Genomic DNA, 102771 nt, shown 5'->3' with positions numbered 1-102771 from the left:
AGAGCCCAAACCATGGTGCGTGCACCATGGGGTTCGGACTGCATAATTGATCTGAAGAGCTTAGCAGAATGGTTTTGGGAAAGCCAGCCAGAGAGGGTGAAAGCCCCGTAAGCGAAAAGTGATTCAGCATGGCAGTATCCAGAGTACATCGAGACACGTGGAACCTTGATGGAAGGAGCGGGGACCACCCCGTAAGGCTAAATACTACTTAGTGACCGATAGCGCATAGTACTGTGAAGGAAAGGTGAAAAGGACCCCGGGAGGGGAGTGAAAGAGAACCTGAAACCCTGTGTTTACAAACTGTCGGAGGGCTTTATATGCCCGACGGCGTACTTTTTGTAGAACGGTCCGGCGAGTTGTGCATACTGGCAAGGTTAAGGGATAAAGTCCCGGAGCCGCAGGGAAACCAAGCCTTAACAGGGCGAATGAGTCAGTGTGTGCAGACCCGAAACCGGGTGACCTATCCATGTCCAGGTTGAAGTTGCCGTAAAAGGCAATGGAGGACCGAACGCACATCCGTTGAAAAGGGTGGCGATGAGGTGTGGATAGCGGAGAAATTCCAATCGAACCCGGAGATAGCTGGTTCTCCTCGAAATAGCTTTAGGGCTAGCCTCGTTTTAGTCTGGTGGAGGTAGAGCACTGAATTCCCAAGGGGGCGTCAAAGCTTACTAAGGGATATCAAACTCCGAATGCCATACAGATGATGAACGGGAGTCAGACTATACGAGATAAGTTGGATAGTCAAAAGGGAAAGAGCCCAGACCTGCAGCTAAGGTCCCAAAGTGCATGTTAAGTGGAAAAGGATGTGGGATCTCTAAGACAACTAGGATGTTGGCTCAGAAGCAGCCATTCATTCAAAGAGTGCGTAACAGCTCACTAGTCGAGAGGTCCTGCGCCGAAAATGTCCGGGGCTAAAACATGCCACCGAAGCTCAGGAATGACGTAGTCATTGGTAGAGGAGCATTCTTAACGCGAAGAAGCAGTACCGTAAGGAGCTGTGGAGTGCTAAGAAGAGAGAATGCCGGAATGAGTAGCGAGAACAAGGTGAGAATCCTTGTGGCCGAATATCCAAGGTCTCCAGGGTAAAGCTGATCTGCCCTGGGAAAGTCGGGACCTAAGGTGAGGCTGAAAAGCGTAGCCGATGGACAACAGGTTGATATTCCTGTACCGCATGGTAACAGAACTGTGGGGACACGGGAGGGAAACATGAGCCGGAAATGGAAAGTCCGGTACAAGCGAGGTAGTCGCACAGCAGGCAAATCCGCTGTGCATGAGACGAAGCCGTGATGTGGAGCGAACTAAAGTAGTGAAGCATGTGCCCCCTCCTGTCGAGAAAAGCCGCTATTGTTTGCCATGCGCCCGTACCGTAAACCGACACAGGTGGATGAGGAGAGAATCCTAAGGCCGGCGGGAGAAGCATTGTCAAGGAACTCGGCAAAATGACCCCGTAACTTCGGGAGAAGGGGTGCCCACGCAAGTGGGCCGCAGAGAATAGGCTCAAGCAACTGTTTAGCAAAAACACAGGTCTATGCGAAACCGTAAGGTGATGTATATGGGCTGACGCCTGCCCGGTGCTGGAAGGTTAAGAGGAGAGGTTAGCGCAAGCGAAGCTTTGAATCCAAGCCCCAGTAAACGGCGGCCGTAACTATAACGGTCCTAAGGTAGCGAAATTCCTTGTCGGGTAAGTTCCGACCCGCACGAAAGGCGTAATGATTTGAGCGCTGTCTCGACAATGCACCCGGTGAAATTGAAGTACCAGTGAAGATGCTGGTTACCCGCGCCAGGACGGAAAGACCCCATGGAGCTTTACTCCAGTTTGGTACTGGAGCTTGGTATTGCATGTACAGGATAGGTGGGAGCTTATGAACCTGGGACGCCAGTCTCAGGGGAGGCGCTGTTGGGATACCACCCTTGCAATATCGGGTTTCTAACCAGCCGCCGTGATCCGGCGGTGGGACAATGCCAGGCGGGGAGTTTGACTGGGGCGGTCGCCTCCGAAAGGGTATCGGAGGCGCTCAAAGTTTCCCTCATAATGGTCGGAAACCATTAGAAGAGTGCAAAGGCAGAAGGGAGGCTGACTGCGACACCGACGGGTGGAGCAGGTACGAAAGTAGGACTTAGTGATCCGGTGGCATAAAGTGGGATTGCCATCGCTCAACGGATAAAAGCTACCCTGGGGATAACAGGCTTATCACTCCCAAGAGTTCACATCGACGGAGTGGTTTGGCACCTCGATGTCGGCTCATCGCATCCTGGGGCTGTAGCAGGTCCCAAGGGTTGGGCTGTTCGCCCATTAAAGCGGTACGCGAGCTGGGTTCAGAACGTCGTGAGACAGTTCGGTCCCTATCCGGCGCGGGCGTAGGATATCTGAGGGGAGCTGGCCTTAGTACGAGAGGACCGGGCTGGACGGACCACTGGTGTACCGGCTGTCATGCCAATGGCATCGCCGGGTAGCCAAGTCCGGAAGGAATAAACGCTGAAGGCATCTAAGCGTGAAGTCCCCCCCAAGATGAGATATCCCATTCTTTTAAAGAAGTAAAAACCCTTGAAGAGTACGAGGTAGATAGGGCAGAGGTGGAAGTGTGGTAACACATGGAGCTGACTGTTACTAATCGTTTGAGGGCTTGACCAAAAGGTTGAAATGACTCGGTTCTGTATGAAGTTTTGAAGGTATATACCTTTGATGGCCTAGTGGCTCAGTTGGTTAGAGCGCCGCCCTGTCACGGCGGAGGTCACGGGTTCGAGTCCCGTCTGGGTCGTTTTATATGGGATCTTAGCTCAGCTGGGAGAGCATCTGCCTTACAAGCAGAGGGTCACAGGTTCGAGCCCTGTAGGTCCCATTTAAAACTAATAAAATTGAATATGCCGATGTGGCTCAATTGGCAGAGCAGCTGATTTGTAATCAGCAGGTTATCGGTTCGAGTCCGATCATCGGCTTTACATTAGGCATAGAAATTTGATTTTTGTGAATAATGTTATGGGTGGATTCCCGAGTGGCCAAAGGGGACAGACTGTAAATCTGCTGGCGATGCCTTCGAAGGTTCGAATCCTTCTCCGCCCATTCGCTTTAACAATTTAATAAAAGCGCTAACTAATATCGCGGGATGGAGCAGTCTGGAAGCTCGTCGGGCTCATAACCCGAAGGTCGTAGGTTCAAATCCTACTCCCGCAACTCAATGCCCAGTTAGCTCAGTTGGTAGAGCAGAGGACTGAAAATCCTCGTGTCTCTGGTTCGATTCCGGAACTGGGCATTAAAAACAAAATTTCATATGGGTGTGTAGCTCAGTTGGTAGAGCACTTGACTTTTAATCAAGTTGTCCCGGGTTCGAACCCCGGCACGCTCACTTTAAAGAACACGGAAGTGTTCTTTTTTTGTGCCGTGGTTCGAACCAAGGTTCGGTCTCCGCTCCGCTTCGGTCGGACCTAAACAGACGTCCACCGGACGTCTAGGTCCCCGGCACGCTCACTTTAAGGAATGCGAAAGCATTCCTTTTTTTAAATGCATATCTCATAGTGTTATTCATGCCGTATCGGCAGAGAGATTCAAAATGGTTGAGTTGAAAGTTTACCGTTGACCAATATGCGGTAAAAAATGGTTGGGTTGTAAGTTTACTGCCGATCAATATGTGGCATAAAAATGATAAAAGAGGGAATCGATATCCTACAGGAAAAAGTACCTGTAAGGATGTCGATTCCCTCTTTTTTAGTTTAGCGATTAAAACTTATAATTGATTTAAATAATATCTTTATAAGTAAAGATCCCTTCTCAAGAGCATTATGGTGTTTCGTCGTGAATACGTTCAATGACATATCCATCGATGGAGTCTTCGGCTCTTTTGTATAATTTGTGAAATGAATATAGCTCTATAGAAGCAACAACTACAGCAATGAGAAGAATTGAAATAACAATACGACGTATGATAGAAGATATATGTAATTTCTGAATGACATATTCCGTATCCGCATTTTCATAATATTCGATAATAATATCTTTTGGTGTGCCGATACGAGTGCATAATTCATTATATGTAATTCCTGGCTGCTCACTGCAAATACTCTCTAAATTTTGAAAGATAGTATTTAAAAAATCCTTTTCATATTTTCCTTTAATCGGAATTAATATTTTTAATTTTCTGTAATAAGTTGAACCACCTTTTGTTAAGGTTTTATATTTCATCATGCATCCTCCAGTTGCTGAGTTTTAAAATCAAAATTTAAGATATTCTGGATACTTTGTGTGGTTTTCAAATATTCCTGTGTCAATTCTTCGAGTCGGTTCTGACCGGATGGTTCAATGTGATAATAGACACGGGTCAGCCGTTTCCCAACCTGCTTTTTGTAATCAGTGATATGTCCCTTATCAATTAATTTATATAAAACAGGATACATAGAACCTTCTGGAAAAGAAAGATATTCATTCGTGATATCACGAATGATCTGCCCGATTTCGTATCCGTAGCAGTCCCCTTTGTTATTCAGTATGTGAAGAACTAACAGTTCGCAGGAACCTTTTTTAAATGTATTCCTTGATGTCATATATGTTAATTCCTTCCTATTAGTTGTACAATTATATAGTAATAGAAAAAAACAAAAAAACAATACCTATATAAACTAAATATATATTGACGTATATAACAACCAATGATATGATTGATTCATCAAATGAAGGAGGAGGGGAGTCCAATGGTGACTGAAGAAGAGGTGACAGAAAAATATAATATTAATGATTTTTTAGCAATCTATTTCATTATACTATAAAATTATTGGAGGAAAACAAATGAAAAAAGTATCAAAACAGATGAGTATGGAAATTAGTGGGGGACATACTGTTGTGGCATATCCTAGAAATGGACCTGATAATGAATATGAGGCAAGCAAACCAGGAGTTGCTGGGTGGGTAAGAAAATGTCCTGCGAAAGGCCATACGACATGCCATGAGTATAGTGGACTAACATATGATCCAAAATATGGTGGAAATGGAAGAGTCTATGTATGTCGTAGTAAAGGTTGTAACTAGATAGAAGGGATAATTAGTTTAATAACTATAAATGAGCAAGTTCGTGATTTTGCATAAAAGAAAGACACCTCGATTCCATGTGTTGTATAATGAAAGTGCCAAAACAAACATTTGCAACATTTACGAAAGAAGGTGTCTCTCGCAAATACTATACATCATTCCTCATTCATATACAACCAGTTTAAAAAATTAAACTTATGCAAATTTTATTCGAACCGAGTAATAAACCATCTTATGAGTATCCTAATCAGTATTTTCATTTCAGGATATCATGGAAAAACCACGGACTTTGCTAAAAACAGTTCCTGCCACAGAACTACGATTGCCCATTTCCTCAATTCCGGAAAATGGGATGATTCCTTACTTTCAGATACGTTAAAATGCTCTGTCATTGAGATTATTTATTCAGAAGCAGCACGCACCGGAAAACCTGTTCTCTGTATTGTGGACGATACGATTGCTTCAAAGACAAAGCCTTCGTCACAGGCTTTACATCCGATTGAAGATGCGTATTTTCACCAATCCCATTTAAAGGGAAAACCGGATTACGGGCATCAGGCAGTTGCTGTTATGCTTTCCTGCAATGGCATTGTTCTGAACTATGCTTTTGTAATGTACAATAAGTCAATTTCCAAGATTGACATTGTACAAAGCATTGCAAAGGAGCTGCCTGTTCCACCGGTAATGTCCTATTTTCTTTGCGACTGCTGGTATGTTTCTGAAAAGATAATCAATACCTTTGCACAGAGAGGGTTCCATACCATCGGTGCTTTGAAAACAAACCGTTTGCTGTATCCATCGGGAATGAAAAAGAAACTTCGTGAACTGGCCGCCGAATTGTCTGTTACACATCGTGAATTTGACCTTGTGACAGTCAAAAAACGAAACTATTATGTGTACCGGTACGAGGGAAACCTCAACGGCATAGAAAATGCGGTAGTTCTTTTGAGTTATCCGGAAAAAGCATTTGGTAATCCCAAAGCATTGCGTGCTTTCATCAGTACAAACGCAGCCCTGTCTACACAGGAGATTCTTTCCTGGTATGTGTGTCGATGGCCGATTGAAGTATTTTTCCGCCAGTGTAAGGATAAACTGGCACTGGACAGCTATCAGATACGCTCTGCACAGGGAATCAAAAGGTACTGGCTACTTATGTCACTGGCACATTTCATGTGTGCAGTGGGTACTGGTAGGTTCTGTTCGTTTGAAACTGGATATCACGAAATCTGTGATACCATTCAGCTGGAAAAGTATCGTTATCTTTTTCAATGCGCAAAGGAAAGCAATGATTTTGATTCATTTATGAAATTCGCAGTGTAGTTTTGTGCAATTTTTCAAATTTGCTCATTTATAGTTTAATAAATAAAATTTTTGACTCTTATAACAAATATTGCAGTAGCCTTACTGCAATATTTGTTGTTTGAGATATTATAATCGGGTACATGATTTGAGATAATGAAGAAAGCTACCCACAAGTTTATGGGGATCATACAGATGAAAATGTTTGGGAATGATTATGTAAAGCAACACGATACCAGAGACTGTGCAGCAGCATGTATGGCATCTGTCTGTAATCTATATGGTTTACATATTTCACTACTTCATATGCGAGAACTTTTGAAAATAGATAAAAATGGAACAAGCATGTATGCGTTGATGGAAGTTGCAAACAAAGTTGGATTTTCATGTGAGGTATTGCAGGGAAATTGGCAGGAATTTTCTGGTGAGATACTAGAAAGAAAAATATGTTTACCGGCTATTTGTCATATGCATATAGACGGATTGGAACATTTTGTGATTGTAAAAAAAGTAACCAATAAAGGAATATGGATTTTTGATCCGGCAAAAGGACATATAAAATACTCGCTGGAACTATTTGAAAGTCAATGGACAGGTTATGTTTTAAATTTGTATTCTGTTAATATAGAAAAAGAAATCAGGAAGAAAAAGAAGAAATCATTTCAATATATGGACATTCTCATTAGTTTGAGATGGAAGTTTGTTTTTATATTATTGATTTCGTTTCTGATTGCTGGAATTTCGATAATATACTCTTATTTTTACCAAAAAATAATAGATCAGTTTATTTTACATGAAAGTAACTATTTCGTAAATATAGATACAAATATGGCCGGAGTAAAACATTTGTTACAAGAATTTGCAGTTTTGCTTCAATATCTGCCATATTTGTTTGGAATGATGATCTTTATGATACTCTTTCAGTTTGTTTTAGCTATGATCAGAGGAAAAATATTAGCGACAGTCGAAAAAAAGGTAGATATATTTCTGTCCCAAAAATATGTTTCAAAATTGCTACGTTTACCATTTTCATATTTTCAGCAATGGGAAACTGGAGATATAATGGGACGATATCAGGATATGGATTTTGTACGGAATGCAATATCCGGCAGTGTGCTTACAATTACTTTTGAAACAGTTATGGCTATAGCGGGTTTTTTCATTTTGATAAGAATCAATACAAGATTGTTCCTTATTATTGTGGGAATGTTGATGGTTTATCTTATAATAGTATTATTGTATCGTAAACCTATGCAACAAATGAATCGTGATATCATGGAAGCTGATGCAAAAGTGACATCTGGTATTAAAGAAGGAATCGATGGAATTGAAATGGTAAAGTTATTTGCCCAGGAAGAGTCATATGGGACTAATATTGTCAAGCGCATGAATCAATATATATCATTATGCTATAAAGGAAATATGTTGTCTGTATCAGAGGGACAAATTTTAGCAGTGGTGCAGGGAATAGGAATGGTGTTGGTTTTGTGGTGTGGGACTAGTCGGGTAATATATGGAGATATGACACTTGGAACGTTGTTTTTGTTTGCTAGTTTGATGAATTATTTTATTTCTCCTGTACAGAATTTGATTGGATTGCAACCGCAGCTTCAGGAAGCATGCATAGCAATGGATCGCTTAAATGATATATTAAATGCGACACCGGAAAAAAAACTTCATTCAGGAACACTTTCGCCTGTTGATATTTGTGGAACAATTCATTATGATGGAGTTTCTTTTCGCTATGGATATCGAAAATGGGTTTTTCAACAAGTAACATTTTCAGTCAATGAAGGTGAGCATGTTGCTTTAACAGGAACAAACGGATCGGGAAAGTCAACATTGGCAAGACTTCTTGTTGGTATGCATGAACCGGATACCGGGATTATTACAATTGGTGGACAAAAAATATCGGAAATAGAGTTGGAGTGTCTTAGAAAGCATATTATTTATGTATCACAAATTCCAGTTCTGTTATCAGGAACAATTCGTGAAGGACTGCTATTTGGCTGTACGCATTCAATAAATGATGAATTGTTTGAAAGAATAGCACATGGCTGTGGTGTAGATGAAATTATACGTGATAATCCATTTGGCTATGATTGGATTCTTACGGAAAATGGAATGAATGTGTCAGGCGGTCACAGACAGAGAATTGCAATTGCAAGAGCATTATTGGCAGAACCGGATATTTTAATTCTTGATGAAGCAACCAGCCAGATTGACAGAGATCTGGAAGAAAAAATATTACAGTTTGTATTTGAATACAGGAAAGGAAAAACAATTCTCGTGATTACACATAATGAAAAAATAATACATATGTGTGACCGAGAACTATGCATTGATTTATTAAAAAAGTAAAAAGCTTTGTAGATAACAGGATGCTTAAGATTTACTTAAAAATTAAAATAATATGTAGATAAAAGGTTGACTAAGATTTATAATATATGCAATATCGCAGGAGTTCGGAAATTGGGGGGGTGGCGAGAATATGAGCAGAAAACCTTATAGCTGGCTTGTTGTTGTGGGAATGATTAGTTTGTGCATAGGATTATCAGGATGTGGGAAAAACGTAGATACAGTTGCTGAGAGTACCGTTCCGATAGAAATCGGGGAACATGTCATGTATGGCAGTTATCAGGGAGAACCGGTTGAGTGGCGTGTATTGGATAAAAAAGATGGAGAAATTTTATTACTCAGTGAATATGGACTGGATGCGCAGCCTTTTGATACAAGTGGGAAAAGTCGTGTGGACTGGAAAGACTCAACCATAAGGAAATGGCTGAATGATGATTTCTATAACAGTGCATTTTCAGAGAAAGAAAAAGAGAATATTGTTGAATCGAAGTCAGAAGGCTTTGAAGAATATAATACATCCATGAATTTAACAGGTGGTGGGAAACCTTATGCATATCTGGAACGAGAAATAGAGGATAAAGTGTTTCTGTTAAGCAATACAGAGCTGTGTGCATATTTTTCGGAAGATCCGTATCCGGGATGCTATAGTGATCCCTATGCGCACAAGGAATTATTGTGCTATCCGACTGCATATGCAAAACAGCAGCTGGAAACAAGGTACCAAACAGAAACTTGTGGATGGTGGTTATGTAATCATGTTTATGAAGATGACAGTGTGGAGCTGGTTTCTGCATATGGGCAGGGAAGCGGAACGAGTCGCGAGAATATAAAAGCAAATACAAAATCTATTGCGGTCCGACCGGCCATGTGGGTTACCTGGCAGAGTGATATGGAGATGGTAGAGGCGAATCAGCAGGTTGAGTAAATGTATGAAGTGAGGGAACTGCAGGAATATGAAAAATAAAACATTGGGAATCGTTGCTTTTCTGGGAATCACAGGCTTGTGCATAGGATTATCAGGATGTGGGAAAAACGCAGATACGGTTGCTGGGAGCAGTATTCCGATAGAGCCGGGAGAACATGTCATGTATGGCAGTTATCAGGGAGAACCGGTTGAGTGGCGTGTATTGGATAAAAAAGATGGAGAAATCTTATTACTCAGTGAATATGGACTGGATATATTGCCTTTTGATGATAGTGGAAGCGGCAGCATTATCTGGGAAAATTCATCGATTCGAAATTGGCTGAATAATGAATTTTATAACAGTACATTTTCGAAAGAAGAACAGGAAAATATTCTGGTATCCTCTTCGGAAGGATTTGACGAAAATAATGAATCAGTATCCTGGCAAAGTGAGAAACCTTACTGGCATCTGGAACGGAAGACAGAGGACAAAGTTTTTCTGCTGAGTTATACAGAAATGGTTGAGTATCTGATTATCAATTCTGGATTGGAATTTTATGATCATCAATATGCATATGATGAATTGCTGTGCTATCCGACGGAGTATGCGAAACAACAACTGTATCAGGTATTTGATATAGATACCTGTGGGTGGTGGCTGTGTAATCCGGAATATTCGGAATGCGTTGAAAATGATGATTTCAAGACTTATTCTGAAATGATTACTGCCTATGGTCAGCTTGATCTTGCAAAAATGGACAGCATACAGAATGCGGTCCGACCGGCCATGTGGGTTACCTGGCAGAGTGATATGGAGACGATAGAGGAAGAGTGATATCCGGATAGCAAGGTAAGTATGCCGGCACATTGAATTGGGGGAACAAAGATGAAGAAGATATGGGGAATGGTAACAATACTAGGAATGACCGTATGTTTGCTTGCAGGATGTGGAAATGACAAAAAGGCTGCACAGGATGGAAGCACAAATGTGGAAAATGAGACTGCGATGGAAAATGGTACCGGTTCGGGATCTGTCATCAGTATCGGGGATTCCTACTATTATGATCTGTTGTCGTCTGAAACCGGTGACATTTATGCACTGACAGATGGTGAGGCGGAGAACGGAGAAAAACCGGTATTTGTATGGAAAAGTTCTGATCAGGGAGAAAACTGGGAGGATGAGATGCAGCTTCCCGATACCCTCCCGGAAGACAGCTATCTGCTGGCCGGAACATTACAGGAAAGCACAGATGGTCTGGAAGCGTTTGTGATCGTATCAGATCCGGAAAACAGTGAATCCGATGCGGGCGGATGTCATCTGATGCGGGTGACGGAGAAGAAAAGTGAGGAACTGAACGTCGGAGATTTGTTTACAAAGATTGGTGGATATGCATGGAATATCAGTATGGTAAATGACCATGTTGTATCGGTTGCAGGTACAGAACAATGCGTGTTGTATGATACAGAGCAGCAGAAGCCTTTAAAAACGCTTTCTTATGATTATTGCTCTGCAGGCTTTTTCTCAGTGAAAGATCAGTTTATTGTATATGGGAATGAGATTAAATATTGCCTGAACAAAGAGACATTAGAGGAACAGGAACCGGAAGCCGGGCTGAAGAAATTTGTAGAAGAGATGTGGAACGCAAATGATCGTGAAGTGTTTGCACCGATGAAAGCATTCGGTGACACGGTGATGTGTGTTACGACGAAAGCGATTTATGAATACAGGGATGGAAGAACCGTCAATGTATTGTCTGTTCCTGCTACGGTTCATGGACAGACCTGTTTCAATGGGATGTCCCCGGTATGTAAGGGAAAACAGAATACCTATTATCTGAGTACGCTTACTACCGGAGAGACTACTCTGTGGAGAATCGAGCCGGATCCGGAACAGAATACGGTTTCCTTTACGATTTACAGTCTTACCAAAAATACTGCGGTAACGCAGACTGCCATGCTGTATCAGCAGGAACATCCGGAACTGAAGGTGGAACTCCGGACCGGAATGGAAGAGGAAGCGGCACTTACGAGGACGGATGCAATCAAACAGTTGAATACGGAATTGCTGAGCGGCAGTGGACCGGATCTGATCGTTATGGATGGCCTGTCTGTTGAAAAATATACGGATATGGGGCTCCTGCTTCCAGTGGATCTGAATATATCGGAAGACGCGTATTTCACAAATATAGCAGAGACCTACAGAAAAGATGGAAAATTGTATGCAGTACCGACAGATTTTCTGCTTTATGCAGTGCAGGGAGCGGTTGGTTCCTCCCCGGAAATCAGTTCTGCGTCTGTTACCGGTCAGTGGATTCTGAAACATATAAATGAGGCCGGAATTTCCGGTTATCAGTATACTGCCGACTATCACGCTTTTTCACAGTACACGCAGTTTTTGTATGATATATATGCGGAAAATATGATTCATGATAAGACGGTGAATAAAAAAGCCTTGAAAGAATACATGGAATTATGTGGAAAGCTGGCAGAAACGACCTCGGATAAAAACCTGCCGGAAGATGCCACGACAACCAGTATTCAGGCAGGTGAAGTGGAAATTCACTATAATGATTCTGTAAATGTATCCGCAGGACTGGTGGCAGGAGTGACGGACCTCGGTGCACTTACGACACAGCAACACAATGGAGAAGCGGAGTATGCATTGTATCCGATGTATCAGCCCTGCAATATTCTGGCGGTGAATGCGAATACTGCAAAGGCAGATATGGTAGAGGATTTTATCCGGTTTTCTCTTGAAAATAAGGCCCAGAAGCTGAATATGAACTGGTATGAGCCGGTTACACTGGATACATTTCGCAGTGCAGTCCGGGGCGATGGCATGGATATGGATGAGGATGGTCTGATCTGTGAACTGTATATGGGAGACGATATGGACAGTTTTTATATTTATGCACCATCCGAGGAAGAGAATACATCACTGGAACAGCAGATCCGCCAGATGAATCATGTGTTTACGGATGATGTGATCCTGCGTGATATTGTGAGGGAAGCTCTGACTTCTTATCTGAATGGTTCGACAGGCCTGGATGATGCTGTATCTGCGGCAGCCAACCGGATTGATCTGTATCTTGGGGAATAAGAGGATGAATGATAAGAAGAGGAATGTCCGAAAGAATGGTTCCATGCACGCATATCTGTTTTTACTGCCAAGTCTGACCGGTGTACTGGTGCTGTTTGTGATTCCTTATCTGGATGTGCTCCGCAGATCGTTTCTGGATGGAACCGGGCAGAGATTTGTCGGGATGGACAATTATAAAACAGTTGTTGAAAATACATCTTTTCGGCTGGCAGCGGGAAATACGGTTCTGTTTCTGGCAGTCTGTGTCCCACTGCTTCTGTTTCTGTCACTTTTGATTGCAATTTATCTACAGAAGAATAAGGTGATTGGAAACTGGTTGAAAAGTGTGTTTCTTCTTCCGATGGCGATGCCGGTAGCTTCCATTGTACTGCTATGGAATGTGCTTTTTACCAGAAATGGTTTCCTGAGTGGTTTTCTGGGGTTGCTTGGTGTGGCAGGACAGAACTGGCTGAATACAAGGTATTCTTTTGCTATTCTGGTATTCAGCTATATCTGGAAAAATCTTGGGTATGATATCGTTCTATGGCTGGCGGCACTTGCCACGATTCCTTCTGAGATTTATGAGGCTGCGAGAGTGGATGGAGCCGGGGAAGGACAGTGCTTTTTGCATATTACCATGCCGAATCTCTGGTCCTCGTTATTTTTGATTCTGACATTATCCCTGATCAATGGTTTTAAAGTATTCCGGGAGGCCTATCTGGTTGCCGGGGATTATCCGGAACAGCATATTTATCTGTTGCAGCATCTGTTTAATAACTGGTTCCGGGATCTGGCGGTCAATAAACTGGCAGCAGGTGCAGTGCTGATGGGACTCGTCCTGTTTGTACTGATCATGGTATTTCAGAAGTTATTTGACAGGGAAACGTCATAAGGAGCGGGAAAAGGATGAAAGTGTTTCGGATTGCAATACGGGTTTTTATATTTCTTCTGCTGTTTGTTTTTTCTTTTGCAGCAGTATATCCGTTGATTTTTCTGCTGGGCGGTTCGCTGAAGAGTACAGCGGAACTGGGAAATTCTTTAGCGTCACTCTGGTCCGCAGATGGAACGATTCAATGGACATGGCTGCCATTTGAGCCAACTTTGCGGCATTACGTGGAACTGCTTTTGGATGAGCCGGGGTATTATGTCATGTTCTGGAATTCGGTGAAGATCGCAGGCGGGGTAATCGGCGGACAGCTTCTGCTCAGCCTTCCGGCAGCCTGGGGATTTGCACGCTGGCATTTTCCGGGGAAAAAGATGTTGCTTTCGCTCTACATCGTGTTGATGCTTTTTCCGTTTCAGATTCTGATGCTGTCAGAATATCTGGTCTTAAACAGGATGGGGATGATTGATACCTTGTGGGCACTGATTCTGCCGGGTGTCTGTTCTACGTTTCCTGTTTTCATTATGTATCGTTTTTTTTCAAAGCTATCAAAGGATGTGATCGAGGCAGCCAAGCTGGATGGAGCAAATGAATGGCAGATTTTCTGGCGAATCGGAATTCCACTGGGGATGCCCGGGATTATGTCGGTCATTGTGCTTGATTTTCTGGAATACTGGAATCTGATCGAACAGCCTGCGGTATTTCTCAGAACGGAACGGTTAAAACCGTTGTCATTATATATCTCGACGATCACGAAGGAGAATGCAGGTGTTGCGTTTGTGGCAGCACTGGTTGCGCTGTTACCACCGTTGCTTGTGTTCCTGTGTGGGCACAGATATCTGGAACAGGGAATTGCGGCAATGGGTGGTGGTAGTGAATCATGAGCGAAAGGACAGAAAAGATGAAACAAAAACAATGGGTACAGATTGCAGCTGTGTTTTTTGGACTGATGATCGTACTGACGATATGTTCCAGAGCAGCATCTTCGGCAGTTAAGGCGCGTGTAACTGTGACCAGAGCATCACGACAGAAAATCTCACATGAGATATCCTTAAACGGATCGGTTGAAGCGAAGAATTATGTACTTCAATATGTAACGTCAGGGTTGATGGTGACTGGTGTTCAGGTGTCTCCCGGACAGCAGGTAGAAGCCGGTGATGTGATCTTTACTGTTGATATGCAGAAGTTGCAGGAAAGCATAGCCTCCATTGAGACAGAACTGAATCGTGTAGATGAGAAAGAGCGTTTATCGGTTTCCAGAGCGGAAGCGGCTTATCAGGATGTGAAGGCAAATGCAGAGGAAGAAAAAGCACGTGCATATCAGACTTATGAAAAGGCAGTTGCGGAATATCAGAATTACATCAATACACATAAAAAGACTGCCGGTGTCAGTGCAGAATCGACAGAAGAAAGGACAATGAACGAAAAAGCTGCTTCCGTTTATGATGAGACGGTTGCGAAAGAACTGGAAAACGCAGTGGAATCGGAAAAAAGCGCCTATGCGGCAGTTGTGAGGGAACAGGAGAAACAGATTAGTGCAGCCGCGGATGCAGTACAGCGGACGAAGGAGGATCTGAATCTGTCCCAGGATACGGACACGCTGGAGGAACAGTTAAAAAACCTGCGTGCCTGTGCGGAAAACGGTGGTGTATATCGGGCAGAATACACAGGTGTAGTTGGACAGCTGAATGTGACCGCAGGTACGGAGACTGCGGAGGGCATCGCGGTCATGCTGGCTGATGCAGCGGAAACGGTGCGGTTTGTGGCAGAACTTCCGGAGGAATATGTGGATGAGATTTCCGGAGACAGTGTAATTACGTTACATGGCAAGAATATGTCAGGGATACAGGAAGACTATGAACTTTCATCTGCAACGGTGTCTGGAAATGACGGATCAGAGACAGATGCGTCCGGTGGCTGCCGGCTGACGGCAGATATTCCGGGAGATCTGTATCCGGTAGGAACGAAAATAACCGTAACCGTAGATAACAGGTCCGATACCTTTGACTGTTGTCTGCCGCTGTCCAGTCTGCATCAGAAAGGCAGCAGCCAGTATTTTATCTATGTGATGGAAAAAGAGGATGCTGTGATGGGAACAGAGTTGACAGCAAAGGAAGTGCCGGTGACTGTCCTGGATATGAATGAACAGTATGTGGCGGTAGATGAGATGATTTCCGGAGACGTGATCGTATCGTCTGATAAGGATATTACAGACGGGAGCAGGGTCAGGTTGGAGGAAGAGTAAGCGTATGGGCAGCGGACAGCAGTACTGCGGTCCAGGACAGGACATTTGAACGGAGAAGCAATGAACAAGCGGTGGAATCATTTTGTTAAGAGCAGTGTATTGCAGAATACATGGAAAAAGAAAAAGGCGGCATCTGTACTTATGGTATTTCTGGTTGCCTGCGGGTTCATATGTTATGCGGCTGCTGTGCAGCAGAAACAGGAACTTCTCCTGTATCAGAGCCAGGTTACATTATTTCAGAGAGACCGGCAGTTTTATACCTATGAAGATGCGAAACAGATGCGGCAGCGAAATGAAGAAGCGGAAGAACCACTCTCTTATGCCATCTGGGGAACGGAAGGAATGCATGTGCTGGAAAATCCGGTTCTGAGGCGCAGCAGTATGGTGGAAATCTATGCTGTGGAAGGAAACAGTCAGTTATTATTTCCTTCGGCTGTGATGCTGAATCCGGCACTCACAGGTGGCTGTCTTCTGGGAGAAAAAGCGGCACAGGAATTGTTCGGTGTATCGGATGCTTCCGGTCTTACGTTTACCATGGATGGACACAGTTATCAGGTGCTGGGCATGCTGGAGCAGAAGACGCAGGGAGCAGTGTTTCTGGCGGAAGATCTGCATACAACGAGGCTGGAACGGATGACAGTAGAGACATCAGATCATATGACATTGTCTGTACTGGAACAGATGGTGGAATGGAAAACAGGATTTGCAGGAACTGCATTTGATGTTCGCTTTATGAACAGTATAACCAGTCTGTTCAGTGTCGTTTTCTGTATTTTGCTATGGATATGGCTGCTCCGTCTGCTGTTGGGTGAATGGAAAGGGTATCGGGTGCAGTATACGGCACAGGCACAATATTATAAAGACGGATATCGAATTGCACCTGATTATATAAAAGGGACAATTGTCAGAATCACCTGTATCACAAGTGGAGTTTTGCTGATGGTGATTTTCCTGCATTCTTATGTGAAGATACCGGAAGATATGATTCCTACAAAATGGTCCGATTTTGCATTTTGGAGCGGATGGTTTGCGGATAAGTCAGAGCGGATGTCTGACTGGATACGGTGTGTGAAGTATGCTCCGGAACTGAGATATTTGGAACAGACAGGAAAGGTAATGGTGTATTTCCTTAGTGCTGGTTTATGCTATTTAGGGATACGTTTTTGTGTGTTTGTAATGAAACGAAATAATAAAAATAATGAGATTTAAATAGATTTTACTGAAATTCAGAAATTTATAGTTTGAGAAAGATGGTGCTGAAAATGAGCAAATCGGGGAAATCCGGTAGTTTGGAGGCGTAGAGAATATCAAAGAAGCTCTCTACCAAAAACAAAAATGTTAAGTAGAAAGAGCTTCTTTGATGAACGTATCGTATTGGAAGAAAGATATCATAATTGCTCATATGGGATGATTAGCAGAATCTATGACGTAAATTTCCATTTGCATGATCATATTCTGCCTGCATAGCTTTTCCGAAAAGTGTTTTCTGGTCTTTTCTCCAAACTTCTTTCAAATCATGCTGCTGAGCTGTTAATTTCAGTGTCAGGTCATTTGTGTCTAACACCTGTCTTGTGCTCATTTTCTGTCCTCTGTTATATAATCTTTTTACTAATTTCATTGTCATTGTTATGTCCTCCTTATATGATGAAAAATTGAATTGTTCGTGTGTTCCTTTGTTGACCTTATTATATGATATATGATAAAAGAAGTAAAGCTACTGTATCTTAGTGATATATTAAGTAAAACTTAATGATTAAAAATGCAGTAATTATAAAAAAACACTTATTCCATGCTACTTAATACTTGTGATAATAGCAACTATCTACTATAATATAAAGAAAATATGATGCTAGGCTTAATGACCCGCCTCGATATGAGCATAAAAGTGGAGCGTTAGCTTCACGATATGCGATATTGGGTAGAATTGTGGGAGTACAAAGTACGGAACAATTCGTATGGCATCTTTTGATCCCAATATCAAAATATGGCTGATGTATCAGATTATCAGGTTGGTATGAATAGAAATAAATATATGAGCATAAATACCACGCAGACTGCGTGGTATTTATCTTCATAGTGATAATATGGAATTAGATGGAGTTCAACCAGGAGGACAATATGGATATAAAAGAATGCTACCGGAAAATGGGAGGAAATTTTGAGGATGTAATGCAGCGTCTGGGAAATGAAAGTTTTATCCAGCGCTTTGTAATTCGTTTTTTAGACGATCCCAGTTTTCAAATGATAAAAGATGGAATTGAAAAGAAGGATGCTGAGCTGGCTTTTCGTGGGGCACATACATTAAAGGGGGTATGTTCAAATCTTGGATTTTCAAAATTGTGTGATTTAAGCTCACAGCTGACGGAGATTTTACGTGGAAGAGAATTGAAGGGCTATGAAGCTGTGCTGGCGCAAGTCGAGAAGCAATACCAGATTACGGTAGAGGCAATCAGGGAATTAGGGCAATAAGATAATCAGAGGAATAACATGGATTCAGAGATAAAAATGACAATGGAACAGGCACGAAAGCAAATGGAAATTTTTCGTCAGCTGTTTCATGAAGTACGTTTATTAAATGCATCGGATTTGGGAGTAGAAGCTGGAGACAGTGGAGAGCCGAACATATGGAAGACAAGCTGTGAATGCAGATCGTGCCTGGGACAAAAAAGCTTTGAAGAGGCGTGTATTGCGAGAAAAGTTCTGAAAGAAAAAGGGCAGAAGACAAAGTATGAAAATGCGGGGACAGAACTGAAGGAAATTATTGCGAAATATGTAGAAGTGGATGATACTCCATATGTTATGGAATATGTCCGTCGTGTAGATACGGATGCAGTATTGGGAGAAGTAACGACAGAAAGTGCAAAAACCAATATGACAGAGTTTTACAAGATGCTGTATACGGATGCGTTGTCACAGGCATACAATCGCAGATATTTTGAGGACAGGATCCGTAAAAAAGTGGTGACTGCCGGTATCGCCATGATTGATCTGGATGATTTTAAGACGAGCAATGACACCTATGGACATGAAGTCGGCGATATTTTACTGCGAGCCGTTGTAACTACGATCCGAAGTGTTATCCGATCTTCTGATGCATTGATTCGTTATGGGGGTGATGAATTTTTTTTAGTCATTCCCAATATTTCTCAGGAAATGTTTGAACAGAAGCTAAATGAAATTCTTTATCATATTCGTATGATACAGATTCCGGAAAGTAAGAATCTATATCTATCTGTCAGTATTGGTGCTGTAATGGCCAAAAATCAGGCTGTTGAAGAAGTGGTGCCGAAAGCTGATAAGCTGATGTATGAAGCAAAAGAGACAAAAAATACAATTGTAACGGAGTGGGAACGTTCCGGAGACAAAGATGAAATGATACAATATTCCAGAAAGCATTCACGTCAATGTATTCTGATTGTAGATGATTCTGAAATAAACAGGGCAATTTTGTATGAAATGCTTCATCAAGATTATGATATTCTGGAGGCGGAAAGCGGAGAACGGTGTATCCGGATGCTGGAGGAATACGAAAGAGAGATATCTCTGCTTCTGTTGGACATTGTGATGCCCGGTATAAATGGTTTTGATGTGCTGGAGCAGATGAATCGAAAAAAATGGATCGAGTTTATTCCGGTTATTATGATATCAAGTGAGAATTCTGATTATTATATGCGAAAAGCATATAATATGGGTGTATGTGATTACATCAGCCGCCCATTTGATATCAAAGTTGTTCAGAGACGTGTGAATAATATCATAAAACTGTATGCAAAGCAGAGACGTTTGACGACAATTCTGACAGAACAGGTAAAATCAAAAGAAGAAAGTCGAAAAATCATGGTGGCTATTTTAAGCCAGATTGTTGAATTTCGTAATGGTGAAAGCGGGTTACATGTTAGCCGTGTAAATGCGTTGGTAAAAATGCTTCTGGAGCGCCTGCGTCAGGTGACGGATCAGTATAACATTTCCTGGGTAAAGCAGGATCTGATCGTGATGGCTTCTTCGCTGCATGATATAGGAAAAATTGGTATTGATGATAAGATTTTAAATAAAAATGGAAAATTAACCAAAGAAGAGTTCGAGGTCATGAAAACACATACGTTGATTGGTGCATCTATTCTGGAAAATCTGGAAGAATACCAGAAAGAACCACTGGTTCAGACGGCTTATGAGATTTGCAGATGGCATCATGAACGATATGACGGAAACGGATATCCGGACAGTTTGAAAGGGGACGATATCCCTATTTCTGCACAGGTAGTTTCCATTGCTGATGTATATGATGCATTGGTAAGCAAACGTGTATATAAGGAAAGTTATACACATGAGACAGCTATGCAGATGATCATGAATGGAGAATGTGGAGTATTTAATCCTGTCCTATTGCAGTGTCTGAAGGATATTGCTACGAATATTCCGGATAAAATTTATAGGGGGGGGTAAAACTCTGTTAAGATTAATCTGATTCGCATGAGAAAAATCTGTATAAGCTAGTTTTCTTTCGCATGATGATAATTTTTTGGAAAATAGGAGAGATAACGGATATGGATTTATTTGATATTGTTGGACCGATCATGGTAGGTCCTTCCAGTTCCCATACAGCAGGGGCAGTCCGTATGGGCTATGTGGCAGGGAAACTGCTTGGGGAGCCGATTCAGAAAGCAGAGATACTGCTGTATGGTTCTTTTCTTGCAACCGGAGAAGGACATGGAACAAGAAAAGCTATTGTGGCAGGTCTGCTGGGAATGCAGACAGATGATTACCAGATTGCGGATAGTTATGAGATTGCCGCACAGCGAGGCATGGAAGTAGCATTCGGGGAAGCCAGGCTGGAAGAGGCGCATCCGAATACGGCAGTAATCTGTCTGAATGGCATTAGCGGAAAGCAGACGGAGGTTCAGATTTCTTCTATCGGAGGTTCACGGATCAGCATTGATAAAATTGATGGTATCAATACCGGTTTTTCCGGAGAATGTCCGACGTTGATCGTGCATAATATCGACCAGCCCGGATGTATCGTGGCGGTAACCTCCATGTTAGCTAAGAAGAATGTCAATATTGCAACCATGCAGGTGTACCGTTCTGCAAAAGGACAGCAGGCGGTGATGGTAGTTGAGTGTGACCAGTTGATTCCGGAGGATGGAATTGTATGGCTTGCCGGAGTAGAAGGCGTACAGAAAGTGACTTATTTCCCGGGACTTACGGCGTAAAACAGATAACAGATAACGAAAAATGGGGTACAGGTATATGACAGCAGGATATCATACACTGAGAGAATTGCAGGAACAGGCAGTTTTACAGAATCGTGAAGTTTGGGAGATTGTCCGTAATGCGGATATGAGTGAGAATGAGCGCAGTGCCGAGGCATCATTTGAAAAAATGACCATCATGTATCAGGCGATGAAGCAGGCGGATCAGAGCTATAACGGTGCACTTCGTTCCGCCAGCGGACGGGCAGGCGGTGATGGCGCAAAATTGCAGCAGTATAATGCACAGGGAAAAAATATCTGCGGGGACTTTATCGGAAAAGTCATGGAGAAAGCGATTAAAATGGGTGAGTCAAATGCCTGTATGCGGCGGATCGTGGCAGCTCCGACAGCAGGATCCTGCGGTGTACTTCCGGCAGTTTTATTAAGCTATGAAGAGGACTTTTCAGCAACGCAGGAAGACCTGGTAAAAGCGCTGTACGTGGCGGCAGGCATTGGAACTGTGATCGCTGAAAATGCATCATTGGCGGGAGCTTCCGGTGGATGTCAGGCGGAGATCGGATCAGCGAGTGCTATGGCAGCAGGTGCGCTGACAAGTCTTCAGGGAGGGGATGCAGAGACGATCATGCATGCGGCGGCACTGGCTCTGAAAAATATGCTGGGACTGGTCTGTGATCCGGTAGCTGGTCTGGTGGAAGTACCATGTATCAAACGTAATTCCTGCGGAGCAGTGAATGCGGTAACATCTGCCCAGCTGGCATTGGCAGGCATACGAAGTGCCATCGCACCGGATGATGTGATCGACAGTATGCGGCGCATCGGGAATCAGCTTCCGCCTTGTCTGAAGGAAACCAGCGAGGGTGGACTGGCAGTGACGGAATCGGCAAGAGCATATCAGAGGCATTCAAATAAAAGAAGGATAGAGAAATGATGGAAAAAAAGGAAGAATGTGCAGAGGCTGTTCAGAATAAGAATTTTACGGATGTCTATGTGGCTGTCAGTGCAGATATTATAGGAGACGTTTCCATGGCAGAAGGCAGCAGTGTCTGGTATCAGTCCGTAGTCAGAGGAGATCATGATCGGATTGAGATCGGCGAAGGCAGCAATATTCAGGACGGTTGTGTGCTGCATGCAGATCCGGGATTTCCGGTGCTGATCGGAAGTTATGTAACGGTCGGACATAAGGCAATCATTCATGGGTGTGAGATTGGTGACGGTGCACTGATCGGTATGGGGGCGATTGTGTTAAATGGTGCAAAAGTCGGAAAAAATGCAATCGTCGGAGCCGGTGCACTGGTGACGCAGGGAACGGTGATTCCGGATGGGATGCTGGCACTTGGTTCTCCGGCAAAAATAAGACGGGCAGTGACAGAGGAAGAAATGGAAGAAAATCGAAAGAATGCGTTGGAATATATTGTCTGTGCCAGAGAGCAGTTTGGGCAGGATTCCTGAAATTAAGATCCTCCGGAAAACGCTTCCTACAGGCAGATGGAAAATGTGTGAGCAAAACGATGAAACGAACGCAAAATGACAGAAAACTTATAAAAATATAAAAAATATACAGAAAAAGCATTGACAAAAGCACAAACATGCAATACAATAAAGACAACAAAAGAAGAGAGACAACTTCAGAAAACATTATAACACGATATATAAGTTGAGAAGTTGAATCCCATCTTTCGTTAAATAACAACAGGAGGTCAGTCCAATGGAGTAAGCAGATAAATATAATCTCTTTTGACAGAGTTTATCATTATAAAAGAAAATCGGTTAAAGGAGGAACAATCCATTGAGAGGCAGAGATCCATAGTTGGGACAAAAAAGAGAATATAGAAAGGGAGGTTATATAGTGAAACTTCGATTTAACAGGTGAGAGAGCTATCTGATGACGAGAAAGTCGGATAGCTCTTTTTTTGCGTTCATGAGCAAGTAGCGAAAGCGGATTGCGAATATCCGTTTTATATAGGAGATATAGAACATCTAAAAAAACGTCCTTTTATTCTAAAAAAACTTCCTTTTGTCAAAGCGCTCTTTTTGCAATAATATTCCTATCAGTTATTTACTATGTAGGAAGGTTTTTCGGAAAAGAGAGGAGAGCGTATGAACAGAAATTCTAAATTGTTACGGAAGTCTTTGGCCGTAGCAGGGGCAGTAACTCTTTCATTGTCAATGTGCAGTCCGGTGCTTGCAGCGGATGTATCAGCAACAGGAAACAAACTGACGATCACAGATGTCAGCTATGGAGATGAGAGAGCAGTAACATCTACCGGAAAAGCATCTTCCGTCAGCAGTGTCACTTATACACTGGATGGCAAGAGCTATACCAAGACGGCAGAAGATGGAAAAGTGCTGACTCTGGTTGTAGATGGACAGCAGGAAGATCTTACAGTAGGAAGCAGTTATGATGTAGACGGTGGCTATAATATCGCAGAAACCAAAGTTTACAAAAGCGGTGGTCCGAGTGCTCCACCATGGAATGGCCCGGATGCAGTAAAATCTATCTACAACTTCCGACAGGCATTACTTGTAAATGATGGAAAAATTGTAGAGGACGGGTCTGTTCTGGATGCGATTTCCGGTGATTATTCGGATACTGAGGCAAACAATGTAACCGTAAAATCAAACGGTGCACATTTTAATGGTATTTATGTAACAGGAAATTCCAAATATGCGATCAACAAAGCAAATGTGACTGCCAACGGTGACGGTGGTGATGATTTTTCCGGATGGGGATCAGCTGTCATGGCAGATCAGAATACAGATGTAACCATTAATGATTCTTATATCAATACAGCGGGAACCATTCGTACTGCAATCTGGGTTGGAGATAGCTCCAAGACTACAGTAAATAACTCTGTCATCTATGCCCAGGAGACAAATGATGACTATAGTACATATAGCGAACTGGTACCATCCATGATGAAACGTGTACCATTCGCACTTGGTATGGAGGGAACCATCCGTGCAACAAACGTACTTGGTGCAGGCCAGGCAATCTACAACAACAGTATGATCATCTCCACAGGATGGGGTGCTCTGTCCACAGATTCCGGAACATCTTACAACAACACCGGTACATATGCACTTCAGGTAAATAATTCTGTTTCTGGTATCGGTACAGTAGAAGTGGCACAGGCTGCAAAGAAATATACTGCAACACAGACTGTAAACGGTGTGACTTACGGATACACCATGGGCGGTTCCGGATATGTAACCTATGCGGATTCCGGTGTATGGAATAAATACAGCAATGTACGTTTCTACTCTCCGGACTATGTACAGATCCTTGCATCCGGTGAATCAAGTTCAATTTATGACGATTCCTATATGTATTCTGACCGTATCGCATTTATGACACAGCAGGCAGGCGGCGGTACTCTGACACTGAAAGACAGTGACGTAGATACCAAAGATGCCCTGATGCAGATTAAATCCGGTAAGGCAAACAAAGGATACAGCCACCTTGTAGTGGACAATACAGATGTAGATTTCTCCGGCGATTCCAAACGTACTGACGATGGTATCCTGGTAGAGCTGGTAGAATCAGACGATGCAGGTAACCCGGGTGTAACAAGCTACACCATCAATGATGTGGGCGAGGATGCGATCCCGACAGGTAAAGAGATCGATGATTCCAGCGCAACATTCAAAAACGGTGCGTACACCGGTGATATCTGGAACAGTATCTACAACAACAAACAGGCACTGGATGTATCTCTGGAAAATGCACAGCTGACAGGTACTGTATCCTCCTCAGTAGCAGTACATATTGATCCGGAGACAGGAGATGTAGTAGAGAACGGTACTGTTCTGCAGGCATACACAGGATCCGAAAGTGGAAACCATGCAAACTATCTGGCTGACGACGGCACAGGTACGACCGGCGATTATATGACAATCGGAAGCTTCTCTCATACAGCTCACAAGACAATTAATAACCCGGTCAACCTGGATGTTGACAAAGATTCCACATGGACCGTTACCGGTGACAGTTACCTGAACACACTGGATCTGGCAGCAGAAGATTGTATCACAGCAGCAGATCCGGAGACTGTTTATACAACAGCCCTGACAGTTGGCGATGTAGCATATGAGTATGGTACATACACCATCAACAACGTAACCATCAAAGTAGAAGCAAGTGATATTGTAATTCCGGATACCGGTATTGCGGCAGAAGGACAGACTTTCGTAAATGTCCCATATGTATTCTATGTGGAAAATGAGGATGGTACCTACAATTCAGCAGCTGCAAAAGTAGCAACGCTGAATACCCCATCAGGTACGGTACTGTTCAGCGTTGATGTACAGGATGGTTATGAGATCGTTTCTACTACACCGACAAATGGACAGATTGATCCAAGTACTGATTTTGCAGAGTACCCATATGTTCTGAGTTCCACCGGAGGCCCGATGGATCAGATGCAGGTTGTCATCAAAGTAAGAGCAAAAGGTGCAACCCCGGCACTCGATGGTCTTGCAATGGCAGAAGATGGCAACTGGTACCTGTATCAGAATGGTACCGTAGCATCTGGTTACAATGGACTTGCAGCAAACGAGTATGGCTGGTTCAAAGTAACCAACGGAAAAGTAGACTTTGATTATACAGGACTTGCAAGCAACGAGTATGGCTGGTTCAAAGTAACTAATGGAAAAGTAGACTTTGATTACACAGGACTTGCAGCAAACGAGAACGGCTGGTTCAAAGTAACCAACGGAAAAGTAGACTTTAATTATACAGGACTTGCATCTAATGAAAATGGCTGGTTCATGGTAGTCGGAGGAAAAGTAGACTTTGGCTATACAGGACTTGCATCTAATGAAAATGGCTGGTTCATGGTAATTGGAGGAAAAGTAGACTTTGGTTATACAGGACTTGCAGCAAATGAGTATGGTTGGTTTAAGGTAACCAATGGAAAAGTAGACTTTGGTTACACAGGACAGGCATCCAACGAGTATGGAACCTGGAATGTAGTCGGAGGAAAAGTGGTTTTCTAATCTTTACTATAGAAAACAATTATTAAAAAAGTAGAAATAATTCTATAAAATAAAACTCCCACAAAAAGAAGAAGGCGTCGTATCCTTGCGGTATGATGCCTTCTTTTTTCAGGAAAAAGCAGAGATTTCCCTTTGAAAGTAAAGTTTTTTACAAAAGCTTTACTTTTTTTTTGCATGAATCGGATAGTATGAAAAACAGATTCGGGATAAAGTATACCGCGTAAGGCAAACAAGAAATAACTTGCCAACACAATTAAAAATAAGATAGACAGGACAATGATTGTAAAAAGGAGAGAATAAGATGAAATTAAAAAAAATGATGGCGCTTGTACTTTGCGCAACAACAGTAGCAGGACTTGGACTTACAGGATGTGGAAACAGCAGTGACAACAGCGCAGCAGGTGATGCAACAAGCGCAGCAAAAGAGAGTAGTGATGCAGGAAAGACAGACGCATCTGATTTTTCCGGAAATATCACAGTATTATCCCGTGAGGATGGTTCCGGTACAAGAGGTGCTTTCATCGAGCTGTTTGGAATTGAAGAGAAAAATGAAGCAGGCGAGAAAGAGGACATGACAACCGTAGATGCAACCATCACAAACAACACAGAGGTTATGATGTCTACGGTAGCCGGTAACGAATATGCAATCGGTTACTGCTCCCTCGGTTCTTTGAATGATACAGTTAAAGCTGTAAAAATCGACGGTGCTGAAGCAACCACAGAGAACGTATCGAACGGATCTTACAAAGTATCCAGACCGTTCAACATTATTACAAAAGATAGTGTAAGTGATGTGGCACAGGACTTTATCAACTATATCATGAGTGCGGATGGCCAGGAAGTAATCTCCAATGACGGATATATTTCCGTAGCAGAAGGTGAGGCATTTACCTCTACAGGAGCAAGCGGAAAAATCACAATCGATGGTTCTTCCAGTGTATCACCGGTTATGGAGAAACTGGTAGAGGCTTACAAAAAAGTAAACCCGAATGCAGAAATTGAGCAGCAGACAACAGATTCAACAACAGGTATCACATCTGCAATTGACGGAAAATGTGATATCGGAATGGCTTCCCGTGATCTGAAAGAAGAAGAGACAGGTGTAAAAGCTACCAAGATTGCACTTGATGGTATCGCAGTTATCGTAAACAATGATAACCCAACAGATGAGATCAGTTCTGATATGGTAAAACAGATCTTCACCGGTGAAGTTACAAAATGGCAGGATGTAAAATAATTGATTCAGTAAAATAATGATTTCAGAACTACATTTGTTATAGAAAAGTCCCATGTTCTGAATCATTATCATGTATGCGTCATGACAGATTCAAACCTGATACAGCAAGGGTCTGCATGGCGCATTCCCGCAGGGAGAAATAAAATATATGAAACGAAAAGAAAAAGTGTTTGAAATCATTTTTCTGTTAGTTGCCTGCATTTCCATTGTGGCAGTAGCCATGATCTGTATCTTTTTATTTGCAAATGGAATTCCGGCAATGGGAAAAATTGGACTGGGAAAATTCCTCGGCGGACAGGTGTGGAAGCCGGGAAATGATAAATATGGTATCTTTCCGATGATCATCGGAAGTCTGTATATTACAGGCGGTGCCATTGTAGTAGGTGTACCGATTGGTATTTTTACTGCAGTATTTCTTGCAAAGTATTGTCCAGAAGGACTTTATAAAATTATGAAACCGGCAACCGAACTTCTGGCAGGAATCCCTTCTGTCGTATATGGATTCTTTGGATTGATGGTAATCGTACCGGCGGTCCGTATGATCTTCGGAACGGATAACACAGACGGTATGAGTATTCTGACAGCATCTTTCCTTCTTGGAATTATGATATTGCCGACGATCATCGGTGTAACGGAGACGTCCATCCGGTCTGTAAATAACGCCTATTTTGAAGGCGCGCTGGCATTGGGGGCTACAAAGGAAGCAAGCATCTTCCGTTGTGTGATCCCGGCAGCGAAATCCGGTATTTTAGCCGGTGTGGTACTTGGCATCGGACGTGCCATTGGTGAGACCATGGCGGTAGTAATGATTGCAGGAAATCAGCCACGTATGCCGCAGGGAATTTTGCAGGGAGTACGTACACTGACCACAAATGTTGTGCTTGAGATGGGATATGCAACCGGACTTCACAGAGAAGCACTGATCGCAACCGGTGTGGTACTGTTTGTATTTATCCTGATCATTAATCTGGCATTCAGCATCATTAAAGGAAAAGGAGAGAAGGAGTAATGAAAAAGACAAAGAAAAAAATTTATGCCGGCTCTCTGATTTTAAAAATACTGGTTATTCTGGCAGCTGTTTTTACGCTTGTGATGCTTGGTTATCTGATTGTATATATTCTTGCAAAAGGTATTCCGCATCTGACTCCGTCGCTGTTTTCTATACATTATGACAGTGACAATGTATCAATGCTTCCATCTATTATCAATACATTGATCATGATCGGAGTAGCGTTACTGATCGCAGTTCCGGTAGGTGTATTTTCAGCGGTATATCTGACAGAGTATGCAAAAAAAGGAAATAAACTTGTAAAAGTAATCAGAACTACGGCAGAAACTCTGACAGGCATTCCTTCTATCGTATACGGATTGTTTGGTATGTTATTTTTCGTAACAGCCTGCCACATGTCCTATTCTTTAATGGCAGGTATTTTAACAGTAGCGATCATGGTTCTGCCAACGGTTTTGAGAACCACCGAGGAAGCACTTTTAGCAGTTCCGGACAGTTTCCGTGAGGGAAGTTTCGGGCTGGGTGCAGGTAAACTTCGTACGGTATTTCGGATCGTGCTTCCAAGTGCGATACCAGGTATTCTTTCCGGTGTTATTCTTTCTACCGGACGAATCGCCGGTGAGACAGCTGCATTGATCTATACCGCAGGAACTATGGCAACGTTACCGAAGAATCTGCTTTCTTCCGGACGTACGCTGGCTGTTCACATGTATGTGCTTTCCCAGGAAGGTCTGCATACGGATCAGGCATTTGCCACTGCAGTTATTTTGCTGGTAATGGTACTTTTGATCAATATTTTATCTTCCGTCATTGCAAAGAAAATGCAGAGAGATTAAAGCGATACGATTGGCACTGTAAAAAAATCTTTTGAAATAGTTTTTACAAATACCAAAAGAGAACTGGATGAACATAATTTGCAAACAGCAATATGTGAGAGAGGACAACGAAAAGAACATGTTAAAAAATAAAATGACAATCGAGCATATGAATCTTCATTACGGAGATTTTCATGCGTTAAAAGATATTAATCTGAATATTAAAGAAAATCAGATTACAGCGTTTATCGGACCTTCCGGATGTGGTAAATCCACCTTGCTGAAATCCTTAAACCGTATGAATGATCTGGTAGAGGGATGTAAAATTGACGGTCTGATCGCATTGGACGGCGAAGATATTTACGGAAATAATATGGATGTAAACCTGCTGAGAAAAAGGGTTGGTATGGTATTTCAGAAGGCAAATCCATTTCCGATGAGTATTTATGATAATGTGGCATTCGGACCGAGAACTCACGGTATCCATAATAAAGCACAGCTGGATGAGATTGTGGAGAAATCGCTTCGTGATGCAGCTATCTGGGATGAAGTAAAAGACCGTCTGAAAAAGAGTGCACTGGGTGTATCCGGCGGACAGCAGCAGAGAATCTGTATTGCCCGTGCTCTGGCTGTTCATCCGGAGGTACTTCTGATGGATGAGTCCACATCTGCGCTGGATCCGATTTCCACATCCAAGATCGAGGATCTTGTTATGGAACTGAAATCCCAGTACACCATCGTTATGGTAACACATAACATGCAGCAGGCAGTACGTGTATCTGATCAGACCGCATTTTTCCTGTTGGGCGACCTTGTAGAGTATGGTGATACCGATCAGTTATTCTCCACACCGAAAGAGAAAAAGACAGAAGATTATATTACCGGTAGATTTGGTTAATGCAAGGGAGAACATAAAAAATGAGAAATCAATTTGACAGACAGTTAAATACTTTAAACGGTGAATTGATCCAGATGGGTCACATGGTAGAGCAGGCAATCGAGCATGCAATTGAAGCCATGGTACATCAGGATGCAGAAAAAGCAAGACAAAACATGGAATTTGACTCCGAAGTAGATCAGCAGGAAAAAGATATTGAGACACTGTGTATGAAACTTCTGATGAAACAGCAGCCGGTAGCCAGAGATCTTCGCCTGATTTCCGCGGCATTAAAGATGATTACAGATATGGAACGAATTGGTGATCAGGCAGCAGATATTTCAGAATTAGCGTTATGTCTGGTAAATGAAAAAGAATTGCCGATGATGGATCGTATGAAACAGATGTCACAGGAATGTATGCTGATGGTTATGAAAGCACTGGAAGCTTTTGTGGCAAAAGATATTGAGATGGCAAAAAAAGTAATCGCGAGAGATGATGTGATCGATGCTATGTTTGATGATACAAAAAAAGAAGTGATCGAGCTGATCCAGAATCACGGAGCAGGTGCAGAAGTAGCGACAGATCTGCTGATGGTAGCCAAATACTTCGAACGCATCGGCGATCATGCCACAAATATTGCGGAATGGGTCATTTTTTCTATTAATGGAACCCATCCGACGATTAATCCGGAACCGGTTTTGTAGAAATCGGAATAGTTTACTCACACCTTGTCGGGTGATGAGTGGGCTGCAATTAAGTAATAGCGGATGCTGATCCGATATTATAAAACAGGCAATTGCCTGGGTAACTGTAAAAACAGCATGCTTTGTGGAGGATGAGATGAACAAAAATAAGAATTTATGGAAAAAGGGTGTAGTTGTAGCTGCTGCGGCAGCCATGATTACAGGCGTGGTACCGTCTGTAAACGCATTTGCTTATGGCGCGTATGATGTAAGTCAGAGTACCTTCAAGACGGATACCGATAATTCAGCAGATTTTCAGAATTGGGTATCCAATGTCTGGCAGGGCGGTGAAGGCGCTTTTTCCGGAACAGATCAAGTAGCACTGACACCGGGATCTGATGCAAATGATCTGAATTTTGGGTGGTATTCTGAAAGCAAAGGAATACCGGCTGTTATGATCTGGAAAGTCGGTGCGAAAGGAGCGGCTGAGGTATTTACCGGAACAGCATCTGATATCAGTGCAGCAAACTGGCAGGGAAAGACTTATACCGCATCCAATAAAGTACATATTGAAAATTATTTTGCTGAAAATACAAAATATTGTTATCAGTACACGAATGATTACAAAGAGGATGGTACCAGTGTATGGTCTGAACAATACACTTATACCACACAGTCAACCGATCAGTTTTCAGTTATCCTTACCGGTGATCCGCAGGTAGGTGCTTCCGGAAGTTCTTCCGATAGACAGGCAAATGATGCAAGTATCGCAAGAGATGCTTATAACTGGAATAAAACCATGCAGCAGGCAATCAAAACATGCCCGGATGCGGCATTTCTGTTATCAGCAGGCGATCAGATCAATGAGTCCAACTCCAATACAGAAGAAGTAAGAAAAACAAGAGAAAGTGAATATGCCGGATATTTATATCCATCTGTATTCAGAAGTCTTCCGATTGCAGCAACCATCGGAAATCATGATATGAACGGATCCGATTATTCTGCACATTTCAATAATCCGAATTCCGGAGAAAATCTGGGACAGACAGCAGCAGGAAGTGATTTTTACTTTAATTACGGCGATGCATTATTTATTTCACTGAACAGTAATAACCGTAATCAGGCAGAGCACAGAAAATTCATGCAGGAAGCAGTTGCAAGCAATCCGGATGCAAAATGGAAAGTGGTAATCTTCCACAGTGATATTTATGGTTCAGGTCAGCCGCATGCGGATACCGATGCTTCTACAAACAGAATTATTTTTGCTCCGTTGATGGATGAGTTTGATATTGATGTCTGTCTGACAGGTCATGACCATACCTACTCACGAAGCTATCAGGTATTAGACGGAAATGTTGTGGATTATGATATCAGCAGCGGAACAGTTGCTGATCCGGAAGGTACCATGTATATTACAACAGGTTCCGGTTCAGGTTCCAAATATTATAACCTGTTAAACTATACACAATATTATATTGCTGAGAGAACAAATGAGTGTCTGCCATCTTTCTCAACCATTGATTTCACGGATGATTCATTTACGATCAAAACCTATGATTATAATGGAAACCGCTATGCAGATGACTTTACGATTACAAAAACGGAGGATGCACAGTCGTCAGATGAAGTGATCGCATCAGCAGAAGAATTGTTGAACAGTACCGATGTGACTTACACGGAAGAGAGTGTGGCTGCATTAAAAAGCGCTCTGGAAGAACTGAAAACGGTGAAAACATCTCTCGTTACGGAAGAAGATCCGTTTGCAGCAGATGTTATCGCAAAATATGGTACGGATGCAGATCCGGTCAGAGGCTATGGTTCTGTGAAGAATGCTGAGGATAAAGATGGTTCGGTAAACCGATTCAAAAAAGGATTATCCACACTTCTCGACAAGACAATTTATTTACAGGTAACAGAAGGAAAACAGGAACAGTCTGCAGATTATACAGCAGAGAAAGCTCCCGTGATCAAAGGGCTGGATAAAGCAACAAAAGCTGTTGTTGATGCGATGAATGCACTGGAAACCGTGATTCCGGACGGACTTGCAAATGAACCGGCAGCAGACGGAAACTGGTATTATTATAAAAACAATAAAGTCGCAGATGATTATACCGGACTTGCAGCAAATGCATATGGTTGGTGGTACATTCAGAATGGAAAAGTAGATTTTAATGCAACCGGACTTACGTCAAATGAATACGGCTGGTGGTATGTTCAGAACGGAACCATAGATTTTAAAACAACCGGACTTGCAGCAAATGAATACGGATGGTGGTATGTGGAAGGCAGCAAGATCAATTTCAACTATACCGGACTTGTAGCAAATGAGTATGGCTGGTGGTATGTAGAAGGCGGCAAGATCAACTTCAATCATACCGGACTTGTGGCAAATGAGTATGGTTGGTGGTATGTAGAAGGCGGCAAGATTAATTTCAATTATACCGGATCTGCAGCAAATGAGTACGGCTTGTGGAACGTGAAAAACGGCAGGGTTGATTTTAATTGAGGTTCAATCTCCGATTGAGATCAATGCTCCGCGAAGGCGGATGAGATATCGTGGAAAAGGACTCGTGTAACGGGTGAAACGAAAATGGGATGTTGTACTTTTGTATGACATCCCATTTTGGCAGGTGAAGAAAGAAGGATGGATGGTGAAAGAAAGAAAACAAAGTTTCAAATGGGGCAAATACCTTATCGTAATCGGTATTATCATATTGATGTTTCTGTTTTTTCAAAGCGTAGAAAGAAAACCGCTGCTGGCAGACGATCACATGGTTTTTGTAAAGGCTGTTGTGGTTCAGAATGATCATGAAGTACAGCAGGCACAGGCGTCTCTGGACAGCGGGGATACACAGGAGATTGTGCTGAAAATCAAATCCGGAAGTCATAAGGGAGAAACCGTGGATGCTTACAGCCTGAACGGTTATTTGTATGGTGCTGACTGTAAAGTGGGAACTAAGGTAATCGCAAGTCTGTCTGAGTATGACGGAGAACTGTCGGCTAATGTATATAATTACGACCGTGAACTGGAAATCGGGCTTTTGCTGGCAGTATTTTTTGGTCTGATGTGGCTGGTTGGAGGGAAAAAAGGATTCAATTCGATCATTGCACTGATTTTTACGTTCTGTGTCGTGATTATGCTGTATATACCAATGATGTATATCGGTATTTCCCCCTTTGCGTCCGCTACGGTGTCAGTGGTGATTATCACATTTGTCACTTTTGTCCTGATTGCGGATTTTCAGATGAAATCGATCGGAGCTATGCTGGGCACAATTTTTGGTGTAATTGTTTCTGGTCTGATCGCACTTTTATTCGGTCATTTCGGACATGTGACAGGCTTTAACGTAGATGATATTGAGAATCTGATTTATGTGGGGCAGAATTCCAGACTAGATATCGGCGGGATGCTTTTTTCCGGAATTTTGATTGCATCACTGGGAGCGGTCATGGATGTAGCTATGTCTGTTTCCACTTCCCTGCATGAAATTAAAGAACAGCGGCCGGATATTACAGCAAAAGAGATTTTTAAATCCGGAATCAATATCGGGCGTGATATGATCGGAACAATGTCGAATACGCTGATCCTTGCATATGCCGGGGGAAGTCTGGGGCTGGTTATGATCATTTATGCATATTCTTATCAGATGCATCAGATACTGAATATGTACTCCCTTGCGATTGAAATCATGCGGGGAATTGCAGGTACGATCGGCATTATTCTTACCGTTCCGATCACATCGCTGATCATGTCTGTGCTGTTGACAAGAGGCGGACAAAAGATTTCTACAGATAAATGTAAATAGAATGTAAAAAATTTACATACTCTTTACATTAGAATCTCCTGAATTTTACATAGAGTGATTAAAGTGATACATGTAGCAATATGTTAGATAATAACAGGTAAGTACAGTTGTTTTGCAAGATTATTTTTACACAGAATAAAATTCAGGAGGTTTCTTTAGTATGGACATATTTGCGATTTTATCGTTGATTGGCGGACTCGCCCTGTTTTTATATGGAATGAATGTTATGGGGGATGGTCTGACAAAAGTTTCCGGTGGAAAGCTGGAAAAAATTCTGGAAAAACTGACATCGAATCCAATCAAAGCCGTTCTGCTCGGTGCAGGTGTTACGGCGGTGATCCAGTCATCGTCAGCTACGACCGTTATGGTTGTCGGTTTTGTAAATTCCGGGATTATGAAGCTGTCTCAGGCAGTTGGAATCATTATGGGTGCCAATGTGGGTACTACGATCACATCATGGATCCTGAGTCTTTCCGGTATCCAAAGCAGCAGTTTTTTTATCCAGATGCTGAAGCCAACCTCATTTTCCCCGATTCTGGCAATCATAGGTCTGCTTCTGATGATGTCATCAAAAAATGATAAGCATAAAGATGTAGGAAGCATTTTGCTTGGATTTGCAGTGCTGATGTTTGGAATGAATGCGATGAGTTCAGCAGTGGAACCGTTGAAGGATGTACCGCAGTTCACACATCTGCTTACCATGTTTACAAATCCGCTGCTCGGAATGCTGGCTGGTCTGATCCTGACGGCGATCATCCAGAGTTCGTCTGCATCTGTCGGCATTTTACAGGCGCTGTGCAGTACAGGCGCAGTAAGCTTCGGATGTGCGATACCGATTATCATGGGACAGAACATTGGTACATGTGTGACAGCGATTATTTCATCAGTCGGAGCATCGAAAAATGCAAAGCGGACAGCATTAGTACATTTGTATTTTAATATTATCGGAACCGCATTGTTTATGATCGTATTTTATGTGATCAATGCTTTTGTACATTTTGATTTCCTCGGAGATGCGGCGACACCGGCAGGAATTGCAGTTGTTCACAGTATTTTCAATATAGCAGCGACCATCGTACTGCTTCCGTTTGCAAAAGTGTTGGAGAAGCTGGCTTACATGTCTATCAAGGAAGATCATGCGGAGCGCAGAACAGCTGTTCAGGAGACCGAGGAGGAATTGAAAAAACTGGATGTCCGCTTCCTGGAACAGCCGGGTCTGGCTATCAGCCACTGTATGGAAGCAACAGCCTGTATGGCACACATGAGTGAAGAAGCGCTGACAAAAGCACTGACACTTATGGATCAGTATGACGAAGAAAAAGCCGCACAGGTGGAAAAACTGGAAAGTCGTATCGATCATTTTGAAGATCGCATCGGTTCCTATGTCATCCAGATTACAAACCGCAATATGCTGGAGAATGACAGTGCGAAAATGTCTGTCATCCTGCACAGTATCAACGATCTGGAGCGTATTTCTGATCATGCGGTAAACTTAAAGGAAAGCGCACAGGAGATGCAGGAAAAAGGGCTGCAAATGTCCTTTGAGGGAAATTCCGAAATCATGTTCCTGCGCAGAGCAGTGACGGATCTGGTAAATCTGACCGTTCAGGCACTGCGTAATAATGACAAGAAACTGGCAAAAGAGATCGAGCCGTTGGAAGAGGTGATTGATGATCTGAGTGATGAACTGAAACGTCGTCATGTTATCCGTCTGAAAGAGGGAAGATGTACGATTGAGATGGGGTTTGTGCTGACAGATATGACCACCAGCCTGGAGCGTATCGCAGATCACTGTTCTAATATCGGAGTCAGCATCCTGGAGAGCAGTGAGGAAAATATTGGCCGTCATGCGTATCTGAACTCTGTGAAAAAAGAAGATACGAAAGAGTTCCAGGAGCGGTATGAGCATTACCGGGAACTGTATTTCTTTGAGTAGAGGCTGGTTCTTTGCGTTTATGAGCAAGCAGTGAAAACAGATTGCGAATGACCGCTTTACATTGTAAATCAAAAATTGCAGGTTTTATAAATCGAAATCGTGGGTATTTTATCCCGGCAGATGACAATCGTCTGCCAGGAAAACAATCCCCACGATTTTTTTACATATCTGATATAGCGTTTACCAGTTCTGTTGGCGTGGATACAATCTGTGCCGCACCATTTTCTTTTAGAAATTCTGTTGATTTAAATCCCCAGTTTACACTGATACATGGAATTCCGGCATTTGCAGCTGTCTGAATGTCAACCTCGGAATCCCCGATATAAATACAGTTTTCCGGTTTTACATTCAGTTCACGCATTGCCTGAAAAACAGTATCTGGTGCCGGTTTTTTATGGATGGACGGAGATTCTCCGATCGCAACCGGAATAACATCATCAAAAAAGTCCTGCCGTAGTTTTTTTACAGCCGCATCGAATTTATTGGATACAATAGCGAGATGATACCCATGTTCTTTGAGACGGTAAAGTGCATCCATGATCCCTTCATATGGTTTCGTATTGTCCAGCATGTGTGCTTTATAATGAATCGGAAACTCTTTCATGCAGGCATCATAGTTCGGATTGCTGCGACCCTGTGGCAGAGATTTTTCTATTAGTACATAGATTCCGTTTCCAACCTTTTCCCGGATTTCTTCACAGGTATAGGATGGACCGCCGTATTTTTTCATGCAGTAATTTACACTGTTGGTCAGATCCTGTAAACTGTTCAGTAAAGTCCCGTCCAGATCAAAAATAGCTGTATTTCGTGTTGACATTTTAATTCCTCCTATGTCAGTTGAGCATTCAAGTTATATGTGTGCATCTCGCAGCAAGAATGCCGAGGGCATTCTTGAACATTCTGGTCAGCATAAGCTGACATATATGCGGATCGTTCGTATTTGATGACTGATATCGATGCCATTCTAGCAGAAAAAGGTTCGTTCGTCAAAAATGCTGTAAATGTGTTATACTTAATGAAAAGAGTAGGGGGATCACAAGATGCAGATTTTATGGATTCGTCACGGGAAGACGTTGGGAAATGTACAGCGGCGTTATGTGGGGAGAACAGACGAAGGTCTGACGGATGAGGCAAAATTATGTTTGCAAAAAAAGCAGGTTCTGATGCAGGATCTGTGCGTGCAAACAGAAGGCGGCAGGAATCCGGGAAAATGGTATCATGCCGGGGCATTTGTACCGGATTATGTATACAGCAGTCCGATGATGCGCTGCCGGGAGACGGCAGAGATTTTATTTCCCGGACAGGTGTTATGTGTTCAGGAGGGACTTCAGGAGACGGATTTCGGAGATTTTGAATATAAAAATTATGAGGAACTGAAAGAAAATCCGGCGTATCAGGCATGGATCGACAGTGGTGGGCAGATGATGGTTCCAAATGGTGAAAGTGGAGCAGGTTTCCGTCATCGGTGCTGCCGGGCATATGAGCAGTGTGTCCGGGATGCACAGGAAAAAGGTGCACAGCGAATTGCAATTGTGTGTCATGGTGGTACAATTATGTCAGTACTGGAACGATATGGAAGACCGGAGAAATCTTTTTATGAATGGCAGATTGCCAACGGATGTGGGATTCTGACTGAGACGATAGAAGAAGGAGGATATCATTATGGTATTCGGGAAATTGGTAAGTGGGAGTGAGAAAAATGAACAGACACGGCAGGTGGCAGATATCCGCAGCCGGGTACTGAAAGAGGAATGTGGGCTGAAGATTGAGGCAGAGCCGGAGGCTTTTTGCATGTATGCCCTTGCGTATGAAGGGGATACCCCGGTGGCGACCGGAGAAATTACTTTTGACGGTGAAAGTTACCGGATCCAGGAAGTGGCAGTGCTGCCGGAGTTTCGACGGAAAAAATATGGCGATTTTATTGTGCGGCTGCTGATCGACAAGGCGATGCTGTCCGGGGCACAGACGATTGAGGCGGATGTGCTGCAGGGAACGGAAGTATTGTTTCAGGAAGTCGGATTTGCGGAGGCCGGAGCCTGGTATGAAAAAGAAGGCAGGCAGTGGCAGCCAATGCAGCTGCAGGCGGGAAATATCCATAAATGCTGCAACTGTGGACAGTAGGCATGGGGTATGAGTCAGCTTTATTTTTGAAGTGTTCCGAATTATATAAAAAGGATTGAAAAAGTGGTTTAAAAAGGCAAGTTTTTTTCGAAAAAAAGAGATATGATAATGGTGATAAAAAACTCTTTTCCCTTTTAACAGTGTATAACTTCAAATTCCCGTGCCTTCTCCGGCATGGGAATTTTGATTCATTGATAGAAACAAGAAAGATGTGCCATTGATAATTGCAAGCGTGTAAGTGTGCGATAGCACACTTTCTTTTGATGGAAAATGAATTTATTTGACACTACAGGTAACAGGAGAGAATACGGAAAATGAAAAAAAATCGGAAGCAGCACCTTTTACTGGCAGTTCTGCTGGTGGTTGTGATCGGTGTTGTGTGCGGCGGTATCAGGATGGTTCAGAGCCGGAAGGCTGCAGAATCAGAGCCGGCATTTTCACTGACAATTTCGGGAGTGCCCATCAGTGAGGAAGAATATGTACAGTGTATGAAGCGTGTCAGATATGATACGAAGATGGAACTGAAAGGTCAGAAAAAAGACATTACGGAGGACACAGTCTGGACCGAGACATATGCGGACGGACAGACGGGGTATGAAATCCTGGCGGAGCGGACTGTGGAACAGTTAAAGTATATTCATGCGGTATATGATCTTGCAAAAGAAAAAGGCTATATTCAGGATGCAACTTTTACCGGAATGAAACATCGGATGGAACAGGAAAATATGCAGCGGAGTGAAAAAGTAGCCCGTGGTGAGGCAGTTTACGGACTGAAAGAGTACACGCTGGATCTGTATCAGGAATATGAACTGAGTATGATAGAAGAAGCATATATTCTGGATGAGACGAATGAGGGCATGGGATTGACGGAAGAAGAAATTGAAGCCTACTATAATACCCGTGACTGGATCGTCGGAGAGGATGCAAGAAAGGCAGATCTGTCAGAAGCACGGGCAGCCGTCATTGATGAGATGCGCAGGAACCGTTATAAGGAGCTGACAGAACAGAAAGCAGCGGTTGCAGAAGTAGACGGGGATATGGACCAGTTATCTCAGTTTACTTTGAAACAATTGTAATATCTGATTCATGGGGGACGTAGACTTGCAGAGATGCACGAATGGATTTCTTTGTTGATATCAGTTATTACAGCCATATAAGAAGAGGAGGAAGATAATGAGAAAAACTTGGGCAGGCAAATTACTCGCAATGGTACTGACCGGTGTTACTGTCATGGGGACCATGCCGGCATATGCAGTGTTTGCTGAAGAAGCGCAGCAGGGAACTACTTATTATGTAAGTTCTGAAAATGGTGATGATGCAAATGATGGTACATCCGAGAAAAAAGCATTTAAATCTCTGGATAAAATCAACGACATCACATTACAGCCGGGAGATAAAGTTCTTCTGGAAAAAGGATCTGTATTTGACGATCAGTATATTCATGTAAAAGGAAGTGGAAGTGCTGAAGCACCGATCGAGATTTCTACATACGGAGAAGGCGACAGACCACAGATCAATGCAAACGGTAAGGGTGTATGGTATCAGGACTACGGCAATCGTCTGGACAATACCTGGCACAAATATCAGGGTAACGTATCTTCCACAATTTTACTGGAAGATGTGGAGTACATCGAAGTACGCGGTCTGGAACTGACAAACGACAGACAGGAAGGCGACGATGACGGCAAAGCATACAATGACTTTAATGTCATGGACAGAACCGGTGTGGCCGGCGTGGCTCAGAACAAAGGAACCATCAATCACATCGTTCTGGATGATCTGTATGTACATGATGTAGACGGAAACGTTTATAACAAACATATGGCAAATGGTGGTATCTACTTTATCGTAGAGAAACCGGATAATGAGAGTGCAACCGGTATTTCCAAATTTGACGATCTCGTGATCGAGAACTGTCGTGTGGAAACCACAAACCGCTGGGGTATCGCAGCAGCTTATACATATGCATGGTCCCAGTTTACCAGTGCAAAGATTTCGGATGAGATCGCAGAAAAATATGGTTCCACAAACGTGGTGATTCAGAATAACTACATCAAGGGTGCAGGTGGCGATGCCATCACAACCATGTATGCGGACAAACCACTGGTTCAGTACAATGTTGCTGAGGATTGTTCCCGCCAGATGAATACCACAGACTATTCTGCAACCGGCGCACAGCGTGTAGCGGCAGGTATCTGGCCTTGGAAATGTAAAGATTCTGTATTCCAGTATAACGAGTGCTACAACAACCTGAACTCCTTCAACGGAAACGGTGACGGACAGGCATGGGATGCTGACTGGACAGACGGAACTGTTTACCAGTACAATTACAGCCACGGAAATTCCGCAGGTGCGATCATGTTCTGTGGTGAGCAGGCCATGAACACTACATTCCGCTACAACATCAGCCAGAATGAGCTGAGAGGACCGCTGGATGTACCTGGCAACCCGGATGCACACATTTACAACAACACATTCTATATCAATGAAAATGTATCCAGCATTTTCTACCGTACAGGCGGAAATGCTGTGATCGAGAACAACATTTTCTACTATGATGGCAAGAATCCGTTGCGCCAGAACTGGTATCCGAATGGTAATTTACAGTATGACAACAACCTGTACTATAACTTCGCAAATACTCCGTCCGGAGATCAGAATGCGATTGCTGTAAAAGCAGGTACAAAGGTACTGGAAAATGCAGGATCCGGCCCGGCAAAAGCAGTTAATGCAACTGCCATCAAACATGAAGATCCGAGTGAAAAAACAGTATTTGACGGATACAAACTGGCAGAAGATTCACCGGCGATCAATGCAGGAAAACAGATTACAGATCTGAACGGATATGAACCGGAGCATGATTTCTTCGGTCATGAACTGACGGTAATTCCTGAAATCGGAGCAGCTGAGAGTGACAGCGTATCCGTAGCAGTCGCTTCCCGTGTTTATACCGTGACAGAGGATTCCATCAGCGGACTTTCCAGACGTACAACCGTAGATACATTACTGGAGAACCTGGTTTATGATGCGGCAGCAGAAGTAAAGGTTATGTCCGGTGAACAGGAACTGGCAGGCAGTGATATCGTAAAAGGCGGCGACCGTGTGATCGTATCTTATGGTGAAAAATCCAGAGCGTATACCATTACAGCAAGCTCTGACAATGAGTTGAAAGCGTCTGCATATATGGTATCCGGAAAAACCATTGATATTCCGTCCACAGAGAAGAATCCGACCACTGTCAGTGCAGTAAAACAGAACGTAAGTGTAAACGCAACCGCATCTGTCAGTGTGCTGAAAGATGATAAAGTTCTGGCAAATACAGAGACCATCGCAGACGGAATGACACTTCGCATTACCGCAGAAGATGGTACTGTAAACGATTATAGTATTGCAGTAAAGAATGATTACCACTGGGTTGCTGATTATGTCAACGCACAGCAGGGTAACGTATGGTTTGGACAGATCAAGAACAACAGCACCGATACATGGAAAAACATGACAAACTATGATCCGGACTGGCCAAACTGGCAGGTAAATACTTACTATGGACCTGGTGTAGATGCACCGAATCATGCATCTGCAAACAATACACAGTATCACGGACTTCTTTCCGCTCCGCCAGCAACAGATATTTATACTGCAATGGCATATCGTGTACCGAAGAGCGGCGTGATCTCCATCAACATCAAAGATGATGAGCCATACTTACGTCAGAATGGAAACAATGGCGGAAGTGAAACTATCAGCCTGATGCACAATGATACAGAACTCCAGAGCGTGGAACTTTCCGTCAGCAGACAGAAAGGCAACTGGTCATCCGTAGATGCACTGGAAGTAAAAGCAGGCGATTATATTCGTGTTGTAGCAAAATCCAATGGAAATCCATCCAAACCATCCGTACATATCACACCGATGATCTCCTATGTGGATCAGGCAGTGAAAGATACTGTGGCACCGGAGACACCGGAATATGTAACCGTTGCAGACGTAGCGGAGAACCGTGCAGTGATCAGCTGGGAGGAAGCACTGGATAACGTAGGTGTAGTCGGATACAACGTATATGTAAATGACAATAAAGTAAATGAAGAACTGATCACAGATACTTCTTATACATTGGAAGGATTGACAGACGGTACCGAGTATGCGGTAACAGTAACAGCAGTCGATGCGTCAGGACTTGAGTCTGAAGCATCCCAGGCAGCCGTATTTACAACCGTAGAAACAGACAGAGAAGCTCCGAGCACACCGGCGAATGTAACAGCCGGCGATATCACAAGAACCGGTGCAACTATCAGCTGGGATGCATCTACAGACAATGTCGGTGTAACCGGATATGATATTTATGTCAATGGTAAAAAAGTAAATGAGGAGCTCATTCAGGAAACAGCATACGCGCTGACAGAACTGACACAGGATACTGATTATGAAGTAGCTGTATACGCACTGGATGAAAAAGGAAACCGTTCCGAGGCAGGTATGGTATCCTTCAAGACAGTAAAAGCATATGCAGACGGTCTTGCAAATGAAGCAGCGGAAGATGGCAACTGGTATTACTACTTAAATGACAAAGTAGCGGAAGACTTTAATGGTCTTGCAGAAAATGCATATGGCTGGTGGTATGTAGAAGCCGGAAAGGTAGATTTTACATTCAATGGATTTTCCGCGAATGAAGCAGGCGTATGGAAAGTAGAAAACGGAAATGTCAACTTTGGTTATACCGGTCTGGCACAGAGTGATGATCAGTGGTACATGGTTCAGAACGGACGTATTGACTTCCACTATGACGGCCTTGCAGCAAATGAGTATGGCTGGTGGAAAGTGACCAAAGGTCAGGTAGATTTTACTTTCAACGGACTTGCACAGAATGAAAACGGCTGGTTTGTCGTTCAGGGTGGACGCGTCAACTTTGAATGTAACGGTCTGGTACAGAATGAGTACGGCTGGTGGTATGTAAGTGGCGGAAAAGTTGATTTCACTTTCAATGGTCTTGCAGCAAATGAGTACGGCTGGTGGAAAGTGACCAAAGGTCAGGTAGATTTTGGTTTCAACGGTCTGGCTCAGAACGAGTATGGCTGGTGGTATGTCAGCGGAGGCAAAATTGACTTTGCTTATACCGGCCTTGCACAGAATGAAAACGGCTGGTGGTATGTCAGAAACGGCAAAGTTGACTTTACATTCAGTGATGATCTGCTGATCAATGGAAAGATTTACAGAGTGATCCGATAATATCAGATGTGAGATGCACAGAAGAATATATCATGCATTGCATGATGTGCATTTCGCAGCAAAAATGCCGAGGCATTTTTGAATATGAAAAACTGACTGTTCCGAATTATATAAAAAGGTCTTAAAAAGCAGGAAAAAACAGCAAGCTTTGAAAAATAAAAAACGATATAATAATTGTGAGAAATGGTTCAGATATAGCAAGGAACAGATGAGATTGTTTCATAACCATATCATCGTTTTTTATCCGCGCAGCAGTATACATGAGGAGAAATGCTGCAACGGTGACAGGACATCCGTTTTATGATGGGGACAAGGCAGATGTTTTTCAACGCAGGGCAAAATCGGAGGAATCCGGCAATGTTCGATGAGGTCAGGAATAAGCATATAAAACTATATATTTGAACAGTCGTATCAGGTAAAAGAAATCAGACATATCTGTATTCCGAAAAATTTGGATAGCATTCATTGTATTCGGGGGATTGCAGAACGGTTTGAAATTGTGGAGACAGAAATGCTGATTTTTCTTTTGCCGGATCGGAAGTGCTCTTTCCATTTTTAAATGATTATATAATTCAGGATTCCCATACCTTACCGGTATGGGAATTTTGAATCTTATATATAAAGATATGAATATTTTCCTGTTCATATCAGGGACTAGAAATCTTATGGGGATCAAGTAAGAGGAGGAAAAAGATGAGGAAAAAACTTGTAGTGCGGATGCTTTGCCTCGCAATGGCAGCATCTATGATTGGCACCATGGTACCGACCAGCCTGTATCCGGTTGTTGCTCATGCAGAGACCGCAGGGCAGGAAGCTAGCACAGCAAAAGCTGTTCTTGAAGATGGTATCAGGGACAAATGGACACAGGACAATCTCATGGGATTTGATTCTGTATGCAAAGTGGAAGATGGATGGCTGCATCTGAAATCCAGCGTTGATAACGGAAACAATCCTGGATCAAAACCGGCAATGTTTGTCAACTCCAAGGAGTTTGACTTTAATAAAGCCGGATATTTTGATTTCACGCTCAAACCGGCAAACGGAGATGGACGTTTTGGTGTATATCTCGGATATAACTCAGATAAAGTCGGAATGATGATCGGTTATGATGCCGGCGGATGGTTCTGGCAGAAATACGGAGCAAGCGGAGATCCGTGGTATAGCGGCAGTCGTGTTGCTTCTCCGGCAAGTGGCGTAGAGACAAATGTTCATATTGAATGGACAGCAGATAAAAAAGTAAGCGTTAAGATCGGTGACCAGGTTGTATTTTCAAACGAAGATTTCAGCGGTATTACAGGTCTTGGCAACAAGATCGCGTTCAAGGGCGGAACTTACAGCTCTGCTGTAACAGATGTATATCTGAAAAATATTCACTATACCGGACAGGCAGAGGCAAAAACATATGCTGTAACAGGTAAAGTTCAGGATCAGGATGGAAAAGCAATCTCAAATGCAACGGTAACCGTAGAGGGACAGTCTGTAAGAACCGGTGAAGACGGAAGCTATTCTCTTACTCTGGCAACCGGAAATTATGAGATGACAGTTGCAAGAGACGGATATGAGACTGTTGTAGAAAATATTGCAGTAACAGATGCAGATACAGTATTAGATACCGTTTCTTTAGTAAAATCAGCAGAAGTTGAGACTGAGAAACTGTCAACAGAAGATATGGATGTGTTTGTATCCAAAACTTTCCCGAGTGTTGTAAAATACGAGATGAAAGGCGATCTGGCCGGTAAAGTATTCTACGGACAGTCAGAAAAGATCAACACAGTCAGAATTAACAACAGAGATATCCAGCTGGATGATGCAGATGTAAAAGCAACATTCGAAGGAAATAAAGCAACCTATGTGATGACAGTGAAAGGTGACAGCGTAGATGCAGTGATCACTGCTGAACTTGTTGCTGAAAAGAATACACTGGCATTTAACATCACAGATATCAAGAACAATCTGGAAGACAGCGCAACCGGTAATCCGATCCAGACAATTGAGATTCCGGATCAGAGTCTGGTTTCTGTAAGAAGTTCCCAGGAAGGTGCCAACTTCAAAGGCGCAGCAATGTCTTCTAATACAAGAATCAGCGGTGATACTTATACAGATGTAACAATGGATACATCTATGAACAATGATTATATGTATGGATTCGTATCTAATAATGAGCTGAGTGCAGGTCTGTGGAGTAACTCCGAGCATGATGGAAGTTCTGTGGCAACATCTGTAACCGGTGGTTCCAAAAACACCCGTGTACAGGCTGTGACACAGAAAAAACAGGATTATGTATCTCTGGGACTGGGCAGCTGCGCATGGTATTATCATCGTGTGGTAACTGATTCTCATAACAGAAACTTCATGGTAACAGAAACAGATATGCCGAAGGCAAAAATCATCATCAGCGGTGATATGAATGATGACAGTAAGATTGACTGGCAGGATGGTGCTGTATCATTCCGTTCTATTATGAACAATCCATATAAATGCGAAGAAGTTCCGGAACTGGTAGCTTATCGTATTGCCATGAACTTTGGTGGACAGGCTCAGAACCCGTTCCTGACCTCTCTTGATAATGTAAAACGTGTTGCTTTAAATACAGACGGTCTTGGACAGTCCGTATTATTAAAAGGCTATGCAAATGAAGGTCACGATTCCGCACATCCGGATTATGCTGATATCGGAAAGAGAATCGGTGGCGCTGAAGATATGAATACACTGCTGACCGAGGGTGCAAAATATGGTGCAAGATTTGGTATCCATGTAAATGCAGGTGAGATGTATCCGGAAGCAAAAGCTTTCAAAGATGACAATGTACGCCGTGATTACTACGGAAACCTTAGTTATGGATGGAACTGGCTGGATCAGGCAATCGGTCTTGACAGTCTTTACGATCTGGCTACCGGCGATCGTGAGAAACGTTTTGACGATCTGGAAAAACTGGTAGGACAGAACCTTGACTTCGTATATGTAGATATCTGGGGAAATAATACCGGAAGTAGCAATGATGATTCCTGGCAGACACGTAAACTGTCCAAAGAAATCAATGATAACGGATGGCGTATGGCAAATGAGTGGGGTGTAGCAAATGAGTATGATGCAACATTCCAGCACTGGGCAGCAGATCTTACCTATGGTGGATTCAACCAGAAAGGTCAGAACAGTGAGGTTATGAGATTCCTTCGTAACCACCAGAAAGACTCCTGGGTAGCTGATTATCCGAAATATGGCGGTGCAGCTATGATGCCACTGCTTGGCGGCTATAACATGAAAGATTTTGAGGGATGGCAGGGACGTAACGATTATGATACATATATCACAAACCTGTTCACCCACGATGTAACAACAAAATTCATCCAGCATTATGAGATTATTAAATGGGTAGACGGTGATCCTGTATCAGCAGGTGCAGCTACAAACTGGATTCCGGAGATGGAGATTACCTTAAAGGATGATGACGGAAACAAACTGGTACTGACCAGAGGATCCAATAATCCGGACGATGATGCATACAGAGAGAGAACCATGACTCTGAACGGCAAAATCGTTGCAAAGGGCGCACCTTCCCGCGGTGACCGTACAGATTCCGATATTCAGAACGGCCGGAATCGTGGTACAGAGAGCTATCTGCTTCCATGGATCTGGGATTCAGAGACAGGTGAGAAAGTAGCTGCTGATAAAGAGAAACTGTATCACTGGAATACACAGGGCGGTACAACCACATGGGATCTTCCGGAAGGATGGACCAACCTGAAAGACGTAAAAGTTTACAAACTGACAGACCTTGGTAAGACAGAAGAGAAGACTGTAGAAGTTAAAAATGGTCAGGTTACATTAGAGGCTGAGGCTGAGACTCCATATGTCGTATGCAAAGGTGAAGAAGGAAATATTAATGTAACATGGAGCGAAGGCATGCATATCACAGATGCAGGCTTCAACGGTGGTGTGAAATCTCTGGAAGCAAACTGGACAAAAGCAGGCGACGGCAATGCAGAGATTGCTAAGAGCCAGTACAGCAACCCGATGCTGAAACTCAGCGGAGATATTTCCATGACTCAGGAACTGACAGGTCTGAAACCGGGACAGCGCTATGCAGTACTTGTAGGTGTAGATAACCGCAGTGACAGCAAAGCTTCCGTGACTGTAAAAGCAGATGGTAACGTTCTTGATACAAACTATACAAAAAAATCTATCGCAAAGAACTATGTAAAAGCTTATACACACAGCAATTACAGTGCAACCGTAGACGGAAGCAGTTACTTCCAGAACATGTATGTATACTTTACAGCTCCGGAGAGCGGAAAAGTTACTTTGACACTGGCAAAATCCGCAGGCGACGGTGATGCATATTTTGATGATGTACGTGTGGTAGAGAACAATGCTCAGAATATTACCAAAGATGAGTATGGTAATGTCGTAAAATTTGAGCAGGATTTCGAGAACAATGTACAGGGTATTTATCCGTTCGTTATAAGTGGTATCGAGGGCGTAGAGGATAACAGAATCCATCTGTCCGAGCTGCATGCTCCGTATACACAGGCTGGCTGGGATGTTAAGAAGATGGACGATGTCCTGGATGGAAACTGGTCTGTAAAAGTCAATGGTCTGACACAGAGAAATACACTTGCATACCAGACAATTCCGCAGAACTTCCGTTTTGAGCCGGGTGTAACTTACAAAGTAAGCTTCGATTATCAGACAGGAAGTGATGATACTTACGGTGTTGTAGTTGGTACCGGTGAGTACAAAGGCGCAACAAGACTTGAAACTCTGAAAAAACAGATGGGTCCGGATCAGGATGGTCATTATGAGCGTCTGATTACCGGTGATATGTCAGGACAGACCTGGTTTGGTATCTATTCTACAGGTAATGCACCGGATCTTCAGGGAACAAGCGGAAGTGAAGCAAACTTCGGCGGATACAAGGAGATCGTTCTGGATAACCTTGTAATTGAGCGTGTAGATGAGGATATCAATAAAGAAACTCTTCAGGGTCTTATTGATAAGGCAGAAGGTCTGGAAAGAACAGATTATGACAAAGATGCATGGAAAGTTCTTGCAGATGCTGTTGTAAATGCAAAAGTTGCTGTAAATAAAGATAAGACAGATGCACATGATATTCAGACTGCTTACTATGAGCTGAAAGCAGCACTGGATTATGTGGAAGGATACAAGCTTGATCCGGAAGCTAAGAATGATATCTCCGTTAAAGGCGCAAGAGCTACTGCATTCAGTGAAGACAGCGGTACTTACGGATCCAACTATGGAAAAGCTTCCTATGTACTGGATGGTAACACGAGTACGGCATGGATGACAGCTTACAGTGGTTATAATACAACAATCAAAAATAATGAAGGATGGATCGATATTCAGTATCCGGAGCCGCATACGGTAGACGGACTTCGTTACCTGCCGGGACCAAGCATTGGTGGAGATTTTACATCGATTACCACATATGAGATTTCTGTAAAAACAGCTGATTCTGATGAGTATCAGGTTGTAGCAACAGGTGATTGGGCAAATACAGCAGGATGGAAGACCGCTGAATTTGCACCGGTAGAGAATGTTACAAATATTAAACTTCTTGCAAAAGCTGCAAACCCGACAAACTGGTGGGCAGTAGCTTCAGAGATTCGCGCAACAAGCAAATCAGAAGCAGAAGCAGGAAATAAACCAGGGGCAGAAGTTGTAAATAAAGATGCTCTGAATAAACAGATCGAAGCTGTAAAAGCTCTGGATAAAGATAACTATGCAGCAAATGATGCATGGAAGACTCTGGAAGCAAAACTGGCAGCAGCAGAGAAAGTAAGTGCAGATAAAGATGCAACAACTTATGATGTAAAACTTGCACTTGCAAACCTGAAAGACGCACTTGGTGACATTCAGTTACTTGGCGCAGATTACAGCAAAGTAGATGCCGCAATCGCAAAAGTTCCGGCTGATTTAAGTATCTACACAGAAGAAAGTGTAGCAGCACTGAATGAAGCACTCAATGCAGTAAACAGAGACCTTGATATCACAAAACAGAGTGAAGTAGACAAGATGGCAGCAGCTATCAAGAAAGCTATTGCAAATCTGAAGATCGCTCATGCAGATGGTCTTGCAAATGAAGCAGCAGAAGATGGTAACTGGTATGTTTACAAAGATGGAAGCGTAGACACTACTTATACAGGACTTGCAGCTAATACTTATGGCTGGTGGTATGTAGAAGGTGGTAAAGTTAACTTCAACGCAACCGGACTTGTAGCAAATGAGTATGGCTGGTGGTATGTTCAGAATGGAACTATCGACTTTGGTTATACAGGACTTGCAGCAAATGAGTATGGCTGGTGGTATGTAGAAGGTGGCAAGATCAATTTTGAGCATACAGGACTTGTGGCAAATGAGTATGGCTGGTGGTATGTAGAAGGTGGCAAGATCAACTTTAATGCAACCGGACTTGTAGCAAATGAGTATGGCTGGTGGTATGTTCAGGGCGGACAGATCAACTTCAACTTCAATGGTATCGTACCAAACGAGCAAGGCTGGTGGTATGTACGCAACGGAATGATCGACTTCAACTTCAACGGACTTGCAGCAAATGAAAACGGCTGGTGGAAATTCGAAGGCGGCAAGATTGATTTCAACTTCAATGGCGCAGCTCAGAATGAGAATGGCTGGTGGTATGTTCGTGGAGGAAAGATTGATTTCTCCTATAACGGAACCGTAAAAGTTGGTGGAAAAACCTATACAGTTACAGGTGGAAAACTGAACGTTTAATACAGAGCAGTGATTCGTTTGTAAAAGACATAAAAGAATACTTGAAAAAGTAAGAAAAATGGGCGTCGCAGGAAAGTGCGGCGCCCGTTTTGCAATATTTTTTTATCAAACGAAAAGAAAAAGTATCGTTTTTAATAATAGTCTTTGATATAAGATTTCCGGTAACTGGAGGGTGTTTCTCCAATGATGGTCATAAACAGTTTGGAGTAGTGCTGGGAATCCTTGAAGCCTACCAGCTGTGCAATCTCTGTCAGTGATTTGTCCGACTGCATCAGTTCAATGGACTTATTGATCCGGTAAATATTGATATAGTTGGACAATGTAATGTTCATATATTTTTTGAACAGCGTACTCAGATATCTTACGGAAATCTGAAGTTCTTTGGCGATATCTTCCTGATGAATCTTGTACATATAATTTTTATGGATGTGATCCAGAGTATATGCCACATAACTGTTCTGGATATTTGGATCCACAAAATGGTGATCCGGCTGCTTCTTGTCCAGGATATGGAGCATGATATTCATCAGAGCCAGATTGATATTGGCAGCGGAAAACAGGCTGTCCGAGGAAGCGTGCAGATCAATGACTTTCTGCAGACAGTCGTCCAGGACAGAATCCGATTTCTGATGGTAGTATGTCTTAAAATGAAAGTGTATCGCATGCATCATGCTGATGGGATAGATTCCGCTGTTATCCAGAATGACATTGGCAAAGGTTTCCGGTCGGAAGTGAATCTGCTGGAATTCACAGTCACTGTCTTTTCCAAGATAAAAGGAATGTACAACGTTAGGGAGAATCATGATAAAATCTCCGGTATTGCATGTGATGGTTTCTGTGCCGATATCCATATAGCAGAAGCCGGAGAGAATCCGGTAAAACTCGATCGTTGTATGGATGTGTGCCCCAAATCGGAATCCCGCTTTTTCCCGGCGTGTCAGTGCACCTGTCAGAACATCCGCGGACAGGGGCAGGGTTAATTGTTTTTCAGTTAAATTCGAACTCATGTCGGAGCCATCTCCTTATCCGTAAAACATAAATTGTTTACTGTTTCTGTTTATTATAGCAGAAAGCCATCCATTTGGCGAGAGGTAGTTCCCGATGCAAGAGCTGTTTTGACACCCAAATCCTATGATGTTGGGGTCAAAAGATGCCTTACGAATTGTTCCGTACTTTGTACTCCCACAATTCTACCCAATATTCGCATATCGTGAAGCTGATGCTCCACTTTTCAGACTTTTTCTCCGGAGTTGGAAATAAAAAAATCTTGCAAGATGTATAAAGTTAGATTATAATAGTTTACGTTGCAATGGAGAAATGTTTTTCTCCGCTTTTTTTATGGAATATAGATAGTATAAATTTTTAGGAGGGAAAGTTAGTATGAAAAACTTAAATCGCTGGGTATATGCGATCATCGGTGTTATCACTCTGCTTCTCGCAGGTCTGGTATACGCATGGTCCGTTATGTCCAAATCAATCGGTGCTTCCCGTCCGGACTGGACAGCAGCACAGTTATCTATGACATTTACCATGGTTATGGCATTTTTCTGCATTGGATGTCTGATTGCCGGAATGATGGCAAAAAAAGTCAGTCCGAAGATCTACATTATTCTTTCAGGAATTTTATTTTTAGCAGGATTTATGCTTGCTTCCACAACAGGTGCTTCACCGGCAACACTGTATCTTGGTTTCGGTATCTTGTGTGGTCTTGGTGCAGGATTCGCTTATAATGCAGTTATGAGTACCATGTCTTTGTGGTTCCCGGACAAACAGGGCCTGATTTCCGGTATCCTTCTGATGGGATTTGGTCTGAGCAGCTTCATTATTGGTAAAGTATTTGCTGCTGTTACACCGTCTGACGGAACAGACAAATGGCAGGCTACATTCCGTGTTCTCGGTATTATTATTGTAATCGTAATGGTAATCTGCAGCTTCTTCTTCGTAAAACCGGAAGCTGGTTATAATCCGGGTGCAGGTTCCGCGAAAGCAAAAGCAGTCCGTGAGCCGGCATGTGAAGTAAATACCGGCAAAATGGCAACTATGCCGACTTTCTGGTTCTACTATATCTGGGCAATTCTGGTAAGTGCTGCAGGTCTTGCACTGGTTTCCCAGGCAAGTGGTATTGCAAGTCAGGTTGGTACAACCGTATCTGACGGAAATATTGCGACTGTAGTAGGTCTGATCTCTATTTTCAATGGTATCGGCCGTGTAATCTTCGGTGGCTTATTTGATAAAAAAGGTTACAGATTTACTATGATCCTGGATATGATCATTTTCATTGTTGCTGCGCTGATCCTTGTGCTTGCACTGGTAAGCGGTAACTTTGCGTTTATCGTAATTGGATTTGTGGTAGGTGGACTTGCTTATGGTGGAGTTACACCGACCAACTCAGCGATCATCAGTGATTTCTTTGGCCGTGAAAATTACTCCATGAACTTTTCACTGATCAATACAAACCTGCTGATTGCATCTTTTGCTTCTACTATCGCAGGTAAACTGTACGATGCAAGCGGATCCTTCATGACAACGATTTTCATGATGATTATCGTAACCGTTCTTGGATTGGTTGTATCCTTCGGTGTACGCAGACCGAAAAACAAATAAGAATTTTATCTCAGTCGAGAAGACTCCCACTTCTGCAAGTGGTGAGTAATAACAAGCCTTTCTCAGTGGGAGTACAATCTCCGACTGAGATAAACGCTCCGCGAGGATGTGCAGTGATTCTGAGAAGAATATGTCAGCTTTCGCTGACCAGAATCACGCACCAAGTCTCACGTGCGTTCGACTTGAAAAAATCTTAAGAAAGTGGAGGGACTCTTTTGAGTGCCAGCCACTTTCTTTTTTTGTAAAAATGAGTTACAATGGGCGAAGCCAGAAAACAATATTACAGCCGGATGACTTGCTTAGAAGTTTGGCTGGAAGGAATGTGAAAGATATGAAGATAGTTTTTTTAGATGATAATTCAATAGGAACAGACATTGACCTTAGCGGATTCGAGGTGTTGGGCGAAGTGGTCCGTTATGGAAGCAGCAAGCCGGAGGAAGTGCCGGATCGTGTACAGGACGCAGATGTGGTTATCGTCAATAAGATGGAGATCAATGAGCAGACCGTTGGTACTGCCCGCAACCTGAAACTGGTATGTGTAACTGCTACGGGCACGAATAATCTTGACAAAAAGTTTCTGGAAGAGCGGAATATTGCATGGCGGAATGTGGCAGGCTATTCTACGGAATGTGTGGCACAGCATACATTTGCGCTGCTGTTTTATCTGCTTGAAAAGATGCCTTATTATGACAATTATGTCAAATCAGAGAAGTATGTAAATGATTCCATGTTTACGCATTTTGCAAATCATTTTCATGAACTCGGTAAAATGACCTGGGGTATCATCGGTCTGGGAGCGATTGGAAAACGGGTGGCAGATCTGGCAAAAGCCTTTGGCTGCCATGTGATCTATTATTCTACTTCCGGGAACCATACGGAGGACGCTTATGAGCGTGTGGATTTTGACACGTTACTTACCACATCAGACATCGTATCCGTGCATGCACCGCTCACAGAGCAGACAGAGCATCTGATGAATGCGGCAGCTTTTGCAAAAATGAAACGTAGCGCAATTTTTATCAATGTGGGACGTGGGCCAATCGTGGTGGAAGCAGATCTGGCGGATGCACTGGAGCAGGGAACGATTGCGGCAGCAGGACTGGATGTGCTGAGTGTGGAGCCGATGCGTGAAGACAATCCGCTGCGCCGCATCAAGGATAGTGAGAGACTTGTGATCACACCGCATATTGCATGGGCGGCTGTGGAGACACGCAAGCGTCTGATGGAGATTATTTTACAACAGGTGAAGGAGTTTTTTGAACGCAGATAAGCATTCCCCCGCTTCAAGTGCGCGGAGCACTAAGCGGCGGGTGAGGGGGATGCTTATGTCAGTGGGAGTTGAAAGCTCTCACTGACAGATCGCGAAGCGACTGCGTTCATGAGCAAGTAGCGAAGCGGATTGCGAATGTCCGCTTTACGAGGAAGGTAAATAACGAGAACAAAGATTGTTTCAAGTCAAACGCATGTGAGACGGGTTACGATGGAAGGAGAACGGACCTTTATGAAAAATAAAAAATTACTGGCGAAGCTGATCTTTGTGGCGATTCTGCTCCTGATCATCTGGTATACCTTCAAGGATTCGGCAGAGGACATCGTAGAACAGCTTGGAAAAACATCACTGACTGTGCTGGTGGCCATTATGGCAGCGACAGTGATCTATCATCTGTTCGAGGCATGGATCACCTATTCACTGGCTCGCAGATATAATCCGAAATTCAAATACCGGGAAGCAGTTTACTGTGCTTTCTACTGCTCTTTTTACCGTCTGTCTACACTGGGAAGCGGTTCCGGCGTGGCAGCAATTGTGTATCTGGGAAAAAAGGGCGTGGGATATTCGGAAGCAACCGGACTTTACATGATCCAGTACATGGTGCATAAAGTCAGCGTGGCGTTGTTCAGCGGACTTTTGTTCGTGTTAAACTGGAAAGTAATGTCGTGTAATTACAGAGAATATGGCGTGTACCTTGGTCTGGCATATCTGCTGACTGCCATCATCAGTATTGCGCTGATTATTTTTGCCGTGTCGGCGAAATCACACAAACTGATTCTGGCGATCGTGCGTCATTTCAACAAGAGCGGCAGACTGACACCGGCTTTGACGAAACTGGAGCAGAGTTGTGATATTATGGAGAAATCCACATCAAAATTACTGAAGGACGTGCCATCGCTGATTTCCATGGTGCTGAAAAATATGGCAAAGTTGTGCTTCTGGTACTGTGTTCCATTTTTGATCCTGTTTGGAAGCAATGAAATCTCGTTGCTGGATTCCCTTTCCATCACATCTCTGTCTGTCATGACAGCGGCAGTTATTCCGACACCGGCAGGAATCGGAGCCGTAGAGCTGATCATGACGAACCTGTTTGCGGTGCTGGTGGGTGTACACAAAGCGGGAGCGATTACAGTGCTGTACCGTGTGGCAACCTTTATTTTCCCATTTGTGGTAGGTGGTGTGCTGATTCTGATCAGTAAAGTGGTACATCGTCACAAATAAAATGTGTTTTGGAGTTTTCTTTACGAAAAGAATGAAAGTCGGATGGATGGAGATAGAAACAGATAAAAAAGCCGTGTGGAACAGATAAACGTATCTGCGCTACACGGCTCTTTCTTTTTGCAGTGGACTGAGTAAAGCGGACATTCTTGAATTGAAATTTTTATCTCAGTCGAGAAGACTCCCACTTCTGCAAGTGGTGAGTAATAACAAGCCTTTCTCAGTGGGAGTACAATCTCCGACTGAGATAAACGCTCCGCGAGGATGTGCAGTGATTCTGAGAAGAATATGTCAGCTTTCGCTGACCAGAATCACGCACCAAGTCTCACGTGCGTTCGACTTGAAATAAAATAAGACGAAACAGCGGTCAGGTTCGTGTTATCAGTGAAAGGAGTTAAGGGGGACATGAATGTACTTACAAAAGAGCAGATGGAAGAGATCTACCGGCGCAATTGCGATATGATATACCGTGTCTGTCTGCTTCAGCTGAAACATGAACAGGACGCACTGGATGCAGTGTCGGAGACCTTTGTGCGGTTGTTTCAGAAAAAACCGGATTTCGCAGATACGGAACATGAAAAAGCCTGGCTGATCCGCACGGCCATCAATTACTGCAAGGATGTACAGAAAAGTTTCTGGAAGCGAAAGCGCAATGTCTATGATGCAGCGGCAGAGCAGATGCTGCAGTCGGTGCAGACACCTTCAGAGGACAGAGAAGTGCTGCAGGCGATATGGAGACTACCTCCTGCACATGCGGAACTTTTATATCTGCATTATTATGAGGGATACAGTATTGAGGAGATTGCAGTAATCATGCATAAAAATGCGTCAACGCTGCGATCGAGGCTGAGCAGGGCAAAAGAACTGCTGAGAAAGGAGCTGGGAAAAGATGGATAAACGTTGCAGGAATGCTTTTGATACACTCTGTATGTCAGAGGAAAAAAAAGAACAGGTCTTTGAGGATATCTGTGAAAAATGTGAAAAGAGAAAAACGCACCGGTTTCCGAAAATCGCAGTGGCAGCATGTATTCTGGCGGTGGCTGTTCCGACGGTTGGAATTGCGGGAGAGAAGATATCAGCGTATGTTATGTCTTTGAAAAAGGATCAGATGCATGCGGTATTTCAGATATCAGACAGTGCAGATGAGGGCACAGGAGAGCAGAAGGTGGCATTGGAATATGTGAAACTGAATGTGACAGATCTCGTTGGTTATACAAGGGAGCAGGATAAGGGACTGGATGAAATGAAAGTCATTCATTTTCGTTCCGAAGAATATCCGGATACACAGGGACTGTATATTGAAATTTTGCAGATTGACTGCGATACCGATCAGTTTTATGAGCGGAACGTTATGAATACACAGGAGATGGTATGGAACGGACAAAAGGCAGTTTATATGAAACAGAATCATCTGACTGGAAGCCAGTATGAGGCTGGTACAGAAGGAAAAGAAGTGGCGGTCTTTTATGAAGATTATGGCTATGCACTGCTGATTCAGGGCATGGGAATGGAGGAGATGGATGACCAGACATTTCTTACATTGGCGCAGAAATTTACCCTGGTACCTGCCACAGAACAAACTGCGGATGTGGTACAGCCGATGTCAGAGTATATCGCACAGATGAAGCATAGGGAGCAGATTGATGCGGCAGAAAATGAAGAGCTGCGCAGTTTCCCAACAGATAAAATGTGTGATGTGGGGGATACGCAGATATATAATGGTATCAGTTATCGTATAGATGCTGTTGAAGTGCGGGATAATCTGAGAAATCTGGATCAGCATGGATACCAGGATGAAGTATCAGAAAAACTGAAAAAAGGCATTGGGGTAGATGAAAAGCTGAACCTGCAGTCCTATGAGCGTGAAACCATTACATTCGGGAACGGTTATGACCAGCCGCTCACATATGTGGAGAAAACAGAGCATGTGACACCAAAACTGGTGCTTGTAACAATGACGATTCAGAATATATCTTATGAAGATGAAGAGGATATGCTTCCGGTGGCAAATCCACTGACGTACATCAAAAAAACTGCCGATCATACAGAGTTTGACTGGCGGGAGTTTGAGCGTGGCGACCGGAATCTTTATTACCGGGATAATATGCCGATATGGATTTCAGACAGCGAAGGCGGAAGCTGGTATTACTGTAAGAAAATGAAAAAGGGAGACTGTGTGACACTTCAGCTTGGATATCTGGTAGACGAGGATATGTTGGATAAAATGGTAATGGAGCTGAACTGCGGAGACGGATTGCATGATGGTGCATGGAACTTTATCGATATGCGTTCTGCGGCGGAATAGACTGAAAATATATGATAAAATAGTGTAGAGAATTTTGGGTATTTTTTCCTGTGAAGCGATTGTTAGCAAGCCGGACAGAATACCCAGTATTCGTTTATATTTGAATGAATTGTTTTGAAAACCATTAAAACAAGTGTTTTTTGACTTGAAAAACCATCAAAATAATGGTTTAATAAAAAAGAGGTGGTATGTCATATGAATAATCCAAATTTTGCGATTCAGAAATATGTGACCGGTTCAGATATAAAAAGAGTACGAAAGACATTGCGACTAACGCAGAAGAAATTTGCAGAGTTAGTAGGTGTTTCTAAAGCAACGATGGAACGATGGGAGACGAAAGAAGATAAAATTACAGGACCGGTTGTTTTGCTGTTAAAAATATTAGAAGATCATCCGGAGTATGTTACGAAAATACAGATTCCGGATAAGAAATACGGTTTGCGTATGTGGTATATGCATGAACAAGAAATATGTACGCTGATTGATGTAGATGAACTCAGAAAAAGAGTGAGAATTAAAAATTATACAGATAATATTATGTTCCAGGCATTTGGGAACTTGAAAGAGCCGACTTACGAAGATTATGAGGTTTTTTTGGAGTCACGCTGCTTTCCCAAAAGCCGTGATAAAATGAAACTCATTTTAAAAGATCTGGATCTGCCGTTTTATGATCCGCTGATGATTATTCAGAAGACGGAAGGCAGAATGGCAGAAGATCATTTTTGGATTCAAATAGAGAGGTAACAGACCGATGATTGAGTTGTTTGAACAGAATGAGAGAAAAGCAGACAGACAATCCTCCAAGGGAAATCAGCTGAAGTGGGAAAATAACGGAATCTGGTACAAAGCAGATTGTACCGGATACGAAGGACTTGCTGAGTATATGATCTCGCATTTACTGAAATTCTCTTCTTTACAAAAAGATGAATTTGTTCTGTATGATTATGAACGGATAAAATACAAAAATATATTTTATAATGGTGTAAAGAGTAATAATTTTTTATATGATGACTGGCAGATTATTACGTTGGAGCGTCTGTTCCACAATTTTTTCCAGAAGAGTTTGTATGAGGCTGTATGGCATATACAATCTTCGGTGGAAGATCGGTTCAATTTTCTGGTGACGCAGGTGGAGCGTATTACGGGATTGAAAGATTTTGGAATTTATTTAAATAAATTGATGACGATTGATGCGGTATTTGTAAATGAAGATCGACATATGCATAATGTGGCTGTATTGATGAGTCAGAAGGGTGAATTTTCATATTGCCCCATTTTTGACAATGGAGCTGGATTGCTTTCTGATACAAGTATGGATTATCCGTTGGGAATAGATTTATATGATGCACTTTCGGAAGTGCGGGCAAAAACAATCAGTGGCAGCTTTGAAGAACAAATGGATGTCTCAGAAGATGTATGTGGAATGAATCTGCATTTTAGCTTTACAAAAAAGGATGTGGAACAGATACTAAATGAAATACCGGGTTACTCTGATCAGGAGAAAGAGAGAGTGCGGGATATTTTATTTGAGCAGATGCGTAAGTATAAATATTTGTTTAAAAATTGATTCGCGGTACAAATAGAATATGATACAGCGTAAATTAAAGAATACCGGCTGTTTTTTCCAGTGAAGCGATTGTTAGCGCACAGGACAAAACAGCCGGTATTCTTTTTCCATACATCACTTCAACATTTGCCTTTTGAAGTTGTTGGAATTGGTACCTTATCGTGGCAGATTCCACTCAAAATGTTTTGCCAGGTAACGGATGGCCAGCACCAGGCAGAATCCGATCAGTGCTGCAGCATTTTCCGGTATGAAATGATACAGAATATAGTATCCGATAATACCGAAGATGCATGCAGTGGCGTAGATGTGCTTTTGCAGAACATACGGAATCTCGCCGGCCAGCAGATCACGCAGAATTCCGCCGCCCACACCCGTGATCAGACCCACAAATGCGATCAGCAGAAACTGATCTGTATTCAGAAAACGGATGGTTGTTTCCATACCGAGGATTGTAAATGCTGCAAGTCCGAGGGTGTCAGACAGAAACAGCAGGTTGTGGTACATAATATCGGTACGGCGGGCGATTTTTTCGGTAACCGTATGGCGGTTGTGGATTTTCCAGATGATAAATACAACCACAGCAGTAATGGATGAAATTACTGTACATTTCGGATTCTGAAACATGGCAGGCGGGGTGTTCCCAATGACGATGTCGCGGATGGCACCGCCACCCACAGATGTGACAATGCCGAGAATCAGAATGCCGAACAGATCCATTTCCTTTTTGATGGCCAGCATGCTTCCGGATATTGCAAATGCTATTGACCCAATGATTTCAAATACAGACATTAAGTTTGTCACGTTAATATCCTCCCCCTCTTGTGTGCACCTGTAAGTGCAATACATTTAACATATCACACTTATTATTTTGCTGTCTACTATAAAATGCAGGCTGTTTTTGCGCCGACCGAAACGAAGTGCAGACTTGCAGAGATGCACAGAAAAAGATGTCATGCATTGCATGACGAGCATCCCGCAGCAAGAATGCCGAGGGCTTTCTTGAATGTTACAGTTTACTCAGAATTGTGTATTTGTAAAAGCGATCATGTATAAGTAAAGGATAAACTGGCATGGTTAAAAACATAAAAACTGGAAGTGTTAAAAATACCAATAGACAGGTAAGATAGACATTAAGTAAATCATCGATGAAAATACAAGTAACAATATAATAATGTACAATCAGTTGTTTTTCTGATCTTTATTGCATTTGTATCTATAAGGAGAAGCAAAGGCAGTGATTGCGAGATAAGGAGTGTTTGTTATGGACAATCATTATAATCGTTTTAAAAAGATTGACGCTCATTCCCACATTGGAAAATTTGGCAGTCCGTTCAACATTGACTTTGATCTGCAACGTCTGACAGAGCAGATGGAAGCGTATAATATCGAAAAGACAATTTTATGTCCGGCAGGATGTCATCTGAATGAAGAATTGAAAACAGCTTACCAGGCAGCTCCGGACAAGATCATCCCACTTTGCTGGGTCAATGCCAATGAAGGACAGAAAGCGTATGATATGCTGGAGCATTATCTGCGGGATGAGAATTTTGCAGGTGTGAAGATGCAGCCGTTATTTGATGCGTTTACCGCAGATTCACCGATGGTAGATCCGATCATGGAGCTTGCAGAGGCGTATAAGAAACCGGTATTTATCCACTGTGGACATCCGCCTTTTTCCTTGCCGTGGCAGATTGGCCTGTTGGCAGAGCGGCATCCGCATGTACCAACTGTCATGATCCATATGGGTCACGGACACGGTGTTTATATTGATGGAAGTCTGAATATGGCATATAAATATGACAATCTGTTTCTGGAAGTATCCGGAATGCCGATGGGCTGTCAGATTAAAAACGCCTATGACACCGTTGGTAGTGAGCGTGTGATGTTTGGTATTGATTCGCCATTCCACCATCCGAGCGTGGAAATCCAGCGTGTATATTCCTGTGGTCTGAATGATGCACAGCTGGAAGACGTATTTTATAACAATGCGAAGAAATTTATGGAGTTAAAGACCATTTAACAAAAAATGTGAATTTGGAGAAGTTCCATTTTTGAACCGAATGTAAATGGAGAATGATAAACTGTAATAAGAAAAAGTCAGACATGATTTTTGGGGGTAAATGAGAGGAGAAGACATATGAACGCACAGACAAATGTAAATAATTCCGGACAGAAAATCCGGACCGTAGATATCACAGTGACAGCTGCAATGGCTGCGCTGGTATTTTTAGGAACTTATATTTTTAAAATCCCGACGATCAGTGGTTATGTACATCTGGGAGATTGTATGATCATCCTGACGGTTGCTTTATTCGGTATGAAAAAAGGCGCGGTTGCAGGTGCTATCGGTGGCGGATTATCTGATTTTATCGGGGGATATTTTTATTGGGTAGTTCCGACACTGTTGATCAAATGTATGTGGGCACTGGTTATGGGACTGATCATGCATAAGATTCTGAAAGACAGAAAAGGAGCCTTTCTGATCGGTGCGGTATCAGGCGGTGTCCTTCACATTATTGCCTATACGTTGGTAAGAGCAGCCCTGTATGGCGGACGTACAGCTATTATTGAGATTCCGGCACTGACATTCCAGACAGGTGCAGGTATCGTAATTGGTTTTGTTATTTATATGCTACTGAAAAAATCCGGCGTAGCAGGCCGCTTATCTGGTATGTTAGGTTAAAAAATGTCCGCTTTACCGGATATATGCCCTTTCGAGAAGAAAGGGCATATTTTTTGAAAGAAAAAATACGTTTCGTGTTGCGCGGGCAAGGTTAAGTATGTATAATTACTAAAAGGTAATCAGGGAAAGGTGTGTATTTATGAAAAACGAAATTCAGATTGATTTACAGCCTGTGCAGACAAGAAGGGCGAGTGAAGAAATATATAATCAGATCCGGCAGTTGATCCTGGATGGAGAAATTCATCCGGGGGAGCGGCTTCCGTCTGAGCGAAAGATGATGGATATGATGCATCGCAGTCGGCCGACGATCAGGGAGGCTATGCGTATGCTGGAGCGGGAAGGTTATATTAAGATTTATTCCGGCAGCAGCGGAGCGGTGGTGCAGGAGATTAATGTGGATAATGCGGTGCAGTCTCTTGAGACGATCATCCAGATGAAGCATATGAAGATTGAGGAGATTCTGGAATTTCGTCGTCTGACGGAGTGTGAGGCGGCAAGACTTGCTTCTGAGCGTCGTACTGCAGAAGATCTGGAGAAGATGAAAGAGATTCTGCAGCGTTCCGAGAATGTTCTTGGGGAGTCGGACGCATTCATTGCCTGTGATCTGGAGTTTCATCTGGCATTGGCAGATGCATCCCATAACGCAATGTATTCCATTATGATGCAGGTGTGCAGAAATGTGATCGGAGAATCTTTATCCGATATTCTGATAAAAGGCACAGAGGCAGAACAGGAGATGCGTTACCAGAGAATTCTGGATGTACATAAGGAGACGTATATCGCCATCAAGAATCAGCATGGCGCAGAGGCAGCCCGTCTGCTGACGATACATCTGACAAATGCAGAATCTGATTTTGTGGGAAGAAAGTACTGATTAGATAGAAAATTAGTAGAATAAGTCAAAAAGTAAATATGATAAGGAGAGAAGCATTGATTCTGGCAGAACTGTCAGTTTTGTTGCTTCTCTATTTTTGTGCAAAAGAAGTTGTATTTCTCAGCAAACAGTTCTATAATAGCTATATAACTGGTAAGACCAGACAAAGGGAATCAACATAGAAATAAAGTGCTGCAAAAGTGAAAAATTTTTGAACTACTGTGAAAAACAGTTTCAGCATCTGTCAAGATGATAAGAGGAAATGTTGGTTGAGAGGAGAAGAAGAATGAAGATCGTTGTGTGTATCAAACAGGTTCCGGGTACCAGCCAGGTAGAGATCGATCCGGAAACAGGTGTATTAAAACGGGATGGTGCAGCAGCCAAGATCAATCCGTATGATCTGTATGCATTAGAGACTGCGATGCGTCTGAAAGAGTGCTGCGGGGGAACCGTAACCGCAGTAACGATGGGGCCGCCACAGGCTGAGGCGATGATGAAAGAAGCTTATATGATGGGCGTGGATCAGGCGTATGTATTTACAGACCGTACTTTCGCAGGTGCGGACGTGCTGGCAACCTCCTATACACTGGCTCAGGGAATTACATCCATTTGTGATTATGACATGATCATTTGTGGAAAGCAGACTACGGACGGTGACACTGCTCAGGTAGGACCTGCCATGGCAGAGTACCTTGGAATTCCATGTGCAGCATGGGTTGGTGAAATCACTGATGTAGATGAAGATTTTGTTACTGTCGGACAGGATTTCGTCAATGTACGTCAGCTGGCAAAAATGAAATTGCCATGTCTGATCACTGTGGAAAAAGATATTTACACTCCGCGACTTCCGTCCTATCGCCTGAAAGCAGCAACGAAGGATCGCAAAGTTGAGATGATCACGTTTGCAGACTTTAAGGATCAGGATGTGACACATTATGGATTGAAAGGATCTGCCACTTCCGTAGAACGCATTTTCCCGCCGGAAAGCCACGATGGGCAGATTTTTATGAAAGGATCTGCCGAGCAGACAGCCGGTGAACTGGCAGATATTTTTGCAGAGAGAAAATACATATAATTGTTCAGGCAGAAGCGAAAAATTTGTTATTGCTCATCACTTGCAGAAGTGGGAGCATGTCACGATGTATTCTCGGAAACGGAGGAAAAAGATGGCAACATTAAATTTTAACCAGGATCAGTGCATCCTTTGCGGGCAGTGTGTAGAAAAATGTCCCTTCGGAGCATTGGAGATCCTAGACAATAAGATAGAAATCAATGCATCCTGTAAGATGTGTAAACTGTGCGTGAAATCATGTCCGGTACAGGCAGTTTCGCTGGTAGAGGATGCAGTGAAACAGACAGTGGACAAAGACGCATGGAAGGGCGTTATGGTTTTTGTAGAGCAGGAGGAGAGCGGTATCCATCCGGTAGCGTTCGAGCTGATCGGAAAAGCGAGAGAGCTTGCTGCAAAGATCAATCATCCGGTGTATGCGGTGCTGATCGGCGGCGGGCAGGCAAAGGAACAGGCGCAGACGTTGCTGGAGTACGGTGTGGATAAAGTATATGTCTATGCACATGAAGCATTGGCACATTTCCGCGGGGATGTGTATACAAACATCATGGAAGATTGCATCAAAACTGTAAAACCGACGGTTGTTCTGGTCGGAGCAACTTCTCTGGGACGATCCCTGGCACCGGCCTGCGCCACACGTTTCCGTACCGGTCTGACCGCAGACTGTACGGTACTGGATATGAAAGAAAATACCGATCTGGTGCAGATCCGTCCGGCGTTTGGCGGAAATATCATGGCACAGATCATTACAACAAATACCAGACCGCAGTTCGCAACCGTTCGTTATAAAGTAATGAATGTTGCAGAAAAAACAGAACCGAACGGTGAGGTCGTAACCTGCGAAGTAACTGATGAAATGCTGAAATCCGGTATGGAAGTTATCAGTACAGAAATTGTGGAAAAAATAAAAGGGATTGAGGAAGAAGATGTGCTGGTTGTTGCAGGCCGTGGTGTGAAAAAACAGGAAGATTTAGGTCTGCTGCAGGAGCTGGCAGATGCCCTTGGCGGACAGCTGGCAACTACGCGCCCGTTGGTGGAAAAAGGATGGAACGATGTGACAAAGCAGATCGGACTTTCCGGACGTACTGTAAAACCGAAACTGATCATTACCTGTGGCGTTTCCGGAGCGGTACAGTTTGCCGCAGGTATGGATGGAGCGGAGTGCATCGTAGCCATTAATACCGATGCGGAAGCGCCGATCTTCAAGATCGCAAATTATTGTATTACCGAAGATTTATACCGTGTGGTACCGGCGCTGACAGCAGCAGTGCGGGCAAAACAGCAGTAAAGGGGGATGCCGAAAATGGAATATCAGGTAATTACACCGGAAGGTGTGGAATATTTAAAAAGTGTGACAGCCCCGGACCGTGTTTTTTACGGGGATGAGATCGAATATGATTATGCGCATGACGAGATGCCGGATTTCGGAACTCATGCGCCGGATGTACTGGTGGAAGTTCTGAGCACCGAGGAAGTGTCCAAAGTGATGCGTTATGCCTACGAGCATTGTATTCCGGTAACTCCACGGGGAGCCGGAACCGGTCTGTCCGGTGGTGCTGTGCCGATTTACGGAGGCATCCTGCTCTGTACGGAAAAAATGAACAAGATCCTGGAGTGGGATCTGGATACAATGACGGTTGTCATTGAGCCGGGAGTGCTGGTTATGGAACTGGCAAATGCCGCACAGGAAAAAGGTGTGTTTTATCCGCCGGAGCCGGGGGAAAAGACAGCTTCCGTTGGTGGAAATGTTATGACAAATGCCGGTGGTATGAAAGCCGTAGGCTATGGCGTTACGAGAAACTATGTGGTTTCCATGGAATGTGTGATGCCAAACGGTGACGTGATGCAGTTTGGAAGCAACGTAGCGAAAAATACATCCGGATATGATATCAAGGATCTGGTGATCGGTTCCGAGGGAACCTTATGTATCGCAACAAAACTGCGCATGCGCGTTATCCCGCAGCCGAAAGTATCTTATACCTTACTTGTACCGTATCCTTCACTGGAGCAGTGTGTGGGAACGGTACCGAAATTCATCAATTCTGATCTGAATCCGACTGCCATTGAGTATATGCCGAAGTCTCTGCTGGATGAAGCAGCAGAATATCTGAACAAGATCATGCCGCACCGTACGGCAGATTCTTATCTGATCTTGATGTTTGACGGAAGTACCGTGGAAGATGTGGAGCGCAGATGTGATGCAGCAGCACAGATTTGTCTGGACAACGGAGCAGAAGACGTGTTCCTGTGCAATACCGATGAGCGAAAAGAAGCAGTATGGACCGTGCGAGGAGCATCTCTTGAAGCACTGAAAGCATCCACAACGGATATGGATGAATGCGATATCGTTGTCCCGAGAAACCGTATTGCAGATTTCTCCAAATTTGCCGGAACCAAGATGAAAGAGACCGGGATCCGTATTTCCATCCAGGGTCATGCCGGTGACGGAAACATGCATATCCAGCTGATGCGTGATGATATGGATAAAAAATTGTTCGGGGAGCGCTGCCCGAAACTGATGGAAGAACTGTATGCACAGGCAAAGATCATGGGGGGTCAGGTGTCCGGTGAACACGGAATCGGACACGCCCGTGTCGGCGCACTGGAGACATTCATGGGACCGCAGATGATCGCGTTGTATCAGGCGATTAAAAACGCGTTTGATGAGAAGCACATTCTGAATCCGGGTAAGGTCATCCGTTAAGTATGCGGCATGGCAGCTATATAAAAAATTGTGTTCGTAAAATTAAAAAGAAATGCAGGAATTTCCAATGGCGGGGTTCCTGCTTTTTCTATTCACGGAAGATTAAATGGAACGCATAAAAACCATATTTCAATGATTTGTGTAATATTCATTATGGTAAAATAATACATACGAAATACAGGAGAAAGATGAGTGCAAAAATAAGGTTTGAAAAAAAGCACCAATCTGACTTTGAGCGGGAGAAGGAGTGACGGAAATGCCAAAAGGGAGAAATCATCTGAACACAATCTACATATCGGAGCGTCTGCAGGAATGTCTGCGCCCGATTTCGCAGTGTGCGCTGACTACAGTAACTGCGCCGATGGGTTATGGGAAAACCACAGCAGTGAACTGGTATCTGAGCAGACAGTTGAAGGCAGAACAGGCGGTGCAGGTACGCATCAGCATTTATTCGGATAATCTGCTGATTTTCTGGAAAAGTGTACAGCAGGCCTTTGCATTTGCGGGACTGGATTTTCTGGATGGATGTGAATGCCCGGATGATGTGGCATCTGCGGGATTCCTCATAGATACTATCTGTTATGCACTGAGGGGAAGTTCCGTGTATTATATTTTCATTGATGATTTTCATCTGCTGACGGATGCGCGGGTGGCAGATTTCCTGTGTGATCTGGCAAATCGTCTGCCGGAGAATGTGCATCTCATCACAGCCAGCAGGGGACGGCTGCTGTCAGGGGAAGCAGTGCTGCGTCTGGGTGGAAAACTATGTCAGATTGAAATGGAGAACCTCTGTCTGAATCATACAGAACTGTCGGTGTACACCCATCGGTGCGGCATGGAACTGAGTGAACAGCAGATCGACAGGTTGCTGCACACAAGTGAGGGATGGTTTTCCGCGGTGTATCTGAATCTGTGCGCTTTTTCAAAATACGGACAGCTGCCGGATCGGAAATCAGATATTTATGAAATGTTTGCAACTGCAATGATCGATCCGCTGCCGGAAGAATACCGGGAGTTTCTGACGGTCATGGGGCTGGCGGATGAGTTTACGCTGGAGATGGCCCGCCGGATTACCGGGTTGGCAGGTGCGGAGGAAATTCTGGTGACACTGACGGAGCAGAATGCTTTTGTGACCCGTCTGCCGGATAACCGCAGTTTCCGGTTTCATCATATGATGAAGGAGTGTACAGAACGCGCATTTGCGACATTAGAGAAAGGAAAACAGAGGCGCTACCGTAACCGTTACGGAGCATGGTATGAGGCAGAGCACTTGTATCTGCATGCATTGAAGTTTTACTGGAAAAATCGGGATTATGATGCAATTCTCCGGGTAATCCAGAATGATGCTGGAATTTTGCTGGCCTCTATGAAACCGGCAGAGGTGTCAGAATTTCTGGAACAGTGTCCGGAACCGGTGTTGAAGCAGCATCCGCTGGCGCTGCTGGTGCTGATGCGCCGGATGTTTACCTGGCGGCAGATTCCAACGATGATGAAACTGAAAGAATTGCTGATGGCAGCCATTGCAGAACAGCCGGAGATGACTGCACAGGAGCGAGGCAATCTATTGGGCGAATGTGACCTGATCATGAGTTTCCTGATGTATAATGATATCACAAAAATGAGTCAGTTTCACCGCAGCGCAAGTGCCCGGATGTCGCGGCCGGCGATCAGTATCCGCAACGAGGGAGGATGGACGTTTGGCTCACCGTCTGTATTGATGATGTTTCACCGGACACCGGGAGACCTGGAGAAAGAACTGGTGGAGATGAATGACTGTATGCCGCACTATTACCGGATTACCAATGGGCACGGGCAGGGTGCGGAGCGCATTATGAATGCAGAGGCGGAATTTCTGCAGGGTCGCTTTGTGGATGCACAGATTTGCCTGGAAAATACTTATGTGCACATTGCGGAAAACGGACAGAAAAATATGGTACTCTGCTGTGATTTCCTGGCGCTTCGTCTGGCGTTGTGTACGGAATTAAGTCTCAGTTACACGATCGCGGAACGGCGGAAGGAACTGCTGCGCAGACACAACATCACATGGGTGACACTGTTTGACAGTGTCTGTGCATATTATTATGCGCTGTCCGGGCAAATCACACAGATACCGGTGCTGTTTCGGGAACATCAGCTGTCCACGGTAAATTTCCTGGCACCGGGAAAACCAATGATGGAGCTGATCGAGAATCAGGTTTATCTGGCGCAGCAGGAGTATGCAAAAGTTATCGGCAGAAGCGAAGGGCTCCTGGCAGTATGTGAAGCGATGCATTATGCACTGGTGGCATTGCATGTACAGATCCAGACAGCAGCTGCGTATGAATGTCTGGGAAAACGCACGGAGGCCAGAAACTGTTTGAAACGCGCCCTTCAAATTGCTTTGCCGGATCAGTTTTATCTTCCATTTGTGGAAAATTATGAATATCTGGAAGAACTTCTGCAACGGGAAATACAGACAGCGGATGCGGCAGAGCATGTATTTCTGACGAAGGTTACAGAACTGGGGAAAAACTGTCAGAAACGATATGGTGCGCTCCGGAAAACGCATATGTTTCCGAAAATCGCTGCCGAGCTGACAGAGCAGGAACAGCGGATCATCGAATTGTTGGCAGAGCGGCTCAGTAACCGGGAGATTGCAGAGAAACTGTTTTTGTCTGAAGGAACCATAAAACAGTACATCAACCGGATTTACGCCAAACTGCAGATCAGTGGAGATGTCCGGACAAAACGCAGACAGCTGATCGAATTGCTGACAGCAGAGTGACCAATCAGGAATGAATTACTAACCTTTCGTTAATATCATTTTGGAATAATCCATCGTACAGTATTACTACAAAGTAAATGTGCGATGGATTTTTTGATGTGCACTTGCACGAGAAAAAGTTATTACTTTGTAATCGTGCTTGGCGAATGTAAATTAAATGGAGGGAGAGGTTATGGAAGAGCGAAACGCAAAAGTATATTCTGATGAGCAGCTTGCGTCAGAACTGAAAAACAAACGTGCAGCAGGCGGTGGTGCGAAAGCACTGAGTATAGCAGGGGTTATTCTGGTGGTGGCCGGTCTGATGACTAGTTTGATCTCTGTGGCGATTTTCGGGGTAATACTCTGTCTGATTGGAGCACTGGTGATGAACAGTCATGAGAAATCCATGAAACAGCAGATCGGGGATCAACTGGTGCGGGGGTTACTGGAAAGCGTGTTTGAAGAGGTGGATTATCAGCCGACGGGACATATTTCCGGAAGTGTCATGGATGCGGCAGTGTTGCCGGTAGAATTTCACACCGTGGAAGGCAGTCATGATGTCAAAGCCGTTTATAAGGGAATGCACATTGAAATGAGCGGTGTGACACTGATTCAGGAAAATGATTATTATAACGACGATGCCGGAATGTGGGAGACCGTCAAAGGGGAAGCATTCAAAGGACAGTGGCTGGTCTGCGATTTTGGTCATGAGCTTTCCACGGAACTGCGGGTCGTAGCACGCACCGGGATCAAGCGACTTTTTTCCGGTTCTGTGGTAAAAACAGACAATGAGGAATTCAATAAAAAGTTTATTATTCAACCGGAAGAAGAACAGAATGTCCGGGATATTCTGACACCGCATATTGTGGACTGTATTGTGGCAATGTCGTCCGAATATGGTGGGAAAATCTATATGAGTTTTTTGAAAAAAGGACAGTTGCATATTGCAATACAGACGGAGCAGCCATTTTTTACACTGAGCAGAGGAAAAATAGAAGTGGAGGAATTGCGTCGGAGGTATCAGAGTGAACTTCGATGGTTTACCGATTTTCTGGATGAATTAATGTGGGTGGATACCCTCTATCTTGGCCGGGAAAGTTCCGTCTGTGCTCAGTTTGAGCAGGCATCAGAGGAAGAGGAGGAGTTATGATGAAAAATGCAGAAAGAGTAACAGGGACAAAGAAAATGTTTCGGGAAAAACGATTCTTACAGAAAAAGAGACTGCTGGCGGTATTGCTGCTGACGGTACTCAGTATCTGTCTGGTCGGAGGATGTGGAAGCAAGCCTGTATCGACACAGGATGCGGATATCCTGTCTTCTTATATAGGATTCTGGCGCTATGAAGGCACACCGACATATGTGACCATCAATGACCAGTACCAGTGGGCGACCACAGATTTTTACGGCAATCAGCTGGATAGCGGTGTGATCACCACGGACGAGAACGGTCTGAACCTGAGCCGGGCAGACGGATCCTTTGTATCTACACTGGCAGTGACAGATACCGGACTGGTGGATGGAGGAGGGAATACGCTGGTGCCCAGCGAAGGGTTGGTATTTTTGCCGACGGCAGCAGATGCCCTGAATCAGACCATTGCATTTCCGGGAAATTTTGGAAATGTGACCATCAATTATCCGGCGCAGATGAATGCCTATCCATATGTGTCTTATACAGACTCTCTGGGATTTGATGCACTGGTGAAAAATGGAACGGACGATTACTATACGAATATTATGATTGGTTTTCAGCCGATCGCAGGCTATGACGACAACATGACCAAAGGACTGGCATCCGCACAGCCATATCTGGAAAATATGATGCAGACGTTACTTCAGAATATGTATGGTGCAAATATGACACAGTTCATTGGCGCCAACTGTATCGACGGTGGTGATCATTACAGTATTGTTGGTTCCATGTGGATGAGCAGTGGTATTTTCGGGGATGGATCATCTGTTCCGCTGCGGGCAAATATGGAAGTCCGTTACTATGGTCCGACAGGATATGTCATGGTGATCATGGTAATCGCACCGGAAAGCCGCCTTCAGAACTATGTGGATATTGCAAACAATATGCTGACTACCTGTGCCTATACTGCAGGATGGAGTACCGCACCGAAGGAAGTACCGCAGGCACCGCCGCAGGATGCAAAGAAATCTGACAGCGCCAGTGATGACGGAGTCTCATATTACTGGTATGACAGCGACGGTGATGTTTGGTACTGGGACGGATATGAGAATCATTTTATCGGATACGGAGATTCCGGTTATATCGATGATGATGGTTTCTATGATTATTACGATGACGGCTATTATGATGACTATGATCCATGGTCAGATCCGGGTGACTATTATGACGATTACAACGATGATGACTGGGATTATTACGACTACAATGATGATTATGCCTATGACGATGAAGGATGGGGCGATTATTTTGACTGAAACAGGCAGAGATGTGAGCAAGTAGCGAAAGCGGATTGCGAATGTCCGCTTTACATGTGATGACAGAAAACAATAATAAAGAAAATTTTAGAAAACAGAAAAGCAGGGAAAAGAAAACGGATGTACGGAAACGGTACATCCGCTTTCTTTTCGGGTCATTTCACGAATTGCAAATTGCCTGAATGACTGCTTCATGGTATGATAATCATATTGAGTAAGAGATAGAACTTATAGATTATTACACATTGTGAAATAGGGGGCTGTTGCGATGAAGGAAATAAATATTCCGGTTGGAATTTCTGATTTTAACAAGAGCTAGCAAGAATTCTCCTTCCTCTACAGGTGGGAGATGAATTGCAAAATAAATACAGCAAATACAGGCAGAACGCTTGTTCTGTTTAAAGGGATATAGTATAATATAATCAGTCGAAACGATGGAAAGCGAGGCTGATCATATGGAAAAAATAACTCATAATATAGCTTACCGTTTTCGTATATATCCAAACCGAGAACAGGAAGTTCTGCTCGCAAAAACATTTGGCTGCTGTCGTTTTTTATATAATCAGATGTTGAATGACAAGATACGGGAATATGAAGTATCGAAAAAAATGCTGCGAAATACACCGGCGATGTATAAAAAAGCATATCCATTTTTGAAAGAAGTGGATTCTCTGGCACTTGCAAATGTGCAGCTGCATCTGGAAAAGGCATATAAGAATTTTTTCAGGGATCCGAAGATTGGCTTTCCAAAATTCAAATCAAAGCACAAAAGCAGAAAGAGCTATACGACAAATGTAGTCAATGGAAATATTCAGGTAGAAGATCATCGGATAAAACTTCCGAAATTGAAATGGATCCGTATGAAAAAACATCGGGACATTCCGGTAGAATATTGCCTGAAATCCGTAACAATAAGTATGGAACCGTCCGGAAAGTATTATGCAAGCCTTTTATATGAAAAATCTGACTGTGAAAACCAAGCAGAAGAATTTGATTATGAAGACGCAAAGATACTTGGAATTGATTATGCAATGCATGGAATGGCTGTGTTTTCTGAAGATATACAGAAGGAAAATGAAGGATATTTCAGAAAAAGTGAGGAGCGGCTGGCAAGAGAACAGAGAAAGTTATCCCATTGCGTGAAAGGAAGTAATAATTATTACCGACAGAAAAAACGTGTTGCATTATGTCATGAAAAAATCCGAAACCAGAGGAAAGATTTTCTGCATAAACTGAGTCATGAAATAGCAGAGGCATATGATGTTGTTGCAGTAGAAGATATTGACATGAAAGCAATGAGCCAGTGTATGCATTTTGGAAAAAGTGTCATGGATAACGGTTACGGAAAGTTTCGGGAATTGCTGGAATATAAGCTGACATGGAGAGGAAAGAAATTGGTACGTGTAGACCGTTTTTTTCCTTCCAGTAAAAAATGCTGTAAATGTGGCAATATAAAGAAAGAACTGAAACTTTCGGACAGAGTGTATCTTTGTACATGTGGAAATCGGATAGACCGGGATCTGAATGCGGCAATCAATATACGTGAAGAAGCACGTCGTATGTTGTTAGCAGGATAGATGGGAAGTGTCTGTATCCAGACAATAAAAATATCCCATAATTGGGTAAAAATGAATCGCGGGGCACGCGAGGATAGCTTGTAGATACTTGGCTCAGTAGAGCCATTGAGCAAGAAGCCCCCACTTCAAAATCTGTGATTTAAGTGGTGGGAGCATGTCACTATCAGATTGTGAATCAGCACTTGCTCAGATTGATGATCGGATGTATGCGAAAGAATTTGAGGATGATTACGACGAAGTATTCTGTTATGGTATTTCATTTTTTAAGAAACGGTGTTTAGTGAAAGGGATAAACTGTTAGTAATAATACGATTTGCAGTGTAGATGATAGAACAATTCAGACAGGAGGAAATCATGTCAAAAGTATTCAATACAACTGCTGTATGTATACCGGAAGAACATTATATGGTAGACATTGTGCAGCGTTTGCAGGAGATAAAAGCACTTGTAGATGATGGAAAATACTTTACAATCAATAAAGCGCGTCAGTATGGAAAGACTACGACATTGATCGAGTTAAAGCGATTGCTGGAAGCAGAATATTATGTTGTATTGATGGATTTTCAGACATTCGGCAGTGCTGATTTTGCAAACGAAAATGTTTTTGCACTTTCTTTCTGTCATTCATTTTTACGGCTGTTCAAAAAATGCAAACCGACATTAAATGACGATTTAAAAGAAACGTTGAATGATTTGAAAAATCATGTAGACAACAGATATGATTATTTTACATTAAAACCATTGTTTGAGGGGCTTGGAGATATCTGTCAATTTTCTGATAAGCCGATTGTTTTGATGATCGATGAGGTAGACAGTGCATCGAATAATCAGGTTTTTTTGGATTTTTTAGGACAGCTTCGTGCCCAGTATATCAATCGTTTTCAACAGCCGGCATTCAAATCGGTTATTTTAGCCGGAGTGTATGATGTGAAAAATCTCCGACACAAGATCAGACCGGATGAAGAGCATAAATATAACAGCCCATGGAATATTGCGGCAGATTTTAAAATCGATATGAGCTTTTCGAAAACAGAGATTGCTGGTATGCTTCAGGAATATGAAAAAGATCATCATACTGGAATGAATGTTGATGAAATAGCAATTCTGCTGTATCAGCATACATCAGGATATCCGTTTCTTGTTTCGCGATTATGTCAGATTATGGATGAAGATATTGCTATAAATTATGACGAAAACGGATTGAAAAGTGTGTGGACCAGACAGGGATTTTTTACGGCAGTTCGTATGCTGCTGGCAGAGAAGAATACATTGTTCGAATCATTGAGTGAGAAGCTGAATCGTTACCCGGAATTAAATGATATGTTACAGTCATTATTATTTACCGGAAAAGCAATTGCTTACAATTATTATGAACCGGCGATCAGTGTGGCAACTATGTTTGGATTTGTGAAAAATAATCATGGCGTGCTGGCGATTGCAAATCGTATTTTTGAGACATGGTTATATAATTTATATCTGTCAACTTCAGAAATGCAAAAGCAACAGATTTATTCGGATGCTTTGTTAGATAAAAATCAGTTTATTGTAAATGGACATTTGAATATGCGTCAGATTCTGGAACGTTTTGTAATACATTTTAATGACTTATACGGAGATAGTGATGAGACGTTTATCGAACAGGAAGGTAGAAAATATTTCTTGCTGTATTTACGTCCAATTATCAATGGCACTGGAAATTATTACATTGAAGCGGAAACCCGCGAACAGAAACGGACGGATGTGATTGTGGATTATCGTGGAGAACAGTATATCATTGAAATGAAGATATGGCATGGTCAGGAATATAATACCAGAGGGGAGAAACAGCTGGCAGAATATCTGGATGCCTATCATGTGAACCAGGGATATATGATCAGTTTCAATTTCAATCAGAAAACAGAAATCGGAGTACATGAGATTCTGATTGATGATAAAAAAATTATTGAAGCAGTGGTATAAAAAATATCGCAAAACCAATTTGTTCAGGTTTTGCGATATTTTTTTGCAACCAACCGGTAAGTTATGACAATATAAAGGTGTAAGGGTAATTAAGATTACCCAGGGAAGACGTCAGAAATGGGAGTTTTAATTAAAAATGGAGAAACAACAGCTGGAAAAATATATCAACGAATATGGCAGAGATATCTACCTGTTTTGCAAACGGCTGACGCAAAATAAAAATACGGCAGATGATCTGTATCAGGAGACATTTTTAAAATTGTGGGAATTGGATAACGTTAACGATACGGAGAATCCCAAAAGCTATCTGCTTGGTATTGCTGTGAATTTGTGGAAAAATCAGTGCCGCAAGCAAATGTGGCGAAAACAGATTGCAGACATTGTACCGGTTTCGGAAGAAAGTCAGATTGAAAATTTTTCGGCAGCAGACAGTGTGGAGGATACGGTGATCTCCAATCAGGAGAAAGTGCTGGTGCAGGATGCCGTAAACCGTTTGCCGGAAAAACTGCGGATAGTGGTGCTTTTGTACTACATGGAAAATCTGAAAGTAGCAGAGATTGCGGAGCAGATGCACGAATCGGTCAGCAGTATAAAAAGTAAACTGATGCGTGCACGGAAATATCTCAGAAAAGAATTGGAGGATTCTGTTTTATGAAAAATCTGGATGATGTATTAAAAAAATCCCTTACTCCGGCTGAATCGGAAGAAGGACCGGATTTCTGGCTGAATCAGAATATTCTGAAACGGGCAGATCGGCAGGAGAGGGGAGCCAAAACAATGAAAAAAAGAACATATAGACCAACAAAGGCAGTGGCAGCATTAGTGATTGCATTGAGTATTTCCGGAAGTGCGGTATTTGCAGCAGAAAAAACAAATTTATTTGGAAATCTGTTTGGTGAAACGAATATGGGACCGGTGGAATCTTATGTAAACGATACAGGTGCAAATGAGAATACAAAGGCATCCTACCATTATCAGGGAGCCGAGTATGAAGTGCAGATTGACAAGGTGGTTCGAAGTGCGGCAACGCATTCCGGAATTATGCAGTTTACAGTGAATCGTGTATCCGGAAAAGGAGAACCATGGTATATACTGACCGGAGATGTTTTACCGGAATATGACTACTGGACGATGGAAACCAGAAACTTACAGGAAATAAATCCGACCGACACAGATATATGGTTGACGGTGGGACTGGAAAGTTCCGGACAGGAAGCACCTGACTGGCGCATTTATTTAGAAAAGGATGCGAGTGATGATGAGACACAGGTGTTTTACATGGTATTTAACGTAATAGGAGCTGAACAGGAAGATGCGTCATTAAGTCTGATTTTTAAAGAATTGGATGGAACTAAGGATAGCAAAACTGAGCTGGTAAATATCACAGTACCAGAAAGTGAGAGCATTCCTTCTTTGACATGGAAGAATGAAAATAGCGAACAGCAGCTTGCGTTGACCAGCTATGATATGTTGATCACAAATCAGGGTGCATCCGATGTGGAACCGGAATATGATGAGATTTCCGTACAGATGAAAGATGGAAGCACTTATGTGATAGAGAGTAAGTCGCAGCGGGTGAAAAATGAATTTTACGGCGAATATGGAAAAAATAATGATCTATGGATCGGATTTGACCATATTCTGGATCTGGAACAGGTAGAATCTGTGACGATTAATGATATGTTGTTTACTGTGGCTGATTGATATGACAGCAAAAGCACTTCGTGCAAACGATGCGCACTCGCACGAAAAGAAATTGTTGCTTCGCAATCGTGCTCGGCGCGGTCAAGAAAGATCTGTTATTCGTAATAGTAAGCGCGTAAGTGTGCGAGAGCACACTTTCTTGTAAAACAGTTATTTCATTTAACCATCTTCGTCCACATGGCGGCACGGGTCGTCTCTGCCCAGGGGTATTCCCCCATATAATCGCCCTGAAACAGTTCCGTCTGTCCCTGGAGATAATCATAATAATCACAGGTGAACTGTTCAGTATGTACACGCATTTTACCGTAGGCAGACTCCACAATCTGTTCCAGATGATAAGGTGCAAGCGCCTGTTTCAGCCGATAGAGGATCGTGCGGCTGTAATTTTTGGAGGAATGTTCCTCGCAGTTTTCCAGCAGACAGAATGTGATTTTATCAATCGGAACCCAGTTTCCTTCATAATGAACGAGAAGTGCAAGAAGTTCTTTTGCTTTCCTGCTCTTGAAGGAGACTGGGGTTTTATTTATAAACAGTTCAAAATCCGGGAAGCAGCGGATATGCGGGAGACTGTTGGAGTGCATTTGTGTATTCCTCTTTTCAGCTGTTGCATCTGGAGGGGTATGGCCATGATTTTCTGTGTCAAAACCGGTTTTTCCCTCAATAGATTCAGCCGCGGCGGCATGGTATTTGAGGACTCTGTTTAATACCGCACTGATCTGCTTCGGGTCATATGGTTTCAGGATGTAGCCAAAGGCACCGATATCCCAGGCATCCAGCGAATATTCCGGAAATGCCGTTACATAAATGATTTCCGGTGGCGCAGGCAGTTCCTCACTGATCTGTTTTCCAAGAGTGATGCCGTTTAACATCGGCATTTCGATGTCGAGAAATACAACGTCCACAAGTGTCCTGCGGATAAAATCCAGTGCCTCGACAGGCTGGGTAAAGGTATAAATATGGTCATTTTCTTTTGAAAATCCATCAAAGCGGGTGAGCATGATCCTTAGCAGATTTAATGCTCTTTCTTCATCGTCTACAAGTACATAATTCATATGAAAAGCCTCCAACATACAGGTCGCAAAGCGACTGCGTTCATGAGCAAGTAGCGAAAGCGGATTGCGAATGTCCGCTTTACAAGATTTCGGGAAAATACCGGGTATCTTATGTTTGATTCTGATAGGGAAGCAACAGTTCCATGACAGTTCCCTCTACTCCCTCCTGCGAGTGAATAATCAGTGTTCCATGTAGCAGATAATCCATGCGGGAGCGGATGTTCTGGATACTGTGATGGGGATTGATCTTCTGTTCGTCAAAACCGGGACCGCTGTTTTTTACCAGAATACAGATGCCTTCAGCAGTTTGTTTCGTCTCCAGCCGGATTGTGCCGTGATTGCCATTTTTGCGGATGCCGTATTTTATGGCATTTTCAATCAACGGCTGGACGGAGAGTGGTGGAATCTGAAACTCTGTCACGGTGATATCTTTTTCAAATACCAGTGCATTGCCAAACCGGGTATTCTGTATATAAAGATAATTTTCGATATGTTCCAGTTCTTTTTCAAAAGGAATCAGGTCCGTGTAATCCATAAAATCAATATTGGTGCGCAGATATCTCGAAAAATGAACGATAAGATCTGCGGCCTGCTCCGGATCCGTATAGCACATTTCTTGAATTGTCGTCAGTGTGTTGTACAGAAAATGCGGCTGGATCTGGCTCGAAAGCATGGCGGTCTGGATGCGGGAAGCTTCTTTTTCCAGGGTCAGCAGGTTCTGGGTATGCGTCAGCAGCTGTTTCTGATAGAGTTTGCTTGCCGTAAAGATCAGAAAGCCGAAAGTGATGATGCACACCGGAAGCAGAAACAATGTTTTTCCGGGCAGACCAAAAGAGTTGTAAATATAATTTGCAAACATTCCAGTTAGCAGGTACAGGTAGCCCAGATGGAATAAAAATCCGTCAATAGAGAGCGCATCAAGTCCCTGCCAGGTTTTGATCAGCCAGCTGATCCCGAGGAACCGCAGAAGGATCTGTCCGGTTACGACGAAAACACCGGAAACCGGGAGGAACAGTGCCAGCGTAAAACAGAGGGCAGCGCCAAGGAGCAGCCCGGTAAACATGCGGTAGATTTTTCGGGAAAACCTTTGGGGACCGGTATGGTGGGAGATCAGGATGGCGAGTCCCCAGCAGGCCAGTACCAGAAGCCGTGAAATATAGGTCAGCAAAAACATTGGGATCACATTGGTGATGCGTTCCATATAGCCGATAATCCAGCAGTTGTTGATGAAAAAGTAAGCAGTAAAGAGCAGACCGGTCAGAAAATATCCCCGGAACCGTCTGGGGTCAATGCTGAAAATGGAAAACAGCAAAATCGCAAAGGTGGCGAACAAAATGGATGACAGGATGATAAAACTGTTTTTGTATGTATCAAAATAAGTCATCGTAAGGCCGAGGCTGGTCAGTCGTGGACAGATATTCAGAATTTCAGAAGTGTTGGACACTTCAATGACGACTTCAATTACCGAACTGTTATCGATGCGGTACAGAGGATAAGACCATGGTGATACCATAAAGGCTTTTCCTGGTTTTCCGTTGATGTAGACACGGTAGTTGCCGGAGGGAAGACCTGGCAGACTGATAGCCATTTTATCTTCATCAATGTTAATATAGCGGTCTACCTGTATAATGGTGCGGTAGGAAGCACAGGTTCCTATCATGCGCTGGCGTTTCCAGGGCTGCGCGTAGGACGAAGGAATAAATATTTTATCTGCATCAGAGTTTGGCAGAGTAGAGGTAAGTGTTTTGGCATATTCTTCTGACGGAGCAACAGAAAGGCGGTTGTGATACCAGTCAGTAAATATTGTCAGGGGATTGGCGGATTCTATATTTCCCGGAACATTTCCATCAGAATTCGCCGAAAAAATCAACTTGTCCGGATAAAATTCCCATTCCCCAGCCAGTTCGTAATCGGCATAAAAAGGATTATCAGAGCGTTCAAAAGAAAAAACGCCGTCTGATGTCTGCCCCATTGCATTTTGTCTGCAGTTCAGGAAAAAGTAAATTGATAAGGTGCTAAGTAATAGGATACAACAAATAGCAGATATCAGAAAAGTAAGCTTTCGTTTCATAAATTACCTCAGTGTTTTTATCAGTATAAAAAAATATTTTTATACAGGTGGCTGTCATTTAGAGATCAATGTATGGAACCTGCATTTTTGCAGATACAAAAATCCAAGTCTATTGTAGAAAATTAGTAAAACTGTGTCAAGAAAAGTGACGGTTCTGTGACGGTCTGTTTTGTATAATGAGGATACAGTTTGCGAAACATATTTTCAGACAAAATTATGTTGGTAAAAATGGTAAAGAGTTTAGGTAAACTGAAGAAATGGAGGAGAATGAAATGTTGCGAAAAAAGATTACAGCATGGGTACTGACCGCAGCGATGCTGACTGGTCTGGGTGCAGCAGCACCGGTTACTGCATTTGCACAGACAGCTGAAGATGTACAGCAGAATCGCTGTTATATCAATGGTGATGAAGTGCGTGCGTATGATGTGGAGGATACGATCTATGTGGTAGTAGATGATTTGTCCGCATATGGATTTAACGTTCAGAAAAGCAAAAAATCTGTTACGATCACAAGTGGAACAAATGGTTATTACTTTGATGAGTCATTTAGTCCTAATACAGAAAGCAGTACCATGGGTACCGGCAGCGTAAAGACAAGTACCATCAAAGGCAAGGTGGCAGATCAGGCAGTTACCCTGTATACCATTGACAACAAACTCTGCATCAAGGCAGAAGATCTGGGTGGACTTGGTTATACAAAATATGACAGCGACAAAAATATTATGAATATCTATTCCACACAGGCCGGTTATACAGAAAATACAGAGCATTACAGAAATATCACGGTTAATGCGGGTGATCAGACCGGAACGATTAAATCTTTCCAGGGCGCACATTATGATCCGGGCGAAGCCGGAAGTGCAACATCCAAAGCTTATATCGAACTGGGTGTAGATATGGTGCGTACACATGATATCGACGGCACACAGGGCGATGGCCGCGGAATCATTTACAATCTGGTACCGAAATATTTTGATACAGATGACGAAGTGGATCTGAATGATCCGTCCAGCTATGATTTTGAAGAACTGGATAAAGTCATCGACAATATTCTTGCAACTGGTTCAGAGGTATATTTCCGTTTTGGTGCCAGCCAGAATGATGACAATAAGTTCCCGGAGGAAGGAACCGAGGAGTGGACACAGTTCTTACAGGATCTGACTACTATGGCAGAGCATATCGTAATGCATTACGATTTCGGCTGGGACGACGGATATTACAATACACTGGATTATTTTGAAATCTGGAACGAGCCGGATTTACAGGATTTCTGGCCAAATACAGCAAATCAGTATTATGAGATGTACAACAGTGTATCCAAAGCAGTAGAAAAACTGGATCCAACCCTTCCAATCGGTGGTCCGACACTGACAACTTTAAATGATGATGACGGAATCGAAGAGAGCTTTATCAAATATGTAAAAGAAAATGACTGTCCGTTGGATTTCTACGCATATCATTTCTATCCGTCCAATAACTGTGATCCGTATGATTATTCCCGCTGGGCATATCATCTCCACAGCATTCTGGAAGATTACGGATACGGTGATGTACCGATGATGCTTTCCGAGTATGGTACTGTATTATTCAACCCGAATGCGTTCAGCATGGCTGACAGTGCAGAGGCATCCTATCTGGCCTCTTTGATGATGTATCTGCAGGATACACCGGTAGAGAAAGCCAATATCTACAATCGTCTGATCCAGACAAATGAGGACGGAAGTGCAACGATTACAAAGACCGGTTATGGCTACAAAGCAATGGGTCAGATGAACCAGACAGAAAACCGTCTGGCTGTAACAGGCGGCGATAAAAATGGTATGGCTGTTATGGCTGGTATCAACGATACAGAGGATCAGATCAATGTCCTGATCAGTAACTATGAGATTCCGACTTCCCAGATGCTGGCAAACTCCGAATCCCATAACCCGATGATCAAAGATAACAAACTCTGCATCCCGGGTGTTGCAAACTGGTCACTTCCGATTGCACGTGTACTTACTTATGAAAACAATGCAGGTTACAATCTGACTGTTACAGATGTTCCATATGACACAGCAAATGTTGTAGTAGAGCAGTATCGTATCGATAATGACAACAACCTGGATCTGATTAATACTGTAAAAGTACCGGTCAGTGAAGACGGAAGTGTAGTATTATCCAATGCGTTAAATACATACAGTGTAGATCTGCTTTCCATCAAACCGGGTGACGCAAAAGTGACCGTAGACACATCCAAAAACGGTCTGGCACAGGATGAAAACGGAAACTGGTACTACTATAAAAACGGTGTTATAGACACTTCCTACACCGGAATTGCACCAAATGCATATGGCTGGTGGAGAGTCGTAAACGGAGCCGTAGACTTCAACTGTAACAGCGTGGAGGCAAATGAGTATGGTTGGTTCTGCATCCGCGGAGGAAAAGTGGATTTTGACTATACCGGAATTGCACAGAATGCATATGGCTGGTGGAGAATCGTAAACGGAGCCGTAGACTTCAACTGCAACAGCGTAGAAGCAAACGAGTACGGCTGGTTCTATCTGCGCGGAGGAAAAGTAGACTTTAACTACAACGGACTTGCCGCAAACACATATGGCTGGTGGAAGATTACTGGTGGAGCCGTAGATTTCAATTATACTGGAATGGCTCAGAACGAATACGGCCTGTGGCATATCGTAAACGGAATGGTAGATTTTTCCAGATAACAGTATTGAATGCAAACTAAACGTTACAATTCACATGATTGATTCTGATGTATAATCAAAGAAAATAATTAAGGCTACCGCAGTAAAGACATATCCGCCACCGACACGATTTACCTGGTCATTGAAGATAATTTTCCAAATGGAAGACCGAAGCTGGAGCGTGCGGGTATTCTGTTTGCAGATTGCCGGATCGTAGAATGCGTCAAACAGATGAATGTTTGCACATGTCTGAATCCGTTTCATACAAGACTTGCTATATTCACTTCTATTGTATTTGGGCAGGATCTTTCAAAGACGGAGTTGGCAGAGCCGGTGATCGGATTTTTGAAAGAAATGCTGACGGGTCCTCATGCAGTACGGAAAACATTGGAAAAATATTTGGGACAGTAAATTACCGGAATTTTCGAAATAGATAGGAATCAGATAACATCTACACTTTTATAATCCACATAACTCATTCAGGTGTATAATAAACAGGCAACTGTATACGACAGCTGCAGAAAGCGGGGATGAAGTTATGTGGATTTTATTTGCATTTGGCTCTGCCGTTTTTGCAGGATTGACATCGATTCTTGCAAAATGCGGAATTCGAAAGACGGATTCGGATGCGGCGACTGCCATTCGAACAATCGTTGTATTGATTTTTTCCTGGATCATGATGCTGATCACAGGATCCATCGGAACAATCAGTTCATTAAGCAGCAAGACATGGATGTTTTTAATTTTATCCGGAATCGCGACCGGAGTATCCTGGCTGTGCTATTTCAAAGCATTACAGCTGGGAGATGTCAATAAAGTTGTGCCGATCGACAAATCAAGTACGATTCTGACGATCATACTTGCTTTTATTTTCCTTGGAGAGCCGATCACACTGGTGAAAGGTATCGCAGTGGTTCTAATCGGTATCGGTACGTTTATGATGATTCAGAAAAAAGAGACGGTGGATGAGCCTAAGAAGCCCAAGGGAGGTTCCTGGTTGATCTATGCATTGCTTTCTACAGTGTTTGCCAGCCTGACCGCTATCCTTGGAAAAGTCGGCATCGAAGGTGTGGAGTCAAACCTTGGAACTGCCATCAGAACCTGCGTTGTCCTGGTGATGGCATGGGTGGTTGTATTTGTCAAAGGCAAACAGCATACAATCCGGGAAATTCCGAAAAACGAGCTTGGCTTTATCTGCTTATCAGGCCTGGCAACCGGCGGATCCTGGCTGTGTTATTACAGGGCACTGCATGACGGAATGGCGAGCGTAGTTGTTCCAATCGATAAGCTGAGCATTTTGGTATCAATCGCATTTTCCTATATCGTGTTCAGGGAGCGTCTGACGAAGAAAGCAGTGGTTGGCTTATGTCTGAACGTGGCGGGAACGCTGATCATGTTATTGTAAAACTTTACATTGACATTTCCAAATACAACTTTTATAATAATGGACATGTGAAGACAATTGCAAACAGCAACAGCAATGACTGAAAGAAGTAAGTATGAGCGGAACATACAGAGAGCTGCCGGGTGGTGAGAGGCGCATGGAAAACTGATACCGAATACATTCACAAGCTGCGCATTGAACGTTATCAGAAATGATTTTGATGATCAGTAGGCTGCGCCGGGAGCAACCGTTATATTGCAGAAGTATTGTCAGATACTTGGTGAGGCGGATCGTGTGAGCGGTCTGTGAATTAAGGTGGTAACACGAGATTTTATCCCGTCCTTATGCATGCGCATTAGGATGGGTTTTTTTATTATGAAGAAGGAGAGTACATTATGACAGTTTATGACGAACTCGTAGCCCGTGGTCTGATTGCCCAGGTTACAGACGAAGAAGAAATCAAAGAATTAATCAATAACGGAAAAGCAACATTTTACATCGGATTTGATCCGACCGCAGACAGTCTTCATGTAGGACATTTCATGGCACTGTGTCTGATGAAGAGACTGCAGATGGCAGGAAACAAACCGATCGCACTGATCGGTGGCGGTACAGCTATGATCGGTGACCCATCCGGACGTACTGACATGCGTCAGATGATGACAAAGGAAACAATCAACCACAACTGCGAATGCTTCAAAAAACAGATGTCCCGTTTTATCGATTTTTCCGAAGGAAAAGCATTAATGGTAAACAATGCAGACTGGCTGCTTGACTTAAATTATGTAGAAGTACTGCGTGATATCGGACCGCATTTTTCTGTAAACCGTATGCTTTCTGCTGAGTGCTACAAACAGCGTATGGAGCGTGGATTAAGCTTCCTGGAGTTTAACTACATGATCATGCAGAGTTATGATTTCTATGAGTTATTCCAGAGATACGGCTGTAACATGCAGTTCGGTGGTGATGATCAGTGGTCCAATATGCTTGGCGGTACAGAGCTGATCCGTCGTAAACTTGGTAAAAATGCATGCGCGATGACGATCACACTGCTTCTGAATTCTGAAGGTAAAAAAATGGGTAAAACCCAGTCCGGCGCTGTATGGCTTGACCCGGAGAAGACCTCTCCTTTTGAGTTCTACCAGTACTGGAGAAACGTTGGCGATGCCGATGTATTAAAATGCCTGCGTATGCTGACTTTCCTTCCGTTAGAGCAGATCGACGAGATGGATAAATGGGAAGGAAGTCAGTTAAATACGGCAAAAGAAATCCTTGCATTTGAGCTGACCAAACTGGTTCACGGAGAGGAAGAAGCTGCAAAAGCACAGGAGAGTGCACGTGCACTGTTCTCCGGCGGAAATGCAGCAAATATGCCGACTGCAGTTATTACAGAAGAAAATCTGCGTGACGGTGAGATCGACATCATGGGTCTGCTGGTTGCTTCCGGATTATGTGCATCCCGTTCTGAGGCACGTCGTGCGGTACAGCAGGGCGGAGTTGCTGTAAACGGTGAAAAAGTAGGATCAATTGAAGCTTCTTACAAACCGGAAGACATCAATAAAGAGGACTTTGTATTACGCCGTGGTAAAAAGAACTATCGTAAAATTATTTTTGAGTAAAATTTAAGAGAGGTCGCTACTTTCCGATGATTTATCGAAAAGCGGCGGCCTCTTTTTCTGCTTCACAACTTACGTTATTACAATATCTTTCGGATTGGTGGGATTTTTCGCAGTGCGAAAATCGCCAGAAAGTACAGCAGTAACTGCAGTACAATGGATAACAGACTGCACAGGTAGGGACCTGCGGAATGCGGAAACCAGGATGCTACAAAGTCAAAAATCTGTTCTGAAAATCCGGTGTGTGTCTCAATCAGGAACATGCCGAACGTAGCTGCTGAGAATTCTGCCAGCACTTTTCCTGAGAAAGGCAGCCGGATGGATTTTCCGGAAAAACCTTCGTATAAACCATAAAAAATAAAGCAGCAGGGAAACAAAACAGCATGCTGTGCGATCAGTTCCATATGTTTACCGTGCTTTGCGGTCAGATCATAATTCATCAGAAGCATGGCGATGACCAGGCTGGCGATGGTACCGATCAGAAGTATCAGAAGCATCCGCTTTTTTCGGGCCGGGTTTTCTTCGTGTTTGGAAAAACTGACCAGACAGTAGGCAAGTACCGGAAATGCCAGGTTCCAGCAGCTGCTTCCGAAGGGTGAACTGAAAATGGGAAGGAATCCGGTAAATGCTTCTTCCACACCTCGAAAAGGAATCAGGATGCCGCTGACGGAGTATGCGATGGCTGTCAGAATAAAAAACAGCCGCATATCTTTTCTTGTCATATGGTTTACCAGAATTCGCAGAAACGGGAGCATCAACAGGTAACCTATATAGGCATACAGATACCAGTTCAGTCCGGAAAAAAATGTTTTGAGAAAGGAATCCGAATCCGGGATCAGTGTCACGATCAGGATGCTTAGGATCACCATTACGATTAAAATCCGTAAAATACGGTGCTGAAAAATCCGTCGGAAAGATTCTTTTTTGTGAAGGATCAGGGCACCGGATACCATAAAGAAAAGCGGTGGTCCGCATTTGCAGAAAGCTGCTCCGCACATGGAAAGAATGTAGCGCAGTCCCATGTGTGGCACATGATGATAAAAGATATAAGTTTCGCGGTGATTGTACATGACAAGAAAAATTGCCAGAATACGAATCAGATCGAAGCTGATGTTGCGTTCCGAATGTCCGGCGGTGACCGGATGCGGCGTTTTTGCCGTGTTTGTCATAATGTGATTTCTCCCAAATAATAGATTTTATCTCAGTCTGAGTTGAGACTCCCCATTTTGCAAGTGGTGAACAGTAATGTAACCATTCTGTTACTGTTCACACGCGCCATTCGCAAAACGTCCTTTCAGGACTTCTCCGTAGCTACGCTACTACTTTTGCTCATAAAAAGGCGCTCCCTTCATCATTATGTATCCAAATATTTCCTCATGCAAGCATGATCAATATTTGAATACATATGATGAGTGAACTGTAACACCATTCTAACACAATGCGAAAAATTCGGAAAGATATATTGCAATTAAAAAAGTGCAGTGCTATAATGTCGTCAGTTAATGAGAGTGTCTGAGATGAAACATCAGATAATAATTGACCGTATGTTTTGCAGGAATTGTTCTGTGAAACCTGACAAGAGAATAAATGGGGAGCTTGCCGACAGCAGGCTGAGAGCAGACTAAGTGGTCTGGACCCGTAACCTGATTTGGATAATGCCAACGTAGGGATACAGCGGATGCAGTATTTTTTGTATTGTTTATTAAGCGGATATGCCGATTTTGGTGTATCCGCTTTTGTGTTCATTGCTTAAAATGATGATTATAAAATAATACTGATCGTGTGTTTTTTGATGATAAATTGCTTTTAAGGAGAAAAATAAAATGTTAGGAACATGTCTGGAAAATGTGAGAACGCAGGTACCTCTGGTACACAATATCACAAATTATGTAACCGTAAATGATGTGGCAAACGTACTGCTTGCCTGTGGCGGAAGCCCGATCATGGCAGATGAGGCAGAGGAAGTGGAAGATATCACCAGCATCTGCGGCGGCCTGAATATCAATATCGGGACGTTAAATAAACGAACGATCGCAGGAATGTTGCTTGCAGGAAAACGGGCAAAAGAGATGGGACATCCGGTTTTACTGGATCCGGTAGGAGCAGGTGCATCCGCACTTCGCACCGGAACCGCCATTGAGCTTATGGATACTTTACATCCGACTGTGATCCGTGGCAATATTTCTGAGATTAAGACACTGGCATCCGGAAGTGGCACCACAAAAGGTGTCGATGCAGATGTGGCAGATGCTGTGACAGAAGAAACTTTGGATCAGGCAGTTTCATTTGTGAAAGAGTTTGCGAAAAAGAGCGGTTCTATCGTAGCCATTACCGGAGCCATTGATCTGGTCAGTGACGGAGAAACATGTTATGTCATCCGGAATGGCAGGCCGGAAATGGGAAAAATCACAGGAACCGGTTGTCAGTTATCCGGCGTGATGACCGCATATATTACCGCAAATCCGGATGATCAGCTGGAGGCGGCAGCGGCAGCAGTGTGTGTCATGGGACTTGCCGGTGAGATTGGCTGGGGCAACATGCAGGAAGGGGATGGCAATGCTACATATCGTAATCGTATCATCGATGCCATTTACAACATGAGCGCACAGATGTTAGATCAGGGGGCAAAATATGAAATTCGATAGAGATATATTGACAAAGGATCAGTTACTTTTATATGCAGTGACAGACAGTCACTGGTTGAATGGAAGAACGTTGCATTCTGTGGTAAAAGAAAGTCTGGAGGGCGGCGTAACCTTTGTACAGTTAAGAGAAAAACAACTGGATGAGGCGCATTTTATGGAAGAAGCAAAGGATTTGCAGGTGCTTTGCAGAGAATATAACGTACCGTTCATTATCAATGACAATGTGGATATTGCACTGGCCATGGATGCAGACGGTGTGCATGTGGGACAGAGTGATATGGAAGCCGGAGATGTCCGTGCAAAATTAGGTCCGGATAAGATCATCGGTGTGTCAGCTCAGACAGTAGAGCAGGCGATTCTGGCAGAAAAGCATGGAGCAGATTATCTGGGAGTCGGTGCGGTATTCCCGACCGGTTCCAAGGATGATGCCACAGAGGTGCCGCATGAGACATTGAAAGCAATCTGTGAAGCGGTATCCATTCCGGTTATTGCCATCGGCGGTATCACACAGGAAAATGTGTCCACACTGGCTGGAAGCGGTATTTGCGGTATCGCGGTGATCAGTGCGATCTATGCGCAGCCGGATATCAGAAAAGCAGCACAAGATCTGAAAATTGCTACGGCAGAAATGGTGAAGGCATGATTCAGAAAGAAGTAATGCAGGAGAATTTGACTCAGAAAGATATCACACGGAAAGGTGGAATTCCAGAAACAGAAATTTGCGGTGCAATTTTTGACCTGGATGGTGTATTACTGGATTCCATGGCAGTCTGGAATGACCTTGGAGTTCGGTATCTGCAAAAACGTGGTATTCAACCGGAAGCAGGTTTGAGTCAGATCCTGTTTTCCATGAGCATGGAGCAGGGTGCGGATTATTTGAAAGAACAGTATCAGCTTCCGGATACACCTCAGGAAATTTTAAATGGAATCGAACAGATGATCCGGGACTTCTATTTTTATGAAGTACAGCCCAAAGAAGGGGCGAAAGAACTGTTGCACTTTTTGCAGGATCAAAATGTAAAAATGATCGCAGCAACTTCCAGTCCGCGGGAGCATGTGACAAAGGCATTGCAGCGAAATGGTCTGTATGGGTATCTGCAGCAGATTTATACCACCGGGGAAGTGGGAATCAGCAAGCATGAACCGCTGATTTATCAGCTGGCAGCAAAAAGTCTTGGCACAAAACCAGAAGAAACACTGGTTTTTGAAGATTCTCTCTATGCGTTGAAAACCGCAAAAAATGCAGGGTTTCGGACAATTGGCGTATACGATGCGGACGGTGAGACCGATCAGGAAGGCGTGCGTGAGACCGGGGAGTTGTATTTGACTTCATTGCTGGATTTCCGGCAATCCTGGATGAAACAGTAAATCGTTGTGACAGATCAGAGGAGGTGAAGTATATGAAAACAGCAGTAACAATTGCCGGAAGTGATTCCAGCGGAGGTGCCGGCATTCAGGCGGATATCAAGACAATGATGGCAAATGGTGTATATGCCATGAGCGCGATCACAGCCCTGACTGCCCAGAACACGACCGGTGTCATGGGAATCTTAAATGCAACGCCGGAGTTTCTGGGACAGGAACTGGATAGTATTTTTACGGATATTTTTCCGGATGCAGTCAAGATCGGAATGGTTTCCGAGAAAGGGCTGATCTGTGTGATCGCAGAAAAACTGGAGCGGTATAAAGCAAAAAATATCGTAGTGGATCCGGTGATGGTGGCGACCAGCGGGGCGCGGCTTATCAGTGAGGATGCCACGGATACGTTAAAACAGAAATTATTTCCACTGGCCACTGTTCTGACACCAAACATTCCGGAGGCAGAAGTGCTGACCGGAATGAAAATCAAAAGCGCAGAGGATATGATCCGGGCAGCAGAGCAGATTTCAAAGGAGTATGACTGTGCGGTACTTTGCAAAGGCGGACATCAGATTCATACGGCCAATGACCTGCTTTTTGCAGATGGCACGTATCACTGGTTTGAAGGAAAACGTATTGACAATCCGAATACCCATGGAACCGGATGCACTTTATCCTCAGCCATTGCTTCTAATCTGGCAAAAGGTTATGATCTGCAGACGGCAGTAGAACGTGCAAAGGAATATATTTCCGGTGCGTTGGCAGCCATGCTGGATCTGGGATCCGGCAGTGGACCGATGGATCATGGATTTGCGATAAAAAACGAATTTACGTCAGTAAATTAAGTGATGAAAATAAAAGATTTTTACCGCCCAATATACTTTATGATAAATGAGAGCTGTATTCAGGTGGAAAAAATAAATAAAAAAGCATAAAAAGGAGGTTAAGAGAAAATGAAACAGAGTGACACAGTGAAAAAACTTGCGATGGCGGGTGTTCTGACAGCGGTTGCTGTGGTAGGAAGCCTGCTCAGTTTTCCGATTTTTGGCAGCAAATGTGCACCGGTGCAGCATATGGTAAATATTCTGGCGGCGGTTGTACTTGGACCGGGATGGGGGGTCGGCATTGCATTTTGCGCAAGCCTGCTCCGTAATCTGCTGGGACTGGGAAGCCTGATGGCATTCCCGGGAAGTATGATCGGTGCATTATGCTGTGGTCTGGCTTATATGGCATTCCGAAAACTGTGGCTGACCTGTATCGCAGAGGCATCCGGAACCGGAATCCTTGGCGGTCTGGCTGCTTATCCGGTTGCAAAACTGATGATGGGATTAAATCCGGGAGGTTTGTTTGTATACATTGTGCCATTTCTTGTTTCCACAGTAGTAGGAAGTATCCTTGCATATTTTCTTGTAACTGCGCTGCAGAAAGGCGGCGTGATCAGTATGTACAGACATCCGGCGAAAAAAGAAATGAAAATGAGCCAATAAAAATAAGAAAATACGCATGCAAGCGTGATCAAGTAGCGAAAGCGGATTGCAAATGTCCGCTTTACTACATGTGATCAATGAACAGTAACGTAAAAAGGTAATGCATAGCGGCAGATTGGGAGCACCACCTTCTGTCGCATAAGAAAAATGTTGTGAAAACGACTCTGTGTGAAAATGCAAGTCAAACGTACGTGAGACCTGGTGCGTGATTCTGGTCAGCATAAGCTGACATATCTGTTTCAGAATCACTGCACGTCCTCGCTCACAGGAGTTGTTATGAAAATCCATAAAATAGAAGAAGGAGAACAAGATGAGAAATTACACAACACAGATGGACGCAGCAAGAAAAGGAATCGTGACACCGGAGATCGAGGCTGTTGCGAAGAAAGAACATATGACGTCCGAGGCGCTGATGAAGCTGGTAGCAGAGGGTAAAGTAGCCATTTGCGCAAACAGGAATCATACCTGCTTGAATCCGGAGGGAGTCGGCAGCATGCTGCGTACCAAAATCAATGTAAATCTGGGAGTATCCAGAGACTGTAAAGATTACGATATTGAGATGCAGAAAGTAATGAGCGCAGTAAATCTGGGTGCTGAGGCAATCATGGATCTGTCCAGCCACGGAAATACCCAGCCATTCAGAAGAAAGCTGACAAGCGAATGTCCGGCCATGATCGGTACCGTTCCGGTTTATGACAGCGTCATCCATTATCAGAGAGATCTGGCTACATTGACAGCCAGAGATTTTATTGATGTCATTCGGATGCATGCCGAAGATGGAGTGGATTTTGTGACACTCCACTGTGGAATTACAAGAAAGACCATTGAACAGATCAAAAAACATAAACGTAAAATGAACATCGTAAGCCGTGGCGGAAGTCTGGTATTTGCATGGATGAGCATGACCGGAGAGGAAAATCCGTTTTACGAGTATTATGATGAAATCCTTGATATCTGCGAAGAGTATGATGTGACCGTTTCTCTGGGTGATGCCTGCAGACCGGGTTGTCTGGCAGATGCCACAGATGTATGTCAGATTGAAGAGCTGGTAAGACTTGGAGAACTGACCAAGAGAGCATGGGATCACAACGTACAGGTTATGGTAGAAGGCCCGGGCCATGTGCCGCTTGATCAGGTAGCTGCAAATATGAAAGTACAGCAGAGTATCTGTATGGGCGCACCGTTCTATGTATTAGGACCGATCGTAACTGATATCGCACCTGGATATGACCATATCACAAGTGCCATCGGTGGTGCTGTGGCAGCAATGAATGGAGCAGCTTTCCTGTGTTATGTTACACCGGCAGAGCATCTGGCACTTCCAAACGTAGAAGATGTAAAACAGGGAATTATCGCATCTAAAATTGCAGCTCATGCAGCAGATATTGCAAAAGGTGTTCCGGGAGCCCGTGATATCGACGACAAGATGGCAGAGGCTCGTCAGAAACTTGACTGGGATGCCCAGTATGCATGTGCACTGGATCCGGAGACTGCAAAAGCAATCCGCGACAGCAGAAGCCCGGAAGAAGATCACAGTGACACATGTAGTATGTGTGGAAAATTCTGTGCAGTGCGCAGTATGAATAAGGCACTTGCAGGGGAGTATATTGATATTTTATAATCAAAATTTAGAAAAAATAAGAGAAGCTGTCTTTCGAATGAGAGACAGCTTCTTTCAAAGTTTACACTTATATTTTCATGAACAGGATTATTTATTCGCGCTGTCTGCATCAATGACAGACTGAATCTGTTTCATCAAAGTATCATAGTTCTTCTGATCATCAATTCCGCCGAGCATAGGCTCACCTACAATATTGCCATTTCTGTCGACCAGGATTGTTGTAGGAAAGGCCATGATATTGGAAGCGTATTTACCTGCAGCAGAAGAAGAATCAACGGAAAGATTGCGATATTTGGCGCCCTGGCTTTTCAGGATATCTGCAGCTTCTTTTATGGCTGTTTCATTTCCGTCGAAGGTTTCTGTGTTGATTCCTATTACTTCACCACCGGCTGCTTTGATAGCATCGTTCAGTTCATTCAGTTTAGATAATTCAGCAACACAAGGTTTGCATCCGGTAAACCAGAAATTAACAGCGGTTACGGCATTTTTGGAAAACAGGCTTTCATCAACAGAATTGCCATCAAAATCCTTTGCGGAAAAATCTTTGAAAGGAGATACATCGTCGGAATTGTTTTTCTCACTGTTGCTGTCGGATGCAGCATTTTTCTTTTCAATTGCGGCGATTTTTTCTTCAATTTTTCTAATCGTTTCAATATCATCATTAAGTGTTTTCAACTCATCCTCTGTGAAGGAGTCTTTGTTTGATTCCACAGTGCCTGCCAGATAATCGGCATAATTTCCGCTTGGATCAGCAGTGCTTTTGCTCATCATGCCAAATACCTTGTCCCATACGTCTTTATGATCTGCAAAAAGCTGGTTTTCCTGCTGATATAAATCATCCAGTTCAGAACTGGAATCATCAGAAGAAGCTGTACTGGATTCTGTCTGGGTATCCTGCGGTTTTTCTGTGTTAGCAGGTTGTTTTCCGTTACATGCAGTAAGCGATAATGCTGCGCAGAGTGTAAAAATAAGTAATAAAGATCTTTTTGTTTTCATGAGTAATTGCTCCTTTTCGTAATGATATAATGTGCAGTGATTCTGCAAAAAATAAATAGTTACCGGTTGTCTGTTACTGACTGCTGTGCTTCTTTTTCTTACAGGGTTTTCCCATAAACTGATAGTGGATGGCATCTTTCGGACAAGCCTTTATGCAGGCACCGCATCGTATGCATTCCGGATGATCTGGCGTCTTACATACATCCACATCCATTTTACATGCGGTTACACATTGATTACATCCGACACATTTGCTGTTCTCAACTTTGATCGTGAGAAAGCTTATCTTATTAAACAATGAGTAGATTGCGCCAAGAGGACAGATCCATTTACAGAAAGGTCTGTAAAACAAAATACTTAACACAACAACCGTAATTAAAATAAGGCATTTAAAGGAAAAAAGAGTTCCCAGTGCAGATCGTATCGCAGCGTTTCCAAGTGAAAGTGGGATAGCCCCTTCCAGAACACCTTGCGGACAAATATATTTACAGAAGAACGGGTCTCCCATTCCGATTGAGTTCGTTATAAGCATCGGTAGAAGGATAACGAAAACAATAAGGATGATGTATTTCAGGTATCTGAGTGGCTTCAGCCGGGCTGTTGAAAACTTTTTCCCGGGGATTTTATGAAGCAGATCCTGAAACCATCCAAACGGACACAAAAAACCACATATAAATCTTCCAAGTGTCACACCGAGTAAAATAAAAAAGCCGGTGATGTAGTAGGAAAATTTAAATCTGGATGATCCGACGACCGCCTGAAAGGCACCGATCGGACATGCTCCCGTTGCAGCGGGACAGGAATAACAGTTTAAGCCCGGTACACATACTGCTTTTGCGTTCCCCTGATATATTTTGCCTTTAAATAAATTTGGAATGTGGATATTGGTGAGCAGCGTGGCAACTGCCTGTATCCATCCACGAATTCCGGCTATTTTTTTTGATCGTGATTTCTTTTTCTTATCCAATTCCGACACACTCCAGACATAATTTTATTGCTTTAGCAAGCACAGTAGCTGCTTCCCCCCGGATCGCACCATAACTCACCATAGTGATACCTGCGATGAGCACAAACATTTGACCTATTTTTTTACATTTCAAGATATTGTTGCTCCTTTGTTTGTTGTATTTGTTGACCAGCTGACTTTGGTATTATACAATAACTGTTGTAAAATTTTTGTTAAGAAACAGGTGAAAACATTTTGAGATTATTAATAGTTGAAGATGAAAAACAAATATGTGATACAGTTGCAAAAAGCCTGTATGCTGCCGGATATGAAGTGGATACCTGCTATGATGGGGAAGAGGCTTTTGAATGTATTCTGGCAGAGAATTATGATCTGATCGTTCTGGATCTGAATCTGCCCGGGATGGATGGGATGGAGATCCTGAAGGAACTCAGACAGAGAAATGAGGAGACAAAGGTTCTTATATTATCAGCAAGAGGACAGATCGCAGATAAAGTGGAAGGACTGGATGCAGGAGCAAATGATTATATGGAAAAACCGTTCCATCTGCAGGAGCTTGAGGCACGTATCAGAAGCCTGACAAGAAGAAAATTTGTGCAGAAGAATGTATGTCTGGAAAGTGGCGGGATAAGGTTCGACACGGTAAAACGTGAGGCATATGCAAAAGGGAAACCGGTTCCCCTGACAAGAAAAGAAAGTGGTATTTTGGAATATTTGCTTCTGAATCTGGGCAGACCGGTAAGCCAGGAGGAACTGATCGAGCATGTCTGGGATGCAACTGCGGACAGTTTTAGTGGATCCATCCGGGTGCATATGTCTTCCCTTAGAAGAAAACTTAAGGCTGTGCTGGAATATGACCCGATTTTGAACAAAGTGGGTGAGGGCTATAAAATACGAGAGGAGTTCGATCAATGAAAAAAATGTCGCTGCAGTGGAGACTGACCTGTATCATTACATTATATATTGCAGTCATATGTGGCTGCCTGACGATGCTTGTCTATAAAAATGGTGTGTATTATATCGACTCCCTGCAAGAGGCTGTTGATGCTCAGGAAGATGTAAATGTGGATGATTCGGATGAAATATATATCAGCATTCCTGAGGATAAGTGGGATGAGTTTGCAAATGACTTTTCTTTGCAGGTGTACAATAATAAAGCTGACTATAAAAGAAACAGTTTTATAATCTCAGCCGTACTGGCGCTTATGGGTGGGGTAGTCACCTATTTTATAAGCGGGCATGCACTCAGACCAATTCGGGAGTTTTCTGATAAAATCGAGGAGGTAGAGGCACAGAATCTGGCAGATTCACAAATAGAAGAAAACAAAGTGAAAGAACTCAACCAACTTAGTATTTCGTACAACAAGATGCTTACGCGTCTTTCGGATGCATTTGAGATACAGAGACAATTTACTGCAAATGCAGCGCATGAGCTCAGAACGCCGTTGTCTCTGATGCAGGTACAGCTTGATTTATATAATGCAACCCGGCATCCGGGAAATGATGCAGATACTATGCAAACGATAAAAATGGTTACCGAACAGAACGACAGACTCAACAAAATGGTAAAGACGCTTCTCGACATGAGTGAACTTCAGACTGTGGAACGGGATGAGGTAATTGCAGTGGATGCTCTTGTAGATGAGGTATTGGCGGATTTGGAACCTCTCGCACAGGAAAAAAATATAAAATTAATTGGAAAATGCAAAGATATAACGCTGCGAGGAAGTGATATCCTTATTTACAGGATGGTATACAATCTTGTTGAGAATGCCATAAAATATAATCATTTGGATGGACAGGTTACCGTAACTGCATATCAGGAGGAAAATCAGGTGCATCTGTCCGTGGAGGATACAGGAAGCGGAATCCCGGAGGAACTTAAGGAGCGTGTGTTTGAACCGTTCTTTCGCGTAGATAAATCCAGAAGCCGGGAACTTGGCGGTGTAGGGCTTGGACTTGCCCTGGTCCGGGAAATTGTGAGGGTGCATGATGGCAGTATTACCGTCAGACCCAATCCGTCCGGAGGGACAGTTTTTGAAGTCATTTTATGATGAGTTTGTATGATGAAATGGTTAAAAATATTGACAAATCCTCCTCATTACGATATAGTTGAAAGAACTTCGTGAGGGAGTAGTTTGCACAGTAAGAATTGTGTGATTTGTCAACAACCTGTTTATCATTTTTAGGATAATCTGGCAAATCTTAATGAATGAGACTCATGTATGTCAATAAGGATTATTATTTAATTCTATGGCATACCTGGGTCTCTTTTTTCGCTTGAGAGAAAATTGTGTCAAAGTTCCTGTCAATGATATTCCCTGATGCGAGCTGTTAAATCATACATTATGGAGGAAATTGAATTATGGGTTACTTGGAACTGGCACTGATCGGTGTCGGACTTTCCATGGATGCCTTTGCGGTATCTGTCTGTAAAGGCTTGAGCATGCGAAAAGTAGATAAAAAGTATATGTTTGTGCTGGCAGCATTTTTTGGAGGATTTCAGGCGTTGATGCCGGCATTGGGATGGCTTCTTGGAAGTCAGTTCCAGTCTTATATTACAGCCATTGATCATTGGATCGCATTTATACTGCTTGTACTGATCGGTGGAAAAATGATCCTGGATGTGGTCAAAGAAAAAGGAGAAAATGAAGAAGTCTGTCCGGAGGGTAGCGTGCGGATCGATCTGAGAGAATTTTTTCTGCTGGCAATTGCCACAAGTATCGATGCACTGGCAATCGGTATCACATTTGCTTTTCTGCAGGTGAGACTGATCACATCGGTAACAATCATCGGATGTATTACTTTTTGTTTTTCGATCGCAGGTGTGTTGATCGGAAATGTATTTGGAAGTAAATTCAAGGATAAGGCAACGATTCTGGGCGGCATTATCCTGATCGGAATCGGTGTGAAAATCTTAATCGAACATCTTGGACTTTTCGGATGATCAGAAGCTGGATGAAAAGGAATATTGTGAAAAACGATATGGAATATAGAATCAGCAGAAACGTGATAGAATAGATAAGATACAGTATGTAGTGAAATAAGTGGAAGCAAGAAAGGAAGATAGATATGATATTAGCAATTATAGGTGTCATTATTGGATTTGTACTGTTGGTTAAGGGCGCAGATTTTTTTGTGGAAGGCAGTGGTTCTGTTGCAAAGAAATTTAACGTGCCGGTGTTTATCATCGGTATGACCATTGTGGCAATGGGAACAAGTGCACCGGAATGTGCGGTCAGTATTTCCGCATCCTTACATGGAAGTAATGGAATGGCCATCAGTAACGTCATCGGGTCAAATATTTTTAACCTGCTGGTAGTATGCGGCGTCTGCGCTTTATTTCAGCCGCTGGAGATTAAAAAAGAGACATTGAAAAGAGAGTTTCCGTTTTCCGTACTGGTTGCTGTGATTATCGGAATTATGGGATTGATCGGAATGAAAGTCGGACATGTGGAAGGTATCATTCTGGTTGTGCTTTTTGCAATATTTTTGTATGGTATGGTTCGGATTGCCAGAAATACGAGAAAAGCCGGAGAATTGGTTGAGGAGGAAGAAATCAAAGATCTTCCGTTATGGAAATGTCTTGTCTTTATTGGCGGAGGTCTGGTAGCGATTGTGATTGGCGGACAGGTCGTTGTAAATTGTTCGGAAACAATTGCCCGCGGATTTGGACTGAGTGAGACGTTGATCGGTCTGACGATCTGTTCCATTGGAACATCTCTTCCGGAACTTGTGACATCTGTGGTTGCGGCAAAGAAAAATCAGGCTGGAATGGCACTTGGAAACGTTATTGGTTCCAATATTTTCAATATTTTGCTGGTAGGTGGACTCGCATCCGCAATCAGCCCGATTGCAATGAACATGAACAATCTGATCGATATTGTGATATTGGTGATTGTCAGTGTATATATTATGGCTCTTGTATGGAAAAAACAACTTCTGACACGGGCAGGTGGTGTGAGTATGCTTGTTGTTTATGCAGCTTATATGGTTTACATTTGCGTCAGAGAAGTACTGTAATCCTGGATTTTACGGATCACAGCCTGCATTCCGTGAAAACGATCCGTAGAGATCTGTTCTTTTAACGGAGTTTTTTCAAGAAAATCAATATGTGCCCCGCAGATTTCCTGCGGGGTACGTTTGTCAAAGAGAGCAGCAATGACATAAGACATTCGCAGGTTTCCGGTTGCATTTAATACATTTCCATTGACACAGAAGCCGAAGGAAGATACCAACGCCTGAATCGGGAAAAGTACAGAGTTTACTTTTTTGAATCCATGACGTCCGAATACAGCTGCAGGCAGGGAAGTCGTAAAGTTTGCGGAACCGCCCAGAGCCAGTGCGAACATGATCAGGAAAACGATGACCAGCGGACGTTTTTCGGTGACTTCCAGAAGCAGGGCAACTGCATACCAGATACCAAAGAAAATCATGGTTTTCTTTGTGACGAGTTTCTGATCCATAGCACCGATGATCCAGGAACCGACGATACCGGCGAAGGCAAGGATTGTCATAATAGTAAGTGCCTGAGCCTGTGTAAATCCTACTTCCTGGTTACGAACAACAAGCTGTGTAATAATGATGGTGGATACAAACTGGAATCCACCGGAAGCAACTGCTGGAAGATTTTGAAATAAGGCTACCGCAATCCCACTGGCTTTAGACAGTGGGTTAAGGTAGCTAAAAATCAGAAATTATTATATACTCATGGCATGGGAACATGGAAATCTAAAAACAGACACAAATACCTATTACAATATCACATTATTTTCGTCTGCAAATATAGGAAGAAATTACTGGTTTCGAGACAGATATCAGATGATATAAAGCAGTATTCATATGAGATATGTTAAAGGCACAGTGTTATTATCAAATATATGGAAACGGATAAAGACCATATTCATTACATGATAGAGACAGGACCAACAATGTCTATTAGTAAATTGTAAACCTGATGAAGAGCTATACAACATACCATATATGGAAAAGATATCCCCAATATTTACGAAAACAATTTTGGAAAGAACATACCTTTTGGACAGATGGATATTTTGCATGTAGTGTAGGAAATGTATCGGAAGAAATGCTGAAAAGATACATAGAAAATCAAGGTTGAGAAAGAGGGTGACAGTGGATGTTAAAGGGATATAAATACAGAATATATCCTAATAATGAGCAGAAAATACAAATTGCAAAAACATTTGGCTGTTGTCGTTTTGTATATAATCAGACACTGGCATACCGGAAAGAAGTATATGAGAAAGAGAAAAAATCAGTTAGTAAAACTGACTGTAACAATTACTGCAACAGACAATTAAAGAAAGAATATGAATGGCTGAAAGAAGTGGATAAATTTGCTCTGACAAATGCGATTTACAACATGGATGCTGCATATCAGAAATTTTTTAAGGAACATGCAGGTTATCCGAAGTTTAAGAGTAAACACGATAATCATAAGTCATATACAACAAATTTTACGAATGGCAATATAGCAGTAGATTTCGAGGAAAATAGAGTAAAACTGCCTAAATTAAAAAATGTAAAAGCAAAACTGCACAGAAATTTTAGCGGGCAGATAAAATCGGCAACGATATCACAAGTTCCGAGTGGAAAATATTATGTATCAATTTTAGTGGAAACAGAACATGTGGAACTGCCACATGTAAATCAAAATACAGGAATAGATTTAGGTATTAAGGAGTTATGTATTACTTCAGCTGGAAAGAAATACGAAAATCCAAAAATCATCAGAAAATACGAAAAGAAACTGATAAAACTGCAAAGGAAGTTAGCCCATAAAGAGAAAAGAAGTCAAAATTACTACAAAACAAAGAAAAAGATAGCATTATGCCATGAAAAAATAACAAATACCAGAAAAGATTATCTGCATAAGGTGTCCCTTGAGATTATCAGCGAAAACCAAGTGATAGTTTCAGAAGATTTGCAGATAAAAAACATGGTAAAAAATCATCATTTGGCAAAGTCTATAAGTGATGTATCATGGTATGAGCTGACAAGACAGTTAGAATATAAGGCAAAGTGGAATGGCAGAAAATATATCAAGATAAATACATTTTATGCTAGTAGTCAGCTGTGTTCAGCCTGTGGATACCAAAATACAGAGACGAAAAATCTATCAGTAAGGGAATGGACATGTCCTGTCTGTGGAACAAATCATGACAGGGATATCAACGCAGCAAAAAATATACTGGAAGAAGGATTAAGACAAATAGCATAAAAATAACAATATAGGGCAGGGACTGCCCGAATTAACGCCTGTGGAGATAGTAGGTTACGAGGTCTGCGAAGCAGGAAGCCCATTGGCTTTAGACAATGGGTAGTTCACCCGGATTATGTGCGATATACAAATAATGCGACATCACTGCCTTTTAACCTGATGTCAGAGCAGGATATATTTTTGTGTGATCGTAATTTCAGGGGATATGCAAATCCAAGTTTTGGGGAGATACAGTTCCGACCGGTGGCAAATACCAGAAGTGGTGTGGCGCTGATCTGGCGTAAGGCGAATAACAAACCGGAGTTGAAGGCGTTTATTGACAGGCTGGATGTCAATCCGGATATGTGGTTTTGAACAATATGAATGTACGCTCAGAATTCTTCATTTAAAAGATTCCGAGCGTACATGTGAGTAAAAAGGAGAGAAAACATGCGTACATGGGAGGAAATTCGGGAAGATTTTCCGATTCTAAAAGAAAAAATACATGGAAAAGATCTGATCTATCTGGATAATGCGGCGACGACACAGTTGCCGCAGCAGGTGCTGGATTGTTTTGTGGAGCATTACACAAAGTATAATGCGAATGTGCATCGTGGAATCCATTATTTAAGTGAACAGTCCACGATGCATATGGAAGCAGTGCGGAATAAGCTAAAAGATTTTTTGCATGCAGAGAATCAGGGAGAGATCATCTTCACTTCCGGAGCGACGGATTCTGCAAATCTGGTGGCGCAGAGCTTCCTGCGTCATGTATTGCAGCCGGGCGATGTGGTGCTCTCCACAGAGCTTGAGCATCATGCCAACTTTGTTGTGTGGCAGCAGGTGTGTCAGGAATGCGGAGCAGACTTTCGCATGATTCCGACCGTGGATGGCGAATTGGATATGAATGCAGCACACAAGATGCTGTCAGATAAAGTGAAATTGCTGGCAGTCACCGCTGTATCAAATGTAACGGGAACCGTGGTTGATATCGAAACACTGATCGCATGGGCGAAAGAATATGAAATTCCGGTGTATATTGATGCTGCACAGGCGGTGCGCCATCGAACTTTTGACCTGGCAGGATTGCAATGTGATTTTCTTGGCTTTTCCGCCCATAAAATGATGGGACCGACGGGTGTCGGCTGTCTGTTTGTACGTGAAAAATGGCTGAATGAAATGCAACCATATCGTTACGGTGGCGGCATGATCGACATTGTGACAGAAGAAAAAACAACATTTGCCGAACTTCCGGCGCGGCTGGAAGCAGGCACACCGAATTACAGTGGAATCATCACCTGGGGCGCGGCCCTGGATTATCTGATGGACATCGGAATTGAGCGAATGGCTTCCTATGAAGAAGAGCTGATAAAAAAGGCAGAAGAAGTTTTAGAGGCTATTCCACAGGTGAACATATTGGGGCATCCAAAACAGCGGGCAGGCTGTATTTCCATTCAGATCGATGGTGTGCATCCTTACGATTTTGCAAGT

The 102771-nt window shown here is 43.2% G+C and carries 79 protein-coding genes, 7 tRNA genes, 1 rRNA gene, 1 pseudogene, 1 riboswitch and 1 other annotated feature (2 of these 90 only partly in view); of the genes and pseudogenes, 74 read left to right on the top strand and 14 right to left on the bottom strand.

Features of this window, described 5'->3' with window-relative positions:
* The 8 genes from ACIRUQ_RS13255 to ACIRUQ_RS13220 form a co-directional block, all read left to right on the top strand.
* Positions 1–2632: ribosomal RNA gene (locus ACIRUQ_RS13255) — 23S ribosomal RNA — on the top strand; it begins 263 nt to the left of the window's first position.
* A gap of 53 nt (positions 2633–2685) precedes the next feature.
* Positions 2686–2759, top strand: a tRNA-Asp gene (locus tag ACIRUQ_RS13250).
* Between the two features lie 8 nt (positions 2760–2767).
* A tRNA-Val gene (locus ACIRUQ_RS13245) sits at positions 2768–2840 on the top strand.
* A gap of 24 nt (positions 2841–2864) precedes the next feature.
* A tRNA-Thr gene (locus ACIRUQ_RS13240) sits at positions 2865–2937 on the top strand.
* A gap of 42 nt (positions 2938–2979) precedes the next feature.
* Positions 2980–3061 (top strand) — tRNA-Tyr (locus ACIRUQ_RS13235).
* Between the two features lie 37 nt (positions 3062–3098).
* A tRNA-Met gene (locus ACIRUQ_RS13230) sits at positions 3099–3172 on the top strand.
* A 6-nt stretch (positions 3173–3178) separates the two neighbouring features.
* A tRNA-Phe gene (locus tag ACIRUQ_RS13225) sits at positions 3179–3251 on the top strand.
* A gap of 20 nt (positions 3252–3271) precedes the next feature.
* Positions 3272–3344 (top strand) — tRNA-Lys (locus ACIRUQ_RS13220).
* Positions 3345–3775: 431 nt separating this feature from the next.
* Here the strand turns inward: ACIRUQ_RS13220 and ACIRUQ_RS13215 are convergent.
* Positions 3776–4180 carry a DUF6120 family protein gene (locus ACIRUQ_RS13215; protein ID WP_156331017.1) on the bottom strand — a complete coding sequence of 135 codons (405 nt, stop codon included), beginning with the start codon at positions 4178–4180 and terminating at the stop codon, positions 3776–3778.
* On the bottom strand, positions 4177–4536 hold the full coding sequence (locus tag ACIRUQ_RS13210) for a PadR family transcriptional regulator (protein ID WP_021739373.1): 360 nt from the start codon (positions 4534–4536) through the stop codon (positions 4177–4179). Before ACIRUQ_RS13210 ends, ACIRUQ_RS13215 begins: the two co-directional genes overlap by 4 nt.
* Positions 4537–4777: 241 nt before the next feature.
* Between ACIRUQ_RS13210 and ACIRUQ_RS13205 the strand changes: the two genes are divergently transcribed.
* The 10 genes from ACIRUQ_RS13205 (at position 4778) to ACIRUQ_RS13160 (ending at position 16994) form a co-directional block, all read left to right on the top strand.
* Complete coding sequence (locus tag ACIRUQ_RS13205; protein WP_021739374.1) at positions 4778–5017, top strand: hypothetical protein; 240 nt, start codon at positions 4778–4780, stop codon at positions 5015–5017.
* A gap of 234 nt (positions 5018–5251) precedes the next feature.
* Complete coding sequence (locus tag ACIRUQ_RS13200; protein ID WP_055290736.1) at positions 5252–6337, top strand: transposase; 1086 nt, start codon at positions 5252–5254, stop codon at positions 6335–6337.
* Between the two features lie 159 nt (positions 6338–6496).
* A complete protein-coding gene (locus tag ACIRUQ_RS13195; protein WP_167618666.1) occupies positions 6497–8677 on the top strand; it encodes a peptidase domain-containing ABC transporter in 2181 nt (726 codons plus the stop codon).
* A 130-nt stretch (positions 8678–8807) separates the two neighbouring features.
* A complete protein-coding gene (locus ACIRUQ_RS13190; protein WP_022035155.1) occupies positions 8808–9599 on the top strand; it encodes a DUF6273 domain-containing protein in 792 nt (263 codons plus the stop codon).
* Positions 9600–9627: 28 nt separating this feature from the next.
* Complete coding sequence (locus ACIRUQ_RS13185) at positions 9628–10413, top strand: DUF6273 domain-containing protein (protein WP_022035156.1); 786 nt, start codon at positions 9628–9630, stop codon at positions 10411–10413.
* Between the two features lie 51 nt (positions 10414–10464).
* Entirely contained in the window at positions 10465–12678 is a 2214-nt protein-coding gene (locus ACIRUQ_RS13180) for an extracellular solute-binding protein (protein ID WP_055290617.1), read from the top strand.
* A 4-nt stretch (positions 12679–12682) separates the two neighbouring features.
* Entirely contained in the window at positions 12683–13549 is an 867-nt protein-coding gene (locus ACIRUQ_RS13175) for a carbohydrate ABC transporter permease (protein WP_055290618.1), read from the top strand.
* Between the two features lie 14 nt (positions 13550–13563).
* On the top strand, positions 13564–14424 hold the full coding sequence (locus ACIRUQ_RS13170; RefSeq protein WP_055290619.1) for a carbohydrate ABC transporter permease: 861 nt from the start codon (positions 13564–13566) through the stop codon (positions 14422–14424).
* Positions 14421–15785 carry a biotin/lipoyl-binding protein gene (locus ACIRUQ_RS13165; protein WP_055290620.1) on the top strand — a complete coding sequence of 455 codons (1365 nt, stop codon included), beginning with the start codon at positions 14421–14423 and terminating at the stop codon, positions 15783–15785. Before ACIRUQ_RS13170 ends, ACIRUQ_RS13165 begins: the two co-directional genes overlap by 4 nt.
* A 60-nt stretch (positions 15786–15845) precedes the next feature.
* Positions 15846–16994: an ABC transporter permease gene (locus ACIRUQ_RS13160; protein ID WP_055290621.1), complete on the top strand. Its 1149-nt coding sequence runs from the start codon at positions 15846–15848 to the stop codon at positions 16992–16994.
* A gap of 202 nt (positions 16995–17196) precedes the next feature.
* On the opposite strand, the gene ACIRUQ_RS13155 is transcribed toward ACIRUQ_RS13160, so the two are convergent.
* Complete coding sequence (locus ACIRUQ_RS13155) at positions 17197–17409, bottom strand: hypothetical protein (RefSeq protein ID WP_055290622.1); 213 nt, start codon at positions 17407–17409, stop codon at positions 17197–17199.
* 494 nt (positions 17410–17903) lie between these two features.
* Here ACIRUQ_RS13155 and ACIRUQ_RS13150 point away from each other — a divergent pair, with 494 nt between their 5' ends.
* The 14 genes from ACIRUQ_RS13150 (at position 17904) to ACIRUQ_RS13085 (ending at position 36356) form a co-directional block, all read left to right on the top strand.
* Positions 17904–18254, top strand: coding sequence for an Hpt domain-containing protein (locus ACIRUQ_RS13150; protein ID WP_055290623.1), 351 nt, complete (start codon positions 17904–17906; stop codon positions 18252–18254).
* Positions 18255–18272: 18 nt separating this feature from the next.
* Positions 18273–20228: a diguanylate cyclase domain-containing protein gene (locus ACIRUQ_RS13145; protein WP_404856498.1), complete on the top strand. Its 1956-nt coding sequence runs from the start codon at positions 18273–18275 to the stop codon at positions 20226–20228.
* A 101-nt stretch (positions 20229–20329) separates the two neighbouring features.
* Positions 20330–20995 carry an L-serine ammonia-lyase, iron-sulfur-dependent subunit beta gene (gene sdaAB / locus ACIRUQ_RS13140; RefSeq protein ID WP_022035165.1) on the top strand — a complete coding sequence of 222 codons (666 nt, stop codon included), beginning with the start codon at positions 20330–20332 and terminating at the stop codon, positions 20993–20995.
* Between the two features lie 22 nt (positions 20996–21017).
* Positions 21018–21923: an L-serine ammonia-lyase, iron-sulfur-dependent, subunit alpha gene (sdaAA, locus tag ACIRUQ_RS13135; RefSeq protein WP_404856497.1), complete on the top strand. Its 906-nt coding sequence runs from the start codon at positions 21018–21020 to the stop codon at positions 21921–21923.
* Positions 21920–22444, top strand: coding sequence for a gamma carbonic anhydrase family protein (locus ACIRUQ_RS13130; RefSeq protein ID WP_242853623.1), 525 nt, complete (start codon positions 21920–21922; stop codon positions 22442–22444). Before sdaAA ends, ACIRUQ_RS13130 begins: the two co-directional genes overlap by 4 nt.
* Positions 22445–23092: 648 nt before the next feature.
* Positions 23093–25990, top strand: a complete 2898-nt coding sequence (locus ACIRUQ_RS13125) for a hypothetical protein (protein WP_055290626.1) — start codon at positions 23093–23095, stop codon at positions 25988–25990.
* A gap of 301 nt (positions 25991–26291) precedes the next feature.
* Positions 26292–27227 (top strand): substrate-binding domain-containing protein, encoded by a 936-nt coding sequence (locus ACIRUQ_RS13120; protein ID WP_055290627.1) that lies wholly within the window; start codon positions 26292–26294, stop codon positions 27225–27227.
* A 148-nt stretch (positions 27228–27375) separates the two neighbouring features.
* A complete protein-coding gene (gene pstC / locus ACIRUQ_RS13115) occupies positions 27376–28236 on the top strand; it encodes a phosphate ABC transporter permease subunit PstC (RefSeq protein ID WP_022035170.1) in 861 nt (286 codons plus the stop codon).
* On the top strand, positions 28236–29072 hold the full coding sequence (gene pstA, locus ACIRUQ_RS13110) for a phosphate ABC transporter permease PstA (RefSeq protein ID WP_021739394.1): 837 nt from the start codon (positions 28236–28238) through the stop codon (positions 29070–29072). The genes pstC and pstA overlap by 1 nt, the downstream gene beginning before the upstream one ends.
* Positions 29073–29190: 118 nt before the next feature.
* A complete protein-coding gene (gene pstB, locus ACIRUQ_RS13105) occupies positions 29191–29949 on the top strand; it encodes a phosphate ABC transporter ATP-binding protein PstB (RefSeq protein ID WP_055290645.1) in 759 nt (252 codons plus the stop codon).
* Between the two features lie 20 nt (positions 29950–29969).
* On the top strand, positions 29970–30635 hold the full coding sequence (gene phoU / locus ACIRUQ_RS13100; protein ID WP_022035172.1) for a phosphate signaling complex protein PhoU: 666 nt from the start codon (positions 29970–29972) through the stop codon (positions 30633–30635).
* A 136-nt stretch (positions 30636–30771) separates the two neighbouring features.
* On the top strand, positions 30772–33120 hold the full coding sequence (locus ACIRUQ_RS13095) for a metallophosphoesterase family protein (RefSeq protein WP_172679904.1): 2349 nt from the start codon (positions 30772–30774) through the stop codon (positions 33118–33120).
* A 73-nt stretch (positions 33121–33193) separates the two neighbouring features.
* Complete coding sequence (locus ACIRUQ_RS13090; protein ID WP_021739398.1) at positions 33194–34420, top strand: YibE/F family protein; 1227 nt, start codon at positions 33194–33196, stop codon at positions 34418–34420.
* Positions 34421–34580: 160 nt separating this feature from the next.
* Positions 34581–36356 (top strand): Na/Pi cotransporter family protein, encoded by a 1776-nt coding sequence (locus ACIRUQ_RS13085; RefSeq protein ID WP_022035174.1) that lies wholly within the window; start codon positions 34581–34583, stop codon positions 36354–36356.
* A 160-nt stretch (positions 36357–36516) separates the two neighbouring features.
* Here the strand turns inward: ACIRUQ_RS13085 and ACIRUQ_RS13080 are convergent, their stop codons facing one another.
* Positions 36517–37173, bottom strand: coding sequence for an HAD family hydrolase (locus tag ACIRUQ_RS13080; RefSeq protein ID WP_055290628.1), 657 nt, complete (start codon positions 37171–37173; stop codon positions 36517–36519).
* Between the two features lie 223 nt (positions 37174–37396).
* On the opposite strand from ACIRUQ_RS13080, the gene ACIRUQ_RS13075 reads away from it, so the two are divergent.
* The 5 genes from ACIRUQ_RS13075 to ACIRUQ_RS13055 all read left to right on the top strand — a co-directional run bounded on the left by ACIRUQ_RS13075 (position 37397) and on the right by ACIRUQ_RS13055 (position 50453).
* Positions 37397–38050: a histidine phosphatase family protein gene (locus ACIRUQ_RS13075; protein WP_022035176.1), complete on the top strand. Its 654-nt coding sequence runs from the start codon at positions 37397–37399 to the stop codon at positions 38048–38050.
* Positions 38019–38477 (top strand): GNAT family N-acetyltransferase, encoded by a 459-nt coding sequence (locus ACIRUQ_RS13070; protein ID WP_022035177.1) that lies wholly within the window; start codon positions 38019–38021, stop codon positions 38475–38477. Before ACIRUQ_RS13075 ends, ACIRUQ_RS13070 begins: the two co-directional genes overlap by 32 nt.
* Positions 38478–38791: 314 nt before the next feature.
* Entirely contained in the window at positions 38792–39553 is a 762-nt protein-coding gene (locus tag ACIRUQ_RS13065; RefSeq protein ID WP_021739404.1) for a hypothetical protein, read from the top strand.
* 97 nt (positions 39554–39650) lie between these two features.
* A complete protein-coding gene (locus tag ACIRUQ_RS13060) occupies positions 39651–43703 on the top strand; it encodes a fibronectin type III domain-containing protein (RefSeq protein WP_055290629.1) in 4053 nt (1350 codons plus the stop codon).
* Between the two features lie 693 nt (positions 43704–44396).
* Positions 44397–50453, top strand: coding sequence for an endo-alpha-N-acetylgalactosaminidase family protein (locus ACIRUQ_RS13055; RefSeq protein WP_082432853.1), 6057 nt, complete (start codon positions 44397–44399; stop codon positions 50451–50453).
* A gap of 131 nt (positions 50454–50584) precedes the next feature.
* On the opposite strand, the gene ACIRUQ_RS13050 is transcribed toward ACIRUQ_RS13055, so the two are convergent.
* On the bottom strand, positions 50585–51460 hold the full coding sequence (locus ACIRUQ_RS13050) for a helix-turn-helix domain-containing protein (RefSeq protein WP_022035180.1): 876 nt from the start codon (positions 51458–51460) through the stop codon (positions 50585–50587).
* A 373-nt stretch (positions 51461–51833) separates the two neighbouring features.
* On the opposite strand from ACIRUQ_RS13050, the gene ACIRUQ_RS13045 reads away from it, so the two are divergent.
* The 7 genes from ACIRUQ_RS13045 to ACIRUQ_RS13015 all read left to right on the top strand — a co-directional run bounded on the left by ACIRUQ_RS13045 (position 51834) and on the right by ACIRUQ_RS13015 (position 59417).
* Positions 51834–53057, top strand: a complete 1224-nt coding sequence (locus ACIRUQ_RS13045) for an MFS transporter (RefSeq protein ID WP_055290630.1) — start codon at positions 51834–51836, stop codon at positions 53055–53057.
* Positions 53058–53388: 331 nt separating this feature from the next.
* Positions 53389–54327, top strand: coding sequence for a D-2-hydroxyacid dehydrogenase (locus tag ACIRUQ_RS13040; protein ID WP_022035181.1), 939 nt, complete (start codon positions 53389–53391; stop codon positions 54325–54327).
* Between the two features lie 231 nt (positions 54328–54558).
* Positions 54559–55548, top strand: coding sequence for a lysylphosphatidylglycerol synthase transmembrane domain-containing protein (locus ACIRUQ_RS13035; RefSeq protein WP_055290631.1), 990 nt, complete (start codon positions 54559–54561; stop codon positions 55546–55548).
* Positions 55549–55950: 402 nt separating this feature from the next.
* Positions 55951–56442 carry an RNA polymerase sigma factor gene (locus tag ACIRUQ_RS13030; RefSeq protein WP_129900125.1) on the top strand — a complete coding sequence of 164 codons (492 nt, stop codon included), beginning with the start codon at positions 55951–55953 and terminating at the stop codon, positions 56440–56442.
* Positions 56435–57850, top strand: coding sequence for a hypothetical protein (locus tag ACIRUQ_RS13025; protein ID WP_055290633.1), 1416 nt, complete (start codon positions 56435–56437; stop codon positions 57848–57850). Before ACIRUQ_RS13030 ends, ACIRUQ_RS13025 begins: the two co-directional genes overlap by 8 nt.
* Positions 57851–58045: 195 nt before the next feature.
* Positions 58046–58594 carry a DNA-binding transcriptional regulator gene (locus ACIRUQ_RS13020; RefSeq protein WP_021739417.1) on the top strand — a complete coding sequence of 183 codons (549 nt, stop codon included), beginning with the start codon at positions 58046–58048 and terminating at the stop codon, positions 58592–58594.
* 7 nt (positions 58595–58601) lie between these two features.
* A complete protein-coding gene (locus ACIRUQ_RS13015) occupies positions 58602–59417 on the top strand; it encodes a hypothetical protein (protein ID WP_055290634.1) in 816 nt (271 codons plus the stop codon).
* Between the two features lie 156 nt (positions 59418–59573).
* On the opposite strand, the gene ACIRUQ_RS13010 is transcribed toward ACIRUQ_RS13015, so the two are convergent.
* Positions 59574–60218: a trimeric intracellular cation channel family protein gene (locus ACIRUQ_RS13010; protein ID WP_172679905.1), complete on the bottom strand. Its 645-nt coding sequence runs from the start codon at positions 60216–60218 to the stop codon at positions 59574–59576.
* A 460-nt stretch (positions 60219–60678) separates the two neighbouring features.
* Here ACIRUQ_RS13010 and ACIRUQ_RS13005 point away from each other — a divergent pair, with 460 nt between their 5' ends.
* The 13 genes from ACIRUQ_RS13005 to ACIRUQ_RS12945 all read left to right on the top strand — a co-directional run bounded on the left by ACIRUQ_RS13005 (position 60679) and on the right by ACIRUQ_RS12945 (position 77175).
* Positions 60679–61437, top strand: a complete 759-nt coding sequence (locus ACIRUQ_RS13005) for an amidohydrolase family protein (protein ID WP_055290636.1) — start codon at positions 60679–60681, stop codon at positions 61435–61437.
* Between the two features lie 117 nt (positions 61438–61554).
* Positions 61555–62100 (top strand): ECF transporter S component, encoded by a 546-nt coding sequence (locus ACIRUQ_RS13000; RefSeq protein WP_055290637.1) that lies wholly within the window; start codon positions 61555–61557, stop codon positions 62098–62100.
* Positions 62101–62239: 139 nt separating this feature from the next.
* Complete coding sequence (locus ACIRUQ_RS12995) at positions 62240–62974, top strand: FadR/GntR family transcriptional regulator (RefSeq protein WP_055290638.1); 735 nt, start codon at positions 62240–62242, stop codon at positions 62972–62974.
* Between the two features lie 286 nt (positions 62975–63260).
* Positions 63261–64049 (top strand): electron transfer flavoprotein subunit beta/FixA family protein, encoded by a 789-nt coding sequence (locus ACIRUQ_RS12990; protein WP_055290639.1) that lies wholly within the window; start codon positions 63261–63263, stop codon positions 64047–64049.
* 91 nt (positions 64050–64140) lie between these two features.
* Positions 64141–65331 carry an electron transfer flavoprotein subunit alpha gene (locus ACIRUQ_RS12985; protein ID WP_055290640.1) on the top strand — a complete coding sequence of 397 codons (1191 nt, stop codon included), beginning with the start codon at positions 64141–64143 and terminating at the stop codon, positions 65329–65331.
* Between the two features lie 15 nt (positions 65332–65346).
* Entirely contained in the window at positions 65347–66747 is a 1401-nt protein-coding gene (locus ACIRUQ_RS12980) for an FAD-binding oxidoreductase (RefSeq protein ID WP_044963657.1), read from the top strand.
* A gap of 256 nt (positions 66748–67003) precedes the next feature.
* Complete coding sequence (locus ACIRUQ_RS12975) at positions 67004–69511, top strand: LuxR C-terminal-related transcriptional regulator (RefSeq protein ID WP_055290641.1); 2508 nt, start codon at positions 67004–67006, stop codon at positions 69509–69511.
* 172 nt (positions 69512–69683) lie between these two features.
* Entirely contained in the window at positions 69684–70640 is a 957-nt protein-coding gene (locus tag ACIRUQ_RS12970; RefSeq protein ID WP_055290642.1) for a DUF3137 domain-containing protein, read from the top strand.
* Complete coding sequence (locus ACIRUQ_RS12965; protein WP_404856496.1) at positions 70637–71935, top strand: hypothetical protein; 1299 nt, start codon at positions 70637–70639, stop codon at positions 71933–71935. The genes ACIRUQ_RS12970 and ACIRUQ_RS12965 overlap by 4 nt, the downstream gene beginning before the upstream one ends.
* Before the next feature lie 455 nt (positions 71936–72390).
* Entirely contained in the window at positions 72391–73512 is a 1122-nt protein-coding gene (locus ACIRUQ_RS12960) for an RNA-guided endonuclease TnpB family protein (protein ID WP_404856495.1), read from the top strand.
* A 354-nt stretch (positions 73513–73866) separates the two neighbouring features.
* Complete coding sequence (locus tag ACIRUQ_RS12955) at positions 73867–75471, top strand: AAA-like domain-containing protein (RefSeq protein ID WP_055291232.1); 1605 nt, start codon at positions 73867–73869, stop codon at positions 75469–75471.
* Between the two features lie 136 nt (positions 75472–75607).
* Positions 75608–76126, top strand: coding sequence for an RNA polymerase sigma factor (locus ACIRUQ_RS12950; RefSeq protein ID WP_022035197.1), 519 nt, complete (start codon positions 75608–75610; stop codon positions 76124–76126).
* Positions 76123–77175, top strand: a complete 1053-nt coding sequence (locus ACIRUQ_RS12945) for a hypothetical protein (RefSeq protein ID WP_022035198.1) — start codon at positions 76123–76125, stop codon at positions 77173–77175. The genes ACIRUQ_RS12950 and ACIRUQ_RS12945 overlap by 4 nt, the downstream gene beginning before the upstream one ends.
* 155 nt (positions 77176–77330) lie before the next feature.
* Here the strand turns inward: ACIRUQ_RS12945 and ACIRUQ_RS12940 are convergent, their stop codons facing one another.
* Both ACIRUQ_RS12940 and ACIRUQ_RS12935 read right to left on the bottom strand, forming a co-directional pair.
* Positions 77331–78227, bottom strand: coding sequence for a LytTR family DNA-binding domain-containing protein (locus ACIRUQ_RS12940; RefSeq protein ID WP_055291231.1), 897 nt, complete (start codon positions 78225–78227; stop codon positions 77331–77333).
* 109 nt (positions 78228–78336) lie between these two features.
* Positions 78337–80199, bottom strand: a complete 1863-nt coding sequence (locus ACIRUQ_RS12935) for a sensor histidine kinase (RefSeq protein ID WP_021739438.1) — start codon at positions 80197–80199, stop codon at positions 78337–78339.
* Between the two features lie 371 nt (positions 80200–80570).
* On the opposite strand from ACIRUQ_RS12935, the gene ACIRUQ_RS12930 reads away from it, so the two are divergent.
* Positions 80571–83006: a GH39 family glycosyl hydrolase gene (locus ACIRUQ_RS12930; protein WP_055291229.1), complete on the top strand. Its 2436-nt coding sequence runs from the start codon at positions 80571–80573 to the stop codon at positions 83004–83006.
* A 30-nt stretch (positions 83007–83036) separates the two neighbouring features.
* Here the strand turns inward: ACIRUQ_RS12930 and ACIRUQ_RS12925 are convergent, their stop codons facing one another.
* The gene (locus ACIRUQ_RS12925) at positions 83037–83249 is read right to left on the bottom strand and encodes a hypothetical protein (RefSeq protein WP_021739441.1); all 213 of its coding nucleotides are present in this window, start codon (positions 83247–83249) and stop codon (positions 83037–83039) included.
* Positions 83250–83523: 274 nt separating this feature from the next.
* Here ACIRUQ_RS12925 and ACIRUQ_RS12920 point away from each other — a divergent pair, with 274 nt between their 5' ends.
* Both ACIRUQ_RS12920 and tyrS read left to right on the top strand, forming a co-directional pair.
* Positions 83524–84390, top strand: coding sequence for an EamA family transporter (locus ACIRUQ_RS12920; RefSeq protein ID WP_021739442.1), 867 nt, complete (start codon positions 83524–83526; stop codon positions 84388–84390).
* Between the two features lie 66 nt (positions 84391–84456).
* Positions 84457–84716, top strand: a binding site (T-box leader).
* Positions 84717–84764: 48 nt separating this feature from the next.
* Positions 84765–85988, top strand: coding sequence for a tyrosine--tRNA ligase (tyrS, locus tag ACIRUQ_RS12915; RefSeq protein ID WP_055291227.1), 1224 nt, complete (start codon positions 84765–84767; stop codon positions 85986–85988).
* Between the two features lie 77 nt (positions 85989–86065).
* On the opposite strand, the gene ACIRUQ_RS12910 is transcribed toward tyrS, so the two are convergent.
* On the bottom strand, positions 86066–87154 hold the full coding sequence (locus ACIRUQ_RS12910) for an acyltransferase (RefSeq protein WP_055291225.1): 1089 nt from the start codon (positions 87152–87154) through the stop codon (positions 86066–86068).
* Between the two features lie 409 nt (positions 87155–87563).
* Positions 87564–87672, top strand: a riboswitch (TPP riboswitch).
* A 136-nt stretch (positions 87673–87808) separates the two neighbouring features.
* On the opposite strand from ACIRUQ_RS12910, the gene thiM reads away from it, so the two are divergent.
* The 6 genes from thiM (at position 87809) to thiC (ending at position 93097) form a co-directional block, all read left to right on the top strand.
* Positions 87809–88630, top strand: a complete 822-nt coding sequence (thiM, locus tag ACIRUQ_RS12905; protein ID WP_055291223.1) for a hydroxyethylthiazole kinase — start codon at positions 87809–87811, stop codon at positions 88628–88630.
* Positions 88617–89273: a thiamine phosphate synthase gene (gene thiE / locus ACIRUQ_RS12900; protein ID WP_021739446.1), complete on the top strand. Its 657-nt coding sequence runs from the start codon at positions 88617–88619 to the stop codon at positions 89271–89273. The genes thiM and thiE overlap by 14 nt, the downstream gene beginning before the upstream one ends.
* Positions 89270–89998 carry an HAD family phosphatase gene (locus ACIRUQ_RS12895; RefSeq protein ID WP_022035035.1) on the top strand — a complete coding sequence of 243 codons (729 nt, stop codon included), beginning with the start codon at positions 89270–89272 and terminating at the stop codon, positions 89996–89998. Before thiE ends, ACIRUQ_RS12895 begins: the two co-directional genes overlap by 4 nt.
* A gap of 32 nt (positions 89999–90030) precedes the next feature.
* On the top strand, positions 90031–90834 hold the full coding sequence (thiD, locus tag ACIRUQ_RS12890; RefSeq protein ID WP_055291220.1) for a bifunctional hydroxymethylpyrimidine kinase/phosphomethylpyrimidine kinase: 804 nt from the start codon (positions 90031–90033) through the stop codon (positions 90832–90834).
* A gap of 108 nt (positions 90835–90942) precedes the next feature.
* A complete protein-coding gene (gene thiW, locus ACIRUQ_RS12885; RefSeq protein ID WP_021739450.1) occupies positions 90943–91476 on the top strand; it encodes an energy coupling factor transporter S component ThiW in 534 nt (177 codons plus the stop codon).
* Between the two features lie 310 nt (positions 91477–91786).
* On the top strand, positions 91787–93097 hold the full coding sequence (gene thiC / locus ACIRUQ_RS12880; RefSeq protein ID WP_021739452.1) for a phosphomethylpyrimidine synthase ThiC: 1311 nt from the start codon (positions 91787–91789) through the stop codon (positions 93095–93097).
* An 87-nt stretch (positions 93098–93184) separates the two neighbouring features.
* Here the strand turns inward: thiC and ACIRUQ_RS12875 are convergent, their stop codons facing one another.
* The 3 genes from ACIRUQ_RS12875 to ACIRUQ_RS12865 all read right to left on the bottom strand — a co-directional run bounded on the left by ACIRUQ_RS12875 (position 93185) and on the right by ACIRUQ_RS12865 (position 95169).
* Positions 93185–94093, bottom strand: coding sequence for a TlpA disulfide reductase family protein (locus ACIRUQ_RS12875; RefSeq protein WP_055291217.1), 909 nt, complete (start codon positions 94091–94093; stop codon positions 93185–93187).
* 73 nt (positions 94094–94166) lie between these two features.
* Positions 94167–95060, bottom strand: a complete 894-nt coding sequence (locus ACIRUQ_RS12870; protein ID WP_055291214.1) for a 4Fe-4S binding protein — start codon at positions 95058–95060, stop codon at positions 94167–94169.
* On the bottom strand, positions 95053–95169 hold the full coding sequence (locus tag ACIRUQ_RS12865; RefSeq protein WP_082432919.1) for a CD1871A family CXXC motif-containing protein: 117 nt from the start codon (positions 95167–95169) through the stop codon (positions 95053–95055). Before ACIRUQ_RS12865 ends, ACIRUQ_RS12870 begins: the two co-directional genes overlap by 8 nt.
* Positions 95170–95294: 125 nt before the next feature.
* Between ACIRUQ_RS12865 and ACIRUQ_RS12860 the strand changes: the two genes are divergently transcribed.
* The 4 genes from ACIRUQ_RS12860 (at position 95295) to ACIRUQ_RS12845 (ending at position 99083) form a co-directional block, all read left to right on the top strand.
* Positions 95295–95975, top strand: a complete 681-nt coding sequence (locus ACIRUQ_RS12860) for a response regulator transcription factor (RefSeq protein WP_022035032.1) — start codon at positions 95295–95297, stop codon at positions 95973–95975.
* Positions 95972–97114, top strand: a complete 1143-nt coding sequence (locus tag ACIRUQ_RS12855) for a cell wall metabolism sensor histidine kinase WalK (RefSeq protein WP_055291210.1) — start codon at positions 95972–95974, stop codon at positions 97112–97114. Before ACIRUQ_RS12860 ends, ACIRUQ_RS12855 begins: the two co-directional genes overlap by 4 nt.
* A gap of 311 nt (positions 97115–97425) precedes the next feature.
* The gene (locus ACIRUQ_RS12850; protein WP_021739458.1) at positions 97426–98007 is read left to right on the top strand and encodes a manganese efflux pump MntP family protein; all 582 of its coding nucleotides are present in this window, start codon (positions 97426–97428) and stop codon (positions 98005–98007) included.
* A 125-nt stretch (positions 98008–98132) separates the two neighbouring features.
* On the top strand, positions 98133–99083 hold the full coding sequence (locus ACIRUQ_RS12845; protein ID WP_172679918.1) for a calcium/sodium antiporter: 951 nt from the start codon (positions 98133–98135) through the stop codon (positions 99081–99083).
* Here the strand turns inward: ACIRUQ_RS12845 and ACIRUQ_RS12840 are convergent.
* A complete protein-coding gene (locus tag ACIRUQ_RS12840; RefSeq protein WP_082432917.1) occupies positions 99056–99577 on the bottom strand; it encodes a SufE family protein in 522 nt (173 codons plus the stop codon). The genes ACIRUQ_RS12845 and ACIRUQ_RS12840 overlap by 28 nt on opposite strands.
* Before the next feature lie 198 nt (positions 99578–99775).
* On the opposite strand from ACIRUQ_RS12840, the pseudogene tnpA reads away from it, so the two are divergent.
* From tnpA to ACIRUQ_RS12820, 4 genes and pseudogenes are all read left to right on the top strand, one after another.
* Positions 99776–100179, top strand: a pseudogene (tnpA, locus tag ACIRUQ_RS12835) (IS200/IS605 family transposase).
* Positions 100180–100197: 18 nt separating this feature from the next.
* Positions 100198–101301, top strand: coding sequence for an IS200/IS605 family element RNA-guided endonuclease TnpB (gene tnpB / locus ACIRUQ_RS12830; RefSeq protein WP_373927388.1), 1104 nt, complete (start codon positions 100198–100200; stop codon positions 101299–101301).
* Between the two features lie 117 nt (positions 101302–101418).
* A complete protein-coding gene (locus tag ACIRUQ_RS12825; RefSeq protein WP_207642767.1) occupies positions 101419–101655 on the top strand; it encodes a hypothetical protein in 237 nt (78 codons plus the stop codon).
* 75 nt (positions 101656–101730) lie between these two features.
* Positions 101731–102771: the 5' portion of an aminotransferase class V-fold PLP-dependent enzyme gene (locus ACIRUQ_RS12820; protein WP_055289406.1), read on the top strand. It continues 186 nt past the right edge of the window; 1041 of the gene's 1227 nt are visible here — the first part of the coding sequence; its start codon is at positions 101731–101733; its stop codon lies off the right edge, out of view.

This window comes from Eubacterium ramulus, from assembly GCF_045002895.1.
Lineage (GTDB): Bacteria > Bacillota > Clostridia > Lachnospirales > Lachnospiraceae > Eubacterium_I > Eubacterium_I ramulus.
This window is presented reverse-complemented; position numbering and strand designations above follow the sequence as displayed.

Excerpts from the sequence above, each read along its gene's own strand:
- ACIRUQ_RS13215 (WP_156331017.1), bottom strand. The coding sequence starts at position 4,180 with ATGATGAAATATAAAACCTTAACAAAAGGTGGTTCAACTTATTACAGA.
- ACIRUQ_RS13210 (WP_021739373.1), bottom strand. The coding sequence starts at position 4,536 with ATGACATCAAGGAATACATTTAAAAAAGGTTCCTGCGAACTGTTAGTT.
- ACIRUQ_RS13205 (WP_021739374.1), top strand. The coding sequence starts at position 4,778 with ATGAAAAAAGTATCAAAACAGATGAGTATGGAAATTAGTGGGGGACAT.
- ACIRUQ_RS13200 (WP_055290736.1), top strand. The coding sequence starts at position 5,252 with ATGAGTATCCTAATCAGTATTTTCATTTCAGGATATCATGGAAAAACC.
- ACIRUQ_RS13195 (WP_167618666.1), top strand. The coding sequence starts at position 6,497 with ATGGGGATCATACAGATGAAAATGTTTGGGAATGATTATGTAAAGCAA.
- ACIRUQ_RS13190 (WP_022035155.1), top strand. The coding sequence starts at position 8,808 with ATGAGCAGAAAACCTTATAGCTGGCTTGTTGTTGTGGGAATGATTAGT.
- ACIRUQ_RS13185 (WP_022035156.1), top strand. The coding sequence starts at position 9,628 with ATGAAAAATAAAACATTGGGAATCGTTGCTTTTCTGGGAATCACAGGC.
- ACIRUQ_RS13180 (WP_055290617.1), top strand. The coding sequence starts at position 10,465 with ATGAAGAAGATATGGGGAATGGTAACAATACTAGGAATGACCGTATGT.
- ACIRUQ_RS13175 (WP_055290618.1), top strand. The coding sequence starts at position 12,683 with ATGAATGATAAGAAGAGGAATGTCCGAAAGAATGGTTCCATGCACGCA.
- ACIRUQ_RS13170 (WP_055290619.1), top strand. The coding sequence starts at position 13,564 with ATGAAAGTGTTTCGGATTGCAATACGGGTTTTTATATTTCTTCTGCTG.
- ACIRUQ_RS13165 (WP_055290620.1), top strand. The coding sequence starts at position 14,421 with ATGAGCGAAAGGACAGAAAAGATGAAACAAAAACAATGGGTACAGATT.
- ACIRUQ_RS13160 (WP_055290621.1), top strand. The coding sequence starts at position 15,846 with ATGAACAAGCGGTGGAATCATTTTGTTAAGAGCAGTGTATTGCAGAAT.
- ACIRUQ_RS13155 (WP_055290622.1), bottom strand. The coding sequence starts at position 17,409 with ATGACAATGAAATTAGTAAAAAGATTATATAACAGAGGACAGAAAATG.
- ACIRUQ_RS13150 (WP_055290623.1), top strand. The coding sequence starts at position 17,904 with ATGGATATAAAAGAATGCTACCGGAAAATGGGAGGAAATTTTGAGGAT.
- ACIRUQ_RS13145 (WP_404856498.1), top strand. The coding sequence starts at position 18,273 with ATGGATTCAGAGATAAAAATGACAATGGAACAGGCACGAAAGCAAATG.
- sdaAB (WP_022035165.1), top strand. The coding sequence starts at position 20,330 with ATGGATTTATTTGATATTGTTGGACCGATCATGGTAGGTCCTTCCAGT.
- sdaAA (WP_404856497.1), top strand. The coding sequence starts at position 21,018 with ATGGGGTACAGGTATATGACAGCAGGATATCATACACTGAGAGAATTG.
- ACIRUQ_RS13130 (WP_242853623.1), top strand. The coding sequence starts at position 21,920 with ATGATGGAAAAAAAGGAAGAATGTGCAGAGGCTGTTCAGAATAAGAAT.
- ACIRUQ_RS13125 (WP_055290626.1), top strand. The coding sequence starts at position 23,093 with ATGAACAGAAATTCTAAATTGTTACGGAAGTCTTTGGCCGTAGCAGGG.
- ACIRUQ_RS13120 (WP_055290627.1), top strand. The coding sequence starts at position 26,292 with ATGAAATTAAAAAAAATGATGGCGCTTGTACTTTGCGCAACAACAGTA.
- pstC (WP_022035170.1), top strand. The coding sequence starts at position 27,376 with ATGAAACGAAAAGAAAAAGTGTTTGAAATCATTTTTCTGTTAGTTGCC.
- pstA (WP_021739394.1), top strand. The coding sequence starts at position 28,236 with ATGAAAAAGACAAAGAAAAAAATTTATGCCGGCTCTCTGATTTTAAAA.
- pstB (WP_055290645.1), top strand. The coding sequence starts at position 29,191 with ATGTTAAAAAATAAAATGACAATCGAGCATATGAATCTTCATTACGGA.
- phoU (WP_022035172.1), top strand. The coding sequence starts at position 29,970 with ATGAGAAATCAATTTGACAGACAGTTAAATACTTTAAACGGTGAATTG.
- ACIRUQ_RS13095 (WP_172679904.1), top strand. The coding sequence starts at position 30,772 with ATGAACAAAAATAAGAATTTATGGAAAAAGGGTGTAGTTGTAGCTGCT.
- ACIRUQ_RS13085 (WP_022035174.1), top strand. The coding sequence starts at position 34,581 with ATGGACATATTTGCGATTTTATCGTTGATTGGCGGACTCGCCCTGTTT.
- ACIRUQ_RS13080 (WP_055290628.1), bottom strand. The coding sequence starts at position 37,173 with ATGTCAACACGAAATACAGCTATTTTTGATCTGGACGGGACTTTACTG.
- ACIRUQ_RS13075 (WP_022035176.1), top strand. The coding sequence starts at position 37,397 with ATGCAGATTTTATGGATTCGTCACGGGAAGACGTTGGGAAATGTACAG.
- ACIRUQ_RS13070 (WP_022035177.1), top strand. The coding sequence starts at position 38,019 with ATGGTATTCGGGAAATTGGTAAGTGGGAGTGAGAAAAATGAACAGACA.
- ACIRUQ_RS13065 (WP_021739404.1), top strand. The coding sequence starts at position 38,792 with ATGAAAAAAAATCGGAAGCAGCACCTTTTACTGGCAGTTCTGCTGGTG.
- ACIRUQ_RS13060 (WP_055290629.1), top strand. The coding sequence starts at position 39,651 with ATGAGAAAAACTTGGGCAGGCAAATTACTCGCAATGGTACTGACCGGT.
- ACIRUQ_RS13055 (WP_082432853.1), top strand. The coding sequence starts at position 44,397 with ATGAGGAAAAAACTTGTAGTGCGGATGCTTTGCCTCGCAATGGCAGCA.
- ACIRUQ_RS13050 (WP_022035180.1), bottom strand. The coding sequence starts at position 51,460 with ATGAGTTCGAATTTAACTGAAAAACAATTAACCCTGCCCCTGTCCGCG.
- ACIRUQ_RS13045 (WP_055290630.1), top strand. The coding sequence starts at position 51,834 with ATGAAAAACTTAAATCGCTGGGTATATGCGATCATCGGTGTTATCACT.
- ACIRUQ_RS13040 (WP_022035181.1), top strand. The coding sequence starts at position 53,389 with ATGAAGATAGTTTTTTTAGATGATAATTCAATAGGAACAGACATTGAC.
- ACIRUQ_RS13035 (WP_055290631.1), top strand. The coding sequence starts at position 54,559 with ATGAAAAATAAAAAATTACTGGCGAAGCTGATCTTTGTGGCGATTCTG.
- ACIRUQ_RS13030 (WP_129900125.1), top strand. The coding sequence starts at position 55,951 with ATGAATGTACTTACAAAAGAGCAGATGGAAGAGATCTACCGGCGCAAT.
- ACIRUQ_RS13025 (WP_055290633.1), top strand. The coding sequence starts at position 56,435 with ATGGATAAACGTTGCAGGAATGCTTTTGATACACTCTGTATGTCAGAG.
- ACIRUQ_RS13020 (WP_021739417.1), top strand. The coding sequence starts at position 58,046 with ATGAATAATCCAAATTTTGCGATTCAGAAATATGTGACCGGTTCAGAT.
- ACIRUQ_RS13015 (WP_055290634.1), top strand. The coding sequence starts at position 58,602 with ATGATTGAGTTGTTTGAACAGAATGAGAGAAAAGCAGACAGACAATCC.
- ACIRUQ_RS13005 (WP_055290636.1), top strand. The coding sequence starts at position 60,679 with ATGGACAATCATTATAATCGTTTTAAAAAGATTGACGCTCATTCCCAC.
- ACIRUQ_RS13000 (WP_055290637.1), top strand. The coding sequence starts at position 61,555 with ATGAACGCACAGACAAATGTAAATAATTCCGGACAGAAAATCCGGACC.
- ACIRUQ_RS12995 (WP_055290638.1), top strand. The coding sequence starts at position 62,240 with ATGAAAAACGAAATTCAGATTGATTTACAGCCTGTGCAGACAAGAAGG.
- ACIRUQ_RS12990 (WP_055290639.1), top strand. The coding sequence starts at position 63,261 with ATGAAGATCGTTGTGTGTATCAAACAGGTTCCGGGTACCAGCCAGGTA.
- ACIRUQ_RS12985 (WP_055290640.1), top strand. The coding sequence starts at position 64,141 with ATGGCAACATTAAATTTTAACCAGGATCAGTGCATCCTTTGCGGGCAG.
- ACIRUQ_RS12980 (WP_044963657.1), top strand. The coding sequence starts at position 65,347 with ATGGAATATCAGGTAATTACACCGGAAGGTGTGGAATATTTAAAAAGT.
- ACIRUQ_RS12975 (WP_055290641.1), top strand. The coding sequence starts at position 67,004 with ATGCCAAAAGGGAGAAATCATCTGAACACAATCTACATATCGGAGCGT.
- ACIRUQ_RS12970 (WP_055290642.1), top strand. The coding sequence starts at position 69,684 with ATGGAAGAGCGAAACGCAAAAGTATATTCTGATGAGCAGCTTGCGTCA.
- ACIRUQ_RS12965 (WP_404856496.1), top strand. The coding sequence starts at position 70,637 with ATGATGAAAAATGCAGAAAGAGTAACAGGGACAAAGAAAATGTTTCGG.
- ACIRUQ_RS12960 (WP_404856495.1), top strand. The coding sequence starts at position 72,391 with ATGGAAAAAATAACTCATAATATAGCTTACCGTTTTCGTATATATCCA.
- ACIRUQ_RS12955 (WP_055291232.1), top strand. The coding sequence starts at position 73,867 with ATGTCAAAAGTATTCAATACAACTGCTGTATGTATACCGGAAGAACAT.
- ACIRUQ_RS12950 (WP_022035197.1), top strand. The coding sequence starts at position 75,608 with ATGGAGAAACAACAGCTGGAAAAATATATCAACGAATATGGCAGAGAT.
- ACIRUQ_RS12945 (WP_022035198.1), top strand. The coding sequence starts at position 76,123 with ATGAAAAATCTGGATGATGTATTAAAAAAATCCCTTACTCCGGCTGAA.
- ACIRUQ_RS12940 (WP_055291231.1), bottom strand. The coding sequence starts at position 78,227 with ATGAATTATGTACTTGTAGACGATGAAGAAAGAGCATTAAATCTGCTA.
- ACIRUQ_RS12935 (WP_021739438.1), bottom strand. The coding sequence starts at position 80,199 with ATGGGGCAGACATCAGACGGCGTTTTTTCTTTTGAACGCTCTGATAAT.
- ACIRUQ_RS12930 (WP_055291229.1), top strand. The coding sequence starts at position 80,571 with ATGTTGCGAAAAAAGATTACAGCATGGGTACTGACCGCAGCGATGCTG.
- ACIRUQ_RS12925 (WP_021739441.1), bottom strand. The coding sequence starts at position 83,249 with ATGAAACGGATTCAGACATGTGCAAACATTCATCTGTTTGACGCATTC.
- ACIRUQ_RS12920 (WP_021739442.1), top strand. The coding sequence starts at position 83,524 with ATGTGGATTTTATTTGCATTTGGCTCTGCCGTTTTTGCAGGATTGACA.
- tyrS (WP_055291227.1), top strand. The coding sequence starts at position 84,765 with ATGACAGTTTATGACGAACTCGTAGCCCGTGGTCTGATTGCCCAGGTT.
- ACIRUQ_RS12910 (WP_055291225.1), bottom strand. The coding sequence starts at position 87,154 with ATGACAAACACGGCAAAAACGCCGCATCCGGTCACCGCCGGACATTCG.
- thiM (WP_055291223.1), top strand. The coding sequence starts at position 87,809 with ATGTTAGGAACATGTCTGGAAAATGTGAGAACGCAGGTACCTCTGGTA.
- thiE (WP_021739446.1), top strand. The coding sequence starts at position 88,617 with ATGAAATTCGATAGAGATATATTGACAAAGGATCAGTTACTTTTATAT.
- ACIRUQ_RS12895 (WP_022035035.1), top strand. The coding sequence starts at position 89,270 with ATGATTCAGAAAGAAGTAATGCAGGAGAATTTGACTCAGAAAGATATC.
- thiD (WP_055291220.1), top strand. The coding sequence starts at position 90,031 with ATGAAAACAGCAGTAACAATTGCCGGAAGTGATTCCAGCGGAGGTGCC.
- thiW (WP_021739450.1), top strand. The coding sequence starts at position 90,943 with ATGAAACAGAGTGACACAGTGAAAAAACTTGCGATGGCGGGTGTTCTG.
- thiC (WP_021739452.1), top strand. The coding sequence starts at position 91,787 with ATGAGAAATTACACAACACAGATGGACGCAGCAAGAAAAGGAATCGTG.
- ACIRUQ_RS12875 (WP_055291217.1), bottom strand. The coding sequence starts at position 94,093 with ATGAAAACAAAAAGATCTTTATTACTTATTTTTACACTCTGCGCAGCA.
- ACIRUQ_RS12865 (WP_082432919.1), bottom strand. The coding sequence starts at position 95,169 with ATGTTTGTGCTCATCGCAGGTATCACTATGGTGAGTTATGGTGCGATC.
- ACIRUQ_RS12855 (WP_055291210.1), top strand. The coding sequence starts at position 95,972 with ATGAAAAAAATGTCGCTGCAGTGGAGACTGACCTGTATCATTACATTA.
- ACIRUQ_RS12850 (WP_021739458.1), top strand. The coding sequence starts at position 97,426 with ATGGGTTACTTGGAACTGGCACTGATCGGTGTCGGACTTTCCATGGAT.
- ACIRUQ_RS12845 (WP_172679918.1), top strand. The coding sequence starts at position 98,133 with ATGATATTAGCAATTATAGGTGTCATTATTGGATTTGTACTGTTGGTT.
- ACIRUQ_RS12840 (WP_082432917.1), bottom strand. The coding sequence starts at position 99,577 with ATGACAATCCTTGCCTTCGCCGGTATCGTCGGTTCCTGGATCATCGGT.
- tnpB (WP_373927388.1), top strand. The coding sequence starts at position 100,198 with ATGTTAAAGGGATATAAATACAGAATATATCCTAATAATGAGCAGAAA.